General features: G+C 55.0%; 103 protein-coding genes, 1 tRNA gene and 3 pseudogenes (2 of these 107 running past the window's edge). 48 read left to right on the top strand and 59 right to left on the bottom strand.

From position 1 onward, the window contains the following. The 12 genes from COA65_01660 to COA65_01605 form a co-directional block, all read right to left on the bottom strand. Positions 1–612, bottom strand: partial view of a hypothetical protein gene (locus tag COA65_01660; protein ID PCJ61683.1) — the start only. The gene continues 786 nt to the left of window position 1, outside the view; only the first 612 of its 1,398 coding nucleotides appear in the window; its start codon is at positions 610–612; its stop codon lies off the left edge, out of view. Between the two features lie 55 nt (positions 613–667). Continuing rightward, positions 668–2,452: a hypothetical protein gene (locus COA65_01655; protein ID PCJ61682.1), complete on the bottom strand. Its 1,785-nt coding sequence runs from the start codon at positions 2,450–2,452 to the stop codon at positions 668–670. 32 nt (positions 2,453–2,484) lie between these two features. Beyond that, positions 2,485–3,396 (bottom strand): hypothetical protein, encoded by a 912-nt coding sequence (locus COA65_01650; GenBank protein ID PCJ61681.1) that lies wholly within the window; start codon positions 3,394–3,396, stop codon positions 2,485–2,487. Between the two features lie 114 nt (positions 3,397–3,510). Then, complete coding sequence (locus COA65_01645; protein ID PCJ61680.1) at positions 3,511–4,227, bottom strand: hypothetical protein; 717 nt, start codon at positions 4,225–4,227, stop codon at positions 3,511–3,513. Positions 4,228–4,369: 142 nt separating this feature from the next. Continuing rightward, on the bottom strand, positions 4,370–5,236 hold the full coding sequence (locus COA65_01640) for a hypothetical protein (GenBank protein ID PCJ61679.1): 867 nt from the start codon (positions 5,234–5,236) through the stop codon (positions 4,370–4,372). After that, positions 5,233–6,615 carry a hypothetical protein gene (locus tag COA65_01635; protein ID PCJ61678.1) on the bottom strand — a complete coding sequence of 461 codons (1,383 nt, stop codon included), beginning with the start codon at positions 6,613–6,615 and terminating at the stop codon, positions 5,233–5,235. The genes COA65_01640 and COA65_01635 overlap by 4 nt, the downstream gene beginning before the upstream one ends. Further along, entirely contained in the window at positions 6,615–7,721 is a 1,107-nt protein-coding gene (locus tag COA65_01630) for a hypothetical protein (GenBank protein PCJ61677.1), read from the bottom strand. Before COA65_01630 ends, COA65_01635 begins: the two co-directional genes overlap by 1 nt. Next, entirely contained in the window at positions 7,718–8,719 is a 1,002-nt protein-coding gene (locus COA65_01625) for a hypothetical protein (GenBank protein PCJ61676.1), read from the bottom strand. Before COA65_01625 ends, COA65_01630 begins: the two co-directional genes overlap by 4 nt. Before the next feature lie 18 nt (positions 8,720–8,737). Continuing rightward, positions 8,738–9,979, bottom strand: coding sequence for a hypothetical protein (locus tag COA65_01620; protein ID PCJ61675.1), 1,242 nt, complete (start codon positions 9,977–9,979; stop codon positions 8,738–8,740). A 12-nt stretch (positions 9,980–9,991) separates the two neighbouring features. Continuing rightward, complete coding sequence (locus COA65_01615; GenBank protein ID PCJ61674.1) at positions 9,992–11,641, bottom strand: hypothetical protein; 1,650 nt, start codon at positions 11,639–11,641, stop codon at positions 9,992–9,994. Between the two features lie 9 nt (positions 11,642–11,650). Continuing rightward, positions 11,651–12,997 (bottom strand): hypothetical protein, encoded by a 1,347-nt coding sequence (locus COA65_01610; GenBank protein ID PCJ61673.1) that lies wholly within the window; start codon positions 12,995–12,997, stop codon positions 11,651–11,653. Then, positions 12,969–14,891, bottom strand: a complete 1,923-nt coding sequence (locus COA65_01605; GenBank protein PCJ61672.1) for a hypothetical protein — start codon at positions 14,889–14,891, stop codon at positions 12,969–12,971. Before COA65_01605 ends, COA65_01610 begins: the two co-directional genes overlap by 29 nt. 73 nt (positions 14,892–14,964) lie before the next feature. Between COA65_01605 and COA65_01600 the strand changes: the two genes are divergently transcribed. Further along, on the top strand, positions 14,965–15,765 hold the full coding sequence (locus COA65_01600) for a hypothetical protein (GenBank protein PCJ61671.1): 801 nt from the start codon (positions 14,965–14,967) through the stop codon (positions 15,763–15,765). Here the strand turns inward: COA65_01600 and COA65_01595 are convergent. From COA65_01595 to COA65_01520, 16 genes are all read right to left on the bottom strand, one after another. Next, entirely contained in the window at positions 15,756–16,724 is a 969-nt protein-coding gene (locus COA65_01595; protein ID PCJ61670.1) for a hypothetical protein, read from the bottom strand. The two genes, COA65_01600 and COA65_01595, sit on opposite strands and share 10 nt — an antisense overlap. Beyond that, a complete protein-coding gene (locus COA65_01590; protein PCJ61669.1) occupies positions 16,714–17,940 on the bottom strand; it encodes a hypothetical protein in 1,227 nt (408 codons plus the stop codon). Before COA65_01590 ends, COA65_01595 begins: the two co-directional genes overlap by 11 nt. Then, on the bottom strand, positions 17,937–18,644 hold the full coding sequence (locus COA65_01585) for a pseudaminic acid cytidylyltransferase (protein PCJ61668.1): 708 nt from the start codon (positions 18,642–18,644) through the stop codon (positions 17,937–17,939). The genes COA65_01590 and COA65_01585 overlap by 4 nt, the downstream gene beginning before the upstream one ends. Then, complete coding sequence (locus tag COA65_01580) at positions 18,641–19,357, bottom strand: hypothetical protein (protein PCJ61667.1); 717 nt, start codon at positions 19,355–19,357, stop codon at positions 18,641–18,643. Before COA65_01580 ends, COA65_01585 begins: the two co-directional genes overlap by 4 nt. After that, the gene (locus tag COA65_01575; GenBank protein ID PCJ61666.1) at positions 19,354–20,184 is read right to left on the bottom strand and encodes a hypothetical protein; all 831 of its coding nucleotides are present in this window, start codon (positions 20,182–20,184) and stop codon (positions 19,354–19,356) included. Before COA65_01575 ends, COA65_01580 begins: the two co-directional genes overlap by 4 nt. 94 nt (positions 20,185–20,278) lie before the next feature. Further along, positions 20,279–20,977: a hypothetical protein gene (locus COA65_01570; protein ID PCJ61665.1), complete on the bottom strand. Its 699-nt coding sequence runs from the start codon at positions 20,975–20,977 to the stop codon at positions 20,279–20,281. 38 nt (positions 20,978–21,015) lie between these two features. Further along, the gene (locus COA65_01565) at positions 21,016–21,786 is read right to left on the bottom strand and encodes a dTDP-6-deoxy-L-hexose 3-O-methyltransferase (GenBank protein ID PCJ61664.1); all 771 of its coding nucleotides are present in this window, start codon (positions 21,784–21,786) and stop codon (positions 21,016–21,018) included. Between the two features lie 36 nt (positions 21,787–21,822). Continuing rightward, positions 21,823–22,518: a transferase gene (locus tag COA65_01560; GenBank protein PCJ61663.1), complete on the bottom strand. Its 696-nt coding sequence runs from the start codon at positions 22,516–22,518 to the stop codon at positions 21,823–21,825. 6 nt (positions 22,519–22,524) lie between these two features. Further along, positions 22,525–23,538, bottom strand: a complete 1,014-nt coding sequence (locus COA65_01555; protein PCJ61662.1) for an N-acetylneuraminate synthase — start codon at positions 23,536–23,538, stop codon at positions 22,525–22,527. Then, positions 23,532–24,590 (bottom strand): hypothetical protein, encoded by a 1,059-nt coding sequence (locus tag COA65_01550; protein ID PCJ61661.1) that lies wholly within the window; start codon positions 24,588–24,590, stop codon positions 23,532–23,534. The genes COA65_01555 and COA65_01550 overlap by 7 nt, the downstream gene beginning before the upstream one ends. A 3-nt stretch (positions 24,591–24,593) precedes the next feature. Next, positions 24,594–25,919, bottom strand: coding sequence for an aspartate aminotransferase family protein (locus tag COA65_01545; GenBank protein PCJ61660.1), 1,326 nt, complete (start codon positions 25,917–25,919; stop codon positions 24,594–24,596). Beyond that, complete coding sequence (locus COA65_01540) at positions 25,916–26,830, bottom strand: aryl-alcohol dehydrogenase (protein ID PCJ61659.1); 915 nt, start codon at positions 26,828–26,830, stop codon at positions 25,916–25,918. The genes COA65_01545 and COA65_01540 overlap by 4 nt, the downstream gene beginning before the upstream one ends. Position 26,831: 1 nt before the next feature. Further along, the gene (locus COA65_01535; GenBank protein ID PCJ61658.1) at positions 26,832–27,380 is read right to left on the bottom strand and encodes a hypothetical protein; all 549 of its coding nucleotides are present in this window, start codon (positions 27,378–27,380) and stop codon (positions 26,832–26,834) included. Beyond that, positions 27,368–28,594 carry a UDP-4-amino-4,6-dideoxy-N-acetyl-beta-L-altrosamine transaminase gene (gene pseC, locus COA65_01530; protein PCJ61657.1) on the bottom strand — a complete coding sequence of 409 codons (1,227 nt, stop codon included), beginning with the start codon at positions 28,592–28,594 and terminating at the stop codon, positions 27,368–27,370. The genes COA65_01535 and pseC overlap by 13 nt, the downstream gene beginning before the upstream one ends. Beyond that, on the bottom strand, positions 28,594–29,577 hold the full coding sequence (gene pseB / locus COA65_01525; GenBank protein PCJ61656.1) for a UDP-N-acetylglucosamine 4,6-dehydratase (inverting): 984 nt from the start codon (positions 29,575–29,577) through the stop codon (positions 28,594–28,596). Before pseB ends, pseC begins: the two co-directional genes overlap by 1 nt. A gap of 15 nt (positions 29,578–29,592) precedes the next feature. Continuing rightward, entirely contained in the window at positions 29,593–30,534 is a 942-nt protein-coding gene (locus COA65_01520; protein ID PCJ61655.1) for an NAD(P)-dependent oxidoreductase, read from the bottom strand. 893 nt (positions 30,535–31,427) lie between these two features. Here COA65_01520 and COA65_01515 point away from each other — a divergent pair. From COA65_01515 to COA65_01500, 4 genes are read left to right on the top strand one after another with little or no spacing between them, the layout of a single operon-like run. Beyond that, positions 31,428–32,708, top strand: a complete 1,281-nt coding sequence (locus tag COA65_01515; GenBank protein PCJ61654.1) for an NHLP bacteriocin system secretion protein — start codon at positions 31,428–31,430, stop codon at positions 32,706–32,708. Between the two features lie 32 nt (positions 32,709–32,740). Beyond that, complete coding sequence (locus COA65_01510) at positions 32,741–34,945, top strand: NHLP family bacteriocin export ABC transporter peptidase/permease/ATPase subunit (protein ID PCJ61767.1); 2,205 nt, start codon at positions 32,741–32,743, stop codon at positions 34,943–34,945. Further along, the gene (locus tag COA65_01505; protein ID PCJ61653.1) at positions 34,942–37,959 is read left to right on the top strand and encodes an NHLP bacteriocin export ABC transporter permease/ATPase subunit; all 3,018 of its coding nucleotides are present in this window, start codon (positions 34,942–34,944) and stop codon (positions 37,957–37,959) included. Before COA65_01510 ends, COA65_01505 begins: the two co-directional genes overlap by 4 nt. A gap of 2 nt (positions 37,960–37,961) precedes the next feature. After that, entirely contained in the window at positions 37,962–39,545 is a 1,584-nt protein-coding gene (locus COA65_01500) for a hypothetical protein (GenBank protein PCJ61652.1), read from the top strand. A 7-nt stretch (positions 39,546–39,552) separates the two neighbouring features. Here the strand turns inward: COA65_01500 and COA65_01495 are convergent, their stop codons facing one another. From COA65_01495 to COA65_01485, 3 genes are read right to left on the bottom strand one after another with little or no spacing between them, the layout of a single operon-like run. Then, a complete protein-coding gene (locus COA65_01495) occupies positions 39,553–40,647 on the bottom strand; it encodes a homoserine O-acetyltransferase (protein PCJ61651.1) in 1,095 nt (364 codons plus the stop codon). Next, a complete protein-coding gene (locus tag COA65_01490; protein ID PCJ61650.1) occupies positions 40,641–42,662 on the bottom strand; it encodes a radical SAM protein in 2,022 nt (673 codons plus the stop codon). Before COA65_01490 ends, COA65_01495 begins: the two co-directional genes overlap by 7 nt. Next, the gene (locus COA65_01485) at positions 42,652–44,076 is read right to left on the bottom strand and encodes a hypothetical protein (protein PCJ61649.1); all 1,425 of its coding nucleotides are present in this window, start codon (positions 44,074–44,076) and stop codon (positions 42,652–42,654) included. Before COA65_01485 ends, COA65_01490 begins: the two co-directional genes overlap by 11 nt. Before the next feature lie 288 nt (positions 44,077–44,364). Between COA65_01485 and COA65_01480 the strand changes: the two genes are divergently transcribed. Both COA65_01480 and COA65_01475 read left to right on the top strand, forming a co-directional pair. After that, positions 44,365–44,715: a hypothetical protein gene (locus COA65_01480; GenBank protein ID PCJ61648.1), complete on the top strand. Its 351-nt coding sequence runs from the start codon at positions 44,365–44,367 to the stop codon at positions 44,713–44,715. A gap of 139 nt (positions 44,716–44,854) precedes the next feature. Beyond that, positions 44,855–46,384, top strand: a complete 1,530-nt coding sequence (locus COA65_01475) for a radical SAM family RiPP maturation amino acid epimerase (protein PCJ61647.1) — start codon at positions 44,855–44,857, stop codon at positions 46,382–46,384. Here COA65_01475 and COA65_01470 read toward each other — a convergent pair. Continuing rightward, positions 46,359–47,243, bottom strand: a complete 885-nt coding sequence (locus COA65_01470; GenBank protein ID PCJ61646.1) for a hypothetical protein — start codon at positions 47,241–47,243, stop codon at positions 46,359–46,361. The two genes, COA65_01475 and COA65_01470, sit on opposite strands and share 26 nt — an antisense overlap. Before the next feature lie 104 nt (positions 47,244–47,347). Between COA65_01470 and COA65_01465 the strand changes: the two genes are divergently transcribed. After that, positions 47,348–48,619 (top strand): MFS transporter, encoded by a 1,272-nt coding sequence (locus COA65_01465; protein PCJ61645.1) that lies wholly within the window; start codon positions 47,348–47,350, stop codon positions 48,617–48,619. Between the two features lie 13 nt (positions 48,620–48,632). Here COA65_01465 and COA65_01460 read toward each other — a convergent pair whose 3' ends face one another. Then, entirely contained in the window at positions 48,633–48,893 is a 261-nt protein-coding gene (locus COA65_01460) for a hypothetical protein (GenBank protein ID PCJ61644.1), read from the bottom strand. Between the two features lie 135 nt (positions 48,894–49,028). Between COA65_01460 and COA65_01455 the strand changes: the two genes are divergently transcribed. Next, the gene (locus COA65_01455) at positions 49,029–49,457 is read left to right on the top strand and encodes an aldehyde-activating protein (protein ID PCJ61643.1); all 429 of its coding nucleotides are present in this window, start codon (positions 49,029–49,031) and stop codon (positions 49,455–49,457) included. Between the two features lie 44 nt (positions 49,458–49,501). Then, positions 49,502–50,140, top strand: a complete 639-nt coding sequence (locus COA65_01450) for a hypothetical protein (protein PCJ61642.1) — start codon at positions 49,502–49,504, stop codon at positions 50,138–50,140. Positions 50,141–50,204: 64 nt separating this feature from the next. Here COA65_01450 and COA65_01445 read toward each other — a convergent pair whose 3' ends face one another. Beyond that, entirely contained in the window at positions 50,205–50,411 is a 207-nt protein-coding gene (locus COA65_01445) for a hypothetical protein (GenBank protein ID PCJ61641.1), read from the bottom strand. A gap of 378 nt (positions 50,412–50,789) precedes the next feature. On the opposite strand from COA65_01445, the gene COA65_01440 reads away from it, so the two are divergent. Next, positions 50,790–51,956 carry a hypothetical protein gene (locus COA65_01440; protein PCJ61640.1) on the top strand — a complete coding sequence of 389 codons (1,167 nt, stop codon included), beginning with the start codon at positions 50,790–50,792 and terminating at the stop codon, positions 51,954–51,956. A gap of 83 nt (positions 51,957–52,039) precedes the next feature. On the opposite strand, the gene COA65_01435 is transcribed toward COA65_01440, so the two are convergent. Beyond that, the gene (locus COA65_01435; protein ID PCJ61639.1) at positions 52,040–52,384 is read right to left on the bottom strand and encodes a hypothetical protein; all 345 of its coding nucleotides are present in this window, start codon (positions 52,382–52,384) and stop codon (positions 52,040–52,042) included. Positions 52,385–52,850: 466 nt separating this feature from the next. On the opposite strand from COA65_01435, the gene COA65_01430 reads away from it, so the two are divergent. Then, a complete protein-coding gene (locus tag COA65_01430) occupies positions 52,851–54,476 on the top strand; it encodes a sodium-independent anion transporter (GenBank protein PCJ61638.1) in 1,626 nt (541 codons plus the stop codon). A 344-nt stretch (positions 54,477–54,820) separates the two neighbouring features. Next, positions 54,821–56,230: an alanine dehydrogenase gene (locus COA65_01425; GenBank protein PCJ61637.1), complete on the top strand. Its 1,410-nt coding sequence runs from the start codon at positions 54,821–54,823 to the stop codon at positions 56,228–56,230. Positions 56,231–56,286: 56 nt separating this feature from the next. Here COA65_01425 and COA65_01420 read toward each other — a convergent pair whose 3' ends face one another. From COA65_01420 to COA65_01395, 6 genes are all read right to left on the bottom strand, one after another. Continuing rightward, a complete protein-coding gene (locus tag COA65_01420; GenBank protein ID PCJ61636.1) occupies positions 56,287–56,475 on the bottom strand; it encodes a hypothetical protein in 189 nt (62 codons plus the stop codon). 51 nt (positions 56,476–56,526) lie between these two features. After that, a complete protein-coding gene (gene grxC, locus COA65_01415) occupies positions 56,527–56,790 on the bottom strand; it encodes a glutaredoxin 3 (protein ID PCJ61635.1) in 264 nt (87 codons plus the stop codon). 313 nt (positions 56,791–57,103) lie between these two features. Continuing rightward, positions 57,104–59,533 carry a hybrid sensor histidine kinase/response regulator gene (locus tag COA65_01410; protein PCJ61634.1) on the bottom strand — a complete coding sequence of 810 codons (2,430 nt, stop codon included), beginning with the start codon at positions 59,531–59,533 and terminating at the stop codon, positions 57,104–57,106. A 235-nt stretch (positions 59,534–59,768) separates the two neighbouring features. Continuing rightward, positions 59,769–60,176: a hypothetical protein gene (locus tag COA65_01405; protein ID PCJ61633.1), complete on the bottom strand. Its 408-nt coding sequence runs from the start codon at positions 60,174–60,176 to the stop codon at positions 59,769–59,771. A 51-nt stretch (positions 60,177–60,227) separates the two neighbouring features. Then, a complete protein-coding gene (locus COA65_01400) occupies positions 60,228–61,001 on the bottom strand; it encodes a hypothetical protein (protein PCJ61632.1) in 774 nt (257 codons plus the stop codon). Positions 61,002–61,302: 301 nt separating this feature from the next. After that, the gene (locus tag COA65_01395; GenBank protein PCJ61631.1) at positions 61,303–61,590 is read right to left on the bottom strand and encodes a hypothetical protein; all 288 of its coding nucleotides are present in this window, start codon (positions 61,588–61,590) and stop codon (positions 61,303–61,305) included. 49 nt (positions 61,591–61,639) lie between these two features. Between COA65_01395 and COA65_01390 the strand changes: the two genes are divergently transcribed. The 3 genes from COA65_01390 to COA65_01380 all read left to right on the top strand — a co-directional run bounded on the left by COA65_01390 (position 61,640) and on the right by COA65_01380 (position 63,244). Further along, entirely contained in the window at positions 61,640–62,185 is a 546-nt protein-coding gene (locus tag COA65_01390) for a hypothetical protein (GenBank protein ID PCJ61630.1), read from the top strand. An 82-nt stretch (positions 62,186–62,267) separates the two neighbouring features. Then, positions 62,268–62,636 carry a hypothetical protein gene (locus COA65_01385; protein ID PCJ61629.1) on the top strand — a complete coding sequence of 123 codons (369 nt, stop codon included), beginning with the start codon at positions 62,268–62,270 and terminating at the stop codon, positions 62,634–62,636. A 47-nt stretch (positions 62,637–62,683) separates the two neighbouring features. After that, positions 62,684–63,244 (top strand): hypothetical protein, encoded by a 561-nt coding sequence (locus COA65_01380; protein PCJ61628.1) that lies wholly within the window; start codon positions 62,684–62,686, stop codon positions 63,242–63,244. 714 nt (positions 63,245–63,958) lie between these two features. Here COA65_01380 and COA65_01375 read toward each other — a convergent pair. Together COA65_01375 and COA65_01370 are read right to left on the bottom strand one after the other, a co-directional pair. Beyond that, positions 63,959–64,267 (bottom strand): hypothetical protein, encoded by a 309-nt coding sequence (locus COA65_01375; protein PCJ61627.1) that lies wholly within the window; start codon positions 64,265–64,267, stop codon positions 63,959–63,961. A 442-nt stretch (positions 64,268–64,709) separates the two neighbouring features. Further along, positions 64,710–65,153: pseudogene (locus COA65_01370) on the bottom strand (hypothetical protein). Positions 65,154–65,397: 244 nt separating this feature from the next. Between COA65_01370 and COA65_01365 the strand changes: the two are divergent. Both COA65_01365 and COA65_01360 read left to right on the top strand, forming a co-directional pair. Then, positions 65,398–65,964, top strand: a pseudogene (locus tag COA65_01365) (metallohydrolase). A 93-nt stretch (positions 65,965–66,057) separates the two neighbouring features. Beyond that, a complete protein-coding gene (locus tag COA65_01360) occupies positions 66,058–66,267 on the top strand; it encodes a dodecin flavoprotein (protein PCJ61626.1) in 210 nt (69 codons plus the stop codon). A gap of 161 nt (positions 66,268–66,428) precedes the next feature. Here the strand turns inward: COA65_01360 and COA65_01355 are convergent, their stop codons facing one another. The 6 genes from COA65_01355 to COA65_01330 all read right to left on the bottom strand — a co-directional run bounded on the left by COA65_01355 (position 66,429) and on the right by COA65_01330 (position 69,942). Then, complete coding sequence (locus tag COA65_01355) at positions 66,429–66,767, bottom strand: pterin-4-alpha-carbinolamine dehydratase (protein ID PCJ61766.1); 339 nt, start codon at positions 66,765–66,767, stop codon at positions 66,429–66,431. Between the two features lie 158 nt (positions 66,768–66,925). Continuing rightward, the gene (locus COA65_01350; protein PCJ61625.1) at positions 66,926–67,798 is read right to left on the bottom strand and encodes an aldo/keto reductase; all 873 of its coding nucleotides are present in this window, start codon (positions 67,796–67,798) and stop codon (positions 66,926–66,928) included. Then, positions 67,795–68,280 (bottom strand): peptide-methionine (R)-S-oxide reductase, encoded by a 486-nt coding sequence (msrB, locus tag COA65_01345; GenBank protein ID PCJ61624.1) that lies wholly within the window; start codon positions 68,278–68,280, stop codon positions 67,795–67,797. The genes COA65_01350 and msrB overlap by 4 nt, the downstream gene beginning before the upstream one ends. 2 nt (positions 68,281–68,282) lie before the next feature. After that, complete coding sequence (locus tag COA65_01340) at positions 68,283–69,143, bottom strand: MBL fold metallo-hydrolase (GenBank protein PCJ61623.1); 861 nt, start codon at positions 69,141–69,143, stop codon at positions 68,283–68,285. Positions 69,144–69,213: 70 nt separating this feature from the next. After that, positions 69,214–69,462: a hypothetical protein gene (locus tag COA65_01335; protein PCJ61622.1), complete on the bottom strand. Its 249-nt coding sequence runs from the start codon at positions 69,460–69,462 to the stop codon at positions 69,214–69,216. A gap of 123 nt (positions 69,463–69,585) precedes the next feature. Continuing rightward, positions 69,586–69,942 carry a hypothetical protein gene (locus COA65_01330; protein PCJ61621.1) on the bottom strand — a complete coding sequence of 119 codons (357 nt, stop codon included), beginning with the start codon at positions 69,940–69,942 and terminating at the stop codon, positions 69,586–69,588. A 253-nt stretch (positions 69,943–70,195) separates the two neighbouring features. Between COA65_01330 and COA65_01325 the strand changes: the two genes are divergently transcribed. From COA65_01325 to COA65_01310, 4 genes are all read left to right on the top strand, one after another. Further along, positions 70,196–70,819 (top strand): transcriptional regulator, encoded by a 624-nt coding sequence (locus COA65_01325; GenBank protein PCJ61620.1) that lies wholly within the window; start codon positions 70,196–70,198, stop codon positions 70,817–70,819. Further along, on the top strand, positions 70,819–71,142 hold the full coding sequence (locus COA65_01320) for a hypothetical protein (GenBank protein ID PCJ61619.1): 324 nt from the start codon (positions 70,819–70,821) through the stop codon (positions 71,140–71,142). Before COA65_01325 ends, COA65_01320 begins: the two co-directional genes overlap by 1 nt. A gap of 113 nt (positions 71,143–71,255) precedes the next feature. Further along, positions 71,256–71,561: a hypothetical protein gene (locus tag COA65_01315; protein ID PCJ61765.1), complete on the top strand. Its 306-nt coding sequence runs from the start codon at positions 71,256–71,258 to the stop codon at positions 71,559–71,561. 28 nt (positions 71,562–71,589) lie between these two features. Then, positions 71,590–71,778, top strand: a complete 189-nt coding sequence (locus tag COA65_01310) for a hypothetical protein (protein PCJ61618.1) — start codon at positions 71,590–71,592, stop codon at positions 71,776–71,778. Between the two features lie 59 nt (positions 71,779–71,837). Here COA65_01310 and COA65_01305 read toward each other — a convergent pair whose 3' ends face one another. Further along, entirely contained in the window at positions 71,838–72,512 is a 675-nt protein-coding gene (locus COA65_01305) for a phosphoglycolate phosphatase (protein ID PCJ61617.1), read from the bottom strand. A gap of 117 nt (positions 72,513–72,629) precedes the next feature. Between COA65_01305 and COA65_01300 the strand changes: the two genes are divergently transcribed. The 12 genes from COA65_01300 (at position 72,630) to COA65_01245 (ending at position 86,632) form a co-directional block, all read left to right on the top strand. Then, on the top strand, positions 72,630–72,905 hold the full coding sequence (locus tag COA65_01300; protein ID PCJ61616.1) for a hypothetical protein: 276 nt from the start codon (positions 72,630–72,632) through the stop codon (positions 72,903–72,905). 894 nt (positions 72,906–73,799) lie between these two features. Beyond that, the gene (locus tag COA65_01295; GenBank protein PCJ61764.1) at positions 73,800–75,116 is read left to right on the top strand and encodes a DNA methylase N-4; all 1,317 of its coding nucleotides are present in this window, start codon (positions 73,800–73,802) and stop codon (positions 75,114–75,116) included. After that, positions 75,113–76,060 (top strand): hypothetical protein, encoded by a 948-nt coding sequence (locus COA65_01290; GenBank protein PCJ61615.1) that lies wholly within the window; start codon positions 75,113–75,115, stop codon positions 76,058–76,060. The genes COA65_01295 and COA65_01290 overlap by 4 nt, the downstream gene beginning before the upstream one ends. 191 nt (positions 76,061–76,251) lie before the next feature. After that, the gene (locus COA65_01285) at positions 76,252–77,844 is read left to right on the top strand and encodes a DNA methyltransferase (protein PCJ61614.1); all 1,593 of its coding nucleotides are present in this window, start codon (positions 76,252–76,254) and stop codon (positions 77,842–77,844) included. Further along, positions 77,837–79,138: a restriction endonuclease subunit S gene (locus COA65_01280; protein ID PCJ61613.1), complete on the top strand. Its 1,302-nt coding sequence runs from the start codon at positions 77,837–77,839 to the stop codon at positions 79,136–79,138. The genes COA65_01285 and COA65_01280 overlap by 8 nt, the downstream gene beginning before the upstream one ends. Beyond that, positions 79,135–79,704, top strand: coding sequence for a hypothetical protein (locus COA65_01275; GenBank protein PCJ61612.1), 570 nt, complete (start codon positions 79,135–79,137; stop codon positions 79,702–79,704). The genes COA65_01280 and COA65_01275 overlap by 4 nt, the downstream gene beginning before the upstream one ends. Before the next feature lie 19 nt (positions 79,705–79,723). Further along, on the top strand, positions 79,724–80,170 hold the full coding sequence (locus tag COA65_01270; GenBank protein ID PCJ61611.1) for a hypothetical protein: 447 nt from the start codon (positions 79,724–79,726) through the stop codon (positions 80,168–80,170). Next, a complete protein-coding gene (locus tag COA65_01265; protein ID PCJ61610.1) occupies positions 80,167–80,928 on the top strand; it encodes a hypothetical protein in 762 nt (253 codons plus the stop codon). The genes COA65_01270 and COA65_01265 overlap by 4 nt, the downstream gene beginning before the upstream one ends. 8 nt (positions 80,929–80,936) lie before the next feature. Next, positions 80,937–84,077: a DEAD/DEAH box helicase gene (locus COA65_01260; protein ID PCJ61609.1), complete on the top strand. Its 3,141-nt coding sequence runs from the start codon at positions 80,937–80,939 to the stop codon at positions 84,075–84,077. Continuing rightward, the gene (locus tag COA65_01255) at positions 84,065–85,024 is read left to right on the top strand and encodes a hypothetical protein (protein PCJ61608.1); all 960 of its coding nucleotides are present in this window, start codon (positions 84,065–84,067) and stop codon (positions 85,022–85,024) included. The genes COA65_01260 and COA65_01255 overlap by 13 nt, the downstream gene beginning before the upstream one ends. A gap of 473 nt (positions 85,025–85,497) precedes the next feature. After that, positions 85,498–85,908 (top strand): hypothetical protein, encoded by a 411-nt coding sequence (locus tag COA65_01250; protein PCJ61607.1) that lies wholly within the window; start codon positions 85,498–85,500, stop codon positions 85,906–85,908. Position 85,909: 1 nt separating this feature from the next. After that, the gene (locus COA65_01245; protein PCJ61606.1) at positions 85,910–86,632 is read left to right on the top strand and encodes an RNA-directed DNA polymerase; all 723 of its coding nucleotides are present in this window, start codon (positions 85,910–85,912) and stop codon (positions 86,630–86,632) included. A gap of 329 nt (positions 86,633–86,961) precedes the next feature. On the opposite strand, the gene COA65_01240 is transcribed toward COA65_01245, so the two are convergent. Next, positions 86,962–87,234, bottom strand: coding sequence for a hypothetical protein (locus COA65_01240; GenBank protein PCJ61605.1), 273 nt, complete (start codon positions 87,232–87,234; stop codon positions 86,962–86,964). Between the two features lie 423 nt (positions 87,235–87,657). On the opposite strand from COA65_01240, the gene COA65_01235 reads away from it, so the two are divergent. Continuing rightward, the gene (locus COA65_01235; protein ID PCJ61604.1) at positions 87,658–89,958 is read left to right on the top strand and encodes a hypothetical protein; all 2,301 of its coding nucleotides are present in this window, start codon (positions 87,658–87,660) and stop codon (positions 89,956–89,958) included. A gap of 89 nt (positions 89,959–90,047) precedes the next feature. On the opposite strand, the gene COA65_01230 is transcribed toward COA65_01235, so the two are convergent. The 3 genes and pseudogenes from COA65_01230 to COA65_01220 form a co-directional block, all read right to left on the bottom strand. Next, on the bottom strand, positions 90,048–93,569 hold the full coding sequence (locus tag COA65_01230) for a DNA double-strand break repair Rad50 ATPase (protein ID PCJ61603.1): 3,522 nt from the start codon (positions 93,567–93,569) through the stop codon (positions 90,048–90,050). Between the two features lie 2 nt (positions 93,570–93,571). After that, a complete protein-coding gene (locus COA65_01225; GenBank protein ID PCJ61602.1) occupies positions 93,572–94,846 on the bottom strand; it encodes a DNA repair exonuclease in 1,275 nt (424 codons plus the stop codon). Positions 94,847–95,170: 324 nt separating this feature from the next. Continuing rightward, positions 95,171–95,263: pseudogene (locus COA65_01220) on the bottom strand (IS6 family transposase). A 69-nt stretch (positions 95,264–95,332) separates the two neighbouring features. Here COA65_01220 and COA65_01215 point away from each other — a divergent pair. From COA65_01215 to COA65_01205, 3 genes are read left to right on the top strand one after another with little or no spacing between them, the layout of a single operon-like run. Next, positions 95,333–96,001 carry a hypothetical protein gene (locus tag COA65_01215; GenBank protein ID PCJ61601.1) on the top strand — a complete coding sequence of 223 codons (669 nt, stop codon included), beginning with the start codon at positions 95,333–95,335 and terminating at the stop codon, positions 95,999–96,001. Positions 96,002–96,005: 4 nt separating this feature from the next. Then, complete coding sequence (locus COA65_01210) at positions 96,006–96,527, top strand: hypothetical protein (GenBank protein PCJ61600.1); 522 nt, start codon at positions 96,006–96,008, stop codon at positions 96,525–96,527. Beyond that, positions 96,520–98,265, top strand: a complete 1,746-nt coding sequence (locus tag COA65_01205; GenBank protein PCJ61599.1) for a recombinase family protein — start codon at positions 96,520–96,522, stop codon at positions 98,263–98,265. Before COA65_01210 ends, COA65_01205 begins: the two co-directional genes overlap by 8 nt. 291 nt (positions 98,266–98,556) lie before the next feature. On the opposite strand, the gene COA65_01200 is transcribed toward COA65_01205, so the two are convergent. Then, positions 98,557–98,646, bottom strand: a tRNA-Ser gene (locus COA65_01200). A 229-nt stretch (positions 98,647–98,875) separates the two neighbouring features. On the opposite strand from COA65_01200, the gene COA65_01195 reads away from it, so the two are divergent. After that, complete coding sequence (locus tag COA65_01195; GenBank protein PCJ61598.1) at positions 98,876–99,442, top strand: hypothetical protein; 567 nt, start codon at positions 98,876–98,878, stop codon at positions 99,440–99,442. 30 nt (positions 99,443–99,472) lie between these two features. On the opposite strand, the gene COA65_01190 is transcribed toward COA65_01195, so the two are convergent. The 4 genes from COA65_01190 to COA65_01175 all read right to left on the bottom strand — a co-directional run bounded on the left by COA65_01190 (position 99,473) and on the right by COA65_01175 (position 103,990). Then, the gene (locus COA65_01190) at positions 99,473–100,639 is read right to left on the bottom strand and encodes a hypothetical protein (GenBank protein PCJ61597.1); all 1,167 of its coding nucleotides are present in this window, start codon (positions 100,637–100,639) and stop codon (positions 99,473–99,475) included. A gap of 78 nt (positions 100,640–100,717) precedes the next feature. Then, positions 100,718–102,223, bottom strand: coding sequence for an Asp-tRNA(Asn)/Glu-tRNA(Gln) amidotransferase GatCAB subunit B (locus COA65_01185; GenBank protein ID PCJ61596.1), 1,506 nt, complete (start codon positions 102,221–102,223; stop codon positions 100,718–100,720). Beyond that, complete coding sequence (locus tag COA65_01180) at positions 102,220–103,695, bottom strand: Asp-tRNA(Asn)/Glu-tRNA(Gln) amidotransferase GatCAB subunit A (GenBank protein ID PCJ61595.1); 1,476 nt, start codon at positions 103,693–103,695, stop codon at positions 102,220–102,222. Before COA65_01180 ends, COA65_01185 begins: the two co-directional genes overlap by 4 nt. A gap of 7 nt (positions 103,696–103,702) precedes the next feature. Further along, a complete protein-coding gene (locus COA65_01175) occupies positions 103,703–103,990 on the bottom strand; it encodes an Asp-tRNA(Asn)/Glu-tRNA(Gln) amidotransferase GatCAB subunit C (GenBank protein ID PCJ61594.1) in 288 nt (95 codons plus the stop codon). 86 nt (positions 103,991–104,076) lie between these two features. On the opposite strand from COA65_01175, the gene COA65_01170 reads away from it, so the two are divergent. The 9 genes in view from COA65_01170 to COA65_01130 are tightly spaced (at most 60 nt apart) and all read left to right on the top strand, a layout consistent with a single transcriptional unit that may run on beyond the window. Next, entirely contained in the window at positions 104,077–104,559 is a 483-nt protein-coding gene (locus tag COA65_01170) for a Holliday junction resolvase RuvX (GenBank protein ID PCJ61593.1), read from the top strand. Beyond that, positions 104,556–105,773 carry a CoA transferase gene (locus COA65_01165; protein ID PCJ61592.1) on the top strand — a complete coding sequence of 406 codons (1,218 nt, stop codon included), beginning with the start codon at positions 104,556–104,558 and terminating at the stop codon, positions 105,771–105,773. Before COA65_01170 ends, COA65_01165 begins: the two co-directional genes overlap by 4 nt. Positions 105,774–105,833: 60 nt before the next feature. After that, the gene (pyrB, locus tag COA65_01160; protein PCJ61591.1) at positions 105,834–106,802 is read left to right on the top strand and encodes an aspartate carbamoyltransferase catalytic subunit; all 969 of its coding nucleotides are present in this window, start codon (positions 105,834–105,836) and stop codon (positions 106,800–106,802) included. Then, complete coding sequence (locus COA65_01155; GenBank protein ID PCJ61590.1) at positions 106,799–108,145, top strand: dihydroorotase; 1,347 nt, start codon at positions 106,799–106,801, stop codon at positions 108,143–108,145. Before pyrB ends, COA65_01155 begins: the two co-directional genes overlap by 4 nt. 1 nt (position 108,146) lies before the next feature. Beyond that, positions 108,147–108,767, top strand: coding sequence for an acyl-phosphate glycerol 3-phosphate acyltransferase (gene plsY, locus COA65_01150; GenBank protein PCJ61589.1), 621 nt, complete (start codon positions 108,147–108,149; stop codon positions 108,765–108,767). Between the two features lie 2 nt (positions 108,768–108,769). Continuing rightward, entirely contained in the window at positions 108,770–109,897 is a 1,128-nt protein-coding gene (dprA, locus tag COA65_01145; GenBank protein ID PCJ61588.1) for a DNA-protecting protein DprA, read from the top strand. Positions 109,898–109,944: 47 nt separating this feature from the next. After that, entirely contained in the window at positions 109,945–112,584 is a 2,640-nt protein-coding gene (locus COA65_01140; protein PCJ61587.1) for a DNA topoisomerase I, read from the top strand. Further along, the gene (gene rnr / locus COA65_01135) at positions 112,585–114,849 is read left to right on the top strand and encodes a ribonuclease R (GenBank protein ID PCJ61586.1); all 2,265 of its coding nucleotides are present in this window, start codon (positions 112,585–112,587) and stop codon (positions 114,847–114,849) included. 9 nt (positions 114,850–114,858) lie between these two features. Beyond that, on the top strand, positions 114,859–115,343 hold the start of the coding sequence (locus COA65_01130) for a hypothetical protein (protein ID PCJ61585.1). Its footprint extends 1,024 nt past the window's final position; 485 of the gene's 1,509 nt are visible here — the first part of the coding sequence; it begins with the start codon at positions 114,859–114,861; its stop codon lies beyond the right edge, outside the window.

The raw sequence follows: 115,343 nt of genomic DNA, 5'->3' as shown, positions 1-115,343 counted from the left end.
GCCGTGCTGCCGATAGTAAAAGAGCGGGAGGTTAATGTTCCGAACCTCGAAATGCTCAATGAAGCGCAGCCAAATGTCTACGCCGTCCTGGCATGTGAAGGCCTCATCATAGCCACCGATCACGTCGAGGCAGGATTTCCGGATCATCGTGCACGCACCATGAGCGGGCTGGTCCAAAAGCCCTACTTCCTCGAAATCATGGCGGCGCACTTGCTCCATAAGCTCGCCATCTTCATCAACATGGTAGTAATCGGAAAAGACAAGTCCGATATTTGGCTCCCGATCAAGTACACCCGCCATGGTTACCAAGGCTTCGGGTGCGATAAAGTCGTCCGCATCCAGGCGCATCAGGTAATCCCCGCGCGCCAGCCGGTACGCAATGTTGTTCGTAACGTTCAGCCCCTTCTGGTCCTGAAACACCAACCGAACCTTGGGGTGATCCCTATAGGCCTCAAGGATGGCATGCGAACCATCGCTGGACCCATCATCGATAATGATCAGTTCCCAGTCATCCGTCATTTGGGAAAGCACACTATCCACTGCCTTCGCAACGTAACGTTCGTAATTATGATTCGTGATGTAAACGGTGATTTTTGGCTTGATTTCCGTCATCAGAAATCTGGGCCGTCTGTTGTAACCTGCAAAGACATTTTCTGCATTTCGATGCCTATTTCATACCGCCTGAAGAAACCGGGCGCCGGTTCCAGCGCATAGCCGTCTCAACCGTGATTGGTTTTGCTTTTTGCCGGACGCTTGCATTGCCCTCAAGGCGTTCCGGATATTGCACAAAATAATCAACGATGTCGTCCAGCCGATAGGTAACGGCCTTACCAATCTTTGCCATATGTTCAAGCAGGCCTGTAATCACGCCAAGATCTTCTGGCGTATCAAGGGTCAGACGCCAGTCATGTATGTGACAATCTGGCAACGGCAGGCTGGCGCACCGAAAATGCGATTTGTTATCGGTGATGTAATTTGTCAGATATTCCGTGCCCGAACTGTCTTTGGCTGCCTCTAAAAGTTCCCGCAGCAACGCCCCATCAAAAACTTCAACCTCTGTGCCAGACGGCAGGCCCTTAAGGTCAGTGTATTCGGCATTGGCAGCCAGGTGGTGCTGCACGCCACGTTCCACATAATCCGGGTCCACCAGGATGTCATCCCCGGTCACCCGCAACACAACATCAACCGCCTCAACGCCCATTGCCCCAACCATTCGCGACAGCACATCGTCGCTTGGACCACGGTAAACATCGATCCCGGCATGTTTGGCCAGCGCACAAAGCGCGTCGTCCTCTTTGTCTGTCGTTGTGCAAAAGACGATGCGATCAACAATAGTGCATTGCTTAAGACGCTCAAACAAATGTGCCAATGCCGGCCGCTCAGCAATTTCAAGCAAGGCTTTTCCTGGCAGTCTGGATGATTTTGAACGTGCGACCGGCAGGGCCCATACCACCGTTTCAAGCATTGTGCGCGATAGGCGAACATCCTTGGGGATATCTTCCTTAAGACGCCGCCCGGCAAGATGCTCGCGCGGCAGGGGATTGCCCGGCGCATCCTCCACCCGCTTCATAACCAGGTCTTCTGCCGCGATGACGGCCCCGGCCTTTAAATCGCGAGCGGCGACCCAATGCTTCTTAACGGCATGGCGGTAAGCAAGTTCGGCTTCCGACATCGTGCTTGGACGCCCCCCAAGCGCTGCTTCGCAATGGCGGACATCGTTCACAAAGTTCTGGAATTCTTCTGGCTCCAATGAAGAAAAATAATCCACGCCTCTGGCATCGCGGTCAAAGGTCACATGTTTTTCAATCACCGAAGCCCCCAACCCCATCGCAAACAACGGCAAAGAGCGTGCGAACGGATCGTCCCCGGCAATATGGTCGGCATAGCCAAGGTCACAGCTGTCACCAAAAACTTCATGCAGCCATGCCAACCGTGCCAGACAACAATCTTCGATGCGGGTTGGGTAGGCTTGAAAGCCATGCAGCAGAACGGGTCGCTTGCCCGCCTTCAACATGCGCTCAACGGCATGCACAATTTCCCGAATGGTCGCACCACCGGCAGAAAGAAACACGCGCCCCGGCGCCTCAGCAACGGCGTCCAGCAATGGATTGTTTGACAAATCAGATGCATGCAACTTGAAACCATCGGCGCCGTACCGGGCCGCAATCGAAAGCGCCTCAATCCCGAACACATCGCAATAGACCCGAACGTTGCAGGCCTTGGCACGCGGCAGCAAATCGGCCCAGGCTTCCGGCGCAAAAGACTGCTTCTTGAAATGTTCAAAACGGGAATGGTCCGGGGTCAACAACTCATCGGCAAAATAGATCTGGAATTTTACCGCATCCGCCCCGGCTTTCGAAAACGTGGCCGCCATTTTTGCAGCCGTTTCCGGATTGCCCTGATGCGCGTTGGCAATCTCGGCTATAATTTCGAAGTTTTTCAAGTGATACATTGGAAAAATATTTGACTATGAATTTACTGCGTCTACTCTGCCCGAGACTGCTTACAAATCACTCGCCGAAGAACAGCTATCTCAGGCCCGCTCCAACGCGAAATCAACGCCTCATCGTCGAGCAGCGTTTCGTAATTCTGGGGCCACGGGTATTCCTTAAACACGGACCGAAGTTTCCGCATTGGATCGATCTTTTCTTCCCTGTTGATGCAGACAAAAACCCCACCGTCAACCAGGGCCTCGTCAATCTTCAAAAAATAATCGTTAACTATCGGAGGATCGAGCTCTTGAAACGAAGCTACGTTCACAACAGCGCCAAAAAGCCCGTCCGGCTTTTCCTCTGGTGTGCAAAAACGAACACGGGGCCGATCAATGGCTTCGCCAGGCAATGCTATGGACAACTGAGGGAAAAGATGGCGCAAAATCAAAAATCCGATTGGCATGGTTTCCGGAAGGTCTATTACGCAATATTGTGCGGATGGATGTCTATTTAATACCAGCGCCGCGACGAGGCATCCACCTGCGCCAATCTCCAGGATTGATCCGGATGGGGCGTATCGTTCGATGGTCTGCATGACATCGTAAGCTTTCGCCAAATCGTACATGGGAAATAGCTTGACCAATCGATCATCGAGTTGGCTTTTAATTCGTTGCTGATACGCCTCAACCAACGGATGTTTACACCAAAACCTCGGGTCATCAGGTGAACACCACGCCCGAATCCTTGCAATCGGCCCTGGGCTTTTATTGCGATCGAACCAGTGTATTTTTTTGAGACTAGGGTACAAACCGTTCACCGTTACGGTGCCATCTTGATTGCGCTCATACAAGAGTTCGTTACGTCTATCCTGCCAATAGGCTGACGTTTCTCCGGCTCCTCGTTGAAGCAAAAGTTTTTTTATGCGGCTCCATGTTTCGTCCGTACAGGGTATGGAAATGCTCATAAGGGATAGACCAATAATTTCACCGCATCCGCTACGACTTTAGAAAACGAAGCCGCTATTTTAGTTGCCGTTTCTAGCTTGCCCTGATCTGTGTTGGCAATCTGGGTGATAACTTCAAATTGCATGAACGACTCGGTCAAAAATGCAATTGTGGCCATCCTTGGAGGTCATCGAAAACCCTGATTCCAGAAGGTCCTTGTTCATCCTATCCATACCTTTGTTCACCTCCACCAATACAGACTTAAGTTCGGGCTTCTGCAATAAAGCATGCGCTCCCAGGATCACTTTTTGCTCTATGCCGTCTACATCAATCTTTATGTGTGTCGGCGTGGGTAGCCCGAATACATCACTCAGACAGTCCAGCCGGGCCGCAAGTATGGTTTCAATTCCAGCTGGCTTAAATTCATTTCCGTCTTGGTCAAAATTTTCACCAAATTGATGACCGGAAGAGCCTGCATTTATATTTCTGAGAAAAAATTTACCCAAAGCTTCCTTATCAGATGCCGCCACTGGAATTACGGAAATACGATCACCAATATTATTTTTCCGAATGTTTGCTTGTAGCACCTCAATATTTTCGCGCATCGGTTCAAATGCCATGACCCTCGCTCCCTTTTCCAGAGCCGCATAAAGTGAATAAATGCCAATATTTGCTCCGATATCCCACAGCACATCGGTCTCTTTCAGCCGATCAAGCCATTTGATCGTCTCGGGTTCCTTGGTGTAAAGGCGCTGCACACGGGAACGCACCTGCGGATGGTCGCAAACCACTGACATTGTGACGCCTGACGGCAGTTTGACTGTCTCTATGTGTCGCAGATGCTCACGCAAACGGGCGCGAAGACTCCATTGTTGAGATTCTGGAAAAAGCGAAAGTGCAAAAGCATGTAATGCAGCGAATCCACGATACAGACTTACGTCCAAGGTGCTAATCCTTAAAAAATATAAATGGGTACTTCAAAATAATTCGTAATCAAAAATAAAACCACAACAATCGCCGCCGCCCCGTTTCGATCTTGCCGGCAAAATGCAGCGTACGCGTATCAAGAAGTACAAGATCACCTGCTTTTCCAGTGATCGGAACCGCGGCACCCTGCGGGTTCATCTCTGTGCAAATGTCCGGCCCAAAATTATCATCGGGAAGATAGGACAGATCCGCCGGTGACGGTCCGACATGYGTCTTGTTCCACTTCTTAAGCCGRTAGACRTCRAYCKCSGACCAYTGCGGRCGCCAGGTTCCCGGGTAAACCATMAGAGGSCCGTTWGCCAAACTCACATCATCCAGTAAAAAAATGGCTTTTAACTGATGGTGCCACTGRTCCACRTGGCAGRCCCCGCCRAAAGGCCTCTCCGCACAACCCAAAACGAAGTCCGGGTTGTCATGACCATCATAGGTGGCGGAATATTGAACGGATGGCCAGTGCAGCCGTCCATGCAGACAAACCGACAATGCCGCAATTTTGAGATGGCGCCGGAAATAATCCATTTCCGGATGGCGGCTTTCCATGTGGCGCAGACGGAGCGACCCAGGCGCCTCGGCAATCAAATAGGCATCACCCCTCAGATCATCGATTCCCTCCGCCGACTTGTCACATACGGCTTGTAAAAATAAAACTTCTTCAGGCTTCAGATAGCCTGGAACAACGGCGTAGCCATTTTTCCGTATGGAACAGATGGTGCTGCGCCAGGCCTTGGAACGAAAACTAAACTCAAACAATCTCAGGCGAAAATTGCGGCCCAAGGCATGGACTATCAGGGACAGCACAAGCCAAGGGTCACGTTTAAACGCTGCTATCCTTCTACCCATGGCCTTCCTGCAAACATTTACCACCTCTGTCATTCATCCGGCTTGTCATCTCCAATCGGCTGCCRRGCATAGGTTTCACGAAACGTGCAACGGCGACACGCACTTACCGTCTCACCTTCGCCGGAAACATGTTTCCTGCGCACATGGGTAATGTCGTCGCCATGCCAGATCTCCTGCAAGCTGCGAACGACCGGGTCTGGCGCATTCATTTTTTCCGGCATGACGGCACCGGCCATCTTTTCAAACCCTTTCGCGCCCTCGGCAATTTTTTCGAGGACTTTCGTGTATTCACGCTCACCAGTTTCAATTGCCTTGGCATCGACATAGCCAACCGGATACTGACTTCCCCAGTCGTAACAGCACATGCTGACACGCCCGTCATAGGTCACCAAAAGCCGCTGGAACGGCTGTTCACATGGAAGCCGACCCGTTGAAACGTAAAGCCTACCATGCAGATCGCGGCGGACCGGCGCATCGTCGGGAAGCTTGAGGCGCGCAATTTCATTAGACAGACGCTCCCGGGTTTCCGCGTCCAGCTCGCTGATCTTACCCCCACGCTCGGTGTAAGCCTTGACCGAAACATGATCCACGCTGTCTTCAAACAGACCGAAGAAAGCCTCCCTTTCTGGAAAGGTCTCTTCGGTCAAGACCATCTGAATGCGCGTGCGAGGAAAAACAGCCCCCATCTCTGAACGAATTTCATCAAAGCGGCGGATGTTTGCATAGACGTCATCAAAGCGGTTTGCCTTGAAACGACCCGGGCGCATCTGTTCGTAGGTTTCCTTGCTGCCGCCATCAAAGGAATAGATCATCATGTCGAGGCCGGCGTCGATTAACTCCCGTGATTTTTTTTCATCAAGCGTCGTGGCATTCGTGTTGATAATCACCTCAAGAATTCCGGCACGTTTGGCAAGGTCGATCATTTCCGGCAATTTTGGATGAAGCAGTGGCTCGCCGCGCCAGTTGAGCTTCATTGATGGCACGCCAAGCTCGGCACATTGATCGACGATGCGGCGAAACAGATTAAAATCGACAATTTTATCCGGCGTTACAATCCACTGCCGAAAACAGAACGGACAGGCAAGGTCGCATACGGCCGCACTTTCGACATCGACACAGAGGGGGGGATAATCGAGGGCGGCGAATTCCTGACCCCATCGTTTTTCCGCCACCGCGCGTGCAGGAAGACCGCGCCAGCTTTCACGATACCAGCGAAAACGATCCTGAAAACGGCGAAGGATTGCGCCATCCGCATCGCCGCCATTGTTTGCCACGGCATAGCGATAAGCCTTGTTGTTTGCCATATTGGCAACGCCAAACGTGATCCGTTCTGCTTCCAGATCCCCTTTTCCCTCAATGACGTAACTTCGCGATTCCGACACCGATGACGAACCCTTGTCCATACTTTCCATTACGGCAAAATACTCAACAACGTTTCGGGATCCGGGCGCGTGCGCAAAATATCCGGTCCAATCTGATCAAGGCGTGTGATGCCGCACATCGCCATGGCGGTGCGAAATTCCTCGGCAAACAGCTCAAACATACGTTGAACGCCATCTGCCCCATCGACGGCCAGGCCATAAACGCTTGGACGCCCGGACGCGACAATGTCTGCCCCCAGCGCCAGGGCTTTCAAAACATCCGAGCCCGTACGAATCCCGCCATCGAAGACGATTGTCGCCTTCTTGCCAACGGCGGCCCGAATTTCCGGCAAAACATCCAGGGACGCCATGCCTGAATCAAGCACCCTGCCGCCGTGATTGCTGACCCACAGAATATCCGCACCGTGCTCCAGCGCCAGGGTGGCATCTTCTGCGCAGACAATCCCCTTTACGATGATCGGAACATCTATTTTCTCCTTAAACCAAGCGATGTAATCCCAGGTCGCGCGCGCGCCAAGCGCGTGGTTTGGTGGTGACGCGTTCGTCCGACGCCCGAATTTCCGCGCATCATACCGGCTCTCCCGATCGCGGTAGCGAAGGGTCCGGACGGGCGCGTCACCGCAAAGACAAAGGGCCTTTACCTTCGCCGCCTTTGCACGCGCCACCTCATCTTCAAGCCAGGAATCCGGCCCCTGAAAATAGACCTGGTAAATCATGGCCGCTTTCGGCGCCGCTTCCCGAATTTCTTCGATCCGCAAACGCGACATGGCGCTGATTGTCATGATGGTGGACGCCGCATGTCCTCCCTGGACAAGGGCAATCTCGCCATCCTGGTGGTATTGGGTCATTCCACCTAAAGGGGCCCCGATTAGCGGCATAGGAAGCTGCTTGCCAAGAAACCGCCGCCCCATTGCAATCTTTGTGACATCACGAAGAATACGCTGTTTCAGGAAATAGCGTCGATACGCCTCGGTATTTGCATCAAGAGTCCATTCCCGTTCCGTGCCGCCTTCCAGCCAGTCCCATGCCTGGGGCGACACCAGGGAGCGGGCGCGCTCTCGCGCCTCGCGCAACGTCGCAATTGGCGGCGCAACATTGATTGCCTTTTCTCCGGAATTTCGACTGTCTTTTTTCATACGCGAACGTCCTTAGCCTGGCGCTTGATTGCACCCACGAGTTTCAGCAGCCCCATTGCCATCGTCGGCGTACAGCCCGGACCAATTTCTCCGGTCAGAAAAGCACGCATCTGGGCCATAAACCCCGGGCGATACCTTGCGTCTTCGATCAGTCGCTCCATCACATGGGGCGAATATTGCCGAACCTGACAATCGGCACGGCGTTCAACAATGTCATAGCCTTGATAGACCGTAAGAATTTCCGTCGGCGTCAGACACCACTGCGTTCCATCGTCAAACTTGCAGCGAATGCCAACACGACTCGGGTCATTTGCGTTGTTGAAGAATGCCACAGGGATCCCCGCCTTGGTTTCAAGCAGCCCATTGTAGCCATTGAAGAAAACGCCATCATATTCTTCCGGGTAACGCGTCATATGCACCACTGAAAGATCACCAAAAAGGTGGGCAGCGACGTCAATCAGATGGCAGCCCGAATGTTCCATCGAGAAAGCCAGCGCCTCTTTTCCATGACGCCGGACGAGCCCTGAAATTTCTTCCGAGATCGTAATCTCTGCCGCCCGCAACCCCCCACGCGCCAGTCTTTCAGAAAGCCGGGCAACAATTTTATAATAACGCCGGTTATAACCCACCAATTTCCCGGCCAGATTATCCGAATGGCGGGCAAGTGCCGCCCCAAGGATCGCCTCGTCCAGCGCAATGGGTTTTTCAATCAACACCGGCTTTTGTACTGAAAGCCCCCAATCCAGCCATTCCGCCTGATCTTTCCATGAAAGACACAGGATGATCGCATCAACATCGCTGCGCGTTCCCATCGCAGCTGGGTCCGGCTCGAATTCACAATCCGGATAGGCTGCCTGAAAGGTCGTCCAGCGTGGCGATTGCATTTTTCGCGTACTTGCCGCAACGACCTTGGCCCCCAGCGCTTCTGCGACCGCCGCATGGTCCAGTGCGACAGAACCGGCCCCGATAATTCCTAGCCTGATGTTACCCCTATGCATGCTGCCCGCCACGCATCCTCAACATGCAATCCGTTCCCGTATGGCCGCGCAATTTTCCACCTCTGCGTAATGCTCCCGAAACATTGCCAGCCTAGACGCTGTATCCGTCATAGGCGGAAGCTTGAAAACGGGATCCGTCACCTCAAAACAGAAATCATGATATTTGGTCGCCAGCGTACCATCGTGGCAAGATCGAACATAGATATCGGTCACATCGCCACTCCGGACTTTTTCTAAATAAGATGCCGTAACCGGCCAATACAGGACCGCCACCCGCCCCACGGCAAGGCAATCCAGGACACCTCCAGAGAACAACGACACCACAAGATCTGCTTGTTGTGCCCAATAGGCCAAAGGCCCATCAATGAGTGTGTACCGCGAGCGATCAATCGAACCAAGCAGGCGCTGCAAGGCCGCCGAGGTTTGCCGGGGGTGCGGCTTGATCAGAAGGTGCATGCCGGAATCAAGAAGCGGCGCCATCATGTTGCGTGCCGTTTCATGAAAATCCAGTCCCGTCCATACAATGGAATTATCATTTTTAAGGATAACAAGAACCAGCTTGCGCTCATTCGGCAAATGAGAGTCCCCAAGCGTGGCATGCTGGATCGCCTCAAGCCGCGCCAACCAGCGCACCGTGAATGCGGGCGGCGTAACCGCAAGGATATGCGCATCTGAAATTTTCTTCCAGGCATCCGCCTGCGCAGGCGTATTGGCCAAGGCAATATCACAAGTCATTAATTGTTGGTGCGGGATTTCATGATCCGCCACTGGAGGGAACCCAATAACCGGAACGCCATGCGCGCGCGCCGCCTTTATTAATTCCGCCTCCCCCGTGCCATCCGCCCATTCCTCGGAACGAAGCCCAACAAACAGCCCCGCACAATTCCTAAAACACCGATCCAGGACCCTCGCCCTTCCGCGCGCACGCCATTTTGACAACACGACCAACGACTTTGGGCTGAAATAGAGCGCCCCAATGCGGGCCACTGCAACACGGGGACTGGCCCGCAGGCGATCAAGAAATCTGGCGATTGCAGATGGGATTGGCTCCATATCCGCGTAACGACGTGGCCAACGCTTTAAAATATGGCGCAGATATTTCATTGCGTAAGACGAACGGTCATTCCGGTCCACGGGCGTAAAATCAAACACCTCCACACGGCTACCCCCCTCAATCAGTTCGTCAATCAGGGGAAGAACCCATTCCAGATCAACGCGGCTGGAATCAGAAAGCGCGACAACGATCAATGGCTTTGCCACCGCAATCTTCCTTCAGCCCTGAAACGTACGGGTTGAAAATGGCTTTGTGTTCCTGGCTTTGTGACTGAGCGAGAAAAACCAGTCATCAAGCTCCGATGACGTCGTCAGCATTGGCATGCCTCTCGTCAAAGCATCGCAATGCGAAAGCTGCCCGCCAGGGTCGTAAAAGGCCCCCGGGCAGCCTTGCTGTGTTGCAATTAGAGATGGTGAAGTAAAAGGCATCGACATTACCGCATCTGCAATCGTTATTGCCCGCGATGCGCCAATGCCCGCATCCAGAATGACAACATTCGTATCCATTTCCAATCGCTCGATATATCTCTGATAAGCTGGCGCATTAAAACGGTTCTTTTTCCTCTTGGCTTTCAGGACAACGGTCCAGCCGTGCCGCTTGGCGCTTTGAACAATGTCGTCGATAAAACGGGTCCAGGTTTCTGCCGTGTAATAAGCATTATGGAACCCCCGCGAGGCCTTGAAATAAGAACGATATGGCGTGACATCGAACAACATCACCACCGGACCATGAATCGATGGAAGCGGAGACCCGTCATCATAAAAATCAAAAGGAATATCACTGACCCTTATGGTCTTTGGCGGCAGGCCATAGGCAACCAACGCATCGCGCGATTCCTTATCCAGACAAATCATCTCAGGCCAGGACATGGTCGATAAGGCAAGCGTCCGCGCCGGCGAAATAGTGGGGTTTGGCGTGAACGTTATAAAATTCCCGGAATAGAACGCGTTCACAACAGAAGCGCCTCGCGCCTCGGCGTCATATGTCCACAACGGCCGAACCAGACTATTCCCGGCGTGAAACAAATAGCGCTGCGCCAGAGCGTCGGTGGGAAGCAGTTGGAAATAGGCAAGTTTCACGGCATCCAGCAGCAAAATCGCGTGCCACCACCTTCCCAGAAGCGTCCACGCAACCCCCCCCACAGCCAACTTTATTGCCGTGCGTATAAATTTCCGGTGGCGGGCGGCATCCAACGGCGGAAAGTTCTCTGCCACCATCACGCCCGTTTTGCCATACCATTGCGGCGCATCAACCCCGCGGTTCTCGGCAACGAATGCGAAGTCTTTCTCAATCCCGTAATAGGCTTGATACCAGCTGTAAAGATTGCGTCTTTCTTCCCGTCCAGACGGGTCCGGCAGGTTTCCGGCATTTGCGCCAATAAACACATGATATTTAACGGCAGGCGGAACAACTTGCTGGCCCCGTCGCCTTGACAAAGTCAGCAGACGGACGGCGCGAAGCCCGGCAACCAAGGCATCGAGAACGACAAGGGCAAAACGCAGCTGCGATTTTGCGGAAACAGAAAGGCCCTGCCTGCGAAGATGTTCCCGCCAGCGTTTTGGGATTGCCATCACCAGTGGCGTGCCCGGAGCGACGAGATGCTTGCCCACTTCGACAAGCAAAAAACTGAAATTCATGGTCAAACAACGTTGTTGCAGACAGGTCATTCCTGCGTTGCGATATTTTTCAGGCAAGAAGCTTAAGACTCCCTCAGGCACCGGCGGCCCGGCATCCTCAAGCAAGCCGGCCAGACGATGATTTTCCAGATCGAGGCTGGCATGCAGAATGGCCCTGTGCGTGCGCAATTGCCTCCGCATCTGCGCCCTTGCACGCCGGCCCCACCAATCGGAAATAAAATTACGCATCATTCCCTGCAGCTAAACCTGCACTGGAATGCGCAAACGTAAAAGCGTTTGCCAATAGGCGCGTTCGGACGGGGTAAGCTCATCCTCATGCCTGTGGAAGCGCAGCCCGCCATTTTGAAGCGTCAAAAAACCCATTGGATAATCACCATGAGCCAATCGTCGCAAGCGAAAGGCAGGCACATCAATTCGGAGATCATAGGACCATGCGTCATCTTCCGTAATTTCCGCCAAAGCACCTGCCACATGGCCGATGTTGCGCCTGTTTCCATCCGCATCCTGCACGCGCCAAAGCACACGATAAGGCGCATGCGGCCAGCCTTTTCCAGCTTTCGACAAGGCATCGGACAAATTTTCCACAAGGGTTCCAAAAGGTGGCGTTGTCCGGGAATGTTCCTCTCGCCAGGAACGCTCGTAACGCGCCTGCATCGCAATGGCGAAAGTCGCAAGTTTTTCGGCACGCTCGTCTGCATCCGACAGGGAACGCGCCACAACGCGGCCGCCTTCCAACTTCAGCCAATCGCCGGGCGTCATACGAATGCCTTCAGTCGTCGGCAATTTTTCTGCGACCTCTGTCAGAAATGCCGCCTTGTCATGATGGTGCAACGCATTGATATGATAGAGATTTCCAAGATAACACAAATCGGACGCATACGGGACAACCGCTTTTGCTTTCATCGCACGCGTGACATCCAGCGCATAAGCGATCGAGCGTTCGCGTTTCGCCTGCGCACGGGTAATGACCTGTTCTGCCGGCATGTCGCAGAAAGCCGGGTAAATCCCCGTGAGAATCGTAATCGCGAACAACAAATCAATGTCAAATTTCTGGCCCAGACGTTCGGCCTCATCGATGGAAACAACGCTGTCCGTCTGAAGCAGTAGGGTTGACTGGTCTGCTTCAAGGATCAGCGCCGAATCGTGATCACCCTGATCGTTAATCTGCATATGCGCGCGCACACCTTCAGCAAGATCCACCACGTCCTCGTGCTGCATCACATGGACATTGGCAAATCCTGACTTTTTCACAGCTTTTTCGAAGTAAGGCATGCCAAAATCAGGAATCAAGACCTTCGCCTTTTCTTTGGTTATCTGAGGCAGGCGCGCAACACATTCACGTTGGAAATGATCTTCATGGGCATGGGAAAAGTAAATGACGTCCACATCATGAAAATCCTCCGGCACGGCCTTCGCCGGAGGGTAAACCCACAAATTCCCCCCCCATGAGGGCCCCAATATCCATGGGTCGGTCAGTATCTTTTTCCCACCCGCCTCGATAAGAAGGCAGGCATGGGCGATGCAGGTAATTTTCATTTTTGCTCTCGCTGCTTCTGCCTTAAGGCATCTCAATTTCAACGGAACCATGATTCGCTATTCTGATGACATTGCCATCCATTTCAACGGGGCCATCAATCAGTTGTGAGAGGCGATTCAGGTAGTCCTGAAGATCGCTTGCCGTTCCCATCTGAGCAACTTTTGGAATGCGGCGAATGCAATCTTCAATCAACATATATTCTTCTTCGACCAACGCGTCTTCGGCATTCGTCGTCACACGGTTTTCGGAAAAGTTTACAACAAAATCTCCGATCACCAGGCTGTCCATACACCCTTCCATCAGATGTTCAATGGCCTGACGCGGCGATGAAATCGTAGGAATACCGTGGCGGTTAAAACTGGTGTTCAGAACAAGTGGCAACCCGGTCCGTTTCCGAAACCCATCGATCAGCCGCCAATATGCCGGGTTGTCCTCTTGCCGCACGACATGAATTCGCGATGTGCCATCCACATGGACGGCCGCCGGTATTTTCTTCCGTAAATTTTCAGGGACGGTGAATGCGATCTGCATATATGGAGAAAACACCGGTCGATCACACCATGTTTCGAAAGATTCATACAAAATTGATGGGGCATATGGCATGAACCAATCCCTGCGCTTGAGCCGCTGGTTCACGCGTTGCTTGGATTGAAGAGACCTTGGATCAGCCAGAATTGAGCGTGCGCCAAGAGACCGCGGCCCATGTTCCGCACGCCCCTGAAACCAGCCAACCACCTTGCCATCGCTCAACATCGCGGCAGCAGCTTCGGCAGGATCGTCGCTTCGCGTGTAGGCCAGGCGAAACCGGTCCAACAGCGCTTCGATCTCCGCATTCGGAAAAGACGGCCCGAGAAAAGGCGCAACCGGAGCATTGCCAGCCTTATTTGGCACCTTCTTCGTTTTTCGCTCAACGTCCTTCTTGACCTTTAGCGCGGCACCAAGAGCCAAGCCGGCATCCGACGATGCCATCGGGAAAAAACATTCCTTAAACAGGCCCGATACGGAAATTGCCTGGTTCAGGGCAACATTCTGAAACAGCCCCCCACTAAATACAATCTTCCGACAGGGCGTCCGTTTTTTTACTTCCTCTAGAAAACCTAGAAAGGCTTCTTGCAGCAACGCCTCTCCCGTGGCGGCAATGTCGTGGGGCAGATAGCCGAGCGATAGACGCAGCACGTTCGTCTCGGAAGGAACCTGAAGAAAAATCTTGTTACGATCATATTCCTGAGGGCGGATTTTGTTCAAATTTACCGGCGTACGGGCGTACCGTTTTCGATCAAAGCTTAGCCCATCGCCGTCCTTCCGGATCAATCCCCGCAATTGCTCCAGCAATTCTGGCTGAACGGTCCCATAGGAGGCCAGGCCAGACGTTTTGCCATTTTCTCCGCCGCCAAAACCACAGGCATCTGTCACAAAGGCATGATACGAACAGATATTCTGCAGCCCATGATGCTGGCCAATGACGGTCATTTCCCCATCAACAAATTCACCGAAGACCATGTCGCGCGGGTCGCCCATGTCGCCACCGCCGTCCTGGCTGACAAACGCACAGTCTTCGAAACCAGATGTGTGGATCGCAGCCGACACATGACATATGTGATGATCAACAAAGCGCACGCGCTTGCGGTACCATGCTTCGAAGGCATCAAAACTTCCTTCATACGCCTTAATGACATTGGCAAAGAACATGAACTGATTGTCCATACGCGGTGCTTCCCGCGGGGTTGGCAGCACCCATATATCCACATCGCGCGGAACAACCCCCAACTCTTTGCATCCCATCATCAGGCTGCGTTCCGGGAACTGCACGGTATATTCGTTCTTAATGCCAGTGAGCTTGTCTTCCTCATAGGCATAGATATTCTCACCCTTGATCACCGCCGCGTTCAAATCATGGCGGATCTGGGGGTCATAAGGACAAGGATAGAGAGACGCGATGATCATGGAGAAAAAACCTCGAAACCATTAAAGTTCAGCGGCAGGTTTATTGCGCCACTATGTCATTTGGAAAAGCAGAATGAACCGAATTGATCGACTCGTAGGCGAATGGAAAGACGGCGGCATCGAACGCGGTGACCTGGTTATGCTTCATAGCCATGCCGCCCCTGTCTACCGCCGGTTCCGTGCGCTTGGAGAGCGCCTGGAGACAGCCGATCTGCTGCAGTCCTTCCTTCGCGCAGTTGGCCAAGACGGCGGCCTGCTGTTTCCGGCCTTCCGATATGATTTTGCCGATGGCGTTCCTTTTGACATGCGCACATCTCCATCAGGCATGGGCGCCTTGAGCGAAGCGGCGCGCATAGCCTGTGGCCGCCATCGCACCGGCCACCCGTTCTATTCTTTTTCCTGCTTCGGCCATCGCACCGACACTTTGCACGGACGGGTCAACCGCGATGCTTTCGGTTCTGACAGCCCCTTCGCGCTGCTCCATCAGGCCGGGGGAAAGGTGGCAATCCTTGATCTGGACGATCAGCATAGCGTCACTTTTTACCACTATGTCGAACAGGCGATGAACGTGCCGTACCGATTTAAAAAAGAATTCACGGGGCCGCATATCAACCTCGATGGCGTCGAGCAAAGGCTTACTTTCAAAATGCTGGTTCGCGACCTTAAGGCCGGCGTTGTAACAGACGTGAACCCGATGGGCGCCCTGCTTTGGGAAAAAAGCCTCTATCATGGCTCGCAACCGGGCAAGAGCACTGGCCTTCGGACCATTGCCGCCACCGATCTTTTCGATGCCACGGCTGAAATCATCAACCAGGGCCGTGCGCCCGGCATGCTGTATCGCATTGAAAATACTGCGAACGCGCATCAAGAATAGCCCTCGCGCGTCACCACCAATTCGTCTTCCTCATAGGCTGTAAAAGCTAGCGTTCCGGGCCCTGTCGGTCCCGCTTCACATAAATAGGCCAACGCCGACCGGCCAACCTGCTGAATGCTTTTCGGGTCCCGCACGCCGGTACGGGCCCCGGTGGGCGAAAAATTGAAACGGAGATTGATCGCAGGTTCGTCGGAACGGTTTGGCTCAACTTTGTGGAACGTCCTGGCGGGCCATGCCAGAAGATCGCCGGGGCAGGCCAAGATGCGTCTCTTTTCAAACGACCTTGGGGCCGAAGCACCTGCCAGCAACGTCGTCGTCGCATCATCCTCTTCATAGGGCACTGGCAGTGCCTGTGGCTCAACCGCTGCAGATTTTGGAAGAATATAAAGTGGGGCCTGTTCGCCACAACGGTTGGTAATTGGCAACAACGTTGTCAAAAACCGCAAATCAGACTTCGGCATATCTACCCAGTCTTGATGCCATGGATTGTGAATAAAGAAAAATGCACGCAGGAAATCATCTTTCACAAAACGATTGATCGACCCATGCACCTGCGCGTCCATCGGAAAATAGCGCTTCTGAATATATTGCGGGATATCGCATAGCGGAACGGTAATCAGAAGCCGCGCTAAAAACATATCAATGTCCGGCCCTACATAAATCGACATTGCCTGAACCAGATTTTCAAAACTCCGGCTCTCCAGAAACCAGGCCATGCTGGAATAGAGCAGGTTGTTCTGCTGATCGACTCTGCGCACAGGTGCGTCCGTCATAAGCAGTCCGCGCTCAGAAGCCTCTTCCTCGCTAAAGAAAAGCCCCTTTTCCCGCGCCTCTGAGTAGAACGTCATCGCCTCGTTTGTGGCACGGTCTCTGTCTTCCGGCTCAAGGAAATCGGAAACATGCGTGACGCCCTCGACAAGAAGAGGGTCTTTGCGAAGCTTTGTGAATTCAACTAGCATCTGCCTTGCCTCTCACATGGACGTGTTGCAACCCCACGACGTATTCCTCTCGGCCGACTGAATCGAGAATGGCACCCACATCGAAGGCTGGCGTTTTGTAACGCTGCGCCAGTGAGTCAAATAGTTGCGTTGACAAAAATAGCATTGCATCGGTCTTGCAGGAATCCACCTGATCTGGCGGATCAACGCACACACCCGTTCCTGGAATGTAACGGCCATGCTTGCCAACATCGCGATCAAAGACCCCTACGACACGTTCCCGCAGCCAAGGCAGCAAGGTTAAAAACATCGTTGTCGAACCGCCGGCACCATAGATTGCGATCCGTTGCATGGACGAAAATTTTTCACGCAGTATTTTGTCAATTTTTTCGATCATCTTCTGCCTGAGCCTGGCGATTGCCGCACCCGTGAACAAATCAACTTTCATCGGGGCACTCGATGCTTCGGATCGACGCCGATAGGCGACCAGCAACACATTGTCCTCACGAAACAGATGGTCGTGATCAAAGCCAAAAGAATGCATCAGCCCATCCAGAGATGCCCGATGAAAATAGCTCTGATGCTGATGGAAGGCGCCATAGTGCGGAACGGCCCGGGTAAAGCCTTCCGCGTTTGGCACCTCAATCAGAACCAGCCCGCCAGGGCAAACCACATCTGCCAAACGTTCCACTGCACGGTCCGGTTCGGCAAAATGCTCGAGCGTATGAAACAATGTAACGACATCAAACGTGACATCCGGAAAGGCTGCAGTAATAAAATTACCAGCAACCGTCTGATCCGCCTGCGCCGCTGCAGCGTCGCTTACTGCAATATCGCTTACCCAACGTTCTTTTGCCCCGTCAATGCAGCCGACAAAGGGGTTGTTGCCGCCGCCTACATCTAAAATCGTGCGGCCAATGAAAAAACCTTCTCCGAACCGCTCCTTAAATGCCCGAAGACGGTCATCGTGGCCGGCCGAATTATCCTCAACAAAGCTCCCATCTTCATAAAAACGGCTGACAAAATCAGGCGTCATCGTTTGAAGCTGTAGATGACCGCATTTTTTACAAACAAAAAGTTCCAGATCGAACGCTGGATGGGGTGGTTTGCCCGTCGGCCAAAGGCTCACCGGCACGGCCGGGATGCATCCCACCATGTCCCCCTCTGAACCCCGACACACCCGGCACCGTGTCAGCCCATGGGGCGCATCTGCAACGATCGAAACGGCGCTTGTCATGACTTAAGACCGCGCATCGCCCGATTCCCGGCGAACAGGGTCCGCGCGAATTCCAGGTCTTCCAGCGTGTTTATGTCGATGGCCTTATCCCGCGATATTTTAAATCCACGATATTTTTCAAAACGTTCGGAATCACCATTACGAAGGCTTTCCACAGAGAAAAAGGCAAAGGCACCGGTGTCGAAAACCGTTGCCGGCAAATCCTGAGACCGCGCCACAAACAGGTCGTGCCGTTCCGGGTGAATGCGCCCATCGGCCCCAAACAGCAACGCCTGCTGCGCAGGGGCAGGATAATCGGCCACAGCCAATTGTGGGCATTCCTCACCAGCCAGGTAATGCTGAAACCCCGCTTTTAAATCCGCTCCTTCGACAAGTGGACTGCACGCCATCACGAATCCGACCACGTCGAAGCAGCGACCGCGGCGCTCAAATTCATCAAGGACCCACCGCCCAACGTCCAGAACCCCGTCCTTGTCGCCCGCGTACGCCCCTCTAAGAAAAGGAACATCAACGCCAAGGCCCTTCACAACGTCCTGAATGCGCTTGGAATCGGTGGAAACATGGATTTCTTCATAGACGCCGGATTCCGCCATCGCATCCAGGCTGTAAGCCAAAATTGGGCGGCCAAAGAAATCAACAATGTTTTTATCCTGAATACGCTTGCTACCACCGCGCGCCGGAACAATGCCCAAAACCCGCGTCATGATGCTGGCCCCACAACACCCGAACGAAGGATGCCCAGACCCGCGTTCCTGCCTTCGTTAAACAAAAGATCAATCGCACCAAGATAGGGAACAAACCCATTGCCAGGCTGCCGATAATCCGGATGCGCGTAGTCGTGATAATCAACGGAAATACCGGCCGATTGAAAGGCCCCGCTGTCTTCGATGTACTCACGCGACCCAGGCGCCGACAGATAGAAATCGGCCCCCACTTCCTGGCAAATGGCAACCAGACGATCCGCTTTGGAGCCACCCGCCTTTAACGCGCTGGAACATATTGTCGGCGTCACGATCCCAAACACATCCAGCAACCAGCGAGTAACGGCAATGGTTATTTCCGATAGCCGGGTTTGTTCACGCCGCATAATTTCAAAGAGCGCGGATGCGCTATCCCCAAAAAAAGGAGCCTTGGCATAAGCCAATTGGATGGAACGAATATGGTCTTCGGGAAAGGCCCCACCCAGCATTAGCTCGACGTCCTTAATCGATTGCCCGCGGCGGCCTTTTTTAAGCACCGGGACTGTCAGCATGCGCCTGTCGTCGCCAGCCCGAATGTAATTTCGTTGCTGCCAGGAACGGTCATTGAAGGCAACATCGTCCAGGAAAACAAAGCGATCCACCTGGTCAATCATTGCAAGGAGGCCAATCCATGGCAGGTAAGTCGGCTGCATAATGGCAATGCGCATCGCGATCAAGCCTCTTCGACCGCCAGGCCAATGCCGTCAAACCCATAATTGTTTCCGTTATAAAACATGAATTGCTGGCCTCCATGGCGAACCACCGCAGCGTATTCGACCATCACGGAATCAAAACCGTCATCGGAAACGCCGAAATTGCAGCCGGCATCGTTCCGTTTCCATGTCACCCCGTCGTCCGATTCCGCATATCCCATCTGGTATTGTGGCCCCTTATGGGAAAACCACATGCGATAGCAGCCGTCCTCTTTGACGACATAAGGCCGCGCCAGGGCCACTTCGTTCTTGTTTTGAAAATCGATACAAATGGTGCCATCGCGTTTCCAGATACAGCCATCCGTTGACGTACCCGTTTTAATCAAATATCGCGGCAAATCACGGTGTTGCCAGCCAACGCCAGAGACATAGTAGATCCGCCAAAAATCCTTGTCGCGGATCACCCAGGGCGCGGTGTTCAGGAAGGGGTCGCTCTTGCAACGCTCCAGAATTGGCGCCCGCGACCACCGTTCGAATGTTTCCCCCTTGTCCCGACTGATGGCCAACCCGCCAAACAAATGCATGCGCACCGTCGAACCGGGGTTCCACCCAAGGTAATAGAGATAAAGGCCGTTCTCATTTTCAACAATGCAGGATGGTGTCACGCCATTGTCATCGAAACAGCCGAGTTCGCCTGGCGACAACACCGGCCGTGCATTTTTCTCGATGACCTTTGGAGACCCGGACAGGTCAACCAACGCCCAACTGATATGGGATTTGTTATCATCATCGCGGCCCGAATAATAAACCTTGAAGAGACCGTTCCCAAGCGCGTGCGGCGTCGGCACCATTGCATGGGTCCGCGACCACCACTGCGAACGATCCGGCGCGATCAACAGGCCCAGCCTGCACCAATTAGCCAATATGAATTCCGCCCGTCATCCGTTACATCAACGGCAGGACCATGGTCCACCGACCCGTCCCACCCCACTCAAGCGGATAATTTCCGTCAACCGCTCCGACCGAATGATCCACGTCGTAACGAAAAAGGCAGATGTCGCCAATGTCATGGGCCTTAACACTATCAAGCTCCTGACCGTCTTCCCTGAACAGGGTGCCACCACTTTCAAAATCCCGACCGTCTTTCGATAATCCCAAAATCAGGCCTATTCCCTGTGGTGCAAGCTCGTGGACATGCCAATCAAAGAAACCGCCCCCACGCGGATAATGAATTGCCTGTGGCCGAAGTGCCTTCCCCCCGGCATCAACCACCATGGTCTCCGTCCGGCCCGTAAGAGCCCGCCAGATTGCCCCCATGTTTTCAAAGACCGTGGCTATCTCAGAAAGCGCATCTTCCTCATCCTTAAAAACAAAGCAGAAGGTTTCAAAGAGATGTTTCGTCTTCGACGGCGGGTTGATGTCGCGGCGCCACCAATGGGCATTTACCTGCAGCCGCTCTGGATTGCTTTCAGGATGCCCCGCCTGCCACGCCAGCAAGGTTGCCTTGCAACGGTCCATGACAGCTTCTGGAAAAACCTGTTTCAGGACAACAATATTGCTGGCCATGACATCCGCCGAGASAGCCTTCARCTCAGYCACGGGGATCTTCCCACCCCAATCGAGATGCCTTTCAAGCAATTTCATTTCAGGCCCTTTTCAAATCGCAACAAAGAAGCCRCGCCTTAACGAAGAATGGCGATGGTTCGATCGGTCATGAAGCGGGACTTGCGAAACTCAAAAGACAAATCRCCCATAAYCTCTTGGAACGCAACCGTTTCGCCTGGATATTCGCGTGAATTAAACTCATCCAGCATCAACACGCTGCCTGGGATTAANTGCGGCTTGATCGCTTCAAAGGCTGCCTTTGATGGCTCGTATAGGGCCATATCAAAATACGCAAGCGCGATCACAATTTCCGGGTGTTTCCCAAAATAATCTTTTGCTGTTTTTTCCACATCGCCTTTTACCAATTCCGTCTTTCGGACGTTGCGCAGAACGTTGTTGTCTTCATGGTAGCGCAGCAAGGAATCAAGGAAGTTTTCATAATCATCTGAGACCTTGTACCCGCCCTCGACGATCGTTTCGCTGCGGCGGTCCTGATCAGATACGCTTGGATAACCTGTAAAGGTGTCAAATCCTATCACACGACGGCTGGCATTAAACGGCTCATGCAAGGCGCGAAGGTTTTCAAACAACGCCAGATTCTGGCCCCACCATGTTCCAAATTCGACAATGACACCGGGCTTGTCATTAATCAGTTCGTACAGCTCATTTAAGAATAATATTTTTGCCAGGGCTGAACTGCGCATGAAAAGGCCCAGACAAATCATCAATTGGTCATCCGGCATTGGGCGTTCGCGAAACAGCCGATAGAGCACCTCTCGATGCGCTAGCTGTTCATCGCTAGCCTTGGTTTCGCCCTTGTATCCAAACTTTTCCTGATCGCTACCCATAAATCCATCCAATATGTTTAAAAAGACAAGCTTGGATTATTCACCAAAATACTGACGTTTCAGCACACGCGCGCGCCGATCTTCCGCAGGGAACACCGTTGCCCCATTGCCCAAGGCAACCGCACCATCCGGCAAGTCGCTCGAAATGGATGCGTCCATGGCAACAAAACAGTCGCTGCCAACCCGCGTAAAATCTTTCAGCGTCGCGTTCACTCCAAGAAAACTTCGCTCACCAATGTCGCAATGTCCTGAAATGCAGACATGCGATGCGACATAGACATGATCATGAATGACGCTTCCATGCCCAATATGATTCCCCGACCAGATCATAACGTTATTCCCAATTTTTGCCGTCGGCTGAATTGTCTGGTTTTCAAGAATAAAGCAATTGTCGCCAACGGAAATGTCCGGCCAGGTTGCAGATTTGCTGCAAATGTACGAAGCCAGTTCATAGCCTGCGGAAATGGCCTGCCGGTATTTTTCTTCACGAAACTTGTTCAGCCCCTGATAGGAGAGCGCAACATGCATTGCATTTGCAGTGGGTGAAAACCGGGTCACGGCCTCGCTAAACGGAACAACGGGAAGCCCTTCAAAGCTATCCTCGTCAACAAAAGCGTCATCAACGGCAAATGCCACTACCCGACGGTCGCCATCGTTCTCAAAATAATAGCGTGCCAGTGCCGCAATTTCGCGGGTGCCGAAGATAATCAGGTTCTTCATAATCCCTGCCATCCTTGATCAGGAAAAGTTTAAATCGTCCCAGGTCAACGGATTTCCTGCCGAAACATTCCGCCCGGCCCGCGCACCGATCACCGCTTTTAGGTGCCTTGCCTTCACGCCAATCGCCGGGCGTTTGATTTCCAGAAGCTCCGCAGTAATTTTATCGCCTTTGGCTATGTCTACCGCCAGCCACAAACCGTCTCGCCGCCCATGCTCGCGCTCTGACGGTAGAATACGCTTTCTGCTTTCCCCGATCGCCTCATGCGCCGTACGAACACCTTCAACCATGGCCTTCAATTCGTCCGGCTCCAAAGCATAGAAATGGTCGGGCCCTTTCATGGAACGATCAAGCGTAAAGTGCTTCTCGATCGAATGGGCACCACGTGCCGCCGCCGCAATCGGAGCAATAATTCCAAGCGAATGGTCTGAAAATCCAACCGGCCCGCCAAAGGCGGATTGCAACATATCCATGACCGCTAGATTCACATCGGCATTTTCAAGCGGGTATATCGACTGGCATTGCATTAAACCAATGTCGGCAAGACCCAGGCCGAGGCAAACCTCAACGGCATCCGAAATTTCGCCAAGACCGCACATCCCGGTCGATAAAAACACGGGCTTGCCGATTGCAGCCATTCTGGCAACCAGGTCCAGATTCGTCGTTTCTGACGAGCCCACCTTTAAAAAAGGTACGCCCAGGTCTGCCAACGCATGAATGGATTCCAGATCAAAAGCCGACGCTGAAAAATGCAATCCCTGCGCAACCGCATGGGCCTTTAGGTCCGGTAACCAATCGGCATCAAGCTGCACTGATCTAAAAATATCATAAATTTCGCCACCATCCGGATAAAGCACATCCGCACGAAAAAGCTGGAATTTAACCGCATCCGCCCCAGCCGCCTTCGCAGCATCAATCAATCTGCGCGCAACGTCCTTCGACTGATTAAAATTAGATCCGGCCTCGGCAATCACGTAGGGCGATGCCCCTACACCAACAAGGCGACCCTCAATCTTAAAACTATTGTTCAGCATGGGAGTAACTTTGCTTCCTTTAAAACACGGTCCGCGCCCTGCCCGTCCACCAGGGATATCCCCGCATGGGACATGCGCCTACGACCATCTGCATCCTCAACCATTTTCGAAACAGCGTCCGCAATCGTTGCCCCGTCAAGGTCGCTCAAGATGCCCAAAACTTTCAAACTACCGCTTTCTGCAAAGGCCAGGTTGGCCTGGTGATGCGCCGGGCTGAGCGACACAGCAATTGTCGGAACACCCATGGCCGCCAATTCGTATTTGGTCAGCCCATTGGCAGTGACGCAAAGATCGGCGTTCTGCATTTGCACGACAAGGGAATGCGGTGCATAGACTGGATGAACTCGATCCGGCGCACGCGCGGCAAGCGCCTCAATCTGCTGCCTGTTTTCATTAGAAAACAAGACACCCACCACAACGTCGATTTCAATGTCACTCTCCGGCATGCTGAGAAGGGCCTCTAAAATTTTTGGCGAGGCCATATATGGATCAGCGCCGCCGCATGTAACAAGAATCCGCAAAACCATGCTTTGCGTCCCACGCCGTCCGACATCTTGATAATTTCGCGCAAGCGGAAAATATCGTGGCCCAGTCAGAACGGAGAGCGCGTGGGTTGGGCAGGGACCTGTTTCACCAACGTAAGGCGCGACAATAAAATCAACCAGCGGCGCACCAATCTGGCGCCGGTAATTTTTCTGGCCATAGCCGTCGAAAAATACAATCGGCACAGCGGCCTTGCAGACATCCGTCATTTCAGCAAAAAGCCGGTCCTGTTCGGCCTGCCAATCTGTGTGAACCAGGTCATAGACAACAGCGTCCGCTCTGGTTTCAGACAGCCACTTTTTTGGCAACACATCGGTAGAAACAGATGCCATGAAGCGATTTTCATCAAGCAGGCTTAAAACCCCATCCCCGGCGCCGGGAATACAGAAATGCACTGCCGTCCCGTGGTTGCGCAGCGCCTCGGCAAGAACCATCGTGCGGGCCAAATGACCAAAACCGATTTTCGGACCCGCAGCCACACGAAAGACGATGCTTGCCATCTTTTTCAAGGCTCAACCTTCTTTCTCAGCATTCGGCGCTCGCACCGTAAAAATTGGCGTGATGGGAGGATAAGGAAGACGCGCCTCAAGGCCCGGAATCTCAAGCTCCCTGGAAAAACGTTCGGCAAAGCTGTCAAAGGCCTCTGCAACCTTCTGCAAATCCTCCTCACCAAACGCATGGCATATGGTCAATGACCCGTTCATAAACACGCCATGGCGGATCATTTCGGCAAGCATGAACGTGCGATTGACCGCCTGCGAATTACCACGCCCTTCCGATACGGCGATGAAGCCAAGGCAGGGCTCGTTCATCACAGACAGCAAATCCCCAAGTCCGTATTTTGCAATCGTCTGGCGCAACCGCGTCTGCAATCGCCCCCCCATCGCCCATAAATGTTCAACAACGCCCTGTTTGCGGATTTTTCGAATGGTGGCTAGCGATGCGGCTAGCGAAAGTGCTTCGCCGCCAAACGTGCCTGAAAAAAAGATATCCTCCATCAGGCGCATGATGTCTCGCCGTCCCGTGACAGCCGATAACGGCATGCCATTTGCCATCGACTTGCCCAGGCAAGTCAGGTCCGGCGTCACACCATAGAGCTGTTGCGCCCCACCCAGAGCAAAGCGAAAGCCCGTCACCACTTCGTCGAAAATCAACACGGCGCCCGACCGATTCGCCAAAGCACGGATTTCAGACAAGGCGGCTTTCGGATTGTCCAGCAACATCGGCTCTACGATGATTGCCGCAAAGCCGTCGGGGTGTTCGGCAAGCTTTGTTGCGACCGTCTCCGGATCATTGGCCGATGCCCTGTCCGTCAGGACGCGAACGCTTCCCGGAACGCCAAGGTCACGGGTTGTTGTACCGATATACCAGTCGTGCCAGCCATGATATCCGCAGGCAAGTACCCGTTCGCGCCCCGTATAGGCCCGCGCCAGCCGAACAGCGGCCGAGGTCACATCGGATCCGTTCTTTGCAAAACGCACCATCTCGGCGCTTGGCACCACATCAACGATCAGCTCCGCAAGCTCAGCCTCAAGCCGCGTCGGCAGACTAAAGGAAATGCCACACGCAAGCTGTTCGCGAATGGCCGCATCCACGTCGGGATCGCAATAGCCAAGGCCAATCGCAGCCAGCCCCATGGCAAGGTCGACGAACACATTGCCGTCGATATCCGTAAAATGAGCCCCCTGCGCCCGGTCGACAAACAACGGTGCATGACCATCTGGAAACTGGATATGGGACTTGCTAAACGTCTGCGAGCCGGTAGGAATCGTCGCCAATGCCTGCTTCAACAACGCGTTGCTGGCGGCAAATGTTTTATTTTTGGAAGGGTCCGTCATTCTGATTTGAACAGGGTTGCTTCTTTCAATTTTGGCCAATGGGATGGATTAAGAAATCGCYCATCTTTCCAGGCACAGGCATCGGTCTCTGAAACGTCTGTTTTGATGAACCGGCTGGCAGCAGCCACAATCTCATAAAACTGGTCTGCACTGTTGACACCGACGAYAACCCGCGAAACTTGCGGCAGTTGTGCGACGAAGGACAAACACAGTGCCAGCCTGCTCACACCCATCGCCCGTGCGACCGCGTCGAGGGCTTCAATTTCCGCAACGGCGCGGCCAAACAACGCATCAACCGCATGTGATTCCGCCAACAGAACACCTTGCAGGAACACCGAACGGGCATGAACTTCAACGCCCCTTTCGGCAAGCTTCTGCAGATGGCCAGAACCGATCAACCGCTGATCTGCAAGGCTGACAGGCAGCTGAACAACCGCTGGGTTGAACCGATCCAGAACGGCATCAATGTCCGAGGCGTCATAGAGCGAGACGCCAATCTTCCGAACCAAACCGTCGTCGCGGGCACGCTGCAAAACGTCCCACAGCGCGCCCCCCTGAGACCCAATAAGGTCTGCGGCACGATGCACCAGCACGGCGTCCAGTTGACGCACACCCAATCGATCACGCGCTTGACAAATTTGTTCAACAATCTTGGTCGCAGCCGCTTCGTCCAGCGTCTTTCCAGATAAAGGAAGAATCTTCGTGACAATTTTTGCGTCCCGAGCCTTCGCTTTTCCAATCGCCCGGCCGACCACATCTTCAGCCGTGCCATACCCGATCGCCGTATCAAAGCGATCAATGTTTTTTTTAAGGGCGGCCGCAAGAATTGCCGCCACTTCCTCTACCGGCACCTGCCCGGCTCCCGGAACGGCCCCATAAGGCATTCCGAAATTAACCGTGCCGATCGTCAATTTATCGAGAACCGGCTTCACCGTGCGAAAGATCCGAAACGCAATGGCGCGCCATCACGAAACCATCCGGCTTTTCTTCAAAGACCGAGAAGCCCGCGTTGCAAAAAACAGCGACGGATTTCTCATTTTTACGGTCAACGCCCGCCCGAACCGAAAGGCATGACAATTCGTTCAGAGCAAAGTTGCTGGCCGCCGAAATCATCCGGACACCAAACCCCTGCCCCCATATTGACCGGTCAAAGAGAGCAATGCCAAGCCATATGGATGCCCCGTCATATTCATGGAGTCGCACATTCCCACGATGGATGCCTGCGATAAAAAGCCCAAAAAGCAGGCAATCCTCCCGTTGCCAATTGTCCATGACAAAATTCTGAACGGATTGCGCATTGAGTACGCCCCGATTGATAGAAACAAAATGCCGAACCTCGGGATCGTTCATTCCGTCGATATAGGCCGATGTGATATCCCCCTGGCGCAGAACACGCAGTTCCGCATGATCGCTTTCAGGCAGCAGAGACAGCCTAAACGACTGCTCGCTCAGGTTTTGCATTCGCCTGACGATGATAAATTAAGAGCACGCCCCAGTGCCGCGACCACATGATCCACATCCGCATCCGTCATGCCGGGATGAAGCGGTAGGGTTAGCGTGTTCGCGTAATAGCGCTCGGCAACAGGGAAGTCGTCAAAGCACAGATCATAGCGATCCCTATAATAAGGGTGCCGATACACCGGGATGTAGTGAACCTGCGTCCAGATTTCTTCTGCCTGAAGGGCACGCATGACCTCACGGCGCGAAATAGCTATCGCTTCGAAGTCAATCGCCACAAGGTAGAGATGATGCGACGATTGCTTGCGCCAGGCTGCATTGGCCTGCAACGACGTGATCTGAACACAGTCTCGAAATGCGCTGTCATAGCGCGCAGCAAGCGCGCGACGCCTCTGAACAAAGGCGTTGAGCTTTCCCATCTGAGACAGCCCAAGAGCGGCATGCACATCTGACAATCTGTAATTATATCCAAGCTGCTGCTGCTCGTAGTACCAGGGCCCCACGTCCCCCGCTGCGTCTTCCGTTTCCGCAAAACGGAAATTATCCGCCTCTTTTTCAATTCCATGATTGCGAAACAGGCGCAGCCGGTCTGCCAATGCCGCATCATTCGTCGTCGCAATGCCACCCTCTCCGCTTGTAATCGGCTTCACAGGATGGAACGAAAAAACAGAAATATCAGCATGATCGCAACAGCCCACCGGGCGACCGTTCTCATCGGCTGCACCAAGCGCATGGGAGGCATCTTCAATAATAAACCGCGAACCAGCCACCTCACGGATCGCCTTGCTGTTCGCGCTAAGCCCACCCATATGCACGGGCATTACGGCTTTTACCTGTCGCCCGGCAGATTCCTCGCGGGCAATCACCGTCGCAAGCGCCTTGGGATCGCATCCGATGCTATCCCGATCGATGTCGCAAAAAGCAACCTCGCCGCCGCAATGACGAAAGACATTGGCCGACGCACAAAAGGTAATGGCCTGCGTTATTCCAACATCCCCGGGGCCAATGCCGCACGCATTGGCCGACGCATGTAGTGCCCCGGTGGCATTTGCAAAAGCCACGGCGTGCGCCGCACCGACGCGATCGGCAACCGCATGCTCAAAGCGGGCCACAACCGGGCCCTGGGTTAGAAAATCGCTTTTCAAAACCTCCACAACGGCCGCGATGTCCTCGCTGTCCACCACTTGGCGGCCATAATGCAGGGGTCGGCGCGCCATCAATCAATCACCGCGCGTAATTGATCAACGCTTAGCCATTCGTCATTTGTATTGCTGGCATAATGAAACGTTTCATCGACCGGCGTCCCCACCTGTCCCCCATAAAGGTTTGGATCGCCCTCACTTCGGTCAGGCACCTGCTCGCCCTTGATAACGAAAAAGTCATCCAGTTCTATTGTGTGGCGGGCTTCTTCAGACGGCACCATCACTTCGTGAAGTTTTTCGCCAGGACGAATGCCAACAATCTCCTGTTTGCAGCCGGGGGCAATGGCTTCCGCAAGGTCTGTGATCTGCATCGATGGCAGCTTGGCAACAAACGTCTCACCACCGTTCAGCATCCCGACACACCGCGCAACAAATTGGGCACCCTGGTCAAGGGTGATCCAAAAACGGGTCATGCGAGAATCCGTAATTGGAATCGTGCCGGTTTCACGCAACTTTTTAAAGAAAGGAACCACACTGCCGCGCGAACCAATCACGTTGCCATAACGGACATTGGAAAAACGCGTGCCATCGCTGCCGGAAAGATTGTTCGCCGCAATGAATAGCTTGTCCGCACAAAGCTTGGTGGCACCGTACAGATTGATAGGGTTGACCGCTTTGTCAGTTGACAACGCCACAACTTTTTTTACACCACTATCGATTGCAACGTTGATGACATTTTCTGCACCCATTACATTCGTCATGATGCATTCAATCGGATTGTATTCCGCTGCCGGCACCTGCTTAAGCGCGGCGGCATGAATCACAAGATCGATGCCTTGAAAAGCCCGGCGCAACCGCGCCTCATCGCGAACGTCGCCGATAAAATAACGCAGATTTGGTGCGTCCAATTCCTGGCTCATCTCAAATTGCTTTAATTCATCTCGGGAAAAGACGACCAGACGTCGCGGCTTGTATTTTTCCAAAAGTAGCTTCACAAACTTTTTCCCGAAGGAGCCTGTGCCGCCGGTGACAAGAACCGAACTTCCGTTTATGTCCATCGCTTTAGAGTGGCCTCATTTTGTTTCTGTTTCGCAGTTTGTATGGGAGCTATCGTAAGTCAGCAAGGATTCATCCAGAGCCAGGAAGGATTCGTCCAGAGACGGCATCGGGCGACCAAGAATGGCCTCTGCCTTTGAACAATCGAGCGACATATCGCCCGGACGCGGTGCCCTTAAATTCCGGTCCTTGACCAGGCCCGCGTGAATCAAGCTTTTATCCAGACCCGTCCGTTCGGCCCAGCGCATTGCAAAGTCATATTTGCTGACCCGCTCGCCCCCCGCAAGGTTCAACACACCCGACACCTTCTTATCGACCAATTCGACAATCCGTGCACACAGCAAATCCGTCGCAATTGGTGTAAAGAAAACGTCTGAAAATGCGTTGATAGGACGGCCGGCGCATAATTCTTCGGTCAACCAATCGCTAAACGACTTGCGCCATGGAAGGCTGGGCCCAAAAAAATTCGTCCGTAGAACAAGGGATTGGGGATGCGCCTTGCGCACTTCAACCTCCCCGCCCGCCTTTGTCTTCGCATAAACGTTGATTGGATCGAGAGGCATATCCTCGGCAACCGACCGACATCTGCCATCCCAAAGATGGTCCGTTGATATATGGACAAAAAAGCAGCCCTGCCTGTTGGAAGCGTCTGCAAGGCGACCTGCCAGATTGCTGTTCAGCAAAACCGCTTGATCCGGGTCATCTTCGCATTGGTCAACATTCGTAAGGCCGGCGCAATTGATAACAACGTCAGGGGCAATGTCGGATATGGCACGCTGACAGGCATCCTTCCCATCCAGCAAATTCACTTGCAAACCGAAACGCGCGAGATTTCCCAAAAGCGGATGCTGCCAATAAAGCGCGACAACCTCATGATTGCGGGCCTGCAAATAACTGGCAAGCCGCCCGCCAAGCAGGCCACTTGCGCCCACAATCAACCATTTTTTCGCGATTTTCACGCCCCGATACCCGCATTCCGCCTATGGGCCGCCCCACAGGCCCCGCGTACGGAAAGGCCGCTTTTGGGGCAGGCGCTATTGTTCAACCAAGTCTCTTTATTGTCTGACAATTGAGTGCGGACACTTCGAATGCAGATTGTTTTTCATCCATGCAGACCATCGCCGGTCCAGAAGAAGATTTTATGAAAGCAGGGAGTTACAGAGGATATTCTGGCAAGCTACCGCCGTTGAGGTGAATCGGCTCCACCCAACTTTGTCGAGACTTCCATTTACCATGTTCACCGGATGAACGTCAATATAGTTCACCGGATGAACGATAAATTAAAAAGACATCAAAAGTCAATAAAGCTATTTAATCTCAGGCTGTTATTACCTAATTTCCCCGTCACTCTGGTGAGCCTCCCCTCACCTGTCGAGGCCCCGCTAAAATCCTGGGGCAGGCCGTCGGCCCTGATTAGGCCACGATCGTCCATGTCGAGCTTCTATTTCTGAGGATTTCAGACGCAAAAAGCCTAATTATTGAGCAGTGAATATTCTACCTATTTCTTAGCCGTTTCATATTCGCCCGATGGCAGAAGGCCTGGCGAGAGAGCCCACACCCTTGTGCCCTATCTTTTCGAACGACGTGATTGCGCATGGCCATTCCAGCGACAGGTTTTTGAGCCCGACGCACCGAAGCGAAAGACGCGGAAAATGCGCCTGGCTTTCCGCCGCGTTTCTTTTTGCAGCTTGGCATTCACGCCCTTCTTTTCGTCGGCAGCGTAACGCTGCTGATTTGACGAACCAAGGACCCAGCTTCCAGGCTTCAGGCGACAAAGGAAGCAAACCTCCCTATTTTCGGATAGGCTTCTCTGGCGCCGCGCGATGCGCGCTGCGTGAGGTTCCGGATTGCGATGGGAAGGAAAAAACGGATGAAAAAAGACCTATTCCGTAGCGACGCCCTGCACCAACTGCGCGATCCGCAGCAATTGGACACCACGCTGAAATTGATCTCGCCCGCCAATTGGCTGGCATTGGCAACCTTTGGCGTCATCGTCGTCGCCTTCATTGCCTGGTGCTTTCTTGGCACCATCCCTTTCCGGGCGCAGGGGTTGGGCATTGCCCTGAAACAAGGCAGCACCGTCTATGAGATGACCGCGCCGACCGCCGCCGAAGTGGCCGCCGTTGATGTCACGGTCGGACAACAGGTGAAAAAAGGCGACCGCCTGGTGCTGTTGCGGTTGCCGGACATGGAAGCGCGGCGGGTTACGGCGAAAACCCGCGTCGTAACACTAGAAACCCAGCGCAAAAAACAGGCCACCTTCATCAAACGCAACATCGCGTCACGGCGGCAAAACACGGAAGCGCAGATCCGCGCGCTTGAGGCAAAGATTCAAACCCTGCAAGAACGCGAACGCTATCTTGAAGAACAGCTATCCATCAAAGCGCGTGAATTGGCGAAAGGCTACATCACCAGCCAGGAACACGACGTCACCCGAACGCAATTCCATGAGGTAACCCAAGGCATTCGTGATTCCAGGGTCGCAATCGCGCAGCAACGCGCCCAACAAACGGAATTCGAAAACTCGCGTGAGCAAGAATTGGCTCAGCTTGATGAAAAAGTCCTCGAGGCCCGTGGGGAACTGCGCCAAGTCGAAGCAACCGTCGAAACCGAAAAAGCCATCTACAGCCCCGTTGACGGCGTGGTCACGGAAATTGCCACAAAACCCGGCGTGCTGGTCGCGCCTGCCATGGAACTCGTGGAAATCGAAGGCCACGGCACAGGCTTGCTGGCCTACGCCTACCTTCCTGTTGCTCAAGGAAAGCGGGTCATGCCTGGCATGCAGGCGCAGATCAGCCCAACGTCGATCGAGCGCGACATCTATGGCTCGATCATCGGCAAGGTACGATCGGTTAGCGCGATGCCGGTAACCGGCGCCGTCCTGGATAACAAATTCGGCGACCCAAAACTGACCGAAGAGATGCTGGCCGGCGGCGCACCGATTGAGATTGAGATTGAACTCATGCGCGACCCTGCCACTGTCAGTGGCCTTGCCTGGTCCTCTTCAAGCGGCCCCCCGGTCCGAATTACATCCGGAACAACGGTTTTGACATCCATCATTATACAGGAAATTCCGCCTGTTGATCTGATCGTGCCGATCTACAAAACATGGATTGCCGGCAAACGCCCATGACACCGCCCATGACACCCCCCATGACACCGCCCATGACACCGCCCACGAAAGAAGTGGCGCATCGGCGCCGGGTACGAACGCCGACCGTTCTCCAGATGGAGGCTGTCGAATGCGGGGCGGCGGCGCTTGGCATTTTACTGGGTTATTACGGCCGCATCGTGCCCCTGGAAGAATTGCGCGTCGCCTGCGGCGTCTCGCGCAATGGCGCCAAGGCTTCCAAAGTCGTTGCCGCAGCGCGCAGCTATGGCATGGAAGCCAAGGGGCTGAAGCTTGAACTGGAAGAAGCAAAAGCCGAGCCGGTGCCCTATATCGCCTTTTGGGGGTTCAACCATTTCGTCGTGGTGGAAGGTTTTTCCGCCAAATACGCGTTCCTCAACGACCCCTCCAGCGGGCCTAGAAAAGTCACCCTCAAGGAATTCGGCGAAAAATTTACCGGGGTCGCGCTTGCCATCAAGCCCGGCCCGGATTTTCGCAAAGGCGGCCACCGACGCAGCCTGTTCAAGGTGCTGGGCGCGCGGATTGCCAATTCCCTGCCCGCGGTGAGCTATCTGATGGCCACAAGCCTGCTGTTGGTCGTGCCCGGCTTGCTGCTCTCCGTTTTCCTGAAAACCTTTATCGACGATGTGCTGGTCCTTGGCTTCAACGACTGGATTTTGCCCCTGCTGATCGGCGTGGTGTTCGCGGCAGTCTTAAGCAGCGGCCTCACCTATCTGCAACAACGCATCTTGTTGCTGCTACAAACAAAACTCGCTGTCACCACGGCAAGCGAGTTTTTCTGGCACGTGCTTCGCGTGCCGGTTGTCTTCTACACGCAACGTTACGTCGGCGACATCGCCGATCGCGTGCAGTCCTGCCATCGTTTGGCCGGCTTGCTGTCCGGCCCCCTGCCTACCAACGCCGTCAATTGCCTCACGGTTGTTTTCTTCGCCGTTGCCATGTCCATTTACAGCGTGAAGTTAACGGCTGTCGCTGTCGCGTTGACGTTGTTAAACGTCTTGGTTCTGCGTCTGGTCGCCCGCCGACGGAAAGATTTAAACAGCGTCGCGCTAAACCAGATGGCCATGTTGAGCGGTGCCTCCATGGCCGGCTTGCAATCAATCGAAACGCTGAAATCCACGGGCACGGAGAACGACTTCTTCGGCACCTGGTCGGGGTATCAGGCAAATGCGGTCAACACCTCCCAGCAATTGGGCGCCATATCGACGCTGCTCAGCAGCGCGCCCAGCCTGATCGGCCAACTGACGACGGCGGCGGTGCTCGGCGGCGGTGCCTGGCTGGTTATTTATGGTGAGTTGACGATCGGCGGCCTCGTCGCGTTTCAAATCCTGCTTGGCCTGTTTGCAGCACCGGTCCAGGGATTGGTCAGTTTTGGCAGCCAAATCCAGGAGATCCAGGGCGATATCACGCGCCTGGACGACGTGCTGCGCTACCAACAAGACCCCATGCTCGCCTCCGAAGACATGGCACCACCGGCCGCGGCGAACAAAGCGGTCGCGCCGTCGGCTCCAACCCACAAATTAACCGGCCATGTTGAATTAAAGAACGTCCGTTTTGGCTACGACCCACTTGAAAAGCCGTTGATCGAAAATTTCAGCCTGACGCTGACACCGGGCAAGCGGGTTGCCCTTGTTGGCGGTTCGGGCAGTGGCAAATCGACTCTTGGGCGCCTGATCCTGGGCCTTTACCAACCAACGGGTGGTGAGGTTCTTTACGATGGGCGGCCCATTGTAAAAATTCCGCGCTCGGCCTTTACGGCATCGGTTGCATCGGTCGATCAGGATATTTTTATGTTCGAAGGAACGATTGCCGAGAATCTTACCTTGTGGGACCCGACCATCTCGCGCAGTGAAATCCTCGCCGCCGCAAAAGATGCGTGCATTCATGATGTGATTGCCGCCCGCCCGGGCGGCTATGACAGCCCGATGGCCGAAATGGGCGCAAATTTCAGCGGTGGGCAGCGGCAGCGTCTGGAAATCGCCCGCGCACTGGTTCGCAATCCAAGTGTTCTGGTCCTCGACGAGGCGACATCCGCACTCGATGCCGCAACCGAAAAGGAAATTGATGATAATTTACGCCGCCGCGGCTGCACCTGCATCATCGTCGCCCACCGTCTGAGCACGATTCGCGATTGCGAGGAAATCATCGTGCTCGACGAAGGCAAGGTCATCGAACGCGGCACCCATGCCGAACTCATGGCAGCAAAGGGCCGTTATGCCGAATTGGCGGCCATGCAATGAGCGGCCTCGATTTTCTGTTCGGCGAAGGCGGGCTGCAAGAAGCCATAAAACCGGTTTGGGCAGAACCGGCACAGAGTCTTGTCAAAGCGTTGGCCCTTGAAGGGCAAACCCGGCGTTTAGGCGCCAATGAAGCCTTTTTACTGGATGCGGCGCCCAAAGGCTGGCTGGTGTTGTCGGGTGCGCTTGATCTCTTTCTTTTGTCCGATAGCGATGCCGGGCCGAATGGCGAGCAAACGCGGCATCATGTGCTGCGCGTCGAAGCGGGCGGCCTCGCCTTGCCCCTTGGCAGCAAGGAGAATTCCCATTTTTTAGCGGTGCCTTCGAATGGTGCCGAACTGGTTGCCTTTGATTGGCATTCTCTTTTTCGTCTAGCCACAGATGATGATTTTGGCGAAGCCACTGTGGCCGCGCTAACGGAATGGCTAACCTGCCTGGCAATGGCAAGTGCAGAGACCCGACCGCCAAAGACCGTGCATCTTGTCGATCCGTCGACCACCTTGACCCTGACCGAAAACCACCCAATTGCCATAAATCATGGCGTTTACTGGCTGGCAACGGATGCGGCGTCGCTAACACTTCCGAAACAGGAAAAGAAGGCCACGCATATTCCAATGGCCCCTGGCCTTTGGGTACAGCCCGGCGTTGACGGCCAGGTTCAACCTCTGACCATGAACGCTTGGTCGGCAACGCCGCAAGCCGCAAGTGACCTCGCCGCTTTTCAGGATTACGCCATTGCGCGCATCGCCGCCAAGGTTGTCGCCCGGCGCGACAAAGAGTTCCAGCGCGTACAGGCGGCCCGCCAACGCCGCGGCGCAACTTTTGCCAACGCGCTGGCCAGCCTCGGTGGCGTCCTGGCCAACAGACGGGTCCCCCTTGTCAAACTTCCCAAAGAACCCATCGCAGCGGCGGCAATGTTGGTGTGGCGGGAAATGGGCCTTCATATCGCCATGCCTCTGACGGTCGAAGCTGCCATCGCGCGCGACGCAGACCCGGTCGGCGCCCTTGGACATAAATGCGGATTGCTGCAACGGAAAGTTCACCTGGCGGATGACTGGTGGCAAAGCGATCAAGGGCCGCTGCTGGGGTTTTACGGGCCTAACAAGCGCCCTTGCGCGCTGCTGCCGGTCGGCGTGAAACGCTACCGACTTGCGGACCCCGATGACGGCACAATCCGACCAGTAGATGCAGCTTTGGCAAAAGAAATTGCTGCGGAAGCCTTCATCTTTTGTGCCCCCTTCGCCGAACGGCGGGTTGGCCCACGCGAACTTCTTAAATTTGGCATTCGCAACACGCGCTACGACACCACGACAATCGCCGCCATGGCAATCGTCACGGGCATTTTATCTCTGGCGCTGCCGATCATTACCAGCTGGATCGTCGATCCCGTAATTCCCGAAGCGCAATTAAGTCAGCTTGGCATCCTGATCGCGGCGTTGGTCGTTGCGGGCGTGTCCATAACCGCCTTCTCGCTCGTGCAATCCCTCGCCATGCTGCGCTTGGAAGGGGGCATGAGCAACCGCGTGCAATCGGCCGTTTGGGACCGCCTGCTCGGCCTGCCCGCCTCTTTTTTCCGTCGTTTCACTGTCGGCGACCTTACCAACCGCGCCCAGGGCATCGATCGCATACGGGCGTTAATGACGGGGGCGGCAACCGCCTCGCTGCTCCACGTCGTGTCTGGCCTGTTCAGCCTTGGCTTTATGGTTTTTGTAAGCTGGCGATTGGCTGCGATGACCGTCGTGGTGGCGGCGCTTTATAGCTTCGTCGTGCTGTTGATTGGCCGCCGCATCCTGTCGCACAATCGCGAAACCCTGGCCTTGACCGGACAATTGCAGGGGCTGGTTCTGCAATTGCTTGGTGCCATCGGCAAACTGCGCGTTGCCGGCGCCGAACCAAGCGCCTTTGCACGCTGGGCCGACCCTTATGCCCGCCTGCTTCGCGTGAGTTATCTGCAACAACGCCTCAACAATTTGCTCATTGTTTTCAAGAGCAGCTTCCACTTCCTTGCCATTGGCGGACTGATTTTAGTGGTCGCCTTGCAAGGCCATGAGTTTCTGGCCCTCTTTAAAACGCCAAGCACCTGGGCAGAGATCGACGCCGAAGCGCTTCACCGCATCATGCCGACCGGTAAATTCATGGCGTTTCATGTTGCCTTCGGGCAATTCCTGGGGGCCGTCTTCGGCATCACGCAAACCCTGGTGCATTTGGCTACCATCAAACCGCTTTACGAACGCATTCAACCAATCCTTGAGGCAGAGAAGGAAAACCAGGAAGAAGCGGAAGACCCCGGCGAATTAATGGGCGATCTGGAAATTCGCGACGTGCGCTTTCGCTACGACGCAGACGGGCCGCTTATCCTCGATGGGCTATCGCTGCGTGCCAGGCCGGGCGAGTTTATTGCCATTGTCGGCCCTTCGGGCGCCGGCAAATCGACCTTGGTACGTTTGCTGCTGGGCTTCGATACGCCAGAGAGCGGCTCGCTTTTCTATGACGGCAAGGACATCAAGTCGCTGGACAAGCGGCTTTTGCGCCGCCAGCTTGGCGTCGTCCTTCAAAACGGCCGTCTGTTATCCGGTTCGCTTTTTCAAAACATTGCCGCAGGTGCCAATCTAAGCCGCGACGGCGCAATGGAAGCCGCCCGTCTGGCCGGACTGGACAAGGACATCGAACGCATGCCGATGGGGTTGGAAACCTTCCTTGGGGAAGGTGCCGCAACCTTGTCCGGAGGCCAGCGCCAACGCTTGATGATTGCGCGCGCCGTCGTACGGAAACCACGCCTTTTGATTTTCGATGAAGCCACCAGCGCCCTTGATAACGAAACCCAGGCGGTTGTCAGCGACGGCTTAAAAGCCCTTAGCGCGACGCGCATCGTCATCGCACACCGGCTATCGACCATTGTCGACGCCGACCGCATCTATGTGATTTCCGATGGCCGCATGGTGGAAGAAGGGACTTTCAAGACGCTGATGGCGAAAGACGGCCTGTTCGCCGATTTGGCCCGGCGGCAAATGGCCTAAACATGGGCGCCATCCATGGGAATCCCGCACAGGCTGCCTGGGAAAAACTCTGCCATCATATCGATGGGCTCGCCATCGGCTCCACTGTCGCCACCCTCGAAAAAACAGGCGTGCTCGCCAAATTGGCAGACGCGACGACGCCCTTGCCGCTGGACGCACTGGCGGCGGCACATGGGTTAAAGCGCGGCTATGTGCATTTGGCGGCACGGCTGCTGGCGCTTCAGGGCTGGGTTGAACGCAGTGGCGATATTCTGCGCGGCGACACCCATGTCCTGCCAACGAAAAGCGGCCGCGCCTGGCTCAACGAACGCGCGGCCTACCGCGCCGTTCCATCATGGCTTGCCTTTGCTCGTTCAATCGCCCCGGCGATCACAGGAAAGACGCCGCTAGCGCCCATGCCGCCACTTCCCAAGCAAGGCGGCAACACGCGCATTCCCCTGCAATTACGTGGGGCCGCGATGGCGGCACTGATGGCAACCGGCACAAGAACAGGCCTCTTTACGCCCTTTGGGTCCGAAGCCGGCCGTAAGGTCGCCCTTGCCGAACTTCCGGCACCACCGGAAACCCTGGCCCGGGTTTTTGACCTGCTTCTCTTTGAAGGCTGGATCGAGCGCAGCGCGGAACACGTCGCCTTCACGGCAGAAGGGGCCGCGGCCATGACCATGGCACCGCAATATTTTCACTCGGTGAGCTATCTGGAAACGCTGGCCGCCGTGCCGGAATTGATGCGGGGAGGCGCGACGGTCAAGCTTGGACGTGACAACGAAAACATCGAAGGCCATGTCGATCGCGAGATGGACGTGCGCTTCAGCGGCCTGGTCTTTGCGCGCAATTGCCGCGATCCTTTTTTCGAGGTCGCCCTGCCCCTTTTCGACAATCCGGATTTGTCCGCACAGCCATGCGCCGTCGTCGATTGTGGCGCTGGCGACGGCACGCTGTTGCGCGAACTGTACCAGGCCATTGCCACGCGCACCCGGAGAGGCGCGCAACTGGCACGCTATCCCCTGACGATGGTGGGGGTTGAATACAACCGCGTCGCCCAGGACATAACGTCGGCAACCCTTCGGGATGCCGACGTGCCGCATAGAACATTGGCCGGCGACATTGGTGAACCGGCAGCCTTGGCCGATGCCCTGGCAGCGGCAGGACTGGCCCCTGAAAACGTTCTCCACGTCAGCAAATCGGTGATCCACAACCGCAACTTTCGCGGTTACGCAGAGCCCATTGCCGATCCGCTGTCCCAGGCGGTGTTCGTATCCCCCGATGGCAGCCTCATTCCCGCCGCTGCGCTGGAAGCAGATTTAGGTGCCTTCTTTGCCGCCTGGCAGCCCCATATTTCCCGCCACGGCATGATCGTCATCGAAGCCCATGTCGTCGCCCCCGAACTGGCAGCAGCGCGGATCGGAGGCAATGTATTGACCTGCCTGGAAGCAACCCACGGCTTTTCCCATCAATATCTGGTGGAGATCGACGTGCACCGACGCGCCGCATGGCGCGCCGGGCTTCGGCCCTACCATCAGCGCGACCTTGGTGCCGCCATGGTCGGTGCCCCAATCCTTTCGCTGGACCATTACCGGCCAGCCTGAAAGCTGGTCAGGTCGCCAGAAAGTCGCCCAGCAGCGGCGTCAATCCAGCCGTGTCGTAGAGAAAACTGCCATGACCGCCGGGACTGTCCAGGGTCATATGATGCGTCGGCGCGCCAACCGCTTCCAGCACGGTTGCGATTTCCGCCATTTCTTCCGCCGGATAACGCCAATCCTTGGCATAGCTAACCAGCAATGTCGGCGAGCGGTAATTGGCAAAAACGTCGCGTAACGATCCATGCCCACGCGTCATATCAAAATAATCGACGGCCCGGGTCAGATAAAGCAGGCTGTTCGCATCCATCCGCCCGGCTGCATTTCGACCCACGTTTTCCAGGAAAGCTTCGGCCTCGAATTCCGGCTCAAACCCATATGCGGGTACTTTTCCGGCAAGGTGTTGCAACCCAAATTTCTGTTCATAGGTTTGGCGGTTCATCCAAAAGAGCGCCCCGAACTTCGCCATCAGCCCCAAACCCGCGTCAGGCGGCGGGCCATCGTAATAATCGCCACCCTTCCAGTTTGGATCGCTTCGGATTGCGTCCCGTAAAACCGACCACAGCGCCAGATTATGCGCCGACGTGCGCGGCGTCGCTGTAATTACAACAGCGCGCCCAACCCGATCCCCATGCCGCGCCATCCATTCCAGGACCTGAAAGCCCCCAAAACACCCACCCGCAATCCCATGAAAGCGGCGAATGCCAAGATGGTCTGCCAAATGCACCTGGCTCGCCACGCTGTCGGCAATCGTTGCGATGGGAAACCGCATGCCATAAGGACGTCCGGTTTTTGGGTCGGACGACGCCGGACCGGAACTGCCGCCGTAACTGCCCAACGCGTTCGGACAGATAATGCACCAGCGGTCGGTATCCATTGCCTTGCCGGGCCCGATGACCGCATCCCACCAGCCCGGCCGCCGTTGCGGTCCACTTTGGCCGGCCGCATGCTGATCGGTGGTCAGCCCATGCAACACCAGAATTGCGTTGTCGCCCGCCGCGTTCAATTCGCCATAGCGCGCATAAGCAATCTCGAAAGGGTGCAGGTCGCGCCCGCATTCCAAATGCAAGGGCTCGTCAAAAACAACGGTTTCGGTATGAACAATCACGATGCCACCGAGATCAACGCATCCTCCTGGGGATCGCGGAAAAAATACCCGCCAGGAAAATCGACAAGCGGCGGCAACGGCAACACCGGGTCGTGCAGCGGAAGCGTCAGCACACGCCCATCCACTTCCAGGACAAGGCGCCGCTCGACAAGTTCGGCAAGCGCCTCTTCCATCGCGTTTTCGGAAAGGCCTTCGCGCGCCAAGTCAGAAAACAAACGGGAACGTGGCGGCGTTGCCTCACCCGCTTCCAGAAGGCGTTTGGAAACGCCAACGAGACGGTGCGTGGAAGCAGTGGCGCAAGACCGCGTGTCTTCAACCAACAGCACGCCCGCTTCTTCCCGCATCGTCAAAATCGGTATTGGCCCCTCACGCCAGGCCGTCAGCCAGGCGCGCAACGCATCCCGGACCGCATCAAGACCCGGACGTTCCGTGGCGCCGCCATGCTGCAGGCTTCGGCCATGGTCCTGCGCGCCCACTTCCTCAAAGAAATAGGCCTGGTCTGCAAGTTCCCCCGGCGACAATGGATAGACGTAAGCGTAGAGTTCGCTTGGCGTGAGTTCCAAATCAAAGCGCGCCGCTTCGTTGAAGTAAGGGCTATAGCGATCAAAGCGCAACGCGGCGATGCCGCCCGGCTGCAAATGGCTGAGCCATGGAATCCAGGCCGCCATTTCCTCATACCAGACGTCATCCTCACCGGGGAATTCGGTCAAAAGCGACCAGGAAACACGCAACCCATATTGCCGGCATAGCCGCAAAAGACGCACATTGTTCCAGGCCGTTACGCCCTTGCGCATCAGTTTCAGCACGTCGCTGTGCAGGCTTTCAATGCCGGGTTGAATCCAGTTGACGCCAGCAGCAATAAGCTGGCGAAGCTCGGCAGGCTTGAGATTCGCTTTCGTCTCATAAAACAGATTGATCCCGCGCTTCGAGGCAGCAAGCGCCGGCAGCAGGGTCTTGAAATAATTTACGTCGAGAATGTTATCGACGGCTTCCAGATTGGAGATGCCGTACCGGGCAACCAACGCGTCAATCTCGTCCAGCACTTGCGTCGCCGGCTTTGCCCGAAAAGCCATGCCGCCGCCGTTCAGGCCGCAGAAGGTGCAATGCTGCTTCATCCCCCACCAGCAGCCGCGGGCCGTCTCGATCGGCAGGCCAGGACGAATATGTTTGCAATAGAGCGAATCGGCATGGGCCTGAAAATAGTCGTCGTAATCAGGCAATGGCACCTTTGACATGTCCTGGGTCGTCGCACGGGGAAGCCCGTCGCCATTCGCGGCCTGTGGATAGCCCTGCGCGCGGTGCACGGGGCCAAACGTGCCCTCGGGAAGATCCTCCGCCGAAAGATCAGCCCCATCGCGCAAGACGCCCCGGCAAAGCTGGGCGATAAACCCGTCTGCTTCGCCAGAGACGACGTAATCCACCCAGGGAAACGCCCGATGGGTGGTTCGCCCCATGACGGTTTCGCAATTCGCACCACCCAGCATGGTCACCACGTCCGGCGCACGTTCCTTGATCCGGCGCAGAAGCGCCAAAGCCGCCACATGTTGCTGGAACGTCGATGTCGCGCCAACAATTTCCGGGCGGGCAGCCAGCACCTTGTCGGCGGCCCAATCGACAAAGTCCGGAATCTGTTTCCGCAACTCCAAAAACCGCGCGGTCAGGGCCTTGGGGTCCTGATCCTTGGCAAGCGCGCGATTGCGCACCATCAACCGCTCGAGATAACGCGCATGGTCCGTTTCAAAATCCGGAAAGGCAACGCCGCTAAACAGCCAATCCACAAGCAGATCTTCCGTGCGCACCTTTTCGAACAGTTGGTACGTCTCCATCCCGACAAAATCGAGAAACAGCAAATTGGGATAAAAGGCTTTGGCGCGCAGGCCATCCTGGGAAAGGGCCGCCTTTAATTGGCCAAGGGCAATCGAGGGCCGTTGCACGGCCGCATATGGCATGGCAACCAGCGCCACGTCGATCGCATCGTCGATCGCATCAATGGACGCCGTTGCCGGATCAGTCGCCAAGCCCAAAAAACTGATCCTCCACCCGGTTGCGATAGGCCTCAGGGTCCTGATAATCGACCGGCAGGGCAAGCACCTTGGCGGTCAACCCCCCGGTGGAGGCATATAAATCGGCGGAAACCAGCACCACTTCGCGTTCGGCCTGTTCAATGGCGGTCATGGCATTCAGATAATTTTCGCGGACGTCGAGAAATTCTCGCATGGTCGTGGAACCGCGACGCAGCAGATAGGCTACGCCCTCCTTTGCCTTTCTGGATTCGACCAGCCTTTTCCGGTTGATGGCGGCGACCTGCTGTGCCGATATGAGCTGCTCCCAGGCGCTGTTGACCTGATTCTCGACGGTCAATGCCACCGCCTGCAAGGTCATACGCGCACCAAACAGGTTTTGCTTTGCCGCACGCACGCGCGAATGGTTGCCACCCCCCTCATAGAGCGGCATGGTCATGCGCACGCCGTAACGCCACGTGTTCTCGCTGTCGATTTCGTCGTACGCGCCCGCATTGCCGGTATAGCGGGACTTGTCCCTTTCGTGGGTATAGCTGTGAAAGAGGCTGACTTCGGGAAGCAAGACGCCGGTTAAGCCCCGCAGCCTTGCTTCACTGGTGCGAATGCCGCTCTCCGCTGCGCGAAGGGTGGGGTTCCGCGCCTGGGCAAGCGAAAGCGCCGCTTCGCGTGAGGCGGGCAAATTTGAAAATTTTGGCCAACGGCTCAGCTTCTGAGGCGCCGCGGTTACAACTGCCTGAAAGCGACTATGCGCCACGCCGCGTTGGCCAATGGTCTGGGCCAGTTGCGCCTCGGCCTGGGCCAGCGAATCGCGTAGCTGAGCCAGATCAATGGTGGTGCGCTGCTGGGCCGCGACCATCTCTATCAATTCTTTTTCAAGATTGCGGAGGCCATTGACATTTCCCCCAACAATGTCGACGAGAGTGCGATAAAGCACAACGTCGGTATAGGCCGTGACAACCTCTTTGAGAATTTGCTGTTCGGTGGTCATGTAGTCGGCTTCGGCCCTGGTAATCTCGGCGCGGGCCTCCCGGATGGCCGCCACGGTTTGGCCACCACGGTAGATCGGCAACGTGACGTCGTAGCCAAATTTTCGATCCGTCGCATCCGTCGTTGTCTTGTCGGTCGCGCTGCCGACACCGGCGGCAACCTCCCGATCACGTTGCGTGATGTGCGAGCGCCCTTCCTCGGCGCTAAGGGTAATCGACGGCCGCCAGAAATTTGCTTTTGCCTGGGGAAGCTGCTCGTCGGTGGCGCGTAAATTCGCCCGGGCGGCAGCCAGATTCGGATTGCGCTCATAGGCCCAGGCAAGCGTTGCTTCAAGGCTTTGCGCAAAGGCACCGAAACCGGGCAACCCCGAAAGGGAAGCCGATACCACCATCAAAATAAAGCTATTGCGCCATCGAATGGTCATGTTGTTTTCAATCCATTTGCCAAAGCGCCCCTGACAATGGCCGACACGATGGGCCGGTGCGTGCCGTAAAGCCTACATCTCCAAGGGCTGCATTGACAAGGCGAGAAGGATAAGAAAAACATTCTAAAACCTTGCATAATTGCAATGTTTTGTAATGTTTTTCTGAGTCGCCAAAGCACATCCCCTAGGCTAGGCTTGCGGCAGAATCGCTGGCGTTGATAAAGATGCGCCGTTTGGGATCGACGGCGTAAAGTCTAAGCGCCACGTAAAAAACACAGGAGAAGAACCATGAGCCAAGCCGATGTCGAACGTTTTGTCGCCGATTTGAAAACGAACCCGGATTTGCTTACCGAAGTCAAAGAAAACGCCGGCGGCATTGCCTCCGTCGTCGAGATCGCCAAGGGCAAGGGCTATGACATTACCCTTGAGGAAGCAAAATCCTACATTCAAAGTCAGGCAAAGCAAGAGTTGAGCGACGAACAGCTTGATTCCGTCGCTGGCGGCAAGGGCCATCATCACCACCATCACCATCATGGATCCACAGTGACTCAGACCAATACTGTACAAACAGCCGAGGCTGTCACCACAGCGGTCGAAGCCGCCGAAGTCGCCGTCGTTGCTGTCGTCGTTCTGACCTAATCCCGCCAAAGCAACAACGCTCAGGAGAGCCCTTATGAGCCAGGCCGATATTGAACGCTTTGTCGCCGATTTGCAGGCAAACCCGGACCTTCTTGCCGAGGTCACAAAAAACGCCGCCGTGTGTTAGCGACAAAAATAATTGAATAAAAAAGAAAACATCATGCGCAGCACGACCAATACCTATCGTTCCATCTTCGATTCGCGGAGCGCGGAAGAGCTTCGCCAGCTTGCCCATATCAAGCGGTTCATGGAACGCCTCATCGCGGACCCGCATTTTCGCGACAAGCTGCGCGATCATGCGGACGATCTGGAAAGCCTGAAGCAGGTTACCGAAGAATATGGCCTTGATGCCGACCCGGCATTGATGCTGCCCCTGTTCCATCGCCAATACCTGAAATACCGCCACACCGACGACGAGAAAAAATGGCCGCTCTCAGAGCTATGGTCGGATTACATGCGCGAGATGATCGCGCACCGCGATCGACTGCGCGAGGCCGGCGATGCAACAGACGCAAATCCGGCGTTCAACACCTGGCGGCAGCGGCAGATCGCCCGTTCGATGAGCGAACTTGGTGCGTCTGGCCCCAACATCACCCATCCCCTTGTCGCCTATGAGCTTTCGCAAGGCTGTTCGATGGGGTGCTGGTTCTGTGGCATTTCGGCTGAGAAGTTCGAGGGGCATTTGCCCTACACGCCCGAATCTTCAGCCCTTTGGCGCGGCGTGCTGGAGACAATGACCGAACTGTTCGGGATGGCGGCCCAAACCGGGTTCTGTTATTGGGCGACGGACCCGATGGACAACCCCGACTATGACCGCTTCATCGAAGACCACCACCGGATCACCGGGTTCCTGCCACAGACGACGACGGCAGCACCCCTCAAGAATCTGGAACTGACGCGCCGCGTGCTGGCGCTTTTCGACAAACACCGTTGCGTCACGAATCGCTTCTCGATCCTAAATCTAAAAATCCTTGACCGTGTCCATGCCACCTTCACGCCTGAGGAATTGATGGGCGTTGAACTGGTCATGCAAAACCGCGAAGCGCTCACCTCAAAGGCAAATGCCGGACGCGCACGCCAACGAAAGCAGAAATTGCGCGAGGCGGGAAAATCGGACCGGATAGCCGAACGCGACGACGACCATGCCACCATCGCCTGCGTCAGCGGCTTCCTGATCAACATGCTGGCCCAGACCGTGCAGATGGTCAGCCCCACCCGAGGCGGGGATCGATGGGAGCTTGGCTATCGTATTTACGAGACCGCGCATTTCAAGACCACCGCCGAATTCCGCGCGGCCATTGAAGGCATGCTTGCCCGCCATGGCGGCGAACAGCTAAGCGGACAGGACCGCATCGCCTTTCGTCCCGACCTCACCTACCACCCAAAGCCGGACGGGTTTGAACTGAAGAACGCGACGGTAACCCACAAATTTCGCGGGTTTTCCTTCGCCCGGCAACTTGGCGATCTGATTGCAGACGGTGACAAAACGGCCGGCAATATTCACGCCGCCCTCGTCAATGACGGCGTCGATGTGTTCCTTGTCGCCGAAACTTTGCGTAATTTATTCGCAGGCGGGTTGTTCGACGACGACCCGGTCCATGGTGGCATCGGCATCGAGAAAAAGCTCGTCGACCCCGTATCCATCAAGGCACAAGCGGCTTCGTTGTAACGCAGGCATAGCCCAGCGACAAAAGCCAGGGACGCATGCGACGTAACGCAAAACGTAACATGCGCGGCTTATCGACCGGTGTCGTATAGATAAAATGATCCAGCTTCGTGTGCCGTTTCTGGCGCTTGGCAACCTCCCACCACAAAGGCAAAATGTGCCCCTTTCCCTGTAGCGTCTCCGTCACGTAGGAGCACGTCCAACGCAAGGTGCGTTCATCCAGAACGTGGGTGAGAACCCAACCAACAACTGCGCCATCTTGCAACAACGCCAGGCTCGTCGCGTCATGGCAATCCGCTTCAAAGTGAAACGGGTCAAGCAGATCGGGGTAAAAATCAGGATCGACCACCTTGCGTGCCCGCAAGGCTTCGCGTTCCGCCGCGCTTATTTCGGACCAGGGGCGAATGGTGCTGTTTTCTGGAATGTGTGCCCGTGTCAGCCAGGGCGTCTGATAGGCATGGGCAAGATCGGTCTTGCAGACCGCCTGGCGCAAAATCGGCTGCGACCAACCGGCCTTCAGCAGAAAATGCGCATAGGCCTGATCTTCCGCGTCAACGGTGAAAAAGTGCACGCCAAGCCCATAGCCCCGTGCGGCGAAGGCCTTTTCCAAAACCTCGGTCAAGGCGCCCCTTAGACCGCGCCCACGGTAAAAAGACTGCACATAAAGAGAGACCATTTCAAACTGCCTTTCCGGGCCACCCATGCCAAAGGCAAAGGCGACAGGCTCATCCTCCACGGCGACACCGACGAACACCATCTCGCGATCCCTTGGCGGCGCTGTCACCAGGTGACGCAACGCCGGAAAGGTGAGATGCGCATAGGCGCCGGCCACGTCCGGAGAGAGAATTTCAACGGCAATCATTCAATGGGTTTTCCAAAATTTCCTGTGCAAATACATGATGAGTTTGGCGCGTTGTATGGCTTAAGGAAAGACTCCATACTGCAGGCAAGTTATCTGGGGGGGAAATGCGTCAAACAAACACAAATCGAAAGACAATCATTGCCGGCATCATCGGCAATGTCATGGAATGGTACGATTTCGCCATTTATGGCTATTTCGCCCCCATCATTGGCGCCCACTTCTTTCCATCGGATGACGCCGCCACTTCGGTCATTGCCGCCTTCGGTGTGTTTGCAGCAGGCTTTTTGATGCGCCCCTTCGGCAGCATTGTTTTTGGCCATATCGGAGACAGGATCGGACGCAAGGCAGCCCTGACTTTGTCGGTTATTCTGATGGCCATTCCAACTTTTCTGATTGGCGTGCTTCCCGATTATGTGGCGATAGGCATTGCGGCCCCTGCCCTTCTTGTCGCGATGCGGTTGCTACAAGGCCTGTCGGTAGGCGGTGAATACACAACCTCGATCGTTTTCCTGGTTGAACACGCACCGAAAAATCGTCGCGCCCTTACCGGGTGTTGGAGCATATGGGGGGCCGTTGCAGGCGTTCTGCTTGGTTCGGCAATTGGCGCGCTAATTTCGAATCTTTTGACGGCAGAAGAAGTCTCGGCCTGGGGCTGGCGAGTGCCTTTTCTTTTGGGCATCGCCATCGGATTAAGCGGGCTTTACATCCGCCGGCACGTGATGGAAGAAACCACGTTGAAAGAGGATCGCCCAAAATCGCCTGTGATCGAAGCCTTTCGCACAGAGTGGCGGACGATGCTACAGATCGCCGGGTTTAACGTCGTCAATGCCGTCGGTTTTTATATGATTTTTGTTTATGCCGTCACCTGGTTGAAAGAAACGGCGCATGTAACGACGGCAAGGGCGTTGGATATTAACAGCCTGAATATGCTTTTGATGCTGTTGATGATTCCATTGGCGGCCCTAATGGCAGATCGTTTTGGGCGCAAAGTGGTGCTGATGAGCGCGATGATAGGCATTGTTCTCTTTTCCTATCCGTTGTTCTGGCTCATGCATCATGGTGCCGATGGCATGACTTTTCTGGGGCAATTTGGCTTTGCCCTCCTGATCAGCATGATTTTTGGAAGCTACCCAACGATGATGGTCGATATGGTCGCACCACGGTTACGGGTGAGTACGATTTCAATCGGGTACAATCTATCCCTTGGGATTTTAGGCGGCACCACGCCGATGGTTGCGGCCTATCTGGTCGCGCGAACCCATGTTGACCTTTCACCGGCCTTCTATCTGATGGGGGCGGCCATTGTTTCTCTGCTGGTCTTAAGAACCATCAAGGAAACCGTCACCAACTACCGGGAACCCATAAATTCAGACTGAAGAACCGCCGCGGTCAGCCGCCGGATGCGATTGCCGACAGCAACCGCTTCCTGAACGTTCGATCCTTTTTTAGATGCCATTCCCGGCGCATTGCCTCGCCTCGCATGTCGTAACACTCCGCATATAATAGAGCCCATTTGCGCCCACGGGTCGAACGCGCGCCCGTCCCGGAATTATGTTCACAGAGACGCCGTTCCAAATTGGTCGTCCAGCCAACATAGGTGCGCCACCCACCTTTCCCTTCGCTTCCAAGGACATATACAAAACACGCCATTTTTCTAAGCTAGCAGAGGGAAAGACATATGGCATCGACGCAATGCCTTTGCGGCGACCTCTGAGAAATGTGAAAATACCGGCAACCGGCAACCGGCAACCGGAAAAATTCACATGGACCAAAGGGAGAGCGACAATGAGCGATACCCACAAGGGCAGATGTTTTTGCGGCGAGGTCGAGTTTGAGCTTAGCGGCACACCAACCGTCATGGGCTATTGTCACTGTGAGGACTGCACGACCTGGGCAGCTGCCCCCATCCATGCGTTCAGCCTTTGGTCGCCGGACAGTGTGCGCATCACCAAAGGTGAGGCCAGCATCGCTACTTTTAACAAAACGGAAGCCAGTTACAGAAAATTTTGCAAAGTCTGTGGCGGCCACCTCATGACCGACCACCCAGGCATGGGCCTTGTGGACGTTTGTGCGAATGTGGTGCCAAGCCTTACGCACACACCTTCGGTGCATGTGTATTATGTGAAGAAGACAATCTCGATAAAAGACGGCCTTCCAAAATTCAAGGACATGCCCGAGGCCTTCGGCGGTTCCGGTGAAACGCTACCGGAATAGGGCCTCATCGGATTAAGTCGGCAAGACCTGTACGGACGTAGCCAATGGTGACCACCGCATCCGATCGCATCCTGCGACCCTTTCGGCACAACAGGTTGTTGCAGGGGCTGACCGCGCTGTTTGTCATTGTTTGGCTGGTCGGGGCGATCGCTCCGGTGAACCGCTTCGACTGGTTCCTCGAAAACCTCCTGGTATTCGTGGCCGTCGGGCTGCTTGGCTATTTCTACCGCACCCGGCCCTTGTCGGATTTGTCCTACACGCTGGTTGCCCTCTTTCTGATGCTCCACACGGTCGGTTCCCATTACACCTATGCCATGGTGCCGCCTGGTTTCTGGTTGCAGGACGCGCTCACCCTTGAACGCAATCCCTTCGATCGCATCATTCATTTCAGCTTTGGGGTTCTCAGCTTCTATCCCGTACGCGAGGTTTTATTCCGATATGCGGGCGCCGGACTTTATTTAAGCGCGTTCGTTGCCTTCACCATCATCGCCACGTCAAGCGTTGTGTATGAAATCATTGAATGGATCGTCGCCGTCCTCGTCAGCCCCGAGGCAGCAATGGTCTACCTTGGCACCCAGGGCGATGCGTTCGACGCGCAGAAAGATTCAGCCCTGGCAATTGCCGGCGTATTTTTTGCACTGCTGCTGACGCGGCGATTCATCAAACCAACGCATGCCGAGTGAACAGGCCTGCAAATGACTTTAAAGAAGAAGATGGGTTGGCGGTGTGGGCAATCCGATGCACACCTTAATTAGCATGCGTGCGCTGGTGCATTACCTGTCTGGGGCCCGGGTCTGAAACTTTCTCACAACGCAAAGCAGAAGAGGCTGATTGCAGGGAATATTCCGTCTGATTGATAAAATATTCCCGACCCTTGAAAGCCTGATAGGCCACCCATTCTTTCAACCCGATCACTTCGGGCAAGCCATTAAAATAGCGGGAGAGCTTTTGCATTCCGAGATGGTGTGGATGCTACACTTTGTCCCAAGCCATTTACTCTGACAATTCCGGAGAGGACGATGAGCAACTATTGGTTTGGAAGAAAGCGGGTCGGCTGGGGCATCCGCCCGGCAAGCTGGGAAGGTTGGGCCGTCATTCTCATTTGCATCGCCGTAGGGGTCGGGGCTTATTTCTACTTCTGGACCACGGGTGAGAGGTTGCTCTTCAGTGTCCTATTGGGCATCGATGGGGCCATCTTTGGCGGCATTTGCTGGGCCAAGTTTGATCGGAGAGATCGCGCGTAATTTGTTTTTCTTATTTTTGTGTCGCTTTTTCTTCAAGCTCACAAGCGGCAACACAAGAACCATGCCTTTCTAATAACAGGCCATGTAAATGGGTGCCAATGAACAGCAATTGCTCGATAATTTTTTTGCCGGGATTGCGCGCGACAGCATCTCGTCCTTTATCCAGGCCGTTGTAGAACAGCCACAATTGATGGAGGGCCTGAAAGAGATCGATTTGGTGGTCGGCGCTGTCGCGGCCTTTGCACGAACGAAAGGCTTCGCCTTCTCCGCTGACGACCTGGAAACCTTCCTCGAAGACCGGGTGAAAAAAAAACTGGATGTGGCGGAACTGGATTTACGCCGGGTATTTCAGGACCGTTTTGATCGCGGCAAAATTCCAGCGCCCGTCTTCATGAACAAAACTGCGGCCACCAAAGAACATGTGCTTGATTTTACGTCGGATTCCGACGCCCCCTGCTCTCTGGATCGCGCCGAAATCCTCAAAGGCGACGTCACGGTCATCCGTCAAGCACCGGCAATCGATCACCTGACTTCGGTTTTGCGGGAAATTCTGGAAGAACATTTCAAGCCCTACGATCCGCTCGTCGCCCATGAAAAACTGAACGCGGTATCCTATAAGATGCGCGTCGAAGCGGCCTATGAAGCCCTGCTGGCAGAGAAACAAATCCCCCCCATTCTCACCGCCTTCATGAAAGAAATCGGCGTCCCCCCGGACCAGACCGTTTTTGAATGGCCGGGCATCCGCCTGACCTTCCCTCATGGCAGTGAGCCGCAAGGCTACTACCGCACCACCTGCTCCGGTTCACTGCCGCCCCACCGCGACACCTGGTACGGGTCGCCCCGGCAACAGCTTAATTTATGGGGGCCGATCTATCCTTTGGAAACAAACGGGACCCTTCGCGTGCTGTCCGCTTACTACTGTCGGAGCATCAAAAACAGCTCCCGGGGATACGACGTTTGGCGCAATGCCGTGGGCCTCAATCTCCCCCCCATGCTGCGCGAGCATGTAGACATCTCAAATCCCATCGCGCCGCCTCTGGCGATGGGCGATGTCATGATTTTTGCTGCCCACCACCTTCACCACAGCGCCTTGAACCAGCGCAAAACGACACGCATCACCTTTGAATTTCGCCTTCTTTGCAAGGAAGATAAAGGGGCTAATTATGTTCCACCCAATATTGATTATTTTGGTTTTGGAGAAATCTACAAAGGCTGGTTCCAAAACGATGGGAAGGAAGTCTTTCATAAGCCCTGAGCATGCTCACCCGCTTGGGCCGTGTCAGGGGAACACCGTTGGGCAGAAACGCCTGGATACCAAGCCACAAACGCCCCGCTTGGCTAAGGCGACGGTCGCCCGCTCGCGTTCTTTGTAACGCGAAAAATCTGACCTTCCTGGGAAAGAAAAGCGACCTCATCTTCGGAAACTTCCCAGAGAAAACTGTGCCAGGAGAGAAGCCAGCCATGGCCCATTGGCCCATCGTAATCATTGGCGGAACGACAGGTCCGCAGCACGGTCACATCCAACCCTCTGCAGGGAAAGGAACGATCCCCCACTTCAATCACAAGTTCACCGGTTGCAGGGGTGACGGTTGCGTTCGCACCCAATCGGCCTGCGGAGGCCCCAACCCCCTCCTGATCGACCTTCACGCCATTGGGTTCAAGGCGCGCAGGCTCATGCCGCACGTTCCGGCCCAGGCTGAGGCCGTCAGCTGGGATCGGCTATTTCCAGACGGGCATTAAGAAACGGTGGGTCCCCATGCCATAGGCTTCGACAACAAGTAGAATTTCGTCGCCGACACGCACAACATCGGCCACCTTCCAGGCATTCGCCACCCCGTCCCATAATTCAATGCCGTAAGCTGAAAGGATCGTCCTTTGACTATTTGAGCCTATGCGACTTGACGATGCAATGGGACGGGAGCTGTCATTTTAACGTGACCCAGGCCTCCAAAATACCAGACAAGTTCTCCGCCAGGTGCCTCCCCCATCAAATCGCTGGTTCGGGCACATGTGCCCCGACACGGCATTGTTGGTGTTGGCAGTCAAACTAAGATATGAACCTGCCAATCACGAACAAATTTCGCTGTAAATCCTGACAGACGTCGCTGCAAACAATCCCCGATTAAGGGATTGGCACCTGTCATTCAAAATGGAACTAACACCTTTGAACAAGCCAACGCTTGCCGCCTTCGCCGCTCGTTTATCTTCTGCCAATTTAAATGATTCAGAGCTTCCGCCGTTTACGCCCAACCGTATCAAAATTGAACTGCTCTCTGGTCTTACCGTCGCCCTGGCGCTGGTTCCTGAAGCCGTCGCATTTTCCTTTGTAGCCGGCGTTCATCCTCTCGTCGGTCTCTATGCCGCCTTTATTGTCGGTTTAATTACGGCAGCCATTGGCGGCCGTCGCGGCATGATTTCTGGTGCCACCGGCGCACTTGCCGTTGTCATGGTGGCCCTGGTTGCCAAACACGGCGTCGAATATCTATTCGCGACTGTCGTGCTCATGGGCATATTTCAAATTCTAGCCGGAATTTTTCGTCTTGGAAAATTCATCCGCCTTGTCCCCCACCCGGTTATGCTTGGGTTTGTAAACGGGCTTGCGATTGTTATTTTTCTGGCCCAGCTCACCCAGTTTCAAGTGCTGGGCCCAGATGATGTCAAAGTCTGGATGACCGGACTTCCTTTAATAATTATGTTGGGATTGGTCGTCCTGACCATGCTGATGATTTGGGGGGTTCCCAAAATCACCAACATCATCCCGGCGCCGCTAGCCGGAATTGCCATCGTCTCGGCAATCGTCATTTTCTTTGGCCTTGAGGTGCCTCGTGTCGGTGATTTGGCATCCATAAAAGGCGGCTTCCCACAATTTCACATCCCAATGGTTCCCCTAAACCTGGAAACATTAGAAATAATTTTTCCCTTTGCCTTAATCCTTGCAGCAATTGGCCTGATTGAAAGTCTCCTAACACACAATTTGGTTGGCGAAATCACGGGCCGGCGCGGCGGCGCATCACAAGAATGCATTGCCCAGGGCCTCGCCAATACCGTGACCGGTTTCTTTGGCGGCATGGGAGGCTGCGCGATGATCGGGCAATCCATGATCAATGTAAAATCCGGCGGGCGCACTCGACTTTCAGCCATTTCGGCGGCTTTGTTTTTGCTGGCTTTTATTCTGGTTGGCTCCGACCTGATCGAGCAAATTCCACTTGCGGCTCTGGTCGGCGTCATGTTCATGGTCGTTATTGGCACCTTTGCCTGGCAAAGCCTGGTCATCTTGCGCCGCATCCCCCTGACCGATGCCCTGGTGATGGGACTGGTGACCGTTGTGACGGTTATGAGTGATTTGGCAATTGCGGTTATCGTTGGCGTCATTGTTTCTGCCCTAGCCTACGCTTGGAACAATGCCATTCGCATCCATGCCTCTACCCAGAACACCTCAGACGGCGGCAAGGTCTACTTAATTGAAGGACCGCTGTTTTTTGGTTCAGTTGGTGGGTTTTTAGAAATTTTTGACCCGCAGAATGACCCTGATCTCGTTGTTGTTGATTTTAAAAACAGCCGCGTTGTTGACCAATCTGCGCTTCAAGTCATTGAGGGCTTGGCTCAAAAATATGAAGCACTGGGAAAAACCATTCGACTTCGCCATTTGTCCCGTGATTGTCATCGGCTTCTTCAACGAGCCGGCCAGTTGGTCGAGGATTCTGATGATGACCCAAACTATGGCTTGGTCGTGGATTATGCGATCAAAACAGGAATTCTTGGCAACAGACATTGAAGACTGCGACAAACGGCGCTGTCAGTCTGGTGCGAACCCGCCTCCAAAGTGAGCACGACCGGAAGTCTCAGGCCGCCAATTGACGCCATTCGGCGAGGGCAGCGTCACGTTGAACTTTACGTACATCCTCACCGCCAGGCAGATTACTTCAGGCGAGATGTTGAAACAGCGGGAGGGGTTTTTCATCCGTGACAAGCCATGGAAGCCGACTTCCAAGCTCAAGCTGATGTACTCTGACAATGCCCTTGGACCATCTTGCCACGCCGTACTCTCAAGATTACGCTACGCTCCAGCCTAAAATTATTAGATGCAATTGCGTGCCAACTTACATTTCGTGTGCTCACATGACACCATCTTCACAAAAATTTTCTACCCTTGCCCTTGCAAAAGAAATTGAGTCTCCGGAAAATCCTGGTGCCTTGGAAAGGCGTGTTGCCCTGACACCTGAAGATGTCGGCAAACTTTCCCGGGTGGGCGTTAAAGTTTACGTTGAATACGGCGCTGGAGATGGCGTTGGATTCAACGATGCCGAATACGAAAAAAACAACGCTATTATGCAGCCGTCAGAGCAACTTTATCGAGATAAAGAGCTCATTATCAAGCTTAAGGGACCATCCCTTTCTTCAATTGAAGAGATGCGGGAAGGCTGCACTTTATTCTGCATGGTGCATTTTCACTCCTATCCAGACAGGGCTAAATTACTTCAGGATCGGCGTATCAATGTCATTGCTATGGAAGAAATATCTGAATCGCCAAAGGTTAATACAGATCAGGATATTCTCGGTCGCCTCGCCATGACCGAGGCCTTAAAGCCCTTTTTTGCTAGAAATACCATAGGTAGCTTGCGTGTTCGGGTGCTTGGCTGTAGCAAGCGATTGCATAGTTCTATCCGCCGATGCGGCAATCGCAATCCCCGCTCTTTGCAGATCATTCAGCCAAATCTTTCCTTCGAAGAGCTTGATACGGTCGGCGAAAATGCTCTGTATTTTTATGACAGCCTGGATTTTGAAGACCGACAAGATATTCTGATCAAACTACAGGACAACGGCACACACATTTTTGATCTTTTTGAATTTGAACAACGTCATGGCGAGCAAGCCATTGCCGCTTATCGTGCCAGCCATCCACCCGCCGAATTTGGTTTGCGCCGCATCCAATGTTTGCATGAAACCGGCCAAGCCGGTGCGCGGTACGGCGTTAAATTGCTAAAAGAAAACAAGCCATCATTGGACATAGCGAATGCAAAAGCGATTGTCCTTGGTTATGGCAATGTGGCTCAAGGGGCATTGCATGAATTGCGTAGCCAGGGGGTCAAAAAGATCCATGTGCTGGGCCGCTCGCAAACAGCAAAGGGCCGCATTGATTTTTGGCTAAATGATGTGGACATAGTGATCAACGGCGCAGAACAATCCCCTGAGTTAAGGGGCGTGAACTTTTTGATCAGCAACCAGCACCTCAAAGACATTATTCCGGATCAGTCCGTGGTTATCGACTTGGTCGGTGGGAGCGCAACCAATCGAAGCCCTGTAGAAGCCGTTATCAGTTGCAGTTTTCTGACGGAGCCCCATTTTGTACAAGATGGCGTTACCGTATCGGCTTTGTGGGGATGGCCAATGATGGGCATGATGCGAGAAACGGCCATTCGTTATTCCAGGCAAATTGTTGATGTCTTAATCGGTCCTGAAAAGCTCATTGACGGACTTCATTTGCTCAAACCAGGTGTCCAACGAGCACTCGTCTGTGGCCTTTTTTAACCAGATGCTGTCCGTCCAATGCAAACCCGCCTCCAAATCTCCAGACTTCTGGGTTTTTACGCCGCAAGCTGACGCCACTCGGCGAGGGCAGCCGAACGCCTCTGCTTGAAAACATCGCGGCGATTGAGGTGGCGGTCGTGGTTGAAATGATTGTGGATAGCGGCATGGGCGGCGGCGAATTTCTCCAAGGTCTTTACGTCCCTGAACCGTGCGCGCGTCTGCACGAATAAGAGACGCTGTCGCAAGCCGATTTAGACTGACAACGCCAAAGCAAACACGGGTAGGAGCATTCAAATTTAGTCACGCGTGTCGAGCATAGAATCAAGCTTGCCGATTGCATCAAGGGCGAATAACTCCTCACATCCTCCGATGTGCCTACCGTTCAGGAATATCTGTGGGACGGTGCGCCGTCCGCCGGCGCGGCGTATCATTTCCATTCGTCGCCAAGGCCGTAGGCTGACATTAATTTCCCGGAATTCAACTTTCTTGCGCCTCAAAAGGCGTTTCGCGGAAATGCAATAGCCGCAAAGAAAGCCCGAATAAATTTCTACATCTACCATGGCATTGTCATGTATGGACGCCCTAGGCGTTGCAAGAGAAAGGTGCTGTCAGTAGAATAAAACAAGCCTCAGAAATGTCCGCAACTTCGTTTTCAGGCCGACAATTAACGCCATTCGGCGATGGCCGCGTCACGTTGAACTTTACGTACATCATCACCGCCAGGCGGATTACTTCAGGCGAGCTGTTGAAACAACGGAAAGGATTTCTCATCCGCCAAGGCTACGGAATGCAACACTCTGCCTCAAGCCGATTTACTCTGACAATGCCAGTGAGATCCATGCTCAGATATGGTCCCTTTTTAGATAAGCCTACTTAATCATCGAGCGCCGCTCGAACTTTCCGCGACAGTGTCTCTCTCGTATATGGCTTCGCCAACAGCTCGGCGTCTTCGTCAAGCTTTCCTTGGTGAACGATGGCGTTTTCCGTATAGCCTGAGGTGAACAGAACCTTGATCTTAGGAAAACGCTTCTGTATTTCCTCAGCGACCTGCCGACCGTTCATCCCGTGCGGCAGCACCACGTCTGTGAGCAGCAAATCAATGTGTGAGATACTCTCCTTATCCAGGAGGGCGATGGCTGCTGGGCCGTCTTCCGCCTCTAAGATATGATATCCGTTAATGCTCAGAGCATTAACGACAAAAAATCGAACATCCGGGTCATCCTCAACGACAAAAATGGTCTCGTTTCCCATACGCTCGGTGGATTCAGGCATCTCTACTATGCGCGGGCTTCGAGCCCCGCCCATTATCCTGGGCAAGTACAGCTTGACCGTCGTGCCCTCTCCCGCTTCGCTGTAGATCTTGATATGGCCACCCGATTGCTTGATGAAGCCATGGCTCATACTCAACCCTAGCCCGGTGCCCTTGCCCTGCGCCTTGGTGGTGTAGAACGGATCGAACGCGTGTTCGATTACTTCCGGCGACATCCCGATGCCGGTGTCGGTGACTCCGATCATAACGTACTGGCCGGGGTTCACTTCCTCATGTGCACCGGCATAGGCTTGATCCAGACGGGTGTTGAGCGTCTCTATGGTAAGTTTACCGCCCTCCGGCATGGCATCGCGCGCATTGATGGCAAGATTGAGTATTACGTTCTCCAGTTGGCCCAAATCCACCAAGATTTTCCACAAGCCGCCCGCCAGGACGGTTTCGATCTCAATGTCCTCCCCCAGGGTCTGCTGTATCAACTCGGCCATGTTCGCGACCAGCTTGTTCACATCTACCATCTCTGGCTCCAGGGTCTGCTTGCGTGAGAAGGCCAGCAGACGCTGCGTCAGATCGGCACCCCGGAGACTGGCTTTCCGAGCGACATCTAGGAATCGAACCAACTTATCATCATCGGGAATGCGTCTTTGTGCCAACTCCAGGTTGCCAAGGATGGCCTGAAGAAGATTATTAAAATCATGCGCAATGCCCCCCGTTAGCTGCCCCATTGCTTCCATCTTTTGGGACTGTCGTAACTGATACTCGGCCTGCTTTCGCAGTGTGATATCGCGCAAGACCCCGATGAATAGCCGCCGCCCATTCATATGCATAACGCTGATGGAGAGCTCTAATGGAAACCGCCTTCCATTTTTGTCCAGTCCCACAACCTCCTGCGCGCCGACGTCAATGATTTTGCCTTTCCCTGTACGCAAGTAGCTCTCAATGTAGCCGTCATGTTCACTGTGATATGGCTCTGGCATTAGAACCGAAACGTTTTGACCGCAAATTTGGTCAACCGAGTGACCAAACATGATCTCGGCAGAGTGATTAATGGTCTCAACGATACCGTGCTCATTGATCGTGACGACCCCATCCGTCACATTATCCAAGATTGCCTGTAAGCGTACCTCTTTGTCGCGCAGCTCCCTTTCTGAAGCTTTTCGTTCTGAGATGTCGTTGAAGGTCACCACAGCACCCACCAACGCCCCATTCTTACGAAGCGGTCTGCTGATGTATTCGACAGGGAAACTTGTCCCATCCTTTCGCCATAGAATCTCGTCTTCTGTGTGCTGGGTGGTTCCGTCTCTGAACGCCGCATACATCGGACATTCTTCGACGGGATAGCTGGATCCATCGGGATGACTGTGGTGAATGAGCGAGTGTACCTTCTGGCCGATAAACTCATTCGGCGAATATCCAACCATCCGAGCCACGGCAGCATTCATGAAGATGGCCTTTCCTCCCAAATCCAATCCATAGATTCCTTCGCCTGCTGCCTCCAAGAGCATGCGGAGTTGTTCCTCGTGCTCACGAAGCGCTTCCTCAAGAACTTCCTGTTCCGTGATGTTTTTGGCAACAGAGAAAATCTCTGTCAGCCGACCGTGCTTATCCAATATCGGCAACGTTGTCCTTTGAAAGACGCAGCGGCGCCCTCTCAAGAAAAACTCGAACTTTTGTTCATAAATGGGGTTTAAGGAATCGACCACTCGCTGGTCGATTTCGAGAGAACGTGTGATTGTTTCTCTTTTTTTATCTCCCACGAAGAACGCGTCCGCGGTTTTTCCGATCATCTCTTCCCGAGAAACACCGAGTGTTCGTTCATATTGTCGATTCACCCATTTGTAGTGCCCTTCGCTATCTTTGAAGGACACCAGAAGTGGTAAAAAATCTAAAATGGGTTGAAGCGTTTGCAGAGCTTCTTCAAAAGATTGCTCCGGCGCCAATAATTTTTTTACGTGCTTTCGCAAATCAATGGCCTTGCGAACCGTTGATCGCAAGGACTTGGGAAACGTCCGGACAAGTGCGTCTATCAGAAACACTTTAAGTTCCCCCTAAGCCAAACGATTAACAAGATGTGAAAGGCACCCTCGGCTGAACGAATAACATCATTCGTCAAGGATTACTTTGACCCTCACGGCATTCGGTCTTGATCTTTGGCCTCTCCCGCCATGAAGAGGCCGAAGACCGTCATCAGCCAAATGGAACCCCACATCATGACCGGAACTTCGACTCGCTTCTACCTAGCAAACAGAGACCCAGAAGAAACAGCATATATCAATCATCTGCTTGCGGAGGGGAATCGGAAGCAGAGGTATTAAGGCATATTTTCCCAATAAGACGTTCGAACATTTTGATGGGAATTGGTTTGTCGACAACCGCGAAAATACCGAGATTGGCCCGGTTCGCTTCCGTCACGGCATTTGGAACACCGGACATGATGACGATTGGTACATCCGGGGCATCTCGATGAATCCGACGAGCGGCTTCAATACCATCCATATCGGGCATCTTGACATCCATGAGCACTAGATCAGGGTGGTATATTTCAGATTTTATCACCGCTTGAGAGCCGGTCTGTGCGCAGACACATTTTATTCCTAGGCCATCAACAACCTCTTCCAATATCTGAACCAACGCCGAATCATCATCGACGATCAGTACGACATTTTGATTTTCCCACATCTGTACCTCCTATAACCTCCATTAAGGTCATTGCTCCCCCACAGGGAATTCCTAGGGGTTGTTAGCGCCGATCTTTCGGACTCGTATCCGATACCCGTCCTCGTTGAAGGAAACCAATTGCTGCAGCGTCTCGATCTGCGTAATTGGGCGCACCGTGTCGATTAAGTTATCGAGGACATACTCGTTTCCTTTAAGTCGCACGATCAGCACCGAATGCAATTGGTGACGCTTGCCAGTGAGGACAAATACAATGCGAAGGTCCTCGGCTGGAAAACCGAGGTGGCGCAGAAAAATGTATTTCGCAATCGCATAATCATCGCAGTCGCCCCCATAGGCAAAAAATTCGTGAGGACTTGCCCAGAAATCCTTCACACCATAATTTTTCATATCCGATACGTACGGCGTCGAATTCACAAAAATATTTACTTGAACGAGTTGAATCTCTTTAGCATCAGCTGGCAATTTAAGAAGTTCCAGCCAGGCGTGAGTATGATTCACTTCCTTGTGCGCCTTCATTGATCGTTCATGCCGGCTCAATACGGCGGTGAGCCTTGGCAACTGCGGGCGACTGAGAGATCCTTTTTTGGGGGCCTCCATCAACCGTTCATGTCGGCTCGATGGGGCGAGGTTTAGTGACTGTGGGCGACCAACGGATTCGCCCCGCGCTAATTTCAGATGATTAGTGGCGGGAATAATTGCGTTCAGTCGTTCAGCCAGCCATGCTTGCCCGGTTTCTTCGTAGAAGTAAAAACCGGTTGCGCTAATAGCTAAAGCAACGAGACTCCATCCGAGAGCCTTCCGGCTCAGTATGGGCTTCCTAGACATTGGGAAATTCCTTAACAGCGAAGTCTACACTAGAAGCACAATCTCAAGAACCACGATCTCAGAGAAAAGGCTAACAAATAGTTAACGCGCCTTCAAGTTAACCCATTTTTAAATTGAATAATTACAAAAGGTTCACCGCGAACCCTGCAGGCTGGGAAGAGCTGTTGCTTCCAACAGCCTAGATTCCGGTTGATTTCCGGCGATTCGCAGCTAGCCCTTATTTTGGGAACTATCCGGTTAGCGTATTGGTGGTCGTTCTGCTTATCCTCGGGATTGTAGCGCTCGTCAAATATCTCTTTTTCTAATCACAAGTGATGAAGGTGTGAACGAAAGCTATGTTGGACATCATCTTCGCCTTGCCTTCCTCGCCCCCGACATCGTCGAAGCCATTCTCGACGGCTCTCAGCCGGTTGATCTCGATATGAAACGCCTCCTCAAAGGCATCCCACTCACCTGGGAAGATCAACGGCGGGAGTTTGGGCTTAATTAGCGGCACTCTATAGCTTAGAATCGACTTCAAGAATTCGAAAACCTGCCTTTGTCTTTTACGAAAGTGGACGTTACATATCCGAAAAATGATTGGGGACATAAATTAAAAATTATGGTCAAAGGACGTCGTTCTAAAAGGGGAAGAAGCGATGAAAACTTTTGATGTTTATAAGCATCCTATCCAAGGATACCAGGCGGTAAAGCAAGGCTTTTGCTGGCCAGCATTATTTTTCACCATAATCTGGGCTTTCGCGGCAAAGATGTGGGCACTTGGTTTCACGATTCTGGGGATTATTTTCACGCTGAGTCTTGTCGAAACAGTAGCAGAAGGATTCCAGCCGCAGGTGTCCGTTTCTGTGCCAACGCCTTCCAAATCCCCTAGCTATCCCAGACTAAGTGCGCACACGCATGCAGTGCCTATAGAGGAGCCTAAAAAGCTTTCCTCTTTTAAGCGAGGAGCAGTGGATCCCCGACGGGCGCGCATCGCGGCGGGTATTGCTTATGAACAAGCGGGTCTAAAGGAAAAAGAACCGCTTGTTCCACTTAACCCTCATAAAGAGGATGACACGCTTGGGGCGATTGATGTTGCAGCCGCTTATTTTACGCAGCACACGGTCTTCGGGGGGGGCACTCGCAGAGCAGGTAAGAGAATCTGTAGAAGGCGGGAGGGGCGCTGGAAGGGATCAGACGTTTAACCCTTACAGCCACTTCCTGGACAATGAGAAAGACTTCGCTGATGTTAAAGAGGAAGTCGCTAACGGAACCTTCGATAGCGTCTTGTCCCCTCGTGAATTCCAAGCAAAAACCAATCAGATCAGGCGTGAAAACAAACGCCGGGAGACGATTGGCAAGGGGGGTATAGGGGGGCATATTCTCGGAACGACAGCGATGTTCCTTAACGTGTCCACCCTCGTTCCTATCTTAGGGCCAGCTACGAAAACCCTAAGCGCAGGGAAGAATGAAAAAGTCGAGTGGATAATATTGTTTGCACAACTGGCGCTCTTCATCCTAGTTGGCGTAAAAGGCAATGATTGGAGACGGGGCAACTTGGCCAAACGTGGCTTTGAAAAGTTGAATGCTATCGAAGCAGAAACACCAAATATAGCTATTGCTGCGGTTGCGAACCAAACAGCAAATAATAAATAATTTATCACGCTGCTGATTGCTCTTCTATTTATTGGAAATACCTTGCGATGAACCAGATATCATTAAACCAGCTTGCCAGGAAACGAATTAAACAGGAGGATTTTAGCCCCTGGCTTCTAGAACTTAAGGCCATGCAAGATCGGCCTGCTGCAATTGTTGCCGCTACCTTAGTCGAAGACGCGCTTTATGATGTTCTCATAGATCAGATGGCAAAACTCTCCAAACAAGAACACAATGAGCTGTTCCTAGGGGATAGCCCGTTATCGAAATTCTCGGCAAAAATAAGATTATGCCGAGCCCTAAAATTGATCGACAAGGAATGCGCCACGGATATAAACACGGTCAAGAATATTAGAAACGTGTTCGCACATGCGAGAATCTCTCTAGATTTTGGCACCCCCGAGATTGCCAGCCAAATCAAAGAAATATCGATGATCAAGCGACTCGCTAGCAAGGAAATGAAACTCCTCCTGCCAAAGTCCGCCGAAATGTGCAAAAAAATTCAAATGAATACGCCGCGCGAAAAATTCATGGGGCAATGCATAATTATATCTTGGTGGCTCACAAACGTTTCACCCGGTTCCAACCTGATACAACAACTGGGATGAACGCGACCCGTTCCTGTGCGTTTTCATATCCATTCAAAAACCTTGCTATCTAATCAGCGTTGGCCCCAGCCAGTTATTGTCATAAACGATCACATCCCCCCCACCCAACCAAACCGGACTGCCGAATTGCGCGATGGAGAAAAGTTCCGTCCCGCTGCAGATATCACCGAACGATTCCGTTCTCCCGGTCCGGCTTGCAATGCGGCTCGGCGCAAAGGCCCGCGGAACGCCGCCATTTGCGCTGGCGGCCTGGGCATTCTCTGAAAATCGCTGAGAGAACAAGACTTGGTGGCGGAGGACGCAGTCTGCTGCGAACCTGTCTCTGGGTGACTTCCCTGTTTAACAGGGAAAATACAGGGAATTTCTGCGAATTGCCCCCACATCAGGCCCTCGTCAACCCTATAACGAACTGAATTTGTTAGTGTTTTGGCTAATTTCCCTACTCAACGGAACAGGGAATTTAATCCACGGAACAGGGAATTATTCGCCCGATCAAGGAACCGCTTCTCTTTGAAAATGTCTCGGCGGTTTAGATGGTGGTCATGGTTGAAATGATTGTTGATCGAGGCGTGGACGGCTGCGAATTTCTGATACGCACAACCTGCTGAAAGCCCAGGGTTATGTCCCAGATCGCATCGTGACCGATAAGCTCCCGTCCTACAGTGCAGCCCATGGTCCTGCTGTTTAGGTGGCAACGCCCAAGGAATTGTTCATCTATTCAGGGATACAGCCGTGGGGCTTGTCGATGTGACCTAGGTCGCGACCCAGGGCGACGATGTCACGGAGACGTTGCTTCAGCTCCTTGATCTCGGGGAAGAGGCCCTCGACCTTGCGATCCCAGAGCACTTCGCCGCCGGCAATGCGGACGCGGAACACCCCGCCCTCGGTGTTGGGGATCAGCGTCACGCCTCTGAGTTCCCCTTCAAATGTGCCAAGCAGCTCTTGTGCCACCCACGCGGCGCGCGGCAACCACTTGCACCCGGTACAGTACTCGATTTCGATGAGGCGGAGTTCATCGGTCATGGGGCACCTTATTGAGAAGAGTGAAAATCCCTGTGCTAAGCTTCTTGAAAGGGCATCCGGATGGGATAAAGATTTAGTGGGCAATTAAGGACAGATCCTTGCCAATATACGACAAGAGCACACGCGAGTTAGGGGCTTTCTTTTGTGCGAATTTCAAACTGACGCACTACCGACGCCGTTCACCGGTGGACGGCCCATCCATAAAGCGATAGGATTTTACTGGGTCTTGAGGTGATGCTACAGAGGGTGCCAAACCTGAGGAATGCAAGCGAAATTGACCTTGATGCGAACTCACCGGTTCCATGACGGCGTCAATAGAAACTTATTCTTTCAACACCCGACATCCTTATCGATCATCTCAAGGCCTTCCTTCCAGTGTGCCCATCGGTGCACTGCAGTAGCACGCCGACGCTACCAGCCCCTGCCCACTCCGGCCACTGACTTAACGTGTCAATGCCTCGCCGAGTCGCACAAAGCGCCTGGTCAGCATCAACGCCCAGGTTGAGGCGTTCACGAAAAGCGAGTCGCTGCCTCCTAGATGCGCCGCCCAATCAACGGTCGCGATCTTGTCATAGATGAGGCGGTCGGCGGTCTCGACATCCGGAATGCGAAGCAAGGCTTCTGCCAGGCAAAGCAGCGCAACACCTTCTGCACTTGAAAGCCCGTAAGCCTAGAGGAACGATTCTAAGCCGCTCGCCTCCTTCGTCCGCTTGCGCACCGCCTCAACGAACCGGCTGGCCCGCTTCACGACGCGTGCGCGGGCCTTGGTGGAAAGACCCGTTTTTGCTAACAGCTGCGCAACCGCGGCCGTCTCGTTGATCCGGTAGGCTTTCTGGATCTGGGCTCGGGTCCCGGTCCGGACTGTCGACGGTTCCTTAAATATCATGCTCTGCCCCGATTCTCACGTGGCATTAATCCTCGCCTTGGCATTGTCACATGAATGAATTTGATGTCTATTATGTCTACTTAGAGAAGTGCCTGAACGTAATAAACATAAAGGGTTAATCAGAGACAGAAAATGCCATGTTCAACCCATGGCTAGTTAATGTGACAATCCCCAAAGCGGATATAATTTCGCTAGGCACAGTCGCATAGAGCCGCCCGACTAACTTGGAGGCGCGCCATCAATCATGAAGCAGATATACCCTGATTTATGGCAGACACTCCCGGAGCATCCGTTCGGGCCAGAGATGTCTACACACGCGTATCTCCTCACGAGAGACGCGGGCAATGTTCTCTTTTATAGCTCCGGGCATTTGGATGAACACCAACATATTCTCCGGCTCGGAGGGATTGACCGCCAGTATTTAAGTCATCGTGACGAAGCTGGAGACGCCTTGGTTCGTATCAAAGAGACGTTTGGATCGAAGCTCTATTGTCACAAGCTTGAGGAAGGAGCAATCCGTGCCACGTGTCCCGTAGACCTGACGTTCGAGAAGCGGGAATTTCAGCTTGGTGATATCGAGGTCATACCGACGCCTGGTCATACGGAAGGAAGCGCATGCTTCATGTACGAATCACCGCATGGAGACACGTATCTCTTTACGGGCGATACTATCTTTCTAAGGAACGACTCTTGGGGAACCTTCGTGTCGAACGAGCACAAGCGTAGATTAAAGGAAAGCCTGGAGTTGTTGGGTAGCCTGAAGCCAAGCGTGGTCATTTCCAGTGCTTCGGTCGGCCCCTTTCCGTTCAAGGGAATATTACCCGGTGAATGGCCGACAATCCTAGAGGATGCCATTCGCTCACTCGCGTTAAGATGATAGCAAATTAACACAAGGAGGATTCGAATGAGTAACAATGTGTACAAGGTGGTCCGTCTCGTCGGTTCCTCTTCGTCAAGCATCGAAGAGGCCATTCAGAACGCGATCAAAAAGGCTTCGAAGACACTAAAAAACCTACGATGGTTTGATGTCATCGAGACTCGCGGCCATATAGAGGACGGCAAGGTTGACCACTTCCAGGTAACACTGGAGGTAGGATTCACGCTGGAAAATTAAGTCGCGCAAGCTTCAACTTTTTTTGCTTGATTGACTTTCGTTTCCAAGTGCGCGCCAGACATGCGGCTGTGGCCTACCCTCATTAAGCAACCCACTCTCTAAAGTAGAGATTGGCGTGGTTTAAGTTGCGACCAAAAGTTCGGGTGCCATTGCAGCATGCGTTAGGCCTTTTTCACGGCAATCTCATTCACTTTGGCCGCCATGATAAAGTCGTTTTTGTGCAACCCCTTGATTTTCTTTGTCTGCCAAGAGATGGCTGCAAAGCCCCAGCCGAATGAAATGTCCGGGTGGTGGCCTTCTGCCTCCGAAAGGGTTCCAACCGCCTCCACAAAATCGAATGCTTCCTTGAAGTTTTTGAAGGTGAAGCGCTTTTCAATTCGCGCGCCTTCGTCACATAGCGCCCAGCCTGGGGTCTGGGCAAGATGCTTTTCTGCCTCTTCCGGCTTTAGGGGCGGAATTCCCCCCTGGCAAGGGGTGCAGGTTTTCGCCGTTAAATCCATCATGCTTTCTCCATTGTTTACATAGGTAACACGGCGGGCTTCAAATTTTTCATTGTCGATTTTCCGATTGCGCTCTGAATTGTTTCCTCAATGCTCGCCGAAGAAAAACCAGAAAGATGGGCAATCTTTAAAGTTTATCACTCATTAGAATCCTCTCGTTAAAACAATGCCTGGTCCGGCAGGCGGTCGATTTCGGCAACGTCGTTGGGCTCGATCCGTACGTGTAGAGCCTGCGCCGAATCGCGCACACTTGATACCCTGCTCGCCCCCGGAATTGGGAAGATGTGATGCCCTTTCTGCAGAAGCCACGCCAGGGCGATGCCATAGGGCGAGGCTTCGTATTTTTCGGAAAGACGCCGGAAGAGCGGATGCTTTGGCAACCGCACGTGGCCTCCATGGCCTCCCACGGGACTGTAAGGCACATAGGCGATGCCCTTTTCCTGGCAGAGACGGACGAGGCCGTTGTTAAAGTCCTTTTTGAAGAATGGATTGCAGCGATTTTGAACCGCCGCGACGGCCGTTCGGCCAAGCGCGAATTCGAGTTCTGCCCGATCGATGTTCGACAACCCGATGTTGAGGATCTTTCCTTCTTCCTTAAGCTGAATCAATTCCCCAAGCGAATCATCAAAGGGCACGTTCGAGTCCACCGCGTGGAGGTAATAGAGGGGGATTGCCTCGCACTGCAGATCGTTAAGGCTCTTCTCGCACGAGGCACGTAGCCATTTTTGGCTTCCATCCGTTACCCATGCCCCTTTCGGCCGCCGCAGGCCACCTTTGGTGGCGACCAGCACGGCCTCGCGCGCGCCGATCCGCGTCAGCGCCTTGTCGAGAAGGTGCTCGTTGTGGCCAATATCCGAATCGTCCAGGCAGTAGACATTGGAAGTGTCGATGAAATTGCCGCCAGATTCGACGAATGCCGCAACAACTTCGAAGGCTTGGGACTCAGCGGGCCGCCCGGCGATGGAAAGCGGCATCGCGCCAAGTCCGATCGGCCTTACCTCCCACCCCGTTCCGTTCAAGCCCTGGTTCATTCGTCGCCTCCCCCGAGCCGCCTTCCGGCAACCTTCGGATCGCCGCGCCCGAGTTTGTCGGGAAGGGCCTTTCCCTTCGGCACAAAGGCCATGGCAACCGAGTTCAGGCAGTAGCGGGTGCCAGTCGGCGACGGGCCGTCAGGGAAGACGTGGCCCAAATGGCCATCACATCGGGCGCAGAGGATCTCGATCCGTTCCATCCCGAATGCTTGGTCGCGGCGTTCGGTGATATGGCGATCATCGTAGGCCTCGAAGAAGCTCGGCCAGCCGGTGGCGGATTCGAATTTCGCCTTCGCCTTAAACAGCGGCAGGCCACAGAGCCGGCAAACATAGGCGCCGTCTTGCTTGTTTTCGAGCAGACGGCCGTAGAAGGGCCGTTCCGTCCCACGGTCAAGCAGAACACGCCTCGCCTCCCCATCAAGGTCGGCGGTGAGCCTTTGCATCTCCTCGGCATCTGGCGGACGAAGGTCAAACGCCTTCATAGCTAGTTTCCACGGCGATTGAGTTGAATGCGCGTGTAGGCGCCTTCGATGTTAAGCGGAGACCATGTTGAAAACTGATCCCAGGACTTGTATTTGGAAAGATCTACTGCGGCCTTGGTTTCTTCGAGGCTCTTTCCCATACGGGCCTGCGCAAGCACCTGATTGTAGAGATCTCCCATATATTCCCGGAAGGCCGTAACGTCGGCTTTCGTGCCAAGTTGCCCATGGCCCGGCGCAAGGATGTCGAAATCCATGCGCTCTACACGCGCGAGAGATTGAATCCACTCTGGTAGATAGGCATCCGAGAAATCCTTGTACGCAACGGTTTTCACCGGAATAAAATCGACGGCGAAGAGTGTCCGCTCGGCAGGAAACCGCATAACGATCATGTTGTCGGAATGGTTCTTGCCGAGATAGTGCAGTTCGACTGTTTTACCGCCAAGTTCAATCGTCATCCTTCTTTTGAAGGTGATCTGCGGCACGGCGGTCGGTCGTTTTTCGCCGATGATTGTGCGTTTCGCTTTTTCGTGAGCGATAACGATAGCGCCGTCTTTTGCGAAAACTTCACCGCCCGAACTGTGGTCTACATGGTCGTGGCTGTAGATCACATACCGAATCGGTTTTCCGAAACGGCTGGCGATTTCAGATTTAAGCCATTGGGCAGCCTCGGCATTAATCGGATCGGTGGCGATGACGCCGTCTGGCGTTACCAGAAACACCGAATAGTGGAAGTCGTTCTGAAACCGGTAAAGGTCGCCGGTAATCTGGGTGATTGTCCGATTAGGCGCACTTTGAGCATATGCCGCGGCAGCACCTGCGAGCAATACCACCCCCGCTAGAAATGTTTTTATGACATGAAACATGACTCGCCCTCCACTTGCCGGCAACGGGGTATTATCACATCAACAAGCCATCGGAATGCCGGTTTTCCCCTCATTTTCTTAGGTCGTCAATAAAGAGACTGTCTGGCGGATCGGCCTCAAGTTGACCGAGCCGGGGATCGTAGCGGAACAAGGTCGCGCAATAGGGGCAGAGGATCGTGTCCGCCACCCCCATATCAAGATAGATATGCGGGTGGTCCAGAGGTGCCGAAGCACCGGCGCACTTAAACTCTTTGACGCCGATTCGAATCTCCGGGATTCCCCGGTCGTTCTTGAACTTCGCATAATCGTCATGCGCCATCGTATCCAGCCAATGCGTTCTCGATGATTCCGATCTCGGTCAAAGGACAATCTCAGCAGATTGCTGTTATGGGAGAAATTTTCGCTAACATCGAGTTTCGCAGTAGGTCTATTGCCTTGCCATTTAGACTTCCCTGATCTGAATGTCGTTGCCCTCCAGGCGGACCTCGTAAATAGAGACGGGATCGTCGGTGATACAGCCTTCCTGGGCCTCGCCGGTTCGGACGTTGAACCGCGTGAAGTGCCAGGGGCAGGTGACGATATCGCCTTCGAACTCACCATCCACCAACCCGCCGCCGGCGTGCGGACAGGTGTTGTTGAAGGCGAAGTACTCGCCGTCAACGTTGGCGATGACGATTTCTTCACCGTCCAGATCGACCAGTTTCATGTCTCCAAGTGCTAGGTCCGTCGTATTCGTGACGGTTTGGAACTCAGACACCGCGTACCCTCTTGTCGGCAGTTGGATGAAGTGTTTACGCATTATCAAGTGGGAACCTGGAATTGGGATTCAATGGTCTTCGACCTGAAACGGCCAAGAACCGGCAACACGCGTGAATTCTGGATAGGCCGCGGCGCCTTCAAAAGGTGTTTTCCTCCGTACCGCCCGGTTTTGTGAGATTTAGGGCCTCCAACCCTCGTGGCTGGGTGTCCGCTGGCTAGGCAGCGACGTTCGGCACCCCGCAGAGACACTCTATCTGCTTGTCAAGATAGTTTTGAAACGCTACTATTATTGCGTGATGATGGAGCCGAAAATAGGCAGTCGCGTCATCGCCGAACTGCTCGTACGTCTCGGGCGTATCGCGGCCGGCGAAGGACTTGTGGAGGGACTAACGCCGACGCAGTGGGCCGTGCTTAGGTGGTTCGCGCGGGCCAACCGCTTCTCGCGAACGCCGTCGGCCTTCGCAGCGTACCATTGCACGACCCGGGGCACGGCCTCGCAGACGATCAAGAACCTGGTTGCACAGGACTATCTGACACAGACCCGATCCAAAGCCGATGGACGCAGCATCCGACTAGACCTCACCGATAAGACCAGGGCCGTTCTTGCCAACGACCCCCTGGAAGCCCTGGTCGGAGCCGCGGACGCCCTGTCCCCCGGTGTCCGCGGCCATTTTTCCAACGTTCTTCAACGCATGCTCGGCCAAGTGGCACTAGAGAGCGGAAAACGTCCTTTCGGCACATGCATGTCCTGTGAGCATCTGCGAGGTGAAGGCTGCTGTCTGGAGAGGCAGGCCCCTTATGCCTGCGGTTTCGTGGGCAAACCGCTGGAACTGGGGGAACTCGGCGAGCTCTGCATCAACTTCGGACTGAGGAAGGCCTCGGCCATCAAGCGCCCGAGCAGCGGAGCGGCAATATAATGAGGTCTTTGCCACCGTCAGTCATCACGATCGTCGATGGGGAGATCTCGATCAATGTCGAGGTGCTTGCGCCCAGGCTCAACATCTCGGCCGAGGCGTTCAATGCGGAGATGCGCAAGGGCATCGTGTACAGCGTCGCCAAGACAGGCGTCAACGAGGACGCCGGCCGGACGCGTCTCACTTTCGGGTATCACACGCGAGCCTGGACCGTGGTGGTCGAGGCCGACGGTACATTGGTCGAGCGCATTGCCCCCACCGCCAAAGCACCGCTGGCGAACACCGATCATCCAAGTCTGCCCGATTTCGTCGGGCCCGCGTCATGACTGCCAGAGCTTGGGGTCACGCCGCGACGTCGACCGTTGAGGACAACACGTCTGGAACGCTCGCCCGCCGGCTTCGAGCGCATCTTCAAGCGGTCGCCAGGCAGCGCCTCCCGATCACCTATCAGGCGGCGGCGAAAGCGCTGCAGCTAACGCCCCCGAATACCATTCATCAGGTGGCGCTGGCGCTGGAGCAACTGATGGAGGAAGACGCAGAGGCGGATCGTCCCTACCTTGCGGCCATCGTCATAAGCCGGTCGCGCGGCGGCTTGCCGGCGCCGGGCTTCTTCGACTTTGCCCGGCGCCTTGGGCGGTTCGCCGGCGATCCCGCCGGCCCCGAGGCCAGGGCTTTCCACGCGCAGGAACTCAACGCTGCGATCGCGTTCTGCGCTGCGAGCAGGATCCCTGGCGAAAAAGCTTGAATGACCGGTGGGAGGTGCTGTCAGTCTAATGGAGCCAGTCTCCAAAATGGCAGAAAACCTCGCTTTCAGGCCGCCAAATGACGCCGTCATCCGCGAGTTCGGCGAGTTTGAATATCACAAATTTCGTCTGTATCTTTGGGGTGCGGCCTACGAATTCCTGTCACGCAGTCTCGATTGCTACCGCATGGTGCTCACCAAGCCAAAATTGGCGGCTTAGTTACTGCTGGCGCATCGGATCATACGGAGGCAGGCCATCGTCACTCTTAAATGCCAGCCCTAGTCTAGCGTGCGAAGCACGTCGAGCAGTTCGCTGAATTCATGGATCACGACCTCGACGCCGAGTTCGTCAAGGGGCAGCGTGGAATACCCGTAACTGCAGAACACGTGCGGGATGCCCGCGTTGCGCGCGCCTTCGATATCAACGTCCGTGTCCCCAACAAGGACGCTCTCTTCTGGCGCCGCTCCTACCGCCTCCAGCGTTTTCAACACATGTTCGGCCTCGGGCTTCTTCGTGCCGCCGAAGCTATCGCCGCCGGCTACGAATTCAAAATAGTCATCCAGCCCTGTCATGGTGAGCGTGCGGACAGCAGAGGCTTTCGGCTTGTTCGAACAGACAACAAGGCGCAAGCCCGCTTCCCGCAGGGCCGTCAATGTTTCCATCACGCCTGCATAGGGCGCCGTCAATTGCGTCTCAGGGTATTCATAATATTGACGGAATAGTTTGACTTTTTTTTCGAGAGCATCCTTAGAAAGCGTCTCCCCGCGCAACGCAAAGGCCCCTGAAACGAGATCGGATGCATGTCCCTTCAAAAGGGGCATCATCTCCTCACGCGTAATCGGGTCATGCGCCACCGCCGTCAGCAATTTGTTGAAGGCAGCCTGCAAGTCAGCGGCGCTGTCGATCAGTGTGCCGTCTACATCGAAGAGGATGGTGGTACGCCGGAAACGCATAGACGAGACAATACGACTAGCAGATTGCGAGTCAACACACCAACAGAGAGGACGATGCTGTCAGTCTAATAAAATAAGCCTCATAAATACCCGGCAACCTCGCTTTCAGGCCGCCAATTGACGCCATTCGGCGAGGGCAGCCGAGCGGTTCTGCTTGAAAATGTCTCGATGGTTGAGGTGGCGGTTGTGATTGAAATGATCGTGGATCAAGATATGGGCGGCGGCGAACTTTTGCAGGGTTTTTATGTTCCTGAACTTCGACATCGCACCCTCTTACCTACCGCAGCCACAGCGGATAACGGATGCACATCATCACTACCCGGCTCGCCAAACCGGACTGCGGAATGGCGCGGTGGAGAAAAGTTCCGCACCAAAGTGGATCTCACGAAGTGACTCTGTTCTCCCGGTCCGGTTTAAAACGCGCCTCGGCGCAAAGGCCCGCGGAACGCCGCCATTTGCGCCGACGGCCTGGGCATCCTCTGAAAATCACGCGGAGAACAAGACTTGCTGGCGGAGTGCGCAGTCTTGTGCGAACCCGTCTCCGCCGATTTCCCTGTATCTGTCTAAAACAGGGAATTTTTTAAAAAATTCGCCCGGGTGCGCCCCTTAAATCCCCCACAACTTGCTGATATTGCAGCTTATTCAGCCGAATTCCCTACGCGATAGAACAGGGAATTTACGCCACAAAACAGGGACCTTCGAGCGGCGGATCAAGGAATGGTCCTACCGGACGAAGGAACCTGCAAAACAACGACGGGAAGACAGATCAGCCAGGCCGATCCAATCCTGGGCGATCGGGATGTGAACCGAAAGAACCCTTAAGTTCCGCCACTTTCTGGCCGCCTCTCCCATCTGGCCCCAGCGCGAAGTCGACGCTCCACATCCCGTCAGGAGCGCGGTTACGCCGTTTTTTCGATCCCGACCGTCAAATACGACGTCAATAAATCCAGCCTTATCCCCAGACGCAAACGGGATATTTTTCCATGAAGTGGGATGAAATCTTGTTTTTGTGGGATGGCTTGAAGTAATATCGTCTAACTACTTAACTAGAACTATGCCTTTTTCAGAAAATAGCTCCATATATCGATCTTTTATATGGACATGCGCATATGTATGCTTTACTGCTATTTATATACAAGAAAAATTCTATTGTTTAAAACCATGCCAGAGAGGCAGATTCGATTCAAACCGAAAAAGAACATTATAGCAACATCTGTTTCCGAAAGGTATGTCAGAATGAATGACAAACCAGTGCACGAAAAGAACCGGATACGATCCATCCAAATCATGGAGGAACGATCAATCTCGGCGCTCCACCCTTATACCGGCAACGCACGGACGCACACCAAGCGCCAGATCCGACAACTCATGAACAGCATTACGCGATTCGGCTTCACCAACCCGGTGCTTGTTGCCGAAGACGATACCATCGTCGCTGGCCATGGCCGGGTTATGGCGGCAAAACGCCTTGGAATGACCCATGTTCCGACGGTCCGCCTCTCACATCTAACAGCCGCTGAGCGCCGAGCCTATGTGATCGCCGACAATAAACTGGCACTGAATGCTGGCTGGGATCAGGATTTGCTCGCGATTGAGTTGCAGACTCTGATTGACCTCGACTTCGATGCGGAGTTGACCGGGTTTTCGCTTGCTGAAGTGGATTTGGTGCTCGACGCTGCCGGCGAACGCGACGTAGCCGGTCCGGATGGGCCGACGGATTCGGTGCCACCGTTTCCGGAAACGGCGATCAGTCGGCGCGGCGATGTCTGGCAATGCGGCCACCATCGGGTGCTTTGCGGCGACGCACGCATTGTTGCCGATTATGACGCGCTCCTGGACGGCGAGACGGTCGGTGTTATCTTCACCGATCCTCCCTATAACGTACCCATTGACGGCCATGTGTGCGGTCTTGGTCGCGTACGCCACCGCGAGTTTGCGATGGGTGCCGGTGAGATGTCCGAGGAGGCATTCACTGCTTTCCTGACGGAGACGCTCGGGGCGGCGGCCAAGACCTGCCGGGACGGCGCAATCGCATTTGTGTGCATGGATTGGCGCCACATGGGCGAGCTGCTGGCGGCGGGGAAACAGGTCTTCGCCGAACTCAAAAACCTTTGCGTCTGGAACAAGACCAATGGCGGCATGGGGACCTTTTATCGCTCAAAGCATGAGTTGGTTTTCGTATTCAAGATTGGCGATGCGCCTCACGTCAATACCTTCGGTCTTGGCGAAACCGGGCGCTATCGCACCAATGTCTGGGATTACGCCGGCATCAGCAGTATGGGTGCGAACCGGGATGCAGAGCTGGCGATGCATCCGACGGTCAAACCGGTCGCGCTCGTGGCCGACGCCATCCGGGACTGCTCGAAACGTGGCGATGTCGTCCTCGACTGTTTCGGGGGCTCTGGCACGACGCTGATCGCCGCCGAAAAATCCGGCCGTTATGCGCGGCTCCTGGAATACGACCCGGCCTATTGCGACACCATTGTGCGGCGTTGGGAGATTTTCACCGGCAAGCAGGCAACGCTCGTTGCGACGGGAGAGCGCTTCGAGGATGTCGAAGAACGACGGACACGCGATTGGGTGGAGACGGAGCATGTGGCATGAGCAGAAATTCCGATCGCCGTCCTGGGAAGGGAGCGCCTCGCATCAAGACCAGCAATCCGGAATCCACGGACCGGCTGCAGGACGCCGAACACGAAGTCGGCTATGGTAAGCCGCCCAAACACACGCGCTTCGTCAAAGGCCAGTCAGGCAATCCCCGCGGTCGGCCGCGGAAACCAAAACCACGACCGCCACGACTGTCCGACGCCCTTTCCGACAAGTTCCTGGAAGAGGAGGCCTATCGTTCTGTTGCGCTGCGTGAGAACGGAAAGGGCATCAAGCTGCCCGCCACACAGGCGGTCCTGCGGGCTCTTGTCATGGGCGCGATCAAGGGAAACCGACTATCCCAGAAATATTTTCTGGAACATGTTGCACGTGAAGAGGAACGAAACCTTGAATACAAAGTTGCGCGCTATACCCGGATGGAGGCTCTCAAACGCACGGGCGAGCAGAAGCTTGCCGGACATCGGCGCAGGGGCCTCCCTCCTCCCGACCTCCTGCCGCACCCCGAGGACATCGTTCTCAATCCGGTAACTTGCGAGGCCTATGTCAGTGGGCCTGAGACTCCGGAAGAGGTGCACTTTCACAAGCATATTGTGCAATTACGCGACCACGTCCTGCTGCGCTCCGCGCATGATTCTGAACGCCCAGAGAAAGCCTCTGCCAAATTAAAAGATGACGCCATCTGCACTTATATGGTCCTCGCACAGCTCCTCAATCAATCCCTAGCTCGCCGCTATCGCTGGCTGGATAATGCTGAGTTCCATCTCTTTATAGAGTATCAATTCATGCCCCGACGAAAACGCGAGCAGCGTATTGCCGCCGAGTTTGCGCAGCTACAGGCGACGAGACCCAGACCGTTGCATATCACTCCCGAGGAGGAATGGGAGATGGATCGTATCTTCCGTAAAAACTTTGCGAAGGGTGCACGTCCCTCACCAAGCTGAGCGGCCTGGAATGCAAAACGATGGTTCAAAGCAGGAAGCCGCCGGAAAAGGGAGTGTCTTTTAAACGCAAAGGCTATCACTTCGATGTCTACGCGGGGCGGTAAGTGACGTAATTATTAATCCTTCTCTTTGATGGGGCTAAAACCTCATGTAGCTTCGACCAGTAGATTGCTGAATGCCGGGGGCACAACATGACGCGCGCCAAGAAAAACTCAAAGAATAACAATGGAGCCAATTTGGGCTTTGAAGCACAGCTGTTTCTTGCCGCAGACAAGCTCCGTGGAAATCTGGAGCCTTCCGACTACAAGCACGTCGCCCTTGGCCTGGTCTTCCTGAAGTACATTTCCGACGCCTTCGAGGCCAAGCGCGCCGCATTGCGCGGCGAGGAACTCGCGGACCCTGAGGACCCCGAAGAATATCTCGCCGACAACATCTTCTGGGTGCCGAAGGACGCCCGCTGGTCGCATCTTCAGGCCAATGCCAAGCAGACGACGATCGGCAAGCTCATCGACGACGCTATGCTCGCGATCGAAGGCAACAACGCCTCGCTCAAGGGGGTTCTGCCCAAGGACTACGCACGCCCCGCGCTCAACAAGATCATGCTCGGTGAGCTGATCGACCTCATCAGCGGCATTGGCATGGGCGAGAAGGCCGACCGTTCCAAGGACATCCTTGGCCGTGTCTATGAATATTTCCTCAGCGGTTTTGCTGGCGCTGAAGGCAAGCGCGGGGGTGAATTCTACACACCACGTTCCGTGGTTGGGCTACTGGTCGAGATGCTGGAGCCTTACAAAGGCCGGGCATATGACCCGTGCTGTGGCTCCGGCGGCATGTTCGTCCAGTCCGAGAAATTCGTCGAAGAGCACGGTGGGCGCATCGGCGACATTGCCATCTATGGGCAGGAGAGCAATTACACGACGTGGCGGCTCGCCAAGATGAACCTCGCGGTGCGCGGCATCGATGCCGACATCCGCTGGAACAACGAGGGCAGCTTCCACAAGGACGAATTGCCGGACCTCAAGGCCGATTACATCCTCGCCAATCCGCCCTTCAACATCTCCGACTGGGGCGGTGAGCGCCTGCGTGAAGATTTGCGCTGGAAATTCGGCGTCCCGCCGGTCGGCAACGCAAACTATGCGTGGCTTCAGCACATCATCCACCACCTGGCCCCGAACGGCATCGCTGGTGTGGTGCTGGCCAATGGCTCCATGTCCTCCACCCAATCCGGCGAGGGCGATATCCGCCGCGCCATGGTTGAGGGCGACGTGGTGGACTGCATGATCGCTCTGCCGGGGCAGTTCTTCTATTCAACTCAGATTCCCGCCTGCCTGTGGTTTCTCTCCCGCAACAAGAACCCCAGCGCGGCCTTAAGCAGCGGAGCGGTAGGACAAAAAGGAGTCTGGCGTGACCGGCGCGGGGAAGTGCTGTTCATCGACGCACGTAAACTTGGTGCTCTGGTGGACCGTACCCGTAAAGAGTTCTCAGAGGAGGATATTGTCAAGATCGCCGACACCTATCACGCCTGGCGTGGTGAACCAGACGCGGGCGATTACGAGAACATTCCCGGCTTTTGCAAATCCGCGACTCTGGAAGAGATCAAGGTTCACAACCACGTTCTCACGCCAGGTCGCTATGTCGGCGCAGCGGATATGGAAGATGACGGCGTGCCGTTTGAGGAGCGGTTTGCGGAGCTAAAGGAAACGCTGGAGGAACAGTTTTCCAAAGCCGAGGAGCTTGGCGCGCTCATCCAAGCAAAGCTAGAGGTGGTGAGCGCTAATGGATGAGTGGGCACAACCGACGTTCTTAGAAGCGCCTATTGAAATCATCGATGGCGACAGGGGGGTAAACTACCCAAAGCAGGCGGAATTTGCTCCGAGCGGCCATTGCTTGTTTTTGAATGCTGGAAACGTGAGTTCTACTGGCTTTAAGTTCTCCGAATGTTCGTTCATTAGCGAAGAACGCGACAACCTCTTAAGAAAAGGAAAGCTCAAGCGATACGACAGTGTTTTGACAACGCGAGGTACAGTGGGAAATGTAGCTTTCTATGATGATTCCATCCCTTTTGATCATGTGCGTATCAACTCTGGAATGGTAATTTTTCGGCCAGATCAACCAACAATCGTTCCGCGTTACTTGTACTTATTTTTGAGGTCGCGCCTCTTTAGGAACCAAGTCTCTGCCCTGACCACAGGAAGTGCTCAACCTCAACTTCCTATTCGTGACATACATAGAATTCATATTCCTCTTCCTTCGATTTCCGAGCAGCACAACATCGCAGAAACTCTGGGGTCCCTCGACGATAAGATCGAGCTGAACCGGCGGATGAATGAGACGCTGGAGGCGATGGCGCGGGCGATCTTCAAGGACTGGTTCGTCGATTTCGGCCCCACCCGCGCCAAGGCCGAAGGCCGCGAACCCTACCTTGCTCCGGATATCTGGGGCCTGTTTCCCGACGCCCTCGACGATGACGACAAGCCGGTGGGGTGGGAGCTTGGATGCCTAGCCGACGTTGCGGAATCTCCAAGGCGAGGAATCAGCCCTACCGATGTTTCCGAGGAAACACCTTACATCGGCCTTGAACACATGCCCCGCCGCTCAATCGCTCTAACGGAATGGGAGGGTGCAGGCAAAGTCACGAGCAACAAGTCAGTTTTCAAGAGGGGCGAATTTCTGTTTGGCAAGCTGAGGCCTTACTTCCACAAGGTCGGGGTCGCCCCCTTAAGTGGTATTTGTTCCACCGACATTGTTGTTCTCACACCCAGGACGGCTGACTGGTCCGTCTTTGTGCTGGCGTGTATCTCAACCGATGAATTCATTGCTTACACCAACCAAGCCTCAACGGGCACGAAAATGCCGCGCACGAGTTGGAAGGCTATGGGCCAGTATGGGCTTTGCCTACCGCCGGAGCTTGTTATCTGCGCCTTCCAGAACACCGTGCAACCGATGATCGACCGGATCATCGCAAACATTCACGAGAGCCGCACCCTCGTCCAGACCCGCGACCTGCTTTTGCCAAAGCTCATGTCCGGCAAAATCCGCCTCCGAGAGGCTGAAGACGCTGTGGAGGCCGTGGCATGAGCGAAGCTGTTTTTGGTCTTTTAGGGGTTTTTATCGGAGCCTTACTCACTTTGATAAAAGACGCGTGGTCAGACATGAGGATGCGGGCGCGGCACGCCAGGTACCTCTCCGTGCGTATTGCTTGCATTCTCGATAGGTATGTCAATGAATGTGTCGAGGTTGTCCAAGATGATGGCGGCCAGCAAGATCAGGAAGGCTGCCTTCATCCTCAAATTTCGCTACCAGCGCCTCTGATATATCCTGACGATGTTGACTGGAAAAGCATTGATTGCGAACTGATGTACGTGCTCTTGACGCTCCCAGGCGAAGCTGAAGCTGCAAACCGTTCGATTGCATTTGTTTGCTCTGAGGTAGCTTTTCCACCTGACTATGAAGAAGTCTTTGAAGAACGCCAGCATCAATATGCCCGCCTTGGCTTAGCGGCCTCGGATTTGGCGCAAAGACTTCGAAACGTATACAATATCCCTGCCCAAAACCCCGGTGGCTGGAACCCTAGCCAATATTTAAGGAAGAAAAAGGACAAAATCGACCAAGCGCGGGCAAACTCCGCCTCCGCAATGTCGTGAAAGTTGCGGAGGCGGTGACATGAGTATGTGGCTGACACAGGCTGACGCGGATGCTCTTTTGGCGCTCGAAAAGCATCGAGTTGATGAGGAACGTCGGCGACTTCCTGACCTTGGCGGTGGGATAGTCGTTCCGCTCGTCTCGCATGATGAATCTGAGAGTTTCCACCTTGATATAACTCGCAGCCGGATCAACTTGAACAAAGGGACGTTTCAGAATCGTGCCCGAACAACAATCATTCTCGCTCGGCTTGATTTTGGTGGCGCTCCTCATCGCAACCCGGACGATGAGGAGATTGGTTGTCCGCACATCCATCTTTACCAGGAAGGTTACAACGACCGTTGGGCATATCCGATCCCGACGGATCAATTCCCTTCCATCGCTGATCCTTTCCAATCGCTTCAGGATTTCCTGCGCTACTGCAATGTCACCCGGCCACCTCACTTTGAACCAGGGCTCTTCACATGAACGAGATAGAGAAACTGGTCGAAGGGTATTGGCGCTGGCTTCGGGACAAGACGGCTATCCGTCACATTAACAACTGGGCCGAGATTACGACCCCATATCTGGACCGCCATAACGATTACATTCAAATCTACGCGCGAAAGCACGAAGGCGGCTATCTCCTTACAGATGGAGGCGAAACACTCTTAGACCTTTCTCATTCGGGCTTTTCCCTCGAAAGCCCGAAGCGGCAGGCAATCCTCAAGTCGGTGCTCAATGGGTTCGGCATTGAGGAGAGCGATCACCAACTGTGCGTTCATACAAGTGCGGACAACTTTGCGCTTCGTAAGCATAATCTGATTCAGGGCATTCTATCCGTCCACGACATGTTTTACCTGGCGTCGCCTACGGTAGAGGCGCTTTTCTTCGAGGACGTGGCGGCCTGGCTCGATCTTTCTGAAATCCGGTTTACACCGAGCGTGAAATTCACCGGGAAAACCGGATTCGATCACATGTTCGATTTTGTGATCCCTAAATCCCGGATTGAGCCGGAACGGATAATCCGTGCGATCAACAATCCCAACAGGAACACGGCACAGAACCTGATTATGGCCTGCCTCGATACACGTGAAGTCAGGCCTGAGAACTCCGTTTCTTATGCGTTCCTGAATGATAACGAGCGTGCAATATCGAGTACCGTTACCGATGCGCTGAAGAATTATCAGATTATGCCCGTTCTCTGGAGCCGCCGCGAAGAAATCCGCGAGAAATTGGCAGCATAGGGGGCATTATGGGTCGTTTCACAGAAAGTCATGTTGAAGAAGCAGCGCTGGAATGGTTCGGCGGACTCGGGTATGAGATTTTACACGGCCCCGACATCTCCCCGGATGGCCCCGCGCCGGAGCGCACCAGCTATGACGACGTGATCCTGTTCGACAGGTTCCGCGCCGCCCTCGAACGCCTGAATCCGCATTTGTCCCCCGACACGCTGGAAGAAGTGCTGCGCAAGGTGCAGCAGACAGAAACCCCATCGCTCATCGAGGAAAACCGCCGCCTGCACCGTTTTCTGGTCGAGGGCGTGCCCGTCGAGGTGGCGCGCGAGGACGGCAGCATCGGCGGGGATACCGCTTGGCTGATCGACTTCGCTGATCCCGACCGCAACGACTGGCTGGCGGTCAACCAGTACACGGTCATCGAGAACAAGAACAACCGCCGCCCGGACGTGGTTCTGTTTATCAACGGCCTACCCCTGTCTGTCATTGAACTGAAAAATCCCGGCGATGAGAACGCCACCCTCGAAGGGGCCTTCAACCAGCTCCAGACATACAAGGACCAAATTCCGTCCCTTTTCCGCACCAATGCGGTGCTTGTTACCTCGGACGGGATTATGGCGCGTGTGGGTTCTCTGACCGCTGACATTGAGCGCTTCATGCCCTGGCGTACTGTGGACGGCTCCGAGATTGCGCCGAAGGGCGAGCCGGAGCTTGGCACCGTCATCGAGGGCGTGTTCGAGAAAACCCGCTTTCTGGACCTCATCCGGGATTTTACCGTGTTCGGGGATACTGGCTCCGGCCTGGTTAAGATCGTGGCTGGGTATCACCAGTTCCATGCCGTACGCCACGCCGTCGAGAGGACGATACAAGCGTCGAGCCCGGACGGCGACCGTAAGGTTGGTGTGATCTGGCACACCCAGGGCTCCGGCAAGAGCCTGCTTATGGCTTTCTACGCCGGGCAGATCATCGCGCACCCGGACATGGGCAACCCAACGCTGGTTATTATTACCGACCGCAACGACCTGGACGACCAGCTATTCGGAACGTTTGTTATGTGCAAGGCGTTGCTTCGGCAGACGCCCAGCCAGGTCGACAGCCGGGAAGACCTGCAAAAGGTCCTTACCCGGCCTTCCGGTGGCGTGATATTCACGACTATCCAGAAGTTCTCGCCCGAGCGGGGCGAGACAGACTATCCGGTGCTCACCGACCGCCGCAATGTCGTGGTGATTACCGACGAGGCGCACCGCAGCCAGTACGGCTTCAAGGCCAAGGTCGCGCGCGATACCGGAAAAATCTCTTACGGCTTCGCCAAATATCTGCGCGACGCTCTTCCGAACGCCTCGTTCATCGGGTTTACCGGCACGCCGATTGAGAAGGACGACGTGAACACGCCGGCCGTGTTTGGCGAATACATCGACGTGTATGACATCAACCGGGGCGTCGAGGACGGCGCAACGGTGCCGATCTACTACGAGAGCCGTCTTGCGCGCATCGAACTGGACGAGGACGAGAAACCGCACATCGACGACGAGATTGCGGAGATTGCAGAGAATGACGCCCTTGACGAGCAGGAGAAGCTCAAGCGCAAATGGGCGAGCATCGAGGCTGTCGTCGGCGCGAAGAAACGCCTTACCATGATCGCCCAGGACCTCGTGCGGCATTTCGAGGACCGGGTGCAGGCCATGGACGGTAAGGCGATGATCGTTTGTATGAGCCGCCGAATTTGCGTGGCGCTCTATAACGAGATCGTCAACCTGCGTCCCGATTGGAACAGCGACGACGACGAGAAGGGCGTCATCAAAATCGTCATGACAGGGGCGGCGTCCGATCCGCCTGAGTGGCAGCCCCATATCGGCGGGAAGGCGCGCCGCGAGTTGCTTGCCAAACGCGCCAAGGACCCGGACGATCTGCTCAAGCTGGTGATTGTCCGGGATATGTGGCTGACTGGCTTCGACGTACCCTGCATGCACACCATGTACATCGACAAGCCCATGCGCGGACACGGGCTCATGCAAGCGATTGCCCGCGTCAACCGCGTGTTTCGCAAGAAGTCCGGCGGGCTGATCGTGGACTATATAGGCATTGCCCAGAACCTGAAGGCCGCCCTCGGTCAGTATTCCCAGAGCGACCGCAAGCAGGCGGGCATCGACATGGCTGAGGCCGTCGCGGTCATGCTGGAGAAGCACGAGATTGTTTGCGACATGGTGCACGGCTTCGACTACAGAGCCGGGCTGACCGGATCGCCGCAAGAACGGCTTGGCGTCCTTGCCGGGGCGATTGAGTGGGTTCTCCAGATGCAGCAGCGCGAGGCTGCGAAGGAAACAACGGACGAAGATAAGAAGCGGGCGCATCGCCGTTTCAACGACGCCGTGCTGGCTCTCTCTAAGGCGTTTGCGCTTGCCGCCGCCAGTGACGAGGCCCGCGACATCCGCGATGAGGTCGGCTTCTTCCAGACGATCCGCGCCGCGCTCGCCAAAAGCGTCCCCGGTACTGGCAAGACATCGGCTGAGCGGGATTTTGCCGTTCAGCAAATCGTCAGCCGCGCCGTCGTCTCGACGGAAATCGTCGACATCCTTGCCGCCGCCGGGGTCGAAACCCCGGATATCTCTATCCTCTCGGACGAGTTTCTGGCCGAGATTCAGGGGATGGAGAAGAAGAACCTCGCCATGGAGGCGCTGCGCAAGCTGCTCAATGGCGAGATACGTTCACGCAGCCGGGTCAACGTCGTGCAGACGCGGGCCTTCTCCGAGCGGCTTGAGGACGCCATAGCACGCTATCATACCAATGCTATCACGGCGGCCCAGGTGATCCAGAAACTCATCGACCTGGCGAAGGATATTCGCGCTGCGCATCAGCGAGGTGAGGAAGAAGGGCTTAGCCAGGAGGAAATCTCCTTCTATGACGCCCTGGCCGAAAATGAGAGCGCGGTCGAGGTGATGGGCGACGACAAGCTCCGGATTATTGCCCACGAGCTACTGAACAGCCTCAAAAGCAACGTCACCGTGGACTGGGAACATCGTGAATCATCACGCGCCCGCATGCGCGTGCTGGTCAAGCGCATCCTGCGCAAATACGGCTACCCACCCGACCTTCAGGACGCCGCCGTGCAGACAGTCTTGCAGCAGGCTGAGGTGCTTTCGGAGAGGTGGGCGGGGTGAGTTCGGAAAAACGAATAGCCCGAGCGCTGCTATACACAGAGCTTGGCAAGAGCTGGCTGGTCCAGTTTGGTTCAAGCGATAAAGACATAGCTGAGAAGATTGATGCAAGCCTTACGCTTGTTTCCCATTCGGAATTCGAACGTGCCATACAGTCGTCATTGGAGAAGACGGCTTCCGAGAACGATCTGCCAATTGCCTTTTATGCTGTTCGCGAGGTCGATAAACAGAACTCGTATTTTGAACAGTATACGAACACTACGACCGGAAATATCGACGCGCTCGTTCATGGCAGCGATCACGGAAGCGAGGCGCGGATAGCAGCTATAATCCGGAACTACTCCAAAACAGATTCAAATAAACTGCTAAATCACCCCAGCCTGCAGGAGCTGCGGAATAAGAAGTGTCGAGCCATTGTTTTCGTCGATGATTTTATTGGTTCTGGAAAACGAACATATGAATTTATTGAATCTTTCTGGAACGACCCGACATTTGTTTCTTGGCTTTCGCTCAAGTACTTAAAGATCATCGTTGTTTCTTTCTCCGCCACCGAGCGGGGAATGAAACACGTAAGCAAACACAAGGCGAAGCCCGAGGTCATCGTCGAGCGCAGTTGCCCGACCTTCAGGAATATGCCCTGGGGACAGGCGCTGAGGAATTCCGTGCTTAATGTTTGCAAGCGGTATGGACGGCGTACCAGCAGGAGCCACTTCTGGGATGGCTATGGACATGAATCGGTTGCCTTGGTGTTTGAGCATGGTTGTCCAAACAATGCACCAGCGATCCTATGGGCACCCATCAAAGGAAAAAAGCGGTGGGAACCGTTGTTTCAAAATCGCGCGATATTGGCGGGTGAGCAATCAGTTTTCCCCCTGAGATCGCACGTGGTGACTCACTTGTTACGCTTCTTGATGTCGGACAGAAGAAGCTGGCAAAGAGCAGCAAGCTGAGCCAACGCGGCGAGACAGGTTAGGTGATCCTTCTTATTCTCGCCCTCATTGCCAAGGGACAGAGAAAACAAAGCGCCCTGAGCTTTGCAACAGGGCTGAACCGCGAAAGCTGTACTGAGATCATCAATCGATGCATTAAGTGGGGGTTTTTAACACAATCGATTCGTTTGACAGTTCTCGGACGTACCGAGCTTGCAGCCGCGAAAGATCAGGGGAAAGTTTACGGGGGCGTCCTTGCAAGGGGCGACGAATATTACTTTCCCCAACAGTTGAGGAGGGCCGCACGTGGCTAGTGTAAGCAGGCAACAATGTTGCCGCAGTCGCCATATTGACGGCTGTTGGGGCGTGGAGTTCCATTGCCCTTTGGGAAAGCCTACGCATGACTGGAGATTGCGCACGCTGCCTCCTTCCATCGTGGGCCTCGGGTCGCCAGCGCGCGCAGTCGCCGTGCCGGCACCACCGGAGTAGTCTACGTGTGGTCCCCTCATCAATATAGGGCAGAGGCGAAGAAGAAGGGCTTAGGCGACGACACGATTGCAACCGCTATTGAGCAGATCGAAGCCGTCGAGTCGGGTGAACCGAAGTTACCAGCCATTCTCTCGCTCAACCACTTGGCTACCCGCGCAAAGGTGCCCTACCAATTTCTGCGCAGCGTCGTTCAGCGTTCCAAGATCGATACATACCGGAAATTTTCGATCCGAAAACGGTCAGGCGGAAGGCGTTTCATTCATGTGCCATCGCCTTCTTTGAGCCACGTTCAGAAATGGCTTAATAAGTATATCCTCCAGATATGTTCCCGTTCACAGTTGCAGCTTTGCGTTTGCACCCGGCGGATCCATTTTTTCATGTGCGAGCAGGCATTGCGGGGCGCAATGACTCATTAAAATGGATGTCACCAGCTTCTTCGAATCAATATCGGAGATCCAGGTGTTTCGTGTTTTCAGAGCACTGGGTTACCAACCGCTGGTGTCATTCGAACTTGCTCGGATAGTAACGATCGGTCCAGTGGATCGAAGCCCGCGCCATAGTGATCCGGTTTGGAAGGTCAGGCGCAGAAATGAGAAAATTCCTGCCTATTCGACGGGTGTACTGGGTTATTTGCCTCAAGGGGCTCCTACGAGCCCCATGCTCTCAAATCTCATCATGACGCCAATTGATACGCGGATTTCCGATGCTGCCAGAGAAGCAGGACTGACGTATACGCGCTATAGCGATGACCTGACCTTCTCGACACCGGAGAAGAATTTCGGTCGGTCCACTGCATCGTCCTTTATTCATACCATTGAGGAAATTTTGTCATCGGCGGGCTTTCGGACCCAGCATAGAAAGACAAAACTGATCCCTCCGGGGAGCAGAAAAATCGTACTTGGCCTGAATGTGGGTGGCCCTAAGCCAAGTCTGCGAAGGGAGTTCAAAGACAATCTCCGCCTTCATATTCACTATCTGGAAAAATTCGGTCCGACTGAACATGCGAAGGCTCGGGAGTTTGATACGATATGGGGTATGAAAGCCCACCTGCGCGGACTGATTGATTTCGCAAAGATGATTGAGCCTGACTACGCGACGAAACTTTTGCAACGGTTTAAGAACGTAAATTGGCCTTATTGAGACCCCGCATGCGCAGGGATCAACCGATCTTGCCTGGCAAGTATCACGGCACGCTCATATATTGTCGCAAAAAAGCCCCGGCGGGGTCGGCCCGTCGAAGCCAACACCGGGACTTTATGGAAGGCCGCCGACCGACTGTGTCCCGATGCCTGGCGCCGATTATACCTCTTGTACTCCGAAAGACCTACCTTCCAAAAACACAGTTCACAAGCAGCCATTATCTGTCTTGGAGGGTGCAACGTTAAACAATCCGTTCCCCACATGCGCAGAGATCAACCGTTAAAGCTCGAAAAGGGCATCTTGACGGTTGAGCAGTCGCCACGCCCTGATCAATTCCGCAAATCATCCTGGCGCGCGTCTAGCCACGCCACCATCTCTTGATAAAGAGCCTCGTCACTAGTCAAACGCATGGCGGTTGCAACAAGAATTGCCGCTCCCTCCGGCATTTCATCGTGTTCGTCGGTGCTAGGCAGAAGAATCTGGTAGCCATTTTCTTCGTCATAGGTGACAGCCACCTGATGCGCTTCAAGAAGCGTCGGCCCGCCCATTTCTACAACTCTTTCTTGATCTGTCTTTTCCATCGCGCATTCCTTCGCCGTCAATTCTGGAAACCACTAGCACTATAGCTTTTGTGTGGCTCAAACCGGTGCGAATGTTCCCACACTAGGAATCGCCCGTGCGATTGCCAATTACTTAACGTGTCAATGCCCCGACACCTGGATGATGATTTGGAATGCTACGTTATTTATTCAGCCGTAGACTGAAAACTGAGTATTTCAACGTAACTCGTCATTGGTTTTTATTAATAATAGTATACGCTCTCTTAGTTATATAGGTATCAGCCCAATGCGATCATCGATTGGCGCTCGGCAAACGTCTCAAGAGGATCAAAACCAGTCATAGCCAACTTTACAGTGATTGACGGTTCGGACTTTAGTGAATTGAAATTCAAGGTCTCAATGCTGGGCTCTCCCTGCATCGTGATCTGATAAATTCTAGAATTCCGGGAGACAGAGCGCACCGTTATGAACACCCCTCCGCAATCAAAGCCCCGTTTGAGGATTGTAGCCCAGCATATTGGGCCGATCATGAAGCTTGATCAGTTTCTTTCGTCTGAAAAACAAAACCTCATCTTCGCGCGCAATGGGTTTGGGAAATCCTTCCTTGCAAGGGCCCTGAGGCACCTTGATGGTGCGGCAAACACCAAGGTTAAAGACAGTGAGGTGCCAAATCTTCTGGTTTCAGAAGAGTCCGTTTCGGGAACCGGAATTTTCAATCTGTTTGAAGACACAACTAAGATTGGAGGCATGGAACTATTCAAGAGTACAAGCACTGTCACGCGCTCAACACCCGCGTATATTTTTCACGTTTTCTCAGAAGATTACATTGACGAAGAATTGCGCAACAAGTTGGAGGAGCTTGATGGCAAAATTACTCATGAAATCATCATCGGAAAGGAAAATGCCGATCTTGATGTCCTCCAGAAAAAGATAGAGGACAAGCAATCTACTCTTTCGAGAGGCAAGGAGGAAATTTTCACCTCATTCAAAGCAGCGCAACTGAAACTAAAACAGGATTTCAATATTACGGGTTCTTTGGGAACTTATAAGGCTCTCAATGCGGGCTGCTATTTTCTGGACTCGCCCTATACCGCTGATGGAAGTGCTGAGTCAGTCGAAGTCCTTCTCACCCAATACAACAAATTCAAATCTTTGCCATCAGACCCCGATTTACCGGTCGCCGTAAATTTTGATTTCTCGGTCAACTCCGAAACGATTAACGGGGAGTTGGCAAACATAACCAACCTCTCCACTGTCGCAGATACCTTCAAGACTAAAATCGTATCTGATGAAGCCTTTTTCGAGTCAGGGCTAAAGATGCTTAACGCCGATCAAAACAACTGTCCGTTCTGCACTCAAGAAATTGGAGCTTTAGCTGCAACCGCTATCGACGCCTATAAGGCGTACTTTGAAGACGAAGAGGCCCAGCATAGGAAGCGTATTGACGGGCAGTTGAAACATGTTCAAGAGCAACAGAAGTTGATCGCAAACGAGAGAGAAGCAATTCTCAAGAGCAACGCTCGTTTCGATTCTCTGAAAGCATATTTTTCTACAATGAGTAACGTACAACTGGTTGATGTTGATGACAGTTTGGACAGCCTGGGCGCCTTTCTCGTCGCCCTTAATAAGACGCTGCAAGACAAGACTGATCAGCTCGACCGGCCATTGAATATGCCCAATGCTGACTATCTTGCGATCGCGACGTCAGTCAAAAATCGCTGCGAAGAAAACAACAAACATTTTGCCAAACTGGCATCCCTAGCAAGCAATTCCGGCGAAGAACGGCGATCTCTTCAATCTTCGGCATGCGAAGCGCTCACACAAAAATTCGCGACAGACAATTCGGTGGAAATAGAAGCACTCCGCAAATTATCTGCCGAAATACCCAAACTCCAGATGAATCTGACAGCCTTAACGAATAACTACGGTGAAAAAGCCTCGGCAAGAGAGCGTGTAGCCGATACTTTTTCGATGCTTCTGCGCCGCTTCTTTCAGGATAAATACTCCTTCGATAAGTCTAACTTCAAGGTCCGTCGCAACAACAAAGAAATGCTTCGCGGCGGCGATCGTACTCTGAGCGATGGTGAAAAATCAGCAATGGCGTTTTGCTATTTCATCGCGCAGACCCATCTACGCGTGGAGTCTAACGACGATTACAAGAAAATCTATTTCGTATTTGACGATCCTGTCACGTCAATGTCTTTCGACTACGTGTACACGATCATCACGTGCCTCAAGCTACTTCGGATAGGGGACGATGGAGAGATAGAATTCAACCTAAAGAGTAATCCTCACAAGCCGAAGATGCTAATTCTCACGCACAACAATCACTTTTATAACGTCGCTTCGACCAACAATATAGTGAAAGCGGGTGCCCTATATCAGTTGGTCTCTGGCTCGGCTGAGCATTTTCTGCGAAGCCAAAAAGCCTTTGCAACTCCCCACATGCTTCAACTGAAAGACGTCTATGACGTCAGCGAGAAAGCGGTGGAACCAAATCACACTACTGCGAATTCAATTCGCTCCGTAATTGAGGGTATGTGGAAGTTCTGTTGTCCTGATAAAAATAATTTTGGGGAATTCGTGAAGTTTCTCAATGACGAACATGAGATCGAAATAAAAAGTGTCCTCATACAAGACCTCTGCCATGGAGGAAAATTTAGCGATGCGCCCCACATAGAAGAAGATATTCTTTTGGCATCGAAGGAAGCCATTTTAGTAGTTAAGAAGTTCGCACCTGGACAGCTTTCGGGACTAGAAACCTAAACCCGCATTTTCCAAGTGACCAAACTATTTGATGCGGTTTGCATCTGATTCAGACATGAAAAACAGAGGCTTTTAGTCGTCGTAGGCTTCTATGCCAACGTCACCACATGGACAGACGTTCCCAAGGTGCTGCGAGCAATATCCACTAAATGCTGGTGGTGGGTGAAGAACAGCACCTGCGTCTTCTGCGCTAGTTTGCCGAGCACCTCAAAACCCGCAGCGGAACGATCGTCGTCGAAGTTGATAAATAGATCATCGGCAACGAAAGGTAATGCATCGGCGCGTTCCAGATAATCTCCGATCGACGCCAGACGAAGTGCCAGATATAGCTGATCCGCAGTTCCGGTGCTCATACCCGGCACTCGTACAACCTCTCCATCGGCCCTCAGTCCAGTTAAATGTGCCTGATCCTGATCGTCGTAGGCGACACGTAAATCACTGAACGACCCTCTCGTTATCGTTACGAAAAGTTCTCCAGCACGTTTGAGGAGAGGTGCCTGCTTCTCTCGCCGATAGCGATCAATAGCCCATTGCAGCAATATCGCCGAAGTTCGCACGCGCACATAACGAGTGGCCACCTCTCGCATTTCTGCAATGGCTTCCTGCCGAGTTGCGGCGGCTAGTGCTGCAGAATCATCGCCCCTAATTGCCTGAAACGCTTCTCTAGCCAGCGATCTGACTTCAACAGCAGTGGTCAGCTGCTGCCGCAATGCATCCAATTCAGTGGCAATAGATTCTTCACGCGCGGCGACGTGGTCCAAGTCGATTTCATCGCATTCCTTCTCCAACTCATCAACCGCCAGCCCATCTCCTTCTTGCTCCATTGTTTGCAGGTTTTCAGCCACCTTGCCTTGCAGTTGGCGCAGCGCATCAGAACTTTCAATTGCCGCCTTGAGCGCCTTCGCGTCATCCACACCTGCAGCTTCCTTGAAAGGGATCAAGGACTCCATTGCCTCATGCCGGCTTTCTTTCATAGCCGTAATCTGATTTTCGAGACCGTCCACCTCTTCCGACTTGCTTTTATGAAGCTCCTGAACACGTTGAGCCTCTGCCAATCGCATTTCAATTTTGACTACGGCCTCATCTGCTGGTTTACCTAGTAAGTCCTTAGCCACTTGCTGGACAATCTCAGCGACCACACTCTCGAAATCGGCGACGTCCCGAACTATTTTATCGATGCGATCATGACGCAGTTGAGTGACCTTACCCGCCCAGTCGCGCATTTGATCTATTACTTCAATCTGTGCGCCGACCGCGTCTGAAAGCAAATCGGCAGCTAAACCAAGTTCCCTCAGGGCCATGGACCACTGTCCCTGCCACTCTGCCCATGCCTTTTCAGCACGGTCGTGATCGCGCTCACATCGCTCCGCCTCATCTTCCGCATCCTGCACACTTTCTTCCAACTGAGCCTCGCCCTGGGCCGCAGTTTCTTGCTCGCGCTGCACGTTAGTTGCTCGTTCCAAAACTACCCGAAGGATGTCGTCCTCCAGAGGGACGCGATCGACATCAAGGGCTGCCAGTTCCGTCAAAAGCCTCTCTTTCGATTCATGCTCTTCCTTGCGTTGGATTTTCAATCCGCCGTTCACGTCAGCGCGCTGTTCAACCGCTTTCAGTAGTTCGCTGCGTGCATCTAACCAATCCAACATGGCGTCAGACTCCAAGGGTTCGAACGGCGCGGTTTTCCACATGGCTTGCCAGTCGGACTTTAGCTGCTCTTCCTCTTTTGTGAGCGCCAGTTCCTGTTTCAGTTGCTGGTCGAGCAGTTCTTTCTGCTCGTCAATAATGCGGGACATTTCCACCAACCGTCCGACCGCCTCGGCATTATCAAATCGCTGGTTAGTGATTTCATCAACCAATCGCATCGCAGGTTCAAAGGCTGCAGGTAAGTTTTCAAGCTCATCGGCGTAGGCCGCATGTTCCTCATCTGAGATAGGGACATTTTCGATGTGCTTGAGCTTCACCAAATTCCAGAGCACGTCGCGATGGCGTCGCGCATCCTCCAGTTCATTACTAGTAAAGGCGCGTTCGTTGCGAACAGTGCGCTCGAAAGCCTTTCCTGCGCGGTCCGCTTCGCGCTCAACTGCTTCAGTCTTTTGGTGCGCCTCTCGGAAGTGCCGATCCCAATCCTGAACCTTATCGCGGTGCTTTTGAACCCCCGCACGTGGCGGCACTTTTATCTCTGCCGCGTCATTTTCATTAGGAAGCACCGGATTCATTGAAGCAAGCAAACGATCAACACGCTCCTGTGCCTCAGTGGCCTGTTGCTCCGCAAGCGCAACTCGACCGGCAATGTCGCCGCTCTCACGCACCGTCTTTACGACCGCCGCCAATCTGGAGACGTCGATCACCTCACCCATTTCGCCAAGGCGATCGCGGAGTTTGATTAAATCGGCTTGAGCCTCATCCAACGCTTGAGTGCTTTTCGTTACGCTTGCAGCCAACTCACCGCGTTGCTCAAGCAATGAACGTACGACACCGACCTTAGCCCGCGCCGGAATGCGGGAAATCAACGTATCGACATCATCCTCCAACCAGCCTAGTTCTTTCGCCAAAGCTCGCAATTCGGAATCTGCAACATCGAGTTCGGATTGGCGTTTTGGCAGATCAGCCTTTTCGCGACGAATTTCGATTCGGCGCTCATGAAGCTCGCGCATATCATCCGCCCGCAGCACAAGCATTTTGTCAAAGGTAAGAGCTTTCAGATCCTGAGTTACCTGCTCCAGTTGACCGAGGAGAGTGTCGATCGCTGCAGAAGCTTTCGTTTCATTGCGCTCCGCGCTTTCGAGAACCTGACCGGCTTCCTCTGGAAGCAAGACAACCTCTCCAAGGGCGTCGAGCTGTCCATCCAGTTCGGTCTTTATGCGGACGTAGCGATATATCCTACGAATGCGACTAAGGCGTTTCCCTTCGGCGGATACCTTCTCAAAATTCCCCTCAACCTCAATGTAGGCCTCATCAGCCGTTTCGTAAGCGCGCTTTAGTCCCTGCCATTTGTTCGCCGTGAATGTGTGCTCCCGCAGTTCTTTGTCGGCCTCCTTGAGCTTATCTTCTGCCTGGGTAAAAAGCCGGCGCGAGGCTCTTCTCGCTCCCCACAGATCGTCAGCTTCCTTCGACAAGTCCAAGAGTCGATCCCGCAGGCCCGCTACGCCGGCTCCTGCGGAAAAGAGCATCTGGCCAATTTCGTCATTCGCCTCCAAAATTTCACGGCCACCTTCTTCGAGACGCACGTGATCGAGACTAAACATGCGTTCAAAAAAAGATCGATCCGCGTCAACCAAAAATGATCTTAACGCCCCCTCACCACCAGCTAATGGCAGGTCGTCTGGACCTAGAAGGGTACATTTCGTTCCTTTTCGTCGGAAGACCTCGAGTGATGACCTCTCACTCTCAAGAACAGCGCCAATGCGCATGTCCGAATAATCATGCAAAAAATTATAGGGCGAGTGCATCGGAATACCGAACAGCAAGTCCTCAATCGCGGCGAGTGCCGTGGATTTGCCAGCTTCATTGGGGCCGAAAATAATATGAAAATCGGTCTCATCGGTAGGCAGCTCAACAACTTTTTTCGTGAAGTGCCCATAACGAAGAAGATCAAGGCGTCGCAGCCGCACGCTCAGCCCTCCTTCATTGTTAGACGAGCTGATAGGTAGGGCGTAACGTCTGCGATCAGCCCGGCGTGATCGCCCTCAATTGCCGCCCTTAGCGCAACATCTTCAACATCGGCGCGCACTTCATGAGGCAACCGTCGAACTATCTCGCCGATATCCCTGTCGAGTTGCTCTATAAGGTTTGCATCAGCACCGGCCTCTCGAAGCATACGCTGTAAATCGCCAATAGCGTCTTCACGATCAGCCCTGATTTGCAAATCGATCAACGGTTCCGTCTCAATTACGACCTTCTCCACCCACGCTATGTCTTCGCCCAGCCCCAAGGCACTGGAGCGCGCCTCGGCGAGAACATGATCCCCAGTGGCCAAAAGCTGTTCGTGGAATTCTGTGTGACCATGCAGCTGCACCCGGCATACCAACAAGCGTCCCTCGCCAAAATTGGTCACAGCATTTTCAAGCGCATCCCGGATCCGATCGAAAGCTTCGCCCACACTGGCGACGTCTTCCAGTTCAACCGGCACCACAGACCATCGCACCACATCGCTGTGGAGAGTAGTAAGATCATTGATCTCCCCATCTTCCACCGAAACCAGGCATGCTCCTTTGCTGCCGGTCTCGCGAACGTGGCGTCCCTGAAGGTTGCCAGGGAAGACAATGTGCGGTCGCTCATGTAGCACCTGAGCCTGATGCACGTGACCCAACGCCCAATAATCGTAACCCTTGTTCACGAGATCACTAAGGTCGCAGGGGGCGTAATTTTCATGTCCGCCCATGCCACCGAGACCGGTATGCAGAACACCAATATTGAATTCACCCGCGCCCGGGTCTGGATAAGTCAGAGCGAGATTCTCGCTGATGTCTCGCTGTCGGAAGCTCTGTCCATGGATGACGACGTTCAACTCATCAAGCTTAAATGTCTCAGGTTTTCTGCTGCCGAAAACTTTCACATTTTCCGGCAAAACGAGGCGGCGAGTGTTCTGACTCTCTGCATCATGATTGCCGTAAAGCAGAAACACCGGAATTCCCGCTTTGTTAAGGCGACCCATTTGGTTGACGAAAAACAGGCCTGTTTTGTAGTCTCGCCAATCACCATCGTACAGGTCGCCTGCGATGATTAAAAAATCGACCTGTTCCTCAATAGCGCGGCCAACAAGTTGGTCAAAAGCCTCACGGGTCGCGCCGCGAATACGCTCAGTCAGACTACCCTCATGCCCAGACAACCCTTTCAAAGGGCTATCCAGATGAATGTCTGCAGTATGAAGAAAGCGAAACGAAGGCAATATCGTGCTTCCCTGTTCGTTAATTTCTCGTCGTCAGACCTTCAGCCAATTTGAGTCGTGCCGTAATTTCAACGATGTCTCTCGGGGGACATGCAAAGAGCCCCCCCCCCGAGAGTGCTTATTCCGCCCATCCTTAAGATGTTTAGACTATATGCTCGATGATTTCTGTAAATGAAAATTTAGGGAAATTTTCTACCTACACAAATCCACGGCATTGACACGTTAACTTCCGCGGTTGCCACGATTGGATCGTGACCCGGATTAGGCTGCAAGCCAACCTTGATTCCAGACAGTGAAAGTCTCGGCTTGAAATGCCTTGAATATACGTCGAGATAAAAGGTGGTGTTGGACGTAGAAGAGGTTGTAGACGGCAGCGTGAATCGACAGAAACCGTTGGGCCGATCCCGGCGACTTGAAAGTGCTGTTGTTTTTGTTCGCGTCGACGAACCGACCCCTGCCCTAGCCAGCTAACGACTTAACGTGTCAATGCCTTTAGCTCTTTTACCTTCGTGTTTTCCCCGCATGCGCAGAGATCATCCGATCTTGCCCGGCCGCGTCACGGCACGCTCGCATACCATTTCAAAAAGCCCCGGCGGGGTCGGCCCGCCGAAGCCAGCATGGGACTTTATGGGTAGCCAGCCGACCGGCTGTGTCCCGATGCCTGGCACCGATTATACCCCCTGTTCTCCGAAAGACCTACCTCCCGCCTTCTTTCGTCTGGACTCCTGCGTAGAAGGAAGCGGTACTGTCCGTCAACTTGAGGGGTGGACATCGTCTCTCCGCCCGCCCTGGCCGGCCTTGCCGGCGGGGCTTGGGCTGGTGGGAGGCCGCGCGAGTGGCGCGGCCCGAGATGGAGGACCACCGATGACCAAGCGGACCCCAAGCAAAACACGCAGCTACGCAAAGAAGAGCCCCGACAAGCGCTCTCGGAGGACCGATGCCAACCCCCGCCCGGGTGGAAAGCTCGGCCTAATCCTGGACCGGCTTGACACCAGGAAGGGCGCAACGATTGACGCTCTCATTAAGGCAACCGGTTGGCAGAAGCACTCCGTATACGGAGCCCTGAGCCGGCTCCGCACGCGAGGCTTCACCATCCGCCTTGAAGCCGACAAGGATGAGCGAAAGGTTTACAAAATCGCACCCGCCGAGGCATGAGTCGATGTTGCGCACCGGGAAAGAAGCCCTCCAACGCCGTAGTGCGAGTGCCGTAGAGGAGGTGGCGACCAGACTTCAAGCGCTCGGAGAGATGGATTACGACGCGCTACGAGTGGAATGGCGACGGCTCTATCGCATCCACCCGCCGAAGCGGGTGGCACGCGACCTGCTCCTGCTCGGGATTGCATGGAAGATCCAGGAGCGGGCCTTTGGTGGCCTCGGCGCGACAACGAAGCGTCGTCTCGCCGATCTGGCGAAGACCCTGGAACGGAACGGCGACGTCACGCGCAACCGGGTTGCCCGCCTAAAGCCCGGGGCGAAGCTGATACGCGAGTGGCATGGTGAGACTCATACCGTGATCGTTACTGAGGACGGGTTTGAATGGAGGGGCCGACACTGGCAGTCGCTGTCGGCGATCGCGCGCGCAATCACCGGCGGGCACTGGTCGGGACCGCGCTTCTTCGGGATCAACAATAGGGCCAGGCAACCGATCGGTTCGCGGGCCGAGGAGGCGGTCGATGCATAAGACCAAGAACCGCAAGACGACCGCCGGCAAGGTTTCGACCCGCTGCGCGATCTACACGCGCAAGTCCCATGAGGAGGGGCTGGAACAGGAGTTCAACTCCCTCGACGCCCAGCGCGAATCTTGCGAGGCCTATATCGCAAGCCAGAAGCACGAGGGCTGGACCTGTCTGCCCGAGATGTACGACGACGGCGGCATCTCGGGCGCTACCATGGAGCGACCGGCCCTGAAACGCCTGCTTGCCGATATCGAGACAGGCAAGGTCGATACGGTCGTCGTCTACAAGGTCGATCGGCTGACAAGATCCTTAAGCGATTTTGCGAAGATCGTCGAGGTATTCGACACACACGGCGTCTCCTTCGTCTCTGTGACGCAAGCCTTCAATACCACGACCTCAATGGGCCGGCTCACCCTCAACATGCTGCTCTCCTTCGCCCAGTTCGAACGCGAGGTCACCGGCGAGCGCATCCGCGACAAGATTGCTGCTTCCAAGAAGAAGGGCATGTGGATGGGTGGCCTGCCGCCGCTCGGCTACGACGTGAAGGACAGAAAGCTTGTCGTCAACGAAGCCGAAGCCGAGACCGTTCGCACCATCTACCGGCGCTATGTCGCGCTCGGTTCGGTCCCCGCCCTCAAGGAAGAACTCGACCGGGACGGCATCGCAAGCAAGGCCCGGTCTAACCGGTTCGGTCGCCAAACCGGTGGCAAGCCGCTCGCCCGCGGCGCGCTCTATCATATGCTGCAAAACCCTATCTATCTTGGGCGCATCGTCCACAAGGAGACGAGCTACCCCGGTGAACACAAAGCAATCATCGACGAAGCGCTGTTGAATAAGGTGCAGCAAAAGCTGGCAGCGAACCGCATCGACCGTGCAAACGGAGTCGACGCAGCGCAGCCGAGTCTCCTTGCCGGGTTGCTCTACGACGATGCCGGCGAACCCATGACCCCTAGCCATGCCAACAAGAAGGGAACGCGGTATCGCTACTATGTCTCGAAAGCACTCGTCCGGGGAAACCGGCGTCGCGCACCACGTGGCCGACGGGTACCGGCCGGCGACCTCGAAGAACTCGTCGAGGGGCGTCTCAGACAGTTCCTGGCAAGCGAGACGAAGGTCTTCGATGCGATCGCGGCGATGGTTGCCGACGTGAGCGAGCGTGCCGCCGTCGTTGCCCGCGTCACGAATCTTGCCGAACAGTGGCCCAAGATGAAACCGTCCGAGAGACGCCGTATCCTCACAGTCTTTGTCGACCGGATCGACCTCCTGCGCGAGACGCTGGAGATCCATATCATGCCCGGTCGGTTGATCACGATTCTAGGGGACCAGAACGATCCGCAGGACTGGACGCGACCGGAAACAAACGCCGCGCCGACCATTACCTTCACCGTCCCGGCCCGGATCAAGCGCACCGGCATGGAGACCAGACTCCTGATCGACGGCGATGACGGTAACGTGCGCCGCAAGCCTGACCGCAGCCTGTGCCGGGTACTCGCCCAAGCCCACCAGTATCATGGGATGCTCATGCGCAAGGGTGGCAAGACGATAGCGGAGCTTGCCGCCGAAGTCGGCATCACCGGCTCCTATTTCACCCGCATTCTGCGACTCAGCTTCCTCGCACCGGACGTCGTGAAGGCTATCCTCCACGACCGTCATCCGATCGAGTTGACCGCCAAGCGACTGGCAAACGAGGTGCGTCTACCCATCGCCTGGGAAGAGCAACGCACACGCCTCGGAATCGGCTGACGGACGCCGGAAATTGTCTCAGGATCCCCGCCCCTAGCCACCAACACGGCGCACTAGCCGGCCATGAAATCGGCAGCAATCCGGCCAAAATCACACCCCAACGCGAATTTGGCCGTACCACCAAAACCGGCGTAAGAGACTTATCCGATATCGGTGCCTCATTCGCCACACCAGACCAGTCTCAGGTGTTCATGACGGAATGGTGCATTGGGCGTAAGCCCCGGAAGTAGCGGGACAAGTTCAAACCCACGCTATATCCTGAAAAATACTTATATAACAATGACTTATGGCTGGCGGAGGGAGAGGGATTCGAACCCTCGATACGGTTACCCGCATACTGATTTAGCAAACCAGCGCCTTCAGCCACTCGGCCACCCCTCCGGAAAGGGCGGTTCTAACGGATGGCACCCGGAACTGTCAATCCAAGGGTCTGCCGCGCATCGCCAGTAACCCCTACAAAAGCCAAAGATTTCGCCACATTTCGGCAAGCGCCTTGCCTCACCACCGATTTCCGTTAACCTTTCCGAAAGGGGAGGATGAAATCCTCAGGGAAGACGAAGAAAAAAAACCGGCGTCGGCGGGTGTTTTCTGCCGCGAGGGAGTTCGGTGTATGAAAAAAGGCGTGGCGGGCCTGGCATTGGCGGCAGCCCTTCTATGGGCGGCCGAAGGGTTGGCGGAAGATGCTGGCGGCATGGATGCTGGTGGTATGGATGGCAACGTCGCCAGGGCGGCGTCCGTGCGCATGCTCCAATCCGAACTGATGGTCGCGGCGCTGGGCTGCCATGGGGACCTTCGCGCAACCCTGGTCGCCGACTACAATCACTTTGTCCGCCAGTTCTCACCGAACCTTATCCATAGTGCCAATACGCTGCGCGGGCATTTCCGCGAAACCTATGGTGCCACGCACCGCGTCCGCTTTGATTCGTTCCTGACGCATCTTGCCAACCTGGCCTCCCTGAACAGCATCCGCGAAGCGACCTATTGCGAGGATCGCGCCCGCTTGGCAAAAGCGGCCCTCAACCTTAAAGAAACCGATCTCGCAAGTTTCACCATCGCCACCTATACAAAAAGTCTGGCCGAACTTTCTGGAGACACCCCCACCCCCCGCGACCAGCGTCTCGCCGCGCGGCTTGCCGCACGGGAAAAAGGGCACAAGGCCTTCAACGCGTCCAAATAAGCGCGCCCGAATAATTTCTCTGAATAATTTTTAAGGAAGAACGATCTCGACCCGGCGGTTGCGGGGTTCGCGCACATTGTCCGGGGTCGCCACCAGCAGATCGTCTTCGCCCTTGCCAAAGGTGGCAATGATGTCCGCCGGAACCCCCTTGCCAACCAGGAAGCGTTGGACCGCTGCCGCCCTTCGTTCGGAAAGGCTCTGATTGTAGCGACGCGTGCCCGAGCGATCAGCATGGCCGGTCAGTTGAATGATCGCAAGCGTCCCGTGCCGGGCAACGGCTGCCGCCTCGGTCAGGATTTCCACCGCGTCCTGACGGATGACGGCCCGATCCCAGTCGAAGAAAACAAGGAAGGTCTTCTTCGTCACCGCTTTCTTATCAGGTGCCGTAGCCACAGCTGCCACAGGTGCCGCTGCTGCCACAGGTGCCGCTGCTGCCACAGGTGCCGTAGACGCACGCGTTGCAGATGGAGCCGGACGAGACGCCGGTTCGGCTGCCTTGGCAAAGGCTCGCTTCGCCTTCGCCTTCGCGCCGAAATGCCAGGTCAGGCCAAACAGGACCGAATGATCGGCCACCTCTGTTTCGACATTCGCCGCCGCCGCTGTCACGAATTCGGGGTTCACCGTCGTCAGGTAACGGTAATCGAGATTGATGGACAGGCGGTCTGAAAGGACGTGGCTGACGCCAAAAATCGCCTGATAGGCAAAGACACTGTCATCAGTATCCAGAAGCGCGCCACCCCCTTCGGCAACCCCGTTAAACGACACATTCGCGATGCCAAGCCCCGCGCCCGCGTAGAGATCAATTGACCGATCCGGGGAAAGGGCGACAGAATAAAAATCGTAGAGGACGTTTGCCGTGAAACTGCGGATGGAGCGATCGCCGGAAACCATCCCCGGCCCGCCGGCAAGCCCGTCAACATCGTTCTCTCGATAGAGGAATTCGCCCTCCACACGGATCGGCCCGAAACCGTGGCCAAGGGCCACCCCCGCCACATAGCCGCTGGAAAATTCGCTTTGGCGCGCAAAGGTCGTGCCCAGGATGCCGTCGATGTCCTGATCGCCGGCAAAATTGCCGCCGCCCTGAAGGCGCAGATACCACGCATCCTCTGCGTTGGCTGGAAGCGCCACCGCCATCAGCAGCAGGAAAAGCAGTCCCGTTTTAAGGCCTGAAAACTTCAACGGCGTCGCCCCTGACATTGCAAATACGAAAAACACTGGATTTTACGGGGAAAAAGCGCCGAAAGTCGAGCTTTCGTGCCCCCAAGCGGGTATTCCCTATTTGCCGAGCTCTTCCTTTAAAAGCTGATTGACCAGCTTCGGGTTCGCCTTGCCTGCCGTCGCCTTCATCACCTGACCGACGAAATAGCCGAACAGTTTCTCCTTGCCGGCCTTGTATTGGGCAACCTTGTCCGCGTTCGCGGCGATGATTTCGGTGATGACCTCGCGGATGGCGCCCGGTTCCGTCACTTGGCGCAGCCCCTTCGCCTCGACGATGGCGGCGGCCGGCTTGCCGGTTTCCAGCATGTCGGCAAAAACGTCCTTGGCAATACGCCCGGAAATCGTCTCGTCTTCGATGAGGCCGACCAGGCCGCCAAGCGCTTCTGGGGAAACAGGTGAATTCGCAATGTTCACGCCAAGCTTGTTCAACGCGCCGAACAGCTCGCTGATGACCCAGTTTGCCGTCAGCTTCTTGTTTCGGTCCTTTGCCGCCAGTTCGTAATAGGCAGCATTTTCCTTTTCAAAAACCAGAATGCCTGCGTCATAGGGCGAAAGCCCGTATTCGGAAATAAACCGCTGCTTCTTTTCATCGGGAAGTTCGGGAAGCGCCTTGCGGAGTTCCTCAACATAGGCTTCTTCGAGTTGCAGCGGCAGCAAATCCGGATCCGGGAAATAACGATAGTCATGCGCTTCTTCCTTCGAGCGCATTGGCCGCGTTTCGCCTTTTGTCGAATCGAACAGCCGCGTCTGCTGAGCAACCTTGCCGCCGGATTCCAGCAGATCGACCTGCCGGCGGGCTTCATAGTCAACGGCCTGCATGGCAAAGCGGATGGAGTTTACGTTTTTAATTTCGCAGCGCGTGCCATAGGCCTCGCCGGGGCGGCGCACGGAAATGTTTACATCGCAACGCATCGACCCTTCTTCCATGTTGCCGTCGCAGGTGCCGAGATAACGCAGAATCGAACGCAGCTTGCGAAGATAGGCGCCGACTTCTTCCGCGCTGCGCATGTCCGGTTCGGAAACAATTTCCATCAAGGCAATGCCGGAACGGTTGAGGTCGATATAGGTCTGTTTCGGGTGCTGGTCGTGCAGGCTTTTCCCTGCATCCTGTTCAAGATGCAGGCGGGTGATGCCGATAGACCGCGAACGGCCATCGGCAAGATCGATCAACAATTCGCCCTTGCCGATGATCGGATGCGTCCATTGGGTGATCTGATAGCCTTGGGGAAGGTCCGGATAAAAATAATTTTTGCGATCAAAAACCGAGAAGTAATTGACCTCTGCCTTCAGGCCAAGCCCCGTACGAACCGCCTGGCGGATGCAAACCTCGTTGATGACGGGCAGCATGCCCGGCATCGCTGCATCGACAAGAGACACTTGCGTGTTTGGCTCGGCACCAAAAGTCGTCGATGCCCCGGAAAAGAGTTTTGAATGCGAGACGGCCTGGGCGTGCACCTCACACCCAATCACAATTTCCCATAGGCCCGTTGCCCCTTCGATCAAATTAGCGCCCTCGACAGGGTTCGCGCCTTCAACCGGCTTTGTCTCTTCGGCAAGGCTCATGATGCCCTCCGGGGTGGTGGGGCAAAGGCCGGCGCCGCCGCTTCCAGCACCGCCGCTGTACGCAGAAGCGTGGCCTCGTCAAAGGCCCGGCCAATCAATTGCAGCCCCTGGGGCAGCCCGTCCGAGTCCAGCCCGGCTGGCACCGAAATTCCGGGAAGGCCGGCCATGCTTGCCGGTACGGTAAAGATATCGTTTTGGTACATCGCAACCGGGTCGTCTTCTTTTTCCCCAATCGGAAAGGCCGGCGTCGGCGTCGTCGGCGTCAAAAGAACGTCCACTTTTTCAAAGGCGGCGTTGAAATCACGTGCGATAAGCGTGCGCACTTTCTGCGCCTTTAGATAATGGGCGTCGTAATAGCCCGCCGAAAGCACATAGGTGCCAATTAGAATGCGACGCCGCGCTTCCTGACCAAAGCCTGCGGCGCGTGTCTTTTTATACATGTCGTCAAGGTCTTTGCCTTCAACCCGCAGGCCATAGCGAACGCCGTCATAGCGCGCAAGGTTCGACGACGCTTCCGCCGGGGCGACGATGTAATAAGCAGGAAGCGCGTATTTCGTATGCGGCAGGCTGACATCGACAATCTCGGCGCCGGCATCCTTCAGCCACGCCTTGCCCTTTTCCCAAAGCTCGACAATTTCCCGGGACGTACCTTCCAGCTCATATTCCTTCGGAATGCCGATTTTAAGGCCGCGCACACCCACCTCCAACGCCGCCTCATAATCCGGAACCGGAAGTTCGGCAGAGGTCGAATCCTTGGCGTCAAAACCCGCCATCGCCCCCAGCAGAATGGCCGCATCGCGAACGCTGCGAGTCATCGGCCCCGCCTGGTCCAACGAGGACGCAAAGGCGACAACCCCCCAACGCGAGCAACGCCCATAGGTCGGCTTCATCCCGACAATGCCGCAGAAGGCAGCTGGCTGACGGATAGAGCCGCCCGTGTCCGTACCGATCGCGCCCAGGCAAAGCCCGGCGGCGACGGCAGCGGCGGAACCGCCCGACGACCCGCCGGGAACAAGCGGGCGGTCGTCCCCTTGCCGATGCCAGGGGTTTTCAACCGGACCGGCATAGCTCGTTGTGTTCGAGGAACCCATTGCGAATTCATCGAGATTTGTTTTTCCCAACAGGACGGCACCGGCCTCCCACAGATTTTTGGTCACGGTCGATTCATAAGGCGGCACAAAGCCGTCAAGGATATGCGACGCGGCCGTCGTCAAGACACCTTCCGTACAAAAAAGATCTTTCACCGCCAACGGCACGCCTTCCAGGGCGCATGTCGAGCCCTTCGCCAGACGTATGTCCGCCGCCTCGGCCGCCGCCAGGGCCAGTTCCGGCGTTTCCGTGATAAAGGCATTCAACCCGCGCGTCGCCGCCATCGCCCCAAGATGGGCCTCGGTCAGCTCCTTGGCGCTGAAATCTTTTTTTCTCAGGCCATCGCGGGCCTCAGCAAGGGTAAGCCGGGTTAATTCCGCCATGGGTCGCCTATTCGATAACCTTTGGAACGTTGAAAAAATTCGCACTGTGCCGGGGTGCGTTTGCCAGAACCTTGGCCTGCAAATCGCCGTCTGTCACCACGTCTGCCCGACGGCGAAGCGCCATTGCGGCAACGGATGTCATCGGATCAACATTTTCCGTATCAACTTCCTTGAGCTGTTCGACAAAATCGAGGATTTTAGAAAGCTCGGTGGCCAACGCCGACAATTCGTCTTCGCCCACATGAATATGCGCAAGCGAGGCAATGTTTGCCACGGTAGCCTTGTCCAGCGACATGGGGGTAAAATCTCCGGGTTAAGAAAGTCGGAACGCTTTGATAACCGGGGCGTCCGGAAGAATATGAGCGGAAGGTATCACCCGCTATGGCGGTCTGCAACCCTGCGGAACTTCAACAATCCATGGCTTCGGGCACGCGCCTGATCGGCCTTGACGTCGGAAAAAAAACGATTGGAATGGCGTTTTCCGACCCCTTGTTTGGAATCGCCACCCCTTTCGAGACGCTGCGGCGGACAAAATTTCGTCCCGACATGGAAAAACTAAAAGTGATTTTCCGCGATCACGAAATCGGCGGCATCGTTGTCGGCCTGCCTATAAATATGGATGGCACGGAAGGCCCGCGCTGCCAATCAATGCGCGCATTTGCGGAAAACCTGCTCGGTAAAATCGACCTTCCGCTCGCTTTTTGGGACGAACGCCTGTCAACCGCCGCCGTGACGCGCACCCTTCTTGATGCCGATCTTTCCCGCAAACGCCGTGGCGAAGTTGTCGATAAACTGGCCGCTGCTTATATTCTACAAGGACTGCTTGATTTTCTTTCCATGTCGAACGAAAGCAACGCCACATGACGGGCCCCCTTGAAAACATCCGTGTCATCGATTTTACGCGCGTCCTTGCCGGCCCCTTTTGCACGCAGCTACTCGGCGATCTGGGCGCCGATATTATCAAGATCGAACGACCCAACATCGGCGACGACACGCGCAAATGGGGGCCGCCTTACCTGGAAGACGCGCAAGGGAACGAAACGAACGAAAGCGCCTATTATCTGAGTGCCAACCGGAACAAACGCTCGATCACGATTGACCTGGCACGCCCCGAAGGCCAGGCGCTTGCAAAACGGCTGATCGCAAAAGGCGACATTGTGGTCGAGAATTTCAAGGTCGGAACGTTGAAAAAATACGGCCTTGCCTATGACCAGATAAAGGCCTCCGCGCCGGCCCTCGTCTATTGCTCTATCACCGGCTTTGGCCAGACAGGGCCTTACGCCCCCCGGGCGGGCTATGATTACCTTGCCCAGGCAATGGGCGGCCTGATGAGCATCACCGGCGAACCGACCAGTGCGCCCGTCAAAGTTGGCATCGGCATCGCCGACATTATGGCCGGCATGTACGCAGCAAACGCCATTCTTGCCGCCCTTCATCGCCGCGACGTAACGGGCGAAGGCCAATATATCGACATCGGGCTTCTGGATTCACAGGTCGCCTGGCTGACTTACGAGGGACAAAATTATCTAAGCGGCGGCAAGGTGCCCAAGCGGCTTGGCAACGCACATCCCAACATTGTGCCCTATCAGACCTTCGAAGCGGCGGATGGCTATTTCGTGCTTGCCGTTGGCAACGATCGCCAGTTTCACAAATTCTGCAACGTCGCAGGTTGCCCACAGCTTGCCAGCGACCCACGTTTTACGACAAACACGCAACGGATCGCCAACCGAAAAGAGCTCGCGGCACTTCTAAGCGACATTCTTATTCAGAAGCCGATCAAATACTGGACAGAGGCCCTGGAAAAACAGGGCGTCCCCTCCGGCCCGGTCAACAACATCCGGGAAGTGTTCGAAGATCCCCAGATCCGCCACCGCGACATGAAGATCCAGATGCCAAGCCCCACCCAGGATGGCAAGCAGATCGACATGATCGGCAACCCGATCAAGCTGTCGCAAACGCCCGTTTCTTACCGGCACAGCCCGCCGGTTCTGGGCCAACACACCGACGAAGTTCTTGGTGAACTCCTTGAAATGTCGGCCTTGGAACTGAAGGATTTGCGGGAAAAAGATATCATCTAAGGCATCAACGCCTAGGCTCTCTTGCGAAAGCCGGGGGCAACAGCCTATAGTGCCGCTTCGATGGCAAAGTTTCCCGCCAATACCCCCTTTCCCCACCCACACCTTCTGGGCATAGAAGGTCTTTTGGCGGACGATATTTCCCGCCTCCTCGACCTTTCCGAATCCTACGTCGAACAGAACCGTCAGGCGAACAAGAAGCGCTCTCTTTTGCAAGGGCGCACGGTCATCAATCTGTTCTTTGAAAACTCGACCCGCACACGCACGTCTTTCGAACTGGCCTGCAAACGCCTGGGCGCGGATGCCATCAACATGTCCGTCGCAACAAGCGCGGTCAAAAAAGGCGAAACGCTCCTTGATACCGCCATGACGCTAAATGCGATGCACCCGGACGTTCTGGTTGTGCGCCATCCCCATAGCGGCGCCGTGAAACTGCTTTCCGAGAAAGTCACCTGCGCGGTCATCAATGCCGGCGATGGCAGTCACGAACACCCGACCCAGGCTCTTCTCGACGCCTTGACCATCCGGCGACGCAAAAAACGCCTTCAGGGGCTTCGCGTTGCCATCTGCGGCGACATCCTGCACAGCCGGGTGGCGCGATCGAACATCCACCTGTTGAACACGATGGGCGCAAATGTGCGCGTCGTCGCCCCGGAGACCCTGCTGCCAACCGGCATCGAACGCATGGGCGTCGAACGCTTCCATGACATGGCCCAAGGCCTTGAAGGTTGCGACATCGTTATGATGCTGCGCCTGCAACGCGAACGGATGAACGGAAGTTTCATCCCTTCCACCAGGGAATATTTCCATTTCTTCGGTCTTGATGCCGCAAAGCTTGCCAACGCCAAACCGGATGCCTTGATCCTGCATCCGGGGCCGATGAACCGGGGCGTTGAAATCGACAGCGAAGTTGCCGACGACATCGGACGCAGTGCCATTCACGAACAGGTGGAAATGGGCGTCGCCGTGCGCATGGCCTGTCTCGATATGCTTGTCGGCACGACCGAAAATGACAGAAAGGCCGCGTCATGACGGCAGACGGCAAGCGGACAGCCGCAGACGGCAAGCGGACAGCCGCAAACGGCAAGCGGACAGCCTATGTCAACGCCCGCCTGCTGGACCCGGCGAGCGGACGCGATTGCCTGGGCGCGCTGTTGACGGAGGGGACGCAGATCCTCGACCTCGGCCCGGACCTTTTCGCAGACGGCGTACCGGAAGGCATCGAACAGGTGGACTGCAACGGACATTGTCTTGCACCCGGCCTGGTCGACGCTCGCGTTCAGCTTCGCGAACCCGGCTGCGAACATGAAGAAACGATCGCCACTGCCAGCCTGGCCGCAGCCGCTGGCGGCGTAACAACAATGTTGTGCCTGCCAAACACCCAGCCCGTCATCGACGACGTCGCCCTCGTCGAACTGGTGAAACGCCGCGCCCAGGAAGCAAACCTCGTCAACATCTACCCTTACGCGGCCATTACGAAGGGGCTTGCCGGCGAGCAGATTGCGGAAATGGGATTGCTGGCCGAAGCCGGCGCAATCGCATTTACCGACGGCACCGTCGCCGTTCGCAACCCCATGACGTTCCGGCGCGCGCTCAGCTACGCGCGCAGCTTTGATCTTCTTCTTGTTCAGCACCCCGAAGATCCGGACCTGGCAAAAGAAGGCGCGATGAATGAAGGGGAATTGGCCACCCGCCTCGGCCTTCCAGGCATTCCCACCGTCGCCGAGACAATCCTTGTGGAGCGCGACCTTTCCCTGTTGGCCAATACCGGCGGACGCCTCCACATCGCACATCTTTCGACGGCGGACGCCGTCGCCGCTGTGCGCCGGGCAAAGGCCCGGGGCCTTGCCGTCACATGCGAAACCGCGCCCCCCTATTTTGCGTTAAACGAAACCGCCGTCGGCGATTACCGAACCTTTTCCAAGATTTCTCCACCACTTCGCAGCGAAGACGACCGGCTGGCGATCCTTGACGGCTTGCGCGACGGCACGATCGATGCCATCGCAAGCGACCACGCGCCCCACGATCAGGACAGCAAACGCCGGCCCTTCGTTCAGGCAGAGAACGGCATCGTCGGCCTTGAAACGCTGCTGCCATTGACTCTGGAACTTTTTCACAATGGCACCCTGCCGCTACTGCGTGCCCTGGAGGCACTCACTTGCGCCCCGGCACGCATTTTCCGTCTGAACGCCGGCATCCTTGCCAAGGGCGCGCCCGCCGACCTCGTCCTCTTCGATCTGGAAAAGCCCGGCAAGATCGACGTCGAAAGTTTCCAGAGCAAGTCCAAAAATTCGCCTTTCGACGGGCGCCCCATACAGGGCGCCGTGCTTCAAACGGTCGCCGCCGGACGAACCGTCTTCGTTCGCAAAAATTAGGATGGCGGCCTTGCTGGAAATTTCTACGAATACGTTTTTGATAACACTTGCAGTTGGTTACCTGCTTGGCTCAATCCCTTTTGGACTGTTGCTTACCCGTTTTACCGGCCGGGGTGATATCCAGAAAATCGGCTCCGGCAATATCGGCGCGACAAATGTCCTGCGCAGCGGATCGAAACTGCTGGCCTTTCTCACCCTTCTGCTTGATGGCGCAAAGGGGGCGCTGGCCATTGCCATCGGACAGGCCATCGACCCTGCAGCGGGCGTCATCGGCGGTGGCGCTGCTATTCTCGGCCATCTGTTTCCGGTCTGGCTCCGTTTCCATGGCGGCAAGGGCGTCTCAACAACCCTGGGCGTCCTCTTGATGCTTTCCCCAATGGTCGGGGTTCTCGCCTGTGCGGTCTGGCTGCTGATTGCCTTTCTTTTCCGTTATTCCTCGCTGGCGGCGCTTGTCGCCATTGGAACCGCGCCGATTTCCAGCTTCATTTTCGAAGACCTGCAATTAGCCGTCTTTGCAATTGTGGCCGCCGCTTTCGTCTTTCTGCACCACCATGAAAACATCTATCGGCTGATCCGTGGCATCGAACCGAAAATCGGTGCCGCTTCACATTCGGATTCGTAAAAATGCAAGCACAACAAAAAAGCCTCTCCGACACCGCGCGTCTCGACTGGCTGCGACTTATTCGAAGCGAAAACATTGGCCCAATCACCTTTTTTAAACTGCTTGAGGCCTATGGCACGGCAGCGGCGGCGCTGGAAGCGGTGCCAAAGCTTGCCCTCCATGGCGGACGGCGCAAGCCAATCGCCATTTGCCCAAAGGCGGCGGCGCAACGCGAGATGGACGCCCATGAAAAGCTGGGAATGCGCCTCGTTGCCTTTGGCGAACCGGACTATCCGCCCAATCTCGCACAGATTTATGATCCGCCACCGGTCCTAAGCCTTCGCGGGCATCCGCATCTTTTCGAAAAACCCGCCGTAGCAATCGTCGGCGCACGGAACGCGTCGGCGAATGGGCGGCGATTTGCAGAAAAGATGGCGGCGGAACTTGGGAAAAAGGGCTTTCTGATCGTCTCGGGCCTTGCACGCGGCATCGATACCGCCGCCCATGCAGGTGGCCTTGCCATGGGAACCGCCGCCGTACAGGCAGGCGGCGTTGATATCATCTACCCCCAGGAAAACACGAAGCTTTACGAGCGCATCGCCGAAGAAGGCGTCCTGCTTTCCGAACAACCCCTCGGCACGCCCCCCCAGGCCCGACATTTCCCAAGGCGAAACCGTCTGGTTTCCGGCCTTTCGCTTGGGGTTCTCGTCATCGAAGCGGCGCTCAAATCCGGTTCCCTGATTACGGCGCGGATGGCCTTGGAGCAGGGCCGCGAGGTTTTTGCGGTGCCGGGCTCGCCGCTGGACCCGCGCGCCCATGGCGTCAACCATCTCATCCGCGAAGGTGCCGTGCTCACGGAAAATGCCGAAGACGTCATCGCGGCCCTTGAAGGCCGCCTTCGCAGGCCCCTGGAAGAGCGGAAACCCCAGCCTCTCCGGGCCCCCGCCGCATCACCACCAGACGAGCTTGAAATCGCCCAATCCCGCGAAGAAGTGCTGGAAATGCTTGGGCCCTCACCAGTAATGGTTGACGAAATCCTTCGGCAATGCCAAATGTCTCTCCCCATTCTATCGACGGTTCTTCTCGAACTAGAGCTTGCAGGCCGCCTCGAACGTCATCCCGGAAATCAGGTGTCATTGCTCTCTCTATAGCGGGAAGCTTGGGTTTTTTTCGTTTTCTCAGCTCTGGTTGATGTTTGATGAGACTTGTTGTCGTTGAATCGCCCGCCAAGGCGAAGACCATTAACAAATATCTCGGCGCGGACTATCAGGTCATCGCCAGCTATGGCCATGTGCGCGATCTGATCAACAAGGCAGGCTCGGTCCTCCCCGGGGAAGACTTCGCCATGCGCTGGGCCGTCGATGACAAATCCGAAAAACGCATCGCCGATATCGTCAAGGCCGCCAAGAACGTCGATCACCTGTATCTTGCAACGGATCCGGATCGCGAAGGCGAGGCCATCGCGTGGCACATCCTGGAAGTTCTCAAAGAACGCAACGCCCTTAAAAAAACCACGGTGCATCGCGTCGCCTTTCACGAAATCACGAAATCGGCCGTGCTGGAAGCGATGCAGCACCCGCGCGAACTGGACCACAAACTCGTCGATTCCTACCTGGCCCGGCGCGCGCTCGATTACCTGGTCGGCTTTACGCTATCCCCGGTGCTTTGGCGAAAGCTGCCCGGAAGCCGTTCGGCGGGCCGCGTGCAATCCGTGGCGCTGCGTTTAATCTGCGAGCGGGAAGCGGAAATCGAAATCTTCAAGCCCCGGGAATACTGGACGATCGAAGCCACGTTCGAAACGGCGGCAGGTGAAAAACTGTCGGCGAAACTGACGCAGCTAAGCGGCAACAAGCTCGAAAAATTTAGTCTCCAGACGGAAGCCGAAGCAAAGGCGGCTCTGGAACGCCTGCAACCGTACGATTTCGCTGTCGCGAACATCGGGCGCAAGCGGGTCCACCGGCACCCCCCGCCCCCCTTCACGACATCGACGTTGCAACAGGAAGCTTCCCGCAAGCTCGGCTTTACCACCCGGCATACGATGAGCGTCGCGCAGCGGCTTTATGAAGGCGTGAACATCGCCGGCGAGACGGTCGGTCTAATCACCTATATGCGTACCGACAGCGTCCAGATCGGAAAAGAAGCCCTCGCCGCCAGCCGTGACGCCATCGCCAGCGACTATGGCCAAAGCTATCTGCCAAGCGCCCCACGCGTCCACAAAAGCAAAGCGAAGAACGCGCAAGAGGCCCATGAAGCAATCCGACCGACGGCCTTCCGGCAACGGCCTGAAAGCGTTGCAAAATTTCTCGATTCGGATCAGGCAAAACTCTACGGACTTATCTGGAAGCGCACGATGGCCAGCCAAATGGAAAGCGCGCTGTTTGACCAGGTGGCCATCGACATTGCGACCCCCGATGAAAAGGATGTCTTTCGTGCCACCGGCTCCGTCGTCGCCTTCGATGGGTTCCTGAAGCTTTACCAGGAAGGCCGCGACGAACCGGGTGAGGAAGAAGACGGCGTCCGTCTTCCAAAGGTGGAACTGAAAGACCCACTCCCGAAAAAGACCATCCTGCCGGAGCAGCATTTTACCCAACCGCCGCCGCGCTATTCAGAAGCCAGCCTCGTCAAACGGCTTGAAGAACTGGGCATTGGCCGACCCTCGACTTACGCGTCGATTATTTCGGTCCTTCAGGACCGCGATTACGTCCTCCTCGACAAGAAGCGGTTTGTTCCCGAAGATCGCGGCAGATTGGTGACTACGTTTCTCGAAAGTTTTTTCGAACGCTACGTTCAATATAACTTCACAGCCGACCTCGAGGATCAGCTCGACAGCGTTTCCAGCGGTCAAACCAATTGGAAACAGCTCCTGCATGATTTCTGGACACATTTCGAAAAAGCCATTGCCGAGACGAAGAACCTGACAATCACCAATGTCCTCGACGCGCTGGACGAAGCGCTTGGTCCCCATTTTTTCCCGGAAACCGACACCGGCACGAATCCGCGCCGCTGCCCATCCTGCGGCGATGGGCGGCTCGGCTTGAAGCTTGGAAAATTCGGTGCCTTCGTTGGCTGTTCGGGCTATCCGGAATGTGCCTATACGCGCCAGCTTGCCGATGTCGTGCAAGGCAAGGACGCGGTCATATTGGATGGCCCGCTTGAATTGGGCAAAGACCCGAAATCCGGCGACAGCGTCACCCTGCGCAAGGGGCCCTACGGGCTTTACCTGCAATTGGGGGAAGCCCGGGAAAAGGGCGACAAACCGAAACGGGTTTCCCTGCCACCGGACCGTTCCCCCGCCGACATCGACCTCGAATTCGCGCTTAAATTGCTGTATCTGCCCCGGGAAATCGGCAAGCACCCGGAAACCGGCGAACCGATTCTGGCCGGGCTCGGGCGCTATGGCCCCTATCTCCAGCATGAAAAGAAATACCGCTCCCTGCCAAGCGTCGAGGACGTGCTGACAATCGGCCTGAACCGGGCCGTCGATTTGCTGGCAACGGCGCCTGCCCGACAACAGGCGGCAGCGGCGCTGCGCACCCTTGGCGACCACCCGGAAGATGCCAAGCCGGTCACCGTCCACAAGGGACGCTACGGGCCTTATGTAAAACATGGCAAAATAAATGCCACCATTCCAAAGGACCACAATCTCGAAACGCTGACCCTGGAACAAGCCTTGCCGCTGCTGGCGGCGCGTGCGGAACGCATGAAGAAAAAAGGCCCGGCGAAGAAAAAAACCGCAAAAAAGAAAGCCGCGAAGAAAAAAACCGCGAAGAAAAAAACCGCAAAAAAGAAAGCCGCGAAGAAAAAAACGCCAAGCAACACCCCGGCCTCTTCCACCTGAATGGGGGAAGACAAAATGTCCGCCAAAACCAGCTCTCCCACCCACTTCCCCGACAAAGAAGAAATTCTGGAATTCATCCGGGAAAGCTCCTCGCCGGTCGGCAAACGGGAGATTGGCCGCGCCTTTCAGCTTTCCGGAAACGCCGGCATCAAACTAAAGGCCGTCCTCAAAGAGATGATGGCGGAAGGCCAGATCACGCGTGGGGCTAACCGGCATTTCATCGTGTCGGATGGGCTTCCCGCCGTCGCCGTTCTCGAAATTACCGGCACGGATTCCGATGGCGAGGTGCTGGCGCGTCCCCTCTCCTGGAAAGAGGATGAGCCACCGCCGCCAGTCTATGTGGCGATGGAACGGCGGGGGCGCGCGGCCCTTTGGCCCGGCGAACGCATCCTCGCGCGCGTCCGCCAAACGACGGACGGCAGCTATACGGCGCACATCATTCGCCGCATTGGTGCCGCGCCCGACCGCATTCTCGGTGTTCTGGAGAAGGAAACCCGTGGCGCGCGCGCGGGGTACCGCCTGAACCCGACGGATCGCCGCCACAAACATGCCTATGTCATCCGCCAGCGCGACATGAACGGCGCGCACGATGGCGACCTTGTCCTCGCCGAAGTGCTCCACAGCGGCCACCGGGTCCGCGATGCCCGCGTTGTCGAAGCCTTCGGCCCCTTGCGGGCACCCAAGGCCATCAGCCGGATCGCCATTCAAAGCCACGACATCCCGACGGAATTTCCAACGGAAGCACTTGCTCTTGCCGAACGCGCCGGCCCGGCCAAAGAAAAAAACCGGACCGACCTTCGCGCGATTCCGCTGGTGACAATCGATGGCGCCGACGCGCGCGATTTCGACGACGCCATCTGGGCGGAAGCGGATCCGGAAAAGCCTGGCTATTGGCACCTGCTTGTCGCCATTGCCGACGTTGCCCATTACGTCCGCGAGGACGATGCGCTGGATCGCACCGCTTTTGAACGCGGCAACTCGGTCTACTTTCCAGACCAGGTGGTGCCGATGTTGCCCGAACCGCTTTCAAACGGATGGTGCTCGTTAAAGCCCGAGGAAGACCGCTCCTGCCTTGCCGTTCACATGTGGATTGATGGCGACGGCCAGTTGCTTCGCCATGAATTCCAGCGCGGCCTGATGCGTTCCGCCGCCAGGCTGACCTACGAACAGGTCCAGCGCGCCGAGGACGGCTTCTCCGACGCAACCACAGAACCACTTCTCGAAAACGTTCTGCGACCGCTTTACGGGGCCTATCGTGCCCTCAAAAAGGCGCGTGCCGCCCGCGGCACGATCGAGTTTGACATGCCGGAACGGAAATTGACCCTCGACGAGGCCGGCAACCCCGCCACCATCGAGACGGTCTTGCGTTTCGACAGCCATCGCCTGATTGAGGAATTTATGATTCTGGCGAACGTCGCCGCCGCCGAAACCCTGGAAAAACACCGCACACCTTGCATGTATCGCGTCCACGACGCCCCGCAGCCGGGCAAACTGGAACCGCTTCGGGAATTTCTTTCCTCCCTCGACATTCGCCTGGCGAAGGGACAGGTGCTGCGCCCGCAGCATTTCAATCGCATCCTTCAGCAAGCCGCCGGCACACCCCATGCGGCAATCGTCAATCTGGCCGTCTTGCGCAGCCAGTCCAAGGCGGAATATCTGCCCAAAAATCATGGCCATTTCGGGTTGGCATTATCGCGTTATTGCCATTTCACATCCCCCATACGCCGCTATGCCGATCTGATCGTTCACCGCGCGCTGATCCGCGCGCTTCGTTTTGGCACAGATGGGTTGGGGACGAAGGTGGAAAGCCGACTGGCAGAAATCGGCGAGCATATTTCCCTGACCGAGCGCCGGGCGTCAACGGCCGAACGCGATGCGCTGGACCGTTATGCGACGCGCTTTCTTGAGGAACGCGTCGGCGCCGAATTTTCAGGCCAGCTGAATGGCGTCACGCGGTTTGGGCTTTTCGTAACCCTGGACGATACCGGCGCCGACGGGTTCATTCCGGCGCGCACGCTGGGTTGGGAACGTTTCACCCATGACGAGGTCCATCACTGCCTTACCGGCGAACAAAGCGGCCTTACCTTCCGTTTGGGCGACCGTATCCGGGTAAAACTGGTAGAAGCAAATGTGGTGACGGGAAACCTTCTTTTCGCCCTCATCGAAGGCGGTACGCCCGGAAAAACCGGAAACACCCCTGGCGGCAACCGGCGGCGAAAGCGCCGCTCCCAGAAAAAGACCACGCAGACCCGCCGAAAACGCTAACATTCTCCCATGCGCAGACCCATGGGAACACGATGGCAGGGCCTTCTTTCGGCGTTTCTGGCCGCTCTCTTTCTTTCGGCCTGCGCAGGCAACCCCAGGCTTGCCGATGCCCAACCCCCGGAAGAAACCAGGGTCGTCTTTGCCGTGGGCTATGATGCCATTTCAGAAAAATACATCAAACCGAAGACGGCGCGCGCGCTTGCAATCGAAGGGCTCGAAGGGCTTTCAGACGCCGACCCGACATTGGCGGTCGAAGAACATGGCGGCCTGCTCTGGCTTGTTCAAAACGGTCGCCTGCTTCGCGTTGGCGTTACCCCACGCCCCAAGAACCTGGATGCGTGGGCAGAATTAAGCGCGGATTTTCTCGCCATCTCCCTGGCAAACCGATCCCCCGAAGCAAAAGCGGATGCGGCGGCTTTCACGACGGCGATGTTCAACCGCGTGCTGGGCTCGTTGGACTCGCACTCTCGCTACGCCAATGGGCAAACCACCAC

Source organism: Rhodospirillaceae bacterium (assembly GCA_002746255.1).
Classification (GTDB): domain Bacteria; phylum Pseudomonadota; class Alphaproteobacteria.
This window is presented reverse-complemented; position numbering and strand designations above follow the sequence as displayed.

What these genes read in the sequence shown, in the direction of transcription:
- COA65_01655 (PCJ61682.1), bottom strand. Translation starts at nt 2,452, where the DNA reads ATGTATCACTTGAAAAACTTCGAAATTATAGCCGAGATTGCCAACGCG.
- COA65_01650 (PCJ61681.1), bottom strand. Translation starts at nt 3,396, where the DNA reads ATGAGCATTTCCATACCCTGTACGGACGAAACATGGAGCCGCATAAAA.
- COA65_01630 (PCJ61677.1), bottom strand. Translation starts at nt 7,721, where the DNA reads ATGAAAAAAGACAGTCGAAATTCCGGAGAAAAGGCAATCAATGTTGCG.
- COA65_01625 (PCJ61676.1), bottom strand. Translation starts at nt 8,719, where the DNA reads ATGCATAGGGGTAACATCAGGCTAGGAATTATCGGGGCCGGTTCTGTC.
- COA65_01615 (PCJ61674.1), bottom strand. Translation starts at nt 11,641, where the DNA reads ATGATGCGTAATTTTATTTCCGATTGGTGGGGCCGGCGTGCAAGGGCG.
- COA65_01610 (PCJ61673.1), bottom strand. Translation starts at nt 12,997, where the DNA reads ATGGTTCCGTTGAAATTGAGATGCCTTAAGGCAGAAGCAGCGAGAGCA.
- COA65_01605 (PCJ61672.1), bottom strand. Translation starts at nt 14,891, where the DNA reads ATGATCATCGCGTCTCTCTATCCTTGTCCTTATGACCCCCAGATCCGC.
- COA65_01600 (PCJ61671.1), top strand. Translation starts at nt 14,965, where the DNA reads ATGAACCGAATTGATCGACTCGTAGGCGAATGGAAAGACGGCGGCATC.
- COA65_01595 (PCJ61670.1), bottom strand. Translation starts at nt 16,724, where the DNA reads ATGCTAGTTGAATTCACAAAGCTTCGCAAAGACCCTCTTCTTGTCGAG.
- COA65_01590 (PCJ61669.1), bottom strand. Translation starts at nt 17,940, where the DNA reads ATGACAAGCGCCGTTTCGATCGTTGCAGATGCGCCCCATGGGCTGACA.
- COA65_01585 (PCJ61668.1), bottom strand. Translation starts at nt 18,644, where the DNA reads ATGACGCGGGTTTTGGGCATTGTTCCGGCGCGCGGTGGTAGCAAGCGT.
- COA65_01575 (PCJ61666.1), bottom strand. Translation starts at nt 20,184, where the DNA reads ATGGTGCCGACGCCGCACGCGCTTGGGAACGGTCTCTTCAAGGTTTAT.
- COA65_01560 (PCJ61663.1), bottom strand. Translation starts at nt 22,518, where the DNA reads ATGGCAGGGATTATGAAGAACCTGATTATCTTCGGCACCCGCGAAATT.
- COA65_01555 (PCJ61662.1), bottom strand. Translation starts at nt 23,538, where the DNA reads ATGCTGAACAATAGTTTTAAGATTGAGGGTCGCCTTGTTGGTGTAGGG.
- COA65_01545 (PCJ61660.1), bottom strand. Translation starts at nt 25,919, where the DNA reads ATGACGGACCCTTCCAAAAATAAAACATTTGCCGCCAGCAACGCGTTG.
- COA65_01535 (PCJ61658.1), bottom strand. Translation starts at nt 27,380, where the DNA reads ATGCAAAACCTGAGCGAGCAGTCGTTTAGGCTGTCTCTGCTGCCTGAA.
- pseC (PCJ61657.1), bottom strand. Translation starts at nt 28,594, where the DNA reads ATGGCGCGCCGACCCCTGCATTATGGCCGCCAAGTGGTGGACAGCGAG.
- pseB (PCJ61656.1), bottom strand. Translation starts at nt 29,577, where the DNA reads ATGGACATAAACGGAAGTTCGGTTCTTGTCACCGGCGGCACAGGCTCC.
- COA65_01515 (PCJ61654.1), top strand. Translation starts at nt 31,428, where the DNA reads ATGGGAAGGAAAAAACGGATGAAAAAAGACCTATTCCGTAGCGACGCC.
- COA65_01510 (PCJ61767.1), top strand. Translation starts at nt 32,741, where the DNA reads ATGACACCGCCCACGAAAGAAGTGGCGCATCGGCGCCGGGTACGAACG.
- COA65_01505 (PCJ61653.1), top strand. Translation starts at nt 34,942, where the DNA reads ATGAGCGGCCTCGATTTTCTGTTCGGCGAAGGCGGGCTGCAAGAAGCC.
- COA65_01500 (PCJ61652.1), top strand. Translation starts at nt 37,962, where the DNA reads ATGGGCGCCATCCATGGGAATCCCGCACAGGCTGCCTGGGAAAAACTC.
- COA65_01485 (PCJ61649.1), bottom strand. Translation starts at nt 44,076, where the DNA reads ATGACCATTCGATGGCGCAATAGCTTTATTTTGATGGTGGTATCGGCT.
- COA65_01480 (PCJ61648.1), top strand. Translation starts at nt 44,365, where the DNA reads ATGAGCCAAGCCGATGTCGAACGTTTTGTCGCCGATTTGAAAACGAAC.
- COA65_01470 (PCJ61646.1), bottom strand. Translation starts at nt 47,243, where the DNA reads ATGATTGCCGTTGAAATTCTCTCTCCGGACGTGGCCGGCGCCTATGCG.
- COA65_01465 (PCJ61645.1), top strand. Translation starts at nt 47,348, where the DNA reads ATGCGTCAAACAAACACAAATCGAAAGACAATCATTGCCGGCATCATC.
- COA65_01460 (PCJ61644.1), bottom strand. Translation starts at nt 48,893, where the DNA reads ATGGCGTGTTTTGTATATGTCCTTGGAAGCGAAGGGAAAGGTGGGTGG.
- COA65_01455 (PCJ61643.1), top strand. Translation starts at nt 49,029, where the DNA reads ATGAGCGATACCCACAAGGGCAGATGTTTTTGCGGCGAGGTCGAGTTT.
- COA65_01450 (PCJ61642.1), top strand. Translation starts at nt 49,502, where the DNA reads ATGGTGACCACCGCATCCGATCGCATCCTGCGACCCTTTCGGCACAAC.
- COA65_01445 (PCJ61641.1), bottom strand. Translation starts at nt 50,411, where the DNA reads ATGCAAAAGCTCTCCCGCTATTTTAATGGCTTGCCCGAAGTGATCGGG.
- COA65_01440 (PCJ61640.1), top strand. Translation starts at nt 50,790, where the DNA reads ATGGGTGCCAATGAACAGCAATTGCTCGATAATTTTTTTGCCGGGATT.
- COA65_01430 (PCJ61638.1), top strand. Translation starts at nt 52,851, where the DNA reads ATGGAACTAACACCTTTGAACAAGCCAACGCTTGCCGCCTTCGCCGCT.
- COA65_01425 (PCJ61637.1), top strand. Translation starts at nt 54,821, where the DNA reads ATGACACCATCTTCACAAAAATTTTCTACCCTTGCCCTTGCAAAAGAA.
- grxC (PCJ61635.1), bottom strand. Translation starts at nt 56,790, where the DNA reads ATGGTAGATGTAGAAATTTATTCGGGCTTTCTTTGCGGCTATTGCATT.
- COA65_01405 (PCJ61633.1), bottom strand. Translation starts at nt 60,176, where the DNA reads ATGTGGGAAAATCAAAATGTCGTACTGATCGTCGATGATGATTCGGCG.
- COA65_01400 (PCJ61632.1), bottom strand. Translation starts at nt 61,001, where the DNA reads ATGTCTAGGAAGCCCATACTGAGCCGGAAGGCTCTCGGATGGAGTCTC.
- COA65_01395 (PCJ61631.1), bottom strand. Translation starts at nt 61,590, where the DNA reads ATGTCCCCAATCATTTTTCGGATATGTAACGTCCACTTTCGTAAAAGA.
- COA65_01390 (PCJ61630.1), top strand. Translation starts at nt 61,640, where the DNA reads ATGAAAACTTTTGATGTTTATAAGCATCCTATCCAAGGATACCAGGCG.
- COA65_01380 (PCJ61628.1), top strand. Translation starts at nt 62,684, where the DNA reads ATGAACCAGATATCATTAAACCAGCTTGCCAGGAAACGAATTAAACAG.
- COA65_01375 (PCJ61627.1), bottom strand. Translation starts at nt 64,267, where the DNA reads ATGACCGATGAACTCCGCCTCATCGAAATCGAGTACTGTACCGGGTGC.
- COA65_01360 (PCJ61626.1), top strand. Translation starts at nt 66,058, where the DNA reads ATGAGTAACAATGTGTACAAGGTGGTCCGTCTCGTCGGTTCCTCTTCG.
- COA65_01355 (PCJ61766.1), bottom strand. Translation starts at nt 66,767, where the DNA reads ATGGATTTAACGGCGAAAACCTGCACCCCTTGCCAGGGGGGAATTCCG.
- COA65_01350 (PCJ61625.1), bottom strand. Translation starts at nt 67,798, where the DNA reads ATGAACCAGGGCTTGAACGGAACGGGGTGGGAGGTAAGGCCGATCGGA.
- msrB (PCJ61624.1), bottom strand. Translation starts at nt 68,280, where the DNA reads ATGAAGGCGTTTGACCTTCGTCCGCCAGATGCCGAGGAGATGCAAAGG.
- COA65_01340 (PCJ61623.1), bottom strand. Translation starts at nt 69,143, where the DNA reads ATGTTTCATGTCATAAAAACATTTCTAGCGGGGGTGGTATTGCTCGCA.
- COA65_01335 (PCJ61622.1), bottom strand. Translation starts at nt 69,462, where the DNA reads ATGGCGCATGACGATTATGCGAAGTTCAAGAACGACCGGGGAATCCCG.
- COA65_01330 (PCJ61621.1), bottom strand. Translation starts at nt 69,942, where the DNA reads ATGCGTAAACACTTCATCCAACTGCCGACAAGAGGGTACGCGGTGTCT.
- COA65_01320 (PCJ61619.1), top strand. Translation starts at nt 70,819, where the DNA reads ATGAGGTCTTTGCCACCGTCAGTCATCACGATCGTCGATGGGGAGATC.
- COA65_01310 (PCJ61618.1), top strand. Translation starts at nt 71,590, where the DNA reads ATGGAGCCAGTCTCCAAAATGGCAGAAAACCTCGCTTTCAGGCCGCCA.
- COA65_01305 (PCJ61617.1), bottom strand. Translation starts at nt 72,512, where the DNA reads ATGCGTTTCCGGCGTACCACCATCCTCTTCGATGTAGACGGCACACTG.
- COA65_01295 (PCJ61764.1), top strand. Translation starts at nt 73,800, where the DNA reads ATGGAGGAACGATCAATCTCGGCGCTCCACCCTTATACCGGCAACGCA.
- COA65_01290 (PCJ61615.1), top strand. Translation starts at nt 75,113, where the DNA reads ATGAGCAGAAATTCCGATCGCCGTCCTGGGAAGGGAGCGCCTCGCATC.
- COA65_01285 (PCJ61614.1), top strand. Translation starts at nt 76,252, where the DNA reads ATGACGCGCGCCAAGAAAAACTCAAAGAATAACAATGGAGCCAATTTG.
- COA65_01280 (PCJ61613.1), top strand. Translation starts at nt 77,837, where the DNA reads ATGGATGAGTGGGCACAACCGACGTTCTTAGAAGCGCCTATTGAAATC.
- COA65_01275 (PCJ61612.1), top strand. Translation starts at nt 79,135, where the DNA reads ATGAGCGAAGCTGTTTTTGGTCTTTTAGGGGTTTTTATCGGAGCCTTA.
- COA65_01270 (PCJ61611.1), top strand. Translation starts at nt 79,724, where the DNA reads ATGAGTATGTGGCTGACACAGGCTGACGCGGATGCTCTTTTGGCGCTC.
- COA65_01265 (PCJ61610.1), top strand. Translation starts at nt 80,167, where the DNA reads ATGAACGAGATAGAGAAACTGGTCGAAGGGTATTGGCGCTGGCTTCGG.
- COA65_01260 (PCJ61609.1), top strand. Translation starts at nt 80,937, where the DNA reads ATGGGTCGTTTCACAGAAAGTCATGTTGAAGAAGCAGCGCTGGAATGG.
- COA65_01245 (PCJ61606.1), top strand. Translation starts at nt 85,910, where the DNA reads ATGGATGTCACCAGCTTCTTCGAATCAATATCGGAGATCCAGGTGTTT.
- COA65_01235 (PCJ61604.1), top strand. Translation starts at nt 87,658, where the DNA reads ATGAACACCCCTCCGCAATCAAAGCCCCGTTTGAGGATTGTAGCCCAG.
- COA65_01215 (PCJ61601.1), top strand. Translation starts at nt 95,333, where the DNA reads ATGCCTTTAGCTCTTTTACCTTCGTGTTTTCCCCGCATGCGCAGAGAT.
- COA65_01210 (PCJ61600.1), top strand. Translation starts at nt 96,006, where the DNA reads ATGTTGCGCACCGGGAAAGAAGCCCTCCAACGCCGTAGTGCGAGTGCC.
- COA65_01205 (PCJ61599.1), top strand. Translation starts at nt 96,520, where the DNA reads ATGCATAAGACCAAGAACCGCAAGACGACCGCCGGCAAGGTTTCGACC.
- COA65_01195 (PCJ61598.1), top strand. Translation starts at nt 98,876, where the DNA reads ATGAAAAAAGGCGTGGCGGGCCTGGCATTGGCGGCAGCCCTTCTATGG.
- COA65_01190 (PCJ61597.1), bottom strand. Translation starts at nt 100,639, where the DNA reads ATGTCAGGGGCGACGCCGTTGAAGTTTTCAGGCCTTAAAACGGGACTG.
- COA65_01185 (PCJ61596.1), bottom strand. Translation starts at nt 102,223, where the DNA reads ATGAGCCTTGCCGAAGAGACAAAGCCGGTTGAAGGCGCGAACCCTGTC.
- COA65_01180 (PCJ61595.1), bottom strand. Translation starts at nt 103,695, where the DNA reads ATGGCGGAATTAACCCGGCTTACCCTTGCTGAGGCCCGCGATGGCCTG.
- COA65_01175 (PCJ61594.1), bottom strand. Translation starts at nt 103,990, where the DNA reads ATGTCGCTGGACAAGGCTACCGTGGCAAACATTGCCTCGCTTGCGCAT.
- COA65_01170 (PCJ61593.1), top strand. Translation starts at nt 104,077, where the DNA reads ATGGCGGTCTGCAACCCTGCGGAACTTCAACAATCCATGGCTTCGGGC.
- COA65_01165 (PCJ61592.1), top strand. Translation starts at nt 104,556, where the DNA reads ATGACGGGCCCCCTTGAAAACATCCGTGTCATCGATTTTACGCGCGTC.
- pyrB (PCJ61591.1), top strand. Translation starts at nt 105,834, where the DNA reads ATGGCAAAGTTTCCCGCCAATACCCCCTTTCCCCACCCACACCTTCTG.
- COA65_01155 (PCJ61590.1), top strand. Translation starts at nt 106,799, where the DNA reads ATGACGGCAGACGGCAAGCGGACAGCCGCAGACGGCAAGCGGACAGCC.
- plsY (PCJ61589.1), top strand. Translation starts at nt 108,147, where the DNA reads ATGGCGGCCTTGCTGGAAATTTCTACGAATACGTTTTTGATAACACTT.
- dprA (PCJ61588.1), top strand. Translation starts at nt 108,770, where the DNA reads ATGCAAGCACAACAAAAAAGCCTCTCCGACACCGCGCGTCTCGACTGG.
- COA65_01140 (PCJ61587.1), top strand. Translation starts at nt 109,945, where the DNA reads ATGAGACTTGTTGTCGTTGAATCGCCCGCCAAGGCGAAGACCATTAAC.
- rnr (PCJ61586.1), top strand. Translation starts at nt 112,585, where the DNA reads ATGGGGGAAGACAAAATGTCCGCCAAAACCAGCTCTCCCACCCACTTC.